The 112,186-nt window shown below is 64.1% G+C and carries 112 protein-coding genes (1 of these 112 cut by a window edge); 61 read left to right on the top strand and 51 right to left on the bottom strand.

Going from position 1 to position 112,186, the window contains the following annotated elements; genetic code table 11:
• A protein-coding gene (locus tag RTH46_RS07450; RefSeq protein ID WP_153786220.1) for a putative bifunctional diguanylate cyclase/phosphodiesterase crosses the window boundary here: on the top strand, positions 1-599 show its final stretch. It extends 1,666 nt beyond the left edge of the window; only the last 599 of its 2,265 coding nucleotides appear in the window; its start codon lies off the left edge, out of view; it ends in the stop codon at positions 597-599.
• On the opposite strand, the gene RTH46_RS07445 is transcribed toward RTH46_RS07450, so the two are convergent.
• Positions 499-1,386: an NAD(P)-dependent oxidoreductase gene (locus RTH46_RS07445; RefSeq protein ID WP_153786221.1), complete on the bottom strand. Its 888-nt coding sequence runs from the start codon at positions 1,384-1,386 to the stop codon at positions 499-501. The two genes, RTH46_RS07450 and RTH46_RS07445, sit on opposite strands and share 101 nt — an antisense overlap.
• A 202-nt stretch (positions 1,387-1,588) precedes the next feature.
• On the opposite strand from RTH46_RS07445, the gene RTH46_RS07440 reads away from it, so the two are divergent.
• Positions 1,589-3,772 (top strand): hypothetical protein, encoded by a 2,184-nt coding sequence (locus RTH46_RS07440; protein ID WP_153786222.1) that lies wholly within the window; start codon positions 1,589-1,591, stop codon positions 3,770-3,772.
• 218 nt (positions 3,773-3,990) lie between these two features.
• Here RTH46_RS07440 and RTH46_RS07435 read toward each other — a convergent pair whose 3' ends face one another.
• Positions 3,991-4,296 (bottom strand): DUF2288 domain-containing protein, encoded by a 306-nt coding sequence (locus RTH46_RS07435; RefSeq protein ID WP_153786223.1) that lies wholly within the window; start codon positions 4,294-4,296, stop codon positions 3,991-3,993.
• A gap of 360 nt (positions 4,297-4,656) precedes the next feature.
• On the opposite strand from RTH46_RS07435, the gene RTH46_RS07430 reads away from it, so the two are divergent.
• The 8 genes from RTH46_RS07430 (at position 4,657) to nhaA (ending at position 13,584) form a co-directional block, all read left to right on the top strand.
• The gene (locus tag RTH46_RS07430) at positions 4,657-5,772 is read left to right on the top strand and encodes a branched-chain amino acid ABC transporter substrate-binding protein (protein ID WP_125462913.1); all 1,116 of its coding nucleotides are present in this window, start codon (positions 4,657-4,659) and stop codon (positions 5,770-5,772) included.
• A gap of 236 nt (positions 5,773-6,008) precedes the next feature.
• Positions 6,009-6,932 (top strand): high-affinity branched-chain amino acid ABC transporter permease LivH, encoded by a 924-nt coding sequence (gene livH / locus RTH46_RS07425; protein WP_153786224.1) that lies wholly within the window; start codon positions 6,009-6,011, stop codon positions 6,930-6,932.
• Positions 6,929-8,185, top strand: a complete 1,257-nt coding sequence (locus RTH46_RS07420) for a high-affinity branched-chain amino acid ABC transporter permease LivM (RefSeq protein ID WP_153786225.1) — start codon at positions 6,929-6,931, stop codon at positions 8,183-8,185. The genes livH and RTH46_RS07420 overlap by 4 nt, the downstream gene beginning before the upstream one ends.
• On the top strand, positions 8,182-8,949 hold the full coding sequence (gene livG / locus RTH46_RS07415) for a high-affinity branched-chain amino acid ABC transporter ATP-binding protein LivG (protein ID WP_153786226.1): 768 nt from the start codon (positions 8,182-8,184) through the stop codon (positions 8,947-8,949). Before RTH46_RS07420 ends, livG begins: the two co-directional genes overlap by 4 nt.
• Positions 8,950-9,651, top strand: a complete 702-nt coding sequence (locus tag RTH46_RS07410) for an ABC transporter ATP-binding protein (protein ID WP_011532591.1) — start codon at positions 8,950-8,952, stop codon at positions 9,649-9,651.
• A gap of 131 nt (positions 9,652-9,782) precedes the next feature.
• Complete coding sequence (locus RTH46_RS07405; RefSeq protein WP_316905335.1) at positions 9,783-10,457, top strand: hypothetical protein; 675 nt, start codon at positions 9,783-9,785, stop codon at positions 10,455-10,457.
• A gap of 103 nt (positions 10,458-10,560) precedes the next feature.
• Positions 10,561-12,174 (top strand): NAD(P)/FAD-dependent oxidoreductase, encoded by a 1,614-nt coding sequence (locus RTH46_RS07400; RefSeq protein WP_153786228.1) that lies wholly within the window; start codon positions 10,561-10,563, stop codon positions 12,172-12,174.
• 234 nt (positions 12,175-12,408) lie between these two features.
• Positions 12,409-13,584, top strand: coding sequence for a Na+/H+ antiporter NhaA (nhaA, locus tag RTH46_RS07395; protein WP_153786229.1), 1,176 nt, complete (start codon positions 12,409-12,411; stop codon positions 13,582-13,584).
• 63 nt (positions 13,585-13,647) lie between these two features.
• Here the strand turns inward: nhaA and RTH46_RS07390 are convergent, their stop codons facing one another.
• Positions 13,648-14,112 (bottom strand): glycine zipper 2TM domain-containing protein, encoded by a 465-nt coding sequence (locus RTH46_RS07390; protein ID WP_110996277.1) that lies wholly within the window; start codon positions 14,110-14,112, stop codon positions 13,648-13,650.
• 149 nt (positions 14,113-14,261) lie between these two features.
• Here RTH46_RS07390 and RTH46_RS07385 point away from each other — a divergent pair, with 149 nt between their 5' ends.
• A complete protein-coding gene (locus tag RTH46_RS07385) occupies positions 14,262-14,495 on the top strand; it encodes a hypothetical protein (protein WP_316905334.1) in 234 nt (77 codons plus the stop codon).
• Here RTH46_RS07385 and pdxH read toward each other — a convergent pair.
• The 5 genes from pdxH to dinG form a co-directional block, all read right to left on the bottom strand.
• Positions 14,492-15,139 (bottom strand): pyridoxamine 5'-phosphate oxidase, encoded by a 648-nt coding sequence (gene pdxH, locus RTH46_RS07380; RefSeq protein WP_153786231.1) that lies wholly within the window; start codon positions 15,137-15,139, stop codon positions 14,492-14,494. The two genes, RTH46_RS07385 and pdxH, sit on opposite strands and share 4 nt — an antisense overlap.
• 19 nt (positions 15,140-15,158) lie before the next feature.
• Positions 15,159-16,139 carry an OmpA family protein gene (locus RTH46_RS07375; protein WP_153786232.1) on the bottom strand — a complete coding sequence of 327 codons (981 nt, stop codon included), beginning with the start codon at positions 16,137-16,139 and terminating at the stop codon, positions 15,159-15,161.
• A 99-nt stretch (positions 16,140-16,238) separates the two neighbouring features.
• Entirely contained in the window at positions 16,239-17,384 is a 1,146-nt protein-coding gene (locus tag RTH46_RS07370; RefSeq protein ID WP_316905333.1) for a serine hydrolase domain-containing protein, read from the bottom strand.
• Positions 17,385-17,508: 124 nt separating this feature from the next.
• On the bottom strand, positions 17,509-19,734 hold the full coding sequence (locus RTH46_RS07365) for a beta-agarase (RefSeq protein ID WP_316905332.1): 2,226 nt from the start codon (positions 19,732-19,734) through the stop codon (positions 17,509-17,511).
• An 80-nt stretch (positions 19,735-19,814) separates the two neighbouring features.
• Positions 19,815-21,959 carry an ATP-dependent DNA helicase DinG gene (gene dinG, locus RTH46_RS07360; protein ID WP_279847314.1) on the bottom strand — a complete coding sequence of 715 codons (2,145 nt, stop codon included), beginning with the start codon at positions 21,957-21,959 and terminating at the stop codon, positions 19,815-19,817.
• A gap of 98 nt (positions 21,960-22,057) precedes the next feature.
• Here dinG and RTH46_RS07355 point away from each other — a divergent pair, with 98 nt between their 5' ends.
• Positions 22,058-22,522 carry a CopD family protein gene (locus RTH46_RS07355; RefSeq protein WP_125462902.1) on the top strand — a complete coding sequence of 155 codons (465 nt, stop codon included), beginning with the start codon at positions 22,058-22,060 and terminating at the stop codon, positions 22,520-22,522.
• A gap of 136 nt (positions 22,523-22,658) precedes the next feature.
• On the opposite strand, the gene RTH46_RS07350 is transcribed toward RTH46_RS07355, so the two are convergent.
• Entirely contained in the window at positions 22,659-23,441 is a 783-nt protein-coding gene (locus RTH46_RS07350) for a class I SAM-dependent methyltransferase (RefSeq protein ID WP_316905331.1), read from the bottom strand.
• 95 nt (positions 23,442-23,536) lie between these two features.
• Here RTH46_RS07350 and RTH46_RS07345 point away from each other — a divergent pair, with 95 nt between their 5' ends.
• Complete coding sequence (locus tag RTH46_RS07345; RefSeq protein WP_153786237.1) at positions 23,537-24,157, top strand: energy transducer TonB; 621 nt, start codon at positions 23,537-23,539, stop codon at positions 24,155-24,157.
• 67 nt (positions 24,158-24,224) lie between these two features.
• Here RTH46_RS07345 and RTH46_RS07340 read toward each other — a convergent pair whose 3' ends face one another.
• The 6 genes from RTH46_RS07340 to ppc all read right to left on the bottom strand — a co-directional run bounded on the left by RTH46_RS07340 (position 24,225) and on the right by ppc (position 30,676).
• On the bottom strand, positions 24,225-25,055 hold the full coding sequence (locus RTH46_RS07340; RefSeq protein WP_153786238.1) for an oxaloacetate decarboxylase: 831 nt from the start codon (positions 25,053-25,055) through the stop codon (positions 24,225-24,227).
• 32 nt (positions 25,056-25,087) lie between these two features.
• The gene (locus RTH46_RS07335; RefSeq protein ID WP_316905330.1) at positions 25,088-25,957 is read right to left on the bottom strand and encodes a DUF72 domain-containing protein; all 870 of its coding nucleotides are present in this window, start codon (positions 25,955-25,957) and stop codon (positions 25,088-25,090) included.
• 3 nt (positions 25,958-25,960) lie between these two features.
• Positions 25,961-26,245 (bottom strand): hypothetical protein, encoded by a 285-nt coding sequence (locus tag RTH46_RS07330; protein ID WP_153786240.1) that lies wholly within the window; start codon positions 26,243-26,245, stop codon positions 25,961-25,963.
• Between the two features lie 129 nt (positions 26,246-26,374).
• Complete coding sequence (tsaB, locus tag RTH46_RS07325) at positions 26,375-27,049, bottom strand: tRNA (adenosine(37)-N6)-threonylcarbamoyltransferase complex dimerization subunit type 1 TsaB (RefSeq protein WP_316905329.1); 675 nt, start codon at positions 27,047-27,049, stop codon at positions 26,375-26,377.
• A 90-nt stretch (positions 27,050-27,139) separates the two neighbouring features.
• Positions 27,140-27,790, bottom strand: coding sequence for an adenylate kinase (gene adk / locus RTH46_RS07320; protein ID WP_316905328.1), 651 nt, complete (start codon positions 27,788-27,790; stop codon positions 27,140-27,142).
• A 258-nt stretch (positions 27,791-28,048) separates the two neighbouring features.
• Positions 28,049-30,676 carry a phosphoenolpyruvate carboxylase gene (ppc, locus tag RTH46_RS07315; protein ID WP_316905327.1) on the bottom strand — a complete coding sequence of 876 codons (2,628 nt, stop codon included), beginning with the start codon at positions 30,674-30,676 and terminating at the stop codon, positions 28,049-28,051.
• A 144-nt stretch (positions 30,677-30,820) separates the two neighbouring features.
• Between ppc and RTH46_RS07310 the strand changes: the two genes are divergently transcribed.
• The 5 genes from RTH46_RS07310 to RTH46_RS07290 all read left to right on the top strand — a co-directional run bounded on the left by RTH46_RS07310 (position 30,821) and on the right by RTH46_RS07290 (position 33,373).
• Positions 30,821-31,165: a pilin assembly protein gene (locus RTH46_RS07310; RefSeq protein ID WP_153786243.1), complete on the top strand. Its 345-nt coding sequence runs from the start codon at positions 30,821-30,823 to the stop codon at positions 31,163-31,165.
• Between the two features lie 262 nt (positions 31,166-31,427).
• Entirely contained in the window at positions 31,428-31,841 is a 414-nt protein-coding gene (locus tag RTH46_RS07305) for a DUF4398 domain-containing protein (RefSeq protein WP_153786244.1), read from the top strand.
• Between the two features lie 47 nt (positions 31,842-31,888).
• Positions 31,889-32,677, top strand: a complete 789-nt coding sequence (locus RTH46_RS07300; protein WP_153786245.1) for an OmpA family protein — start codon at positions 31,889-31,891, stop codon at positions 32,675-32,677.
• Positions 32,678-32,817: 140 nt separating this feature from the next.
• Positions 32,818-33,102 (top strand): type II toxin-antitoxin system Phd/YefM family antitoxin, encoded by a 285-nt coding sequence (locus tag RTH46_RS07295; RefSeq protein ID WP_153786246.1) that lies wholly within the window; start codon positions 32,818-32,820, stop codon positions 33,100-33,102.
• Positions 33,056-33,373: a type II toxin-antitoxin system RelE family toxin gene (locus RTH46_RS07290; protein WP_153786247.1), complete on the top strand. Its 318-nt coding sequence runs from the start codon at positions 33,056-33,058 to the stop codon at positions 33,371-33,373. Before RTH46_RS07295 ends, RTH46_RS07290 begins: the two co-directional genes overlap by 47 nt.
• Before the next feature lie 59 nt (positions 33,374-33,432).
• Here RTH46_RS07290 and RTH46_RS07285 read toward each other — a convergent pair whose 3' ends face one another.
• The 15 genes from RTH46_RS07285 to RTH46_RS07215 all read right to left on the bottom strand — a co-directional run bounded on the left by RTH46_RS07285 (position 33,433) and on the right by RTH46_RS07215 (position 49,669).
• Positions 33,433-33,759: a hypothetical protein gene (locus RTH46_RS07285; protein ID WP_153786248.1), complete on the bottom strand. Its 327-nt coding sequence runs from the start codon at positions 33,757-33,759 to the stop codon at positions 33,433-33,435.
• Positions 33,756-34,679, bottom strand: a complete 924-nt coding sequence (locus tag RTH46_RS07280) for an alpha/beta hydrolase (RefSeq protein ID WP_316905326.1) — start codon at positions 34,677-34,679, stop codon at positions 33,756-33,758. Before RTH46_RS07280 ends, RTH46_RS07285 begins: the two co-directional genes overlap by 4 nt.
• Positions 34,651-35,928, bottom strand: coding sequence for a flavohemoglobin expression-modulating QEGLA motif protein (locus tag RTH46_RS07275; RefSeq protein ID WP_125857653.1), 1,278 nt, complete (start codon positions 35,926-35,928; stop codon positions 34,651-34,653). Before RTH46_RS07275 ends, RTH46_RS07280 begins: the two co-directional genes overlap by 29 nt.
• Before the next feature lie 75 nt (positions 35,929-36,003).
• Positions 36,004-36,552, bottom strand: a complete 549-nt coding sequence (locus RTH46_RS07270; RefSeq protein WP_279847326.1) for a hypothetical protein — start codon at positions 36,550-36,552, stop codon at positions 36,004-36,006.
• A gap of 29 nt (positions 36,553-36,581) precedes the next feature.
• On the bottom strand, positions 36,582-37,286 hold the full coding sequence (locus tag RTH46_RS07265; RefSeq protein WP_153786251.1) for a TetR/AcrR family transcriptional regulator: 705 nt from the start codon (positions 37,284-37,286) through the stop codon (positions 36,582-36,584).
• A gap of 203 nt (positions 37,287-37,489) precedes the next feature.
• Complete coding sequence (lysS, locus tag RTH46_RS07260) at positions 37,490-38,992, bottom strand: lysine--tRNA ligase (RefSeq protein ID WP_153786252.1); 1,503 nt, start codon at positions 38,990-38,992, stop codon at positions 37,490-37,492.
• Positions 38,993-39,085: 93 nt separating this feature from the next.
• Positions 39,086-40,181 (bottom strand): peptide chain release factor 2 gene (gene prfB / locus RTH46_RS07255; protein WP_153786253.1). Its coding sequence is split into 2 segments (ribosomal slippage): positions 39,086-40,108 and positions 40,110-40,181, totalling 1,095 coding nucleotides; the frame shifts between segments, so codons are not numbered across the junction.
• A gap of 253 nt (positions 40,182-40,434) precedes the next feature.
• Entirely contained in the window at positions 40,435-41,439 is a 1,005-nt protein-coding gene (locus RTH46_RS07250) for a PleD family two-component system response regulator (RefSeq protein WP_153786254.1), read from the bottom strand.
• Positions 41,440-41,490: 51 nt separating this feature from the next.
• Positions 41,491-42,504 carry a chemotaxis response regulator protein-glutamate methylesterase gene (locus tag RTH46_RS07245; RefSeq protein ID WP_279847328.1) on the bottom strand — a complete coding sequence of 338 codons (1,014 nt, stop codon included), beginning with the start codon at positions 42,502-42,504 and terminating at the stop codon, positions 41,491-41,493.
• Positions 42,501-44,795, bottom strand: coding sequence for a hybrid sensor histidine kinase/response regulator (locus tag RTH46_RS07240; RefSeq protein WP_316905325.1), 2,295 nt, complete (start codon positions 44,793-44,795; stop codon positions 42,501-42,503). The genes RTH46_RS07245 and RTH46_RS07240 overlap by 4 nt, the downstream gene beginning before the upstream one ends.
• A complete protein-coding gene (locus RTH46_RS07235; RefSeq protein ID WP_153786256.1) occupies positions 44,792-45,460 on the bottom strand; it encodes a chemotaxis protein CheW in 669 nt (222 codons plus the stop codon). Before RTH46_RS07235 ends, RTH46_RS07240 begins: the two co-directional genes overlap by 4 nt.
• Positions 45,457-46,704: a CheR family methyltransferase gene (locus RTH46_RS07230; protein WP_153786257.1), complete on the bottom strand. Its 1,248-nt coding sequence runs from the start codon at positions 46,702-46,704 to the stop codon at positions 45,457-45,459. Before RTH46_RS07230 ends, RTH46_RS07235 begins: the two co-directional genes overlap by 4 nt.
• Positions 46,701-47,222 carry a chemotaxis protein CheW gene (locus tag RTH46_RS07225; protein WP_153786258.1) on the bottom strand — a complete coding sequence of 174 codons (522 nt, stop codon included), beginning with the start codon at positions 47,220-47,222 and terminating at the stop codon, positions 46,701-46,703. The genes RTH46_RS07230 and RTH46_RS07225 overlap by 4 nt, the downstream gene beginning before the upstream one ends.
• Before the next feature lie 5 nt (positions 47,223-47,227).
• Positions 47,228-48,850, bottom strand: a complete 1,623-nt coding sequence (locus tag RTH46_RS07220) for a methyl-accepting chemotaxis protein (RefSeq protein ID WP_316905384.1) — start codon at positions 48,848-48,850, stop codon at positions 47,228-47,230.
• A 129-nt stretch (positions 48,851-48,979) separates the two neighbouring features.
• Positions 48,980-49,669, bottom strand: coding sequence for a tellurite resistance TerB family protein (locus RTH46_RS07215; protein ID WP_153786259.1), 690 nt, complete (start codon positions 49,667-49,669; stop codon positions 48,980-48,982).
• A 214-nt stretch (positions 49,670-49,883) separates the two neighbouring features.
• On the opposite strand from RTH46_RS07215, the gene ydcS reads away from it, so the two are divergent.
• The 7 genes from ydcS (at position 49,884) to RTH46_RS07180 (ending at position 56,041) form a co-directional block, all read left to right on the top strand.
• The gene (ydcS, locus tag RTH46_RS07210; protein ID WP_110995521.1) at positions 49,884-51,023 is read left to right on the top strand and encodes a putative ABC transporter substrate-binding protein YdcS; all 1,140 of its coding nucleotides are present in this window, start codon (positions 49,884-49,886) and stop codon (positions 51,021-51,023) included.
• A gap of 89 nt (positions 51,024-51,112) precedes the next feature.
• Positions 51,113-52,138 carry an ABC transporter ATP-binding protein gene (locus tag RTH46_RS07205; protein WP_316905324.1) on the top strand — a complete coding sequence of 342 codons (1,026 nt, stop codon included), beginning with the start codon at positions 51,113-51,115 and terminating at the stop codon, positions 52,136-52,138.
• Between the two features lie 26 nt (positions 52,139-52,164).
• Positions 52,165-53,076 (top strand): ABC transporter permease, encoded by a 912-nt coding sequence (locus tag RTH46_RS07200; protein WP_153786304.1) that lies wholly within the window; start codon positions 52,165-52,167, stop codon positions 53,074-53,076.
• Positions 53,066-53,872 carry an ABC transporter permease gene (locus tag RTH46_RS07195; protein ID WP_316905323.1) on the top strand — a complete coding sequence of 269 codons (807 nt, stop codon included), beginning with the start codon at positions 53,066-53,068 and terminating at the stop codon, positions 53,870-53,872. The genes RTH46_RS07200 and RTH46_RS07195 overlap by 11 nt, the downstream gene beginning before the upstream one ends.
• Before the next feature lie 17 nt (positions 53,873-53,889).
• Complete coding sequence (locus tag RTH46_RS07190) at positions 53,890-55,314, top strand: gamma-aminobutyraldehyde dehydrogenase (RefSeq protein WP_316905322.1); 1,425 nt, start codon at positions 53,890-53,892, stop codon at positions 55,312-55,314.
• A 143-nt stretch (positions 55,315-55,457) separates the two neighbouring features.
• Entirely contained in the window at positions 55,458-55,712 is a 255-nt protein-coding gene (locus RTH46_RS07185) for a type II toxin-antitoxin system HicA family toxin (protein WP_153786264.1), read from the top strand.
• Entirely contained in the window at positions 55,709-56,041 is a 333-nt protein-coding gene (locus tag RTH46_RS07180) for a type II toxin-antitoxin system HicB family antitoxin (RefSeq protein WP_110995515.1), read from the top strand. Before RTH46_RS07185 ends, RTH46_RS07180 begins: the two co-directional genes overlap by 4 nt.
• A gap of 1 nt (position 56,042) precedes the next feature.
• Here RTH46_RS07180 and RTH46_RS07175 read toward each other — a convergent pair whose 3' ends face one another.
• The 5 genes from RTH46_RS07175 to RTH46_RS07155 all read right to left on the bottom strand — a co-directional run bounded on the left by RTH46_RS07175 (position 56,043) and on the right by RTH46_RS07155 (position 59,947).
• Positions 56,043-57,149: an NADH:flavin oxidoreductase/NADH oxidase gene (locus RTH46_RS07175; RefSeq protein WP_153786265.1), complete on the bottom strand. Its 1,107-nt coding sequence runs from the start codon at positions 57,147-57,149 to the stop codon at positions 56,043-56,045.
• A gap of 176 nt (positions 57,150-57,325) precedes the next feature.
• Complete coding sequence (locus tag RTH46_RS07170) at positions 57,326-58,084, bottom strand: collagen-like protein (protein WP_316905321.1); 759 nt, start codon at positions 58,082-58,084, stop codon at positions 57,326-57,328.
• A 4-nt stretch (positions 58,085-58,088) separates the two neighbouring features.
• Complete coding sequence (locus tag RTH46_RS07165) at positions 58,089-58,352, bottom strand: DUF1145 domain-containing protein (RefSeq protein ID WP_153786267.1); 264 nt, start codon at positions 58,350-58,352, stop codon at positions 58,089-58,091.
• Between the two features lie 96 nt (positions 58,353-58,448).
• On the bottom strand, positions 58,449-59,168 hold the full coding sequence (locus tag RTH46_RS07160; RefSeq protein ID WP_153786268.1) for an OmpA family protein: 720 nt from the start codon (positions 59,166-59,168) through the stop codon (positions 58,449-58,451).
• 89 nt (positions 59,169-59,257) lie between these two features.
• Positions 59,258-59,947: an OmpA family protein gene (locus RTH46_RS07155; protein ID WP_153786269.1), complete on the bottom strand. Its 690-nt coding sequence runs from the start codon at positions 59,945-59,947 to the stop codon at positions 59,258-59,260.
• A 160-nt stretch (positions 59,948-60,107) separates the two neighbouring features.
• Between RTH46_RS07155 and RTH46_RS07150 the strand changes: the two genes are divergently transcribed.
• The 5 genes from RTH46_RS07150 (at position 60,108) to RTH46_RS07130 (ending at position 64,397) form a co-directional block, all read left to right on the top strand.
• A complete protein-coding gene (locus RTH46_RS07150) occupies positions 60,108-60,602 on the top strand; it encodes a DUF6231 family protein (RefSeq protein WP_153786270.1) in 495 nt (164 codons plus the stop codon).
• A 4-nt stretch (positions 60,603-60,606) separates the two neighbouring features.
• The gene (locus RTH46_RS07145; protein WP_153786271.1) at positions 60,607-61,083 is read left to right on the top strand and encodes a YchJ family protein; all 477 of its coding nucleotides are present in this window, start codon (positions 60,607-60,609) and stop codon (positions 61,081-61,083) included.
• A gap of 2 nt (positions 61,084-61,085) precedes the next feature.
• On the top strand, positions 61,086-61,562 hold the full coding sequence (locus RTH46_RS07140) for an LEA type 2 family protein (RefSeq protein WP_316905320.1): 477 nt from the start codon (positions 61,086-61,088) through the stop codon (positions 61,560-61,562).
• A gap of 7 nt (positions 61,563-61,569) precedes the next feature.
• Complete coding sequence (locus RTH46_RS07135) at positions 61,570-61,773, top strand: SEC-C metal-binding domain-containing protein (RefSeq protein ID WP_012313055.1); 204 nt, start codon at positions 61,570-61,572, stop codon at positions 61,771-61,773.
• A gap of 188 nt (positions 61,774-61,961) precedes the next feature.
• Positions 61,962-64,397 (top strand): penicillin acylase family protein, encoded by a 2,436-nt coding sequence (locus tag RTH46_RS07130; RefSeq protein WP_316905319.1) that lies wholly within the window; start codon positions 61,962-61,964, stop codon positions 64,395-64,397.
• A gap of 54 nt (positions 64,398-64,451) precedes the next feature.
• On the opposite strand, the gene RTH46_RS07125 is transcribed toward RTH46_RS07130, so the two are convergent.
• Positions 64,452-64,877, bottom strand: a complete 426-nt coding sequence (locus tag RTH46_RS07125; protein WP_153786274.1) for a type II toxin-antitoxin system HicB family antitoxin — start codon at positions 64,875-64,877, stop codon at positions 64,452-64,454.
• 20 nt (positions 64,878-64,897) lie between these two features.
• Positions 64,898-65,080, bottom strand: a complete 183-nt coding sequence (locus RTH46_RS07120) for a type II toxin-antitoxin system HicA family toxin (RefSeq protein WP_125857637.1) — start codon at positions 65,078-65,080, stop codon at positions 64,898-64,900.
• Between the two features lie 232 nt (positions 65,081-65,312).
• Here RTH46_RS07120 and RTH46_RS07115 point away from each other — a divergent pair, with 232 nt between their 5' ends.
• A complete protein-coding gene (locus tag RTH46_RS07115; RefSeq protein WP_153786275.1) occupies positions 65,313-66,428 on the top strand; it encodes a succinylglutamate desuccinylase/aspartoacylase family protein in 1,116 nt (371 codons plus the stop codon).
• A gap of 31 nt (positions 66,429-66,459) precedes the next feature.
• Here the strand turns inward: RTH46_RS07115 and RTH46_RS07110 are convergent, their stop codons facing one another.
• Both RTH46_RS07110 and dcd read right to left on the bottom strand, forming a co-directional pair.
• Positions 66,460-66,690: a hypothetical protein gene (locus RTH46_RS07110; protein ID WP_110995504.1), complete on the bottom strand. Its 231-nt coding sequence runs from the start codon at positions 66,688-66,690 to the stop codon at positions 66,460-66,462.
• A gap of 98 nt (positions 66,691-66,788) precedes the next feature.
• Positions 66,789-67,355, bottom strand: a complete 567-nt coding sequence (gene dcd / locus RTH46_RS07105) for a dCTP deaminase (RefSeq protein WP_003258001.1) — start codon at positions 67,353-67,355, stop codon at positions 66,789-66,791.
• A 339-nt stretch (positions 67,356-67,694) separates the two neighbouring features.
• On the opposite strand from dcd, the gene RTH46_RS07100 reads away from it, so the two are divergent.
• A complete protein-coding gene (locus RTH46_RS07100; protein WP_016488765.1) occupies positions 67,695-67,904 on the top strand; it encodes a cold-shock protein in 210 nt (69 codons plus the stop codon).
• 208 nt (positions 67,905-68,112) lie between these two features.
• Here RTH46_RS07100 and apbC read toward each other — a convergent pair whose 3' ends face one another.
• Positions 68,113-69,207, bottom strand: a complete 1,095-nt coding sequence (gene apbC / locus RTH46_RS07095; RefSeq protein ID WP_153786276.1) for an iron-sulfur cluster carrier protein ApbC — start codon at positions 69,205-69,207, stop codon at positions 68,113-68,115.
• A 158-nt stretch (positions 69,208-69,365) separates the two neighbouring features.
• Between apbC and metG the strand changes: the two genes are divergently transcribed.
• The 7 genes from metG (at position 69,366) to RTH46_RS07060 (ending at position 75,078) form a co-directional block, all read left to right on the top strand.
• On the top strand, positions 69,366-71,405 hold the full coding sequence (gene metG / locus RTH46_RS07090) for a methionine--tRNA ligase (protein ID WP_316905318.1): 2,040 nt from the start codon (positions 69,366-69,368) through the stop codon (positions 71,403-71,405).
• An 88-nt stretch (positions 71,406-71,493) separates the two neighbouring features.
• Positions 71,494-72,042: an Rnf-Nqr domain containing protein gene (locus RTH46_RS07085; protein WP_153786278.1), complete on the top strand. Its 549-nt coding sequence runs from the start codon at positions 71,494-71,496 to the stop codon at positions 72,040-72,042.
• A gap of 12 nt (positions 72,043-72,054) precedes the next feature.
• Positions 72,055-73,026: an RnfABCDGE type electron transport complex subunit D gene (locus tag RTH46_RS07080; protein WP_316905317.1), complete on the top strand. Its 972-nt coding sequence runs from the start codon at positions 72,055-72,057 to the stop codon at positions 73,024-73,026.
• Positions 73,023-73,637: an RnfABCDGE type electron transport complex subunit G gene (locus tag RTH46_RS07075; RefSeq protein ID WP_316905316.1), complete on the top strand. Its 615-nt coding sequence runs from the start codon at positions 73,023-73,025 to the stop codon at positions 73,635-73,637. The genes RTH46_RS07080 and RTH46_RS07075 overlap by 4 nt, the downstream gene beginning before the upstream one ends.
• Positions 73,630-74,154: an Rnf-Nqr domain containing protein gene (locus RTH46_RS07070; protein ID WP_153786281.1), complete on the top strand. Its 525-nt coding sequence runs from the start codon at positions 73,630-73,632 to the stop codon at positions 74,152-74,154. Before RTH46_RS07075 ends, RTH46_RS07070 begins: the two co-directional genes overlap by 8 nt.
• Positions 74,155-74,158: 4 nt before the next feature.
• Positions 74,159-74,797, top strand: a complete 639-nt coding sequence (gene nth, locus RTH46_RS07065) for an endonuclease III (protein WP_125857630.1) — start codon at positions 74,159-74,161, stop codon at positions 74,795-74,797.
• A 104-nt stretch (positions 74,798-74,901) separates the two neighbouring features.
• Complete coding sequence (locus tag RTH46_RS07060) at positions 74,902-75,078, top strand: PA3496 family putative envelope integrity protein (RefSeq protein WP_167409855.1); 177 nt, start codon at positions 74,902-74,904, stop codon at positions 75,076-75,078.
• 41 nt (positions 75,079-75,119) lie between these two features.
• Here the strand turns inward: RTH46_RS07060 and RTH46_RS07055 are convergent, their stop codons facing one another.
• Positions 75,120-75,746, bottom strand: coding sequence for a response regulator transcription factor (locus RTH46_RS07055; RefSeq protein WP_153786282.1), 627 nt, complete (start codon positions 75,744-75,746; stop codon positions 75,120-75,122).
• Between the two features lie 375 nt (positions 75,747-76,121).
• On the opposite strand from RTH46_RS07055, the gene RTH46_RS07050 reads away from it, so the two are divergent.
• Positions 76,122-76,661, top strand: coding sequence for a hypothetical protein (locus tag RTH46_RS07050; RefSeq protein ID WP_316905315.1), 540 nt, complete (start codon positions 76,122-76,124; stop codon positions 76,659-76,661).
• Between the two features lie 47 nt (positions 76,662-76,708).
• Here the strand turns inward: RTH46_RS07050 and RTH46_RS07045 are convergent, their stop codons facing one another.
• Positions 76,709-77,926, bottom strand: coding sequence for an argininosuccinate synthase (locus RTH46_RS07045; protein WP_110995148.1), 1,218 nt, complete (start codon positions 77,924-77,926; stop codon positions 76,709-76,711).
• 128 nt (positions 77,927-78,054) lie between these two features.
• Positions 78,055-79,032, bottom strand: a complete 978-nt coding sequence (locus RTH46_RS07040) for a flagellar protein MotY (protein WP_153786284.1) — start codon at positions 79,030-79,032, stop codon at positions 78,055-78,057.
• A gap of 130 nt (positions 79,033-79,162) precedes the next feature.
• Here RTH46_RS07040 and pyrC point away from each other — a divergent pair, with 130 nt between their 5' ends.
• The gene (pyrC, locus tag RTH46_RS07035) at positions 79,163-80,209 is read left to right on the top strand and encodes a dihydroorotase (RefSeq protein ID WP_316905314.1); all 1,047 of its coding nucleotides are present in this window, start codon (positions 79,163-79,165) and stop codon (positions 80,207-80,209) included.
• A complete protein-coding gene (gene rnt / locus RTH46_RS07030) occupies positions 80,206-80,880 on the top strand; it encodes a ribonuclease T (RefSeq protein ID WP_153786286.1) in 675 nt (224 codons plus the stop codon). The genes pyrC and rnt overlap by 4 nt, the downstream gene beginning before the upstream one ends.
• A gap of 134 nt (positions 80,881-81,014) precedes the next feature.
• Here the strand turns inward: rnt and RTH46_RS07025 are convergent, their stop codons facing one another.
• Entirely contained in the window at positions 81,015-81,617 is a 603-nt protein-coding gene (locus tag RTH46_RS07025) for a peroxiredoxin (RefSeq protein ID WP_153786287.1), read from the bottom strand.
• A 214-nt stretch (positions 81,618-81,831) separates the two neighbouring features.
• Here RTH46_RS07025 and RTH46_RS07020 point away from each other — a divergent pair, with 214 nt between their 5' ends.
• Positions 81,832-82,053: a bacterioferritin-associated ferredoxin gene (locus RTH46_RS07020; protein ID WP_110995144.1), complete on the top strand. Its 222-nt coding sequence runs from the start codon at positions 81,832-81,834 to the stop codon at positions 82,051-82,053.
• A gap of 200 nt (positions 82,054-82,253) precedes the next feature.
• Positions 82,254-82,727, top strand: coding sequence for a bacterioferritin (bfr, locus tag RTH46_RS07015; RefSeq protein ID WP_110995143.1), 474 nt, complete (start codon positions 82,254-82,256; stop codon positions 82,725-82,727).
• Between the two features lie 315 nt (positions 82,728-83,042).
• Here the strand turns inward: bfr and grxD are convergent, their stop codons facing one another.
• Positions 83,043-83,378: a Grx4 family monothiol glutaredoxin gene (gene grxD, locus RTH46_RS07010; RefSeq protein ID WP_110995142.1), complete on the bottom strand. Its 336-nt coding sequence runs from the start codon at positions 83,376-83,378 to the stop codon at positions 83,043-83,045.
• Positions 83,379-83,469: 91 nt separating this feature from the next.
• Positions 83,470-85,578, bottom strand: coding sequence for a molybdopterin oxidoreductase family protein (locus RTH46_RS07005; protein ID WP_316905313.1), 2,109 nt, complete (start codon positions 85,576-85,578; stop codon positions 83,470-83,472).
• Between the two features lie 365 nt (positions 85,579-85,943).
• On the opposite strand from RTH46_RS07005, the gene argF reads away from it, so the two are divergent.
• On the top strand, positions 85,944-86,864 hold the full coding sequence (argF, locus tag RTH46_RS07000; RefSeq protein WP_153786289.1) for an ornithine carbamoyltransferase: 921 nt from the start codon (positions 85,944-85,946) through the stop codon (positions 86,862-86,864).
• On the top strand, positions 86,861-87,970 hold the full coding sequence (locus tag RTH46_RS06995) for an ABC transporter ATP-binding protein (RefSeq protein ID WP_279848212.1): 1,110 nt from the start codon (positions 86,861-86,863) through the stop codon (positions 87,968-87,970). Before argF ends, RTH46_RS06995 begins: the two co-directional genes overlap by 4 nt.
• Positions 87,971-88,039: 69 nt before the next feature.
• Here RTH46_RS06995 and RTH46_RS06990 read toward each other — a convergent pair whose 3' ends face one another.
• Both RTH46_RS06990 and ybaK read right to left on the bottom strand, forming a co-directional pair.
• Positions 88,040-88,819 (bottom strand): PhzF family phenazine biosynthesis protein, encoded by a 780-nt coding sequence (locus RTH46_RS06990; RefSeq protein WP_316905312.1) that lies wholly within the window; start codon positions 88,817-88,819, stop codon positions 88,040-88,042.
• Between the two features lie 99 nt (positions 88,820-88,918).
• Entirely contained in the window at positions 88,919-89,389 is a 471-nt protein-coding gene (gene ybaK, locus RTH46_RS06985) for a Cys-tRNA(Pro) deacylase (RefSeq protein ID WP_110995137.1), read from the bottom strand.
• Between the two features lie 305 nt (positions 89,390-89,694).
• On the opposite strand from ybaK, the gene RTH46_RS06980 reads away from it, so the two are divergent.
• The 11 genes from RTH46_RS06980 to RTH46_RS06930 all read left to right on the top strand — a co-directional run bounded on the left by RTH46_RS06980 (position 89,695) and on the right by RTH46_RS06930 (position 101,929).
• A complete protein-coding gene (locus tag RTH46_RS06980; RefSeq protein WP_125462848.1) occupies positions 89,695-90,546 on the top strand; it encodes an MIP/aquaporin family protein in 852 nt (283 codons plus the stop codon).
• Between the two features lie 66 nt (positions 90,547-90,612).
• Complete coding sequence (gene glpK, locus RTH46_RS06975) at positions 90,613-92,112, top strand: glycerol kinase GlpK (protein WP_316905311.1); 1,500 nt, start codon at positions 90,613-90,615, stop codon at positions 92,110-92,112.
• A gap of 125 nt (positions 92,113-92,237) precedes the next feature.
• Positions 92,238-92,993 (top strand): DNA-binding transcriptional repressor GlpR, encoded by a 756-nt coding sequence (gene glpR, locus RTH46_RS06970; RefSeq protein ID WP_153786293.1) that lies wholly within the window; start codon positions 92,238-92,240, stop codon positions 92,991-92,993.
• A gap of 183 nt (positions 92,994-93,176) precedes the next feature.
• Positions 93,177-94,709, top strand: coding sequence for a glycerol-3-phosphate dehydrogenase (gene glpD, locus RTH46_RS06965; RefSeq protein WP_316905310.1), 1,533 nt, complete (start codon positions 93,177-93,179; stop codon positions 94,707-94,709).
• Positions 94,710-95,046: 337 nt separating this feature from the next.
• Complete coding sequence (locus RTH46_RS06960) at positions 95,047-95,964, top strand: glutamate/aspartate ABC transporter substrate-binding protein (protein ID WP_153786295.1); 918 nt, start codon at positions 95,047-95,049, stop codon at positions 95,962-95,964.
• A 147-nt stretch (positions 95,965-96,111) separates the two neighbouring features.
• Positions 96,112-96,858, top strand: coding sequence for an amino acid ABC transporter permease (locus tag RTH46_RS06955; protein WP_153786296.1), 747 nt, complete (start codon positions 96,112-96,114; stop codon positions 96,856-96,858).
• Positions 96,859-97,530, top strand: coding sequence for an amino acid ABC transporter permease (locus RTH46_RS06950; protein ID WP_153786297.1), 672 nt, complete (start codon positions 96,859-96,861; stop codon positions 97,528-97,530).
• Positions 97,527-98,261: an amino acid ABC transporter ATP-binding protein gene (locus tag RTH46_RS06945; protein WP_153786298.1), complete on the top strand. Its 735-nt coding sequence runs from the start codon at positions 97,527-97,529 to the stop codon at positions 98,259-98,261. The genes RTH46_RS06950 and RTH46_RS06945 overlap by 4 nt, the downstream gene beginning before the upstream one ends.
• A gap of 58 nt (positions 98,262-98,319) precedes the next feature.
• Positions 98,320-100,224 carry an ATP-binding protein gene (locus RTH46_RS06940; protein ID WP_125857622.1) on the top strand — a complete coding sequence of 635 codons (1,905 nt, stop codon included), beginning with the start codon at positions 98,320-98,322 and terminating at the stop codon, positions 100,222-100,224.
• Positions 100,225-100,237: 13 nt separating this feature from the next.
• Entirely contained in the window at positions 100,238-101,566 is a 1,329-nt protein-coding gene (locus tag RTH46_RS06935) for a sigma-54-dependent transcriptional regulator (RefSeq protein ID WP_279847669.1), read from the top strand.
• A 27-nt stretch (positions 101,567-101,593) separates the two neighbouring features.
• Positions 101,594-101,929 carry a GlpM family protein gene (locus tag RTH46_RS06930; protein ID WP_110995126.1) on the top strand — a complete coding sequence of 112 codons (336 nt, stop codon included), beginning with the start codon at positions 101,594-101,596 and terminating at the stop codon, positions 101,927-101,929.
• Positions 101,930-102,004: 75 nt separating this feature from the next.
• Here the strand turns inward: RTH46_RS06930 and RTH46_RS06925 are convergent, their stop codons facing one another.
• Positions 102,005-103,000, bottom strand: coding sequence for an alpha/beta fold hydrolase (locus RTH46_RS06925; RefSeq protein ID WP_153786300.1), 996 nt, complete (start codon positions 102,998-103,000; stop codon positions 102,005-102,007).
• 197 nt (positions 103,001-103,197) lie between these two features.
• Here RTH46_RS06925 and metR point away from each other — a divergent pair, with 197 nt between their 5' ends.
• Positions 103,198-104,115: a transcriptional regulator MetR gene (metR, locus tag RTH46_RS06920; RefSeq protein WP_125462838.1), complete on the top strand. Its 918-nt coding sequence runs from the start codon at positions 103,198-103,200 to the stop codon at positions 104,113-104,115.
• Here metR and RTH46_RS06915 read toward each other — a convergent pair.
• Entirely contained in the window at positions 104,099-104,512 is a 414-nt protein-coding gene (locus tag RTH46_RS06915; RefSeq protein ID WP_316905309.1) for an NUDIX domain-containing protein, read from the bottom strand. The genes metR and RTH46_RS06915 overlap by 17 nt on opposite strands.
• A 183-nt stretch (positions 104,513-104,695) precedes the next feature.
• Here RTH46_RS06915 and RTH46_RS06910 point away from each other — a divergent pair, with 183 nt between their 5' ends.
• Complete coding sequence (locus tag RTH46_RS06910) at positions 104,696-108,976, top strand: DEAD/DEAH box helicase (protein WP_316905308.1); 4,281 nt, start codon at positions 104,696-104,698, stop codon at positions 108,974-108,976.
• A gap of 126 nt (positions 108,977-109,102) precedes the next feature.
• Here the strand turns inward: RTH46_RS06910 and RTH46_RS06905 are convergent, their stop codons facing one another.
• Entirely contained in the window at positions 109,103-109,366 is a 264-nt protein-coding gene (locus RTH46_RS06905) for a type B 50S ribosomal protein L31 (RefSeq protein WP_110995121.1), read from the bottom strand.
• A gap of 180 nt (positions 109,367-109,546) precedes the next feature.
• Here RTH46_RS06905 and RTH46_RS06900 point away from each other — a divergent pair, with 180 nt between their 5' ends.
• Together RTH46_RS06900 and RTH46_RS06895 are read left to right on the top strand one after the other, a co-directional pair.
• Positions 109,547-111,166 (top strand): FMN-binding glutamate synthase family protein, encoded by a 1,620-nt coding sequence (locus RTH46_RS06900; RefSeq protein ID WP_316905307.1) that lies wholly within the window; start codon positions 109,547-109,549, stop codon positions 111,164-111,166.
• Between the two features lie 752 nt (positions 111,167-111,918).
• Positions 111,919-112,158, top strand: coding sequence for a hypothetical protein (locus RTH46_RS06895; RefSeq protein ID WP_316905306.1), 240 nt, complete (start codon positions 111,919-111,921; stop codon positions 112,156-112,158).
• Positions 112,159-112,186 lie beyond the last annotated feature (28 nt).

Genomic DNA, 112,186 nt, shown 5'->3' with positions numbered 1-112,186 from the left:
ACTGCTCGGCACTCACCCTAGGCCGCGAAGAGCTCGCCACCGAAGTCGAAGTGGCGTTGTTCCAGGCTGGCCTGGCCGCCCGCCAACTGGAGCTGGAGGTCACCGAAAATGCCCTGATGGGCGACATCCAGCACACCGTCAACCTGCTCAAACGCATCCGCGCCCAGGGCGTGGCCCTGTCGATCGACGATTTCGGCACGGGTTATTCATCGCTGGCCTACCTCAAGCGCCTGCCGCTGGACGTGCTGAAGATCGATCGCTCGTTCGTTCAGGAGGTACCGGGCAACCAGAAAGACCGCGAAATCGTCCAGGCCATCATCATGATGGCGCATACGCTGCACCTGGAGGTGGTGACTGAGGGCGTCGAGACGCCAGAGCAGCGCGAATTCCTCGCCGCCCATGGCTGCGACTACCTGCAGGGCTACCTGCTCAGCCGCCCTGTGCCCCTGGCCGAACTGCGCCCGGTGCTCGAACGGCTCGATCGCCAGGCCCGCGTGCTCACCCCTTGCTGCGATACAGCTCTACCAGGGTCGCCGGATCTTTTTGCAGATAGCCCTGGCTACCGTGCAGGCGCATCAATTGCGCGGCGAGGCCACTGATCGGCGTCGCCGAGCCCTGCTCGCGGGAAAACCCAACGGCGGTATCAAGGTCCTTGAGCAGGGTGCGCACATGCCACTTGATCGGTTCGAAGCGACTCTCGGCCATTTGCGGTGCAAGGATCTGCAAGGGTTTCGAATCGGCGAAACCACCGGCCAGGGCTTCGGCGATCAGCCGCGCATCCACCCCTGACTGTTCAGCCAGCGCCACCACCTCGGCGATCACCAGCGCATTGCAGGCGACGATCATCTGGTTGCACGCCTTGGTCACCTGCCCTGCCCCCACCGCGCCCATGTGCGTCACCCGCTGACCGAGGGTCAGCAGTACCGGGCGAACGCGTTCCAGATCATCCACCTCGCCACCGACCATGATCGCCAGGGTGCCGGCCTCGGCGCCAGGCGTGCCGCCGGACACCGGTGCATCCAGCCAGGCCATGCCGCACAGGGCCGCCAGTTCCGCGGCCATCTCCCGCGTGGCGGTGGGTTCAAGGCTGGAGAAGTCCACCAGCAACTGACCGCTGCGCCCGCCCTTGGCGACGCCCTGCTCGCCGAACACCACCTCGCGCACCACCGCAGTGTCGGCCAGGCACAGCAGCACCACGTCGGTGTTGTTGCACAGCTCGGCAGGGCTGGCGGCCAGGCGGGCCCCCGCGGCCACCAGTTCGGCGCATTTGTCCGGGCTGCGGTTCCACACCGTCAACGGATAACCGGCCGCCAACAGGCGACGACACATCGGCAGGCCCATCAGGCCGATCCCGGCAAAACCCAGCGAAGGCAACGCACTACTCATGAGCAACTCCAGACAGAAGATTAAAGAAGCGTGACGAACGGACGATGCAGTGCAGGTGCGATTCGCAAAAAACCATGTAGGGGCTAGGGAAATCCCCTATCGCACAAGAAAAAGACGCACTGATAAAGTCGCGATATTTCTCCGTGATAGCGTTATGACATGCTTCACCGGGAAGCCCACACCCCTAGGCAAATGGCGCACTATGACCTCTACGAACACTTCTGCCAATGCGGTTTCCGAGTCGACGCTCCTTCCCGCTTCGCTGACCGCAAGCGGTGCTCGAGATCTGCCGGCGGCGCGCAGCACACCGGCGCAGCAGTACCTCTACTTCACCGAACAGGACATCCAGCGCATCCTCGACAACCTCGACGGCCTGCGCGACCTGGTGTTCCCGCGCAACCTGCACGTGGAAGACGAAGACCAACTGCGCCTGGAGCAGCAGTTCCCGTCGGTGTGCCTGATCGGCCTGGGCCGTTGCGGCTCGAACATTGCGCTGGACGTGGCGGAGCTGGTGTACAACGCCCGCACCTTCTTCCTCAATGAATTCAACAACGAGGATCGGCTCAAGGGCGAAGGCGGCTACAGCCCCGCGCGCTGGATTCGCCAGAACCTGCGCCTGGTACAGAACAAGGGCGTGAAGCCGGTATTTCTGGTCGAGCCGCTGGTGATGCTGGGCGACCTGGACAAGGACATCGCCGGGCGCATCCGCTTCTCGCGCAAGGGCGAGCGCGGCGGTTTCCTGCGCGACTACAGCAAGATGAAGATCATGGACCTGTCCGAGGTGCATGCCGGTGGCGCCGGTAACGCACCGATCCTCGGCCAGTACCTGGCCAAGATCATCCTCAACAAGGACACCCAGCGCTTCTCCAGCGCCGACTGGAAGCTGATCCACTCGTACCTGATCGACTCCTGTGGCATCAAGGCCAACCAGTCGCGCCTGTATTTCTACATCTTCAGCGCCGGCGGCGGTACCGGCTCGGGCATGGCCTCGGAGTTCGGCCTGGCCCAGCAGTACTCCTACATGAACAAGACCTTCGACACCAAGCCGGCCGAAGAGAACGACGGCAAGAGCGGGCATTCGTTCGTCTTCGAGCCGATCTTCACCAGTGGCATCTGCGTGCTGCCCAACGCCTCCGACCACCGCAGCGAAATGTCCGAGGCCCTGCACATCAACGCCGGCCGGCTGCTGTGCAAATACCTCTCGGAAGAATGGGACTTCTCGTACAACTTCGATAACGAAGACAGCAGCGAAGCCAGCGTCATGGGCCGCATCCGCCCGTGGAACGCGATGATGCTGATTTCCAACGACATCATGCGCTACGCCGAAGAAAGCGATGACGGCACGATCCAGAACATCGACGTCAACGCCATGGAGAAGCACGCCAACCAGTACATCTCCCAGCAGATCTTCAACATCCTCACCGCGCAGGCGGTGACCACCGACTACGACCAGAACTACTTCCGCCGCGCCGGCATCGACATCGGCGAAACCATCCGCCTGGATGCCAACGACCTGTTCATGAGCCTGGCCGGCCCCGTGGCCATCGCCTACGCAGAATCGGTGGTGCCGGAAATCCCCGCGCCTGGGTCGGAAAAGTTCAAGGTGTTCGAGCGCGAGCAGCCGCGCCTGGATATTGATGACCTGTTCTTCCGCTCCATCGACCTGCCGCACTTCAACAAGCAGACCCAGGCCATCGAAGGCATCAGCCTGCTGCCGATCGAGTCGAGCCGCTACCGCGCGGCGCTGGAGCAATACCAGGCCTCGGGCTATGACGCCGCGGCGCTGCACGACCTGCACTTCTTCAAGAACTGCTCGTCGGTGGTGTCGATCGTCTCGCTGCCCAAGGACTACAAGCTGTCGTACATGGACCTGAACCGGCTCAAGACCCACCTCAACAGCCTGTTCCCCAACACCACGCTCAAGCGCTACGCGCTGGTGATCGGTGCTTCGGCCAACCTGTCACTGACCACCTTGATCGCCAAGAGCCCGTGCCTGTCGGACGATTTCCTGACCCTGATCGTGGCGTTCATCAAACGGTGCTTCGCGCGCAATCCGTACCGTTTCGACGACACCATGGACAACGCCATCCTCGAGTTCATCACCAGCGAGCACTTCGACGAGGACCGCATCGACGACCTGCTCAACGAATTCGAGAACCCGGCGAAGATCCTCGACACCAACTGGTACGCGATCAAGCCGATGTACGAGAAGAAGTACCGCGAGCTGATCAACGACAAGAGCCGCTTCGTCTCGATCAACGACATCCGCCTGTCGCGCGAATGCGTGAAGAAGGCGGTGAAGTACCTGCGCGAGATCTACCGTCACCGCATCGGCAAGACCCGAGTGATCTCGTTGAACACCCATACCGGGCGCGTGGATTACTGAAAACCATCGCGGGGCAAGCCCGCTCCCACGAGGACTGCACGATCCTCGTGGGAGCGGGCTTGCCCCGCGATCATTTCGGCGGTGCATTACGCATGCCGTAAACTGTTACCGCCCCGCCGAATCATCCCGCCACTGTTACTTACTTCCACCTTACGTGAGCGTCAACGCGCACCATCGCGAGGCGTCTGTGCGATTTTGCGCACTAAAAAAGCGCGTGCTTATTCCGCTTTCTTTTCCTGAATCACGATGAACGGTGAAACGACCACTGCCCAGATCTCTGGATCGCGGGTTTGCAGGTCGAGTGCCTGCTCTGCCGAAACCGGCCCGACAGTGCCATCACTGCGCCACTTGGCGAAGATCTCGCTGCGATTCTCGGCCATTGCCTCGGCAACGACGATCAGGTCGATGCTCGGGTCGACCCAAATCAGGTCACCCTTGGCCCAAAAACGTTCCAGGGCTTTCCACTCGATGACAGCGGTCTCGCCGAGCAATTTGGCATAGAGGGTGCTTACTTGATCAGTCATGGGTTTACCTGCGCAAAAATCGGCCAAGAAAAAAGGCCGGCATTTTTGCAGAAAAACCCGGTTTCAAATACGTAATTTGGTCGATTCGGCGCGAACTTGTGGGGGCGAGTCGAGAGTGCAGGCAAAGTGATGGCGCTTTTCTGTATCTTTATGTCGATCAGGCGACACCCCAGGAAACAGACGCTTTTCGCCCGCTTTTCAAGCGCTCGGACGGCGCTCTACACTGTACCGGTACAGTTCCGGGACATGTTCCGGGGGAAGGTGGGGTTGCCGGTTAGGCGTAGCCAGCCGCAAATCCCGCCCGGTCTGTAGGCCTGGCCTCCAGGACTATAAGAATTACAACAGAATGAGTGGAGCACTATGATCAAGATTTCCAAGCTGTTCGCCGCAATGGTTCTGGCCGGGGTTGCCAGCCATTCGTTTGCCGCCGATACCATCAAGATCGGCATCGCCGGCCCGAAGACCGGTCCGGTCACCCAGTACGGCGACATGCAGTTCATCGGCGCCAAACAGGCCATCAAGGACATCAACGCCAAGGGCGGCGTCGATGGCAAGATGCTCGAAGCCAAGGAATACGACGACGCGTGCGACCCTAAACAGGCCGTTGCAGTCGCCAACAAAGTGGTCAACGACGGCGTCAAGTTCGTGATCGGCCACCTGTGCTCCAGCTCCACCCAGCCTGCGTCCGACATCTACGAAGACGAAGGCGTGATCATGATCACCCCGGCCGCCACCTCGCCGGAAATCACCGCCCGTGGCTACAAGCTGATCTTCCGCACCATCGGCCTGGACAGCGCCCAGGGCCCGGCCGCCGGCAACTACATCGCCGACCACGTCAAACCGAAAGTGGTCGCGGTACTGCACGACAAGCAGCAGTACGGTGAAGGCATCGCCACCGCGGTCAAGCAGACCCTCGAGAAGAAAGGCACCAAGGTTGCCGTCTTCGAAGGCCTGAACGCCGGTGACAAGGACTTCTCCTCGATCATCCAGAAGCTCAAGCAGAACAACGTCGACTTCGTCTACTACGGCGGCTACCACCCAGAGCTGGGCCTGATCCTGCGCCAGGCACAGGAAAAGGGCCTGAAAGCCAAGTTCATGGGCCCGGAAGGCGTGGGTAACGACTCCATCTCGCAGATCGCCCAGAACGCCTCCGAAGGCCTGCTGGTGACCCTGCCGAAGTCCTTCGACCAGGACCCGGCGAACAAGGCCATCGTCGACGCCATCAAGGCTGACGGCAAAGACCCGAGCGGTCCGTTCGTGTTCCCGGCCTACTCGGCTGTGGAGCTGATCGCCGAAGGCATCAAGGCCGCCAAGTCCGAAGACACCGACAAGGTGGCTGCAGCCATCCACGCCGGCAAGTTCAAGACCCCGACCGGCGAGCTGTCCTACGACGAGAAAGGCGACCTGAAAGACTTCAAGTTCGTGGTCTACGAATGGCACTTCGGCAAGCCGAAGACCGAAGTCTCTCCTCAGTAACTGCGTGACTAATAGCTGACCGAGAAGCCCACTGTGCGAGCAGTGGGCTTTGTTTTACGAGGTTCTATGGGCCTGATCCCCGCGATCCGGGGGCCGGTCCACCTGAAAATCTTAAAACCGTCACCCGCGGTTTCCTGGCAGTGCCCGCAAAAGATCACGTGGCGAAGACCACGAGAACATGGGCCGGGGTCATCCCCCACCAGTGAAATGCAAATCAGGTTTTTAGGAGCGCTGTAATGCCTGAGATCTACCATTTCCTACAACAACTGGTTAACGGACTGACCATCGGCAGTACCTATGCCCTGATCGCCATCGGTTACACGATGGTGTACGGCATCATCGGCATGATCAACTTCGCCCACGGCGAGGTGTACATGATCGGTTCCTACGTGGCCTTCATCGCCCTTGCCGGGCTGGCCATGATGGGTATCCATTCGCTGCCGATCCTGATGACCGTGGCCTTCGTCGCCACCATCTGCGTCACCAGTGCCTACGGCTACAGCATCGAACGGGTCGCCTACCGGCCGCTGCGCAACAGCAACCGGCTGATCCCGCTGATCTCCGCCATCGGCATGTCGATCTTCCTGCAGAACACCGTGTTGCTGTCCCAGGATTCCAAGGACAAATCCATCCCCAACCTGATCCCCGGGAGCCTTTCCTTCGGGCCGGGCGGCGCGGAAGAAGTCCTGATCAGCTACATGCAGATCCTGGTCTTCGTGGTGACATTGATCGCCATGACCTGCCTGACCCTGTTCATCTCCCGTTCCCGCCTGGGCCGCGCCTGCCGCGCCTGCGCCGAGGACATCAAGATGGCCAACCTGCTGGGTATCAACACCAACAACATCATCGCCCTGACCTTCGTCATCGGTGCCGCGCTGGCGGCGGTGGCGGCCGTGCTGCTGAGCATGCAGTACGGGGTGATCAACCCCAACGCCGGTTTCCTGGTGGGCCTGAAGGCCTTCACCGCGGCGGTACTGGGCGGCATCGGCAGCATTCCGGGCGCCATGCTCGGCGGGCTGGTGCTGGGCGTGGCCGAAGCGTTCGGCGCCGACATCTTCGGCGACCAGTACAAGGACGTGGTGGCATTCGGTCTTTTGGTTCTTGTCCTGCTGTTCCGGCCGACCGGCATCCTGGGCCGCCCGGAGGTTGAAAAAGTATGAACAGAAATCTCAAACAGGCGTTCTTCAGCGCCTTGCTGGTCTGGGCCGTGGCCTTCCCGGTGCTGGGCCTGAAACTGAGCATCGATGGCATCAGCCTGATCGTTCACAGCCAGGGCTCGTTCACCATCAGCATCATTGCCGTGTGCTCGCTGCTGATGTTCCTGCGCGTGCTGTTCGACAAGCAGTGGAGCGCGGTGATGGGCCGCCGCTCGGACCGCAAGCTGGTGCCGCCTTCGGTGAGCAACTTCCTCACCCTGCCGAAAACCCAGCGCTGGGTGATCATCGGCCTGATCGTCGCCGCCCTGATCTGGCCGTTCTTCGGCTCGCGCGGCGCGGTCGACATCGCCACCCTGATCCTGATCTACGTGTTGCTGGGCCTGGGCCTGAACATCGTGGTCGGCCTGGCGGGCCTGCTCGACCTGGGTTATGTCGGTTTCTACGCCGTCGGCGCCTACAGCTACGCGATGCTCTCGCACTACCTGGGCTGGAGCTTCTGGGTGTGCCTGCCGATCGCCGGCCTGATGGCAGCCACCTTCGGCTTCCTGCTCGGTTTCCCGGTGCTGCGCCTGCGCGGCGACTACCTGGCGATCGTTACGCTGGGCTTCGGCGAGATCATTCGCCTGTTCCTGCGTAACCTCACCGACTGGACCGGCGGCCCCAACGGCATCAGCAACATCCCCAAGCCGGAGTTCTTCGGCCTGACCTTCGAACGTAAAGCTGCCGAAGGCATGCAGACCTTCCACGAGTTCTTCGGGCTGGAATACAACTCGATCAACAAGGTCATCTTCCTCTACCTGGTCGCCCTGCTGCTGGCCCTGCTGGCGCTGTTCGTCATCAACCGCCTGCTGCGCATGCCGATCGGCCGTGCCTGGGAAGCGCTGCGTGAAGACGAGATCGCCTGCCGTGCGCTGGGCCTGAACCCCACCGTGATCAAGCTCTCGGCATTCACCCTGGGTGCCTGCTTCGCCGGTTTCGCCGGCAGCTTCTTCGCCGCCCGCCAAGGGCTGGTGACACCGGAGTCGTTCACCTTCATCGAGTCGGCGATCATCCTCGCCATCGTCGTGCTGGGTGGCATGGGTTCGCAGTTGGGCGTGATTCTCGCGGCCATCGTGATGATCCTGCTGCCGGAGATGATGCGTGAGTTCAGCGAATACCGGATGCTGATGTTCGGTGCGCTGATGGTGTTGATGATGATCTGGCGTCCGCAGGGCCTGCTGCCCATGCAACGCCCTCACCTGGAGCTGCCTCGATGAGCCGCGAAATTCTGCAAGTCAGCGGCCTGAGCATGCGCTTCGGCGGCTTGTTGGCGGTCAACGGCGTAGGCCTGACCGTCAAGGAGAAACAGGTGGTGGCATTGATCGGCCCGAACGGCGCCGGCAAGACCACCGTGTTCAACTGCCTGACCGGCTTCTACAAACCCAGCGGCGGCACCATCCTGCTCGACGGCCAGCCGATCCAGGGCCTGGCCGGCCATCAAATCGCCCGCAAGGGCGTGGTGCGGACCTTCCAGAACGTGCGCCTGTTCAAGGAAATGACCGCGCTGGAGAACCTGCTGATCGCCCAGCACCGCCACCTCAACACCAACTTCTTCGCCGGCCTGTTCAAGACCCCGAGCTTCCGCCGCAGCGAAAAAGAGGCCATGGAACGCGCGCAGTACTGGCTGGAGAAGGTCAACCTGACCGAGTTCGCCAACCGTACCGCCGGCACCCTCGCCTATGGCCAGCAACGGCGCCTGGAAATCGCCCGCTGCATGATGACCCAGCCACGGATCATCATGCTCGACGAACCGGCCGCCGGCCTGAACCCCAAGGAAACCGAAGACCTCAAGGCGCTCATCAGCTACCTGCGTGAAGCCCACAACGTGACCGTGCTGCTGATCGAGCACGACATGAAACTGGTGATGAGCATCTCCGACCACATCGTGGTCATCAACCAGGGCACGCCCCTGGCCGATGGCACGCCGGAAGAGATTCGCGGCAACCCTGATGTGATCAAGGCCTACCTGGGGGAGGCGTAAATGCTGAAGTTCGAGAACGTTTCCACCTTCTACGGCAAGATCCAGGCGCTGCACAGCGTCAACGTAGAGATCAACCAGGGCGAAATCGTCACCCTGATCGGTGCCAACGGCGCCGGCAAGTCGACCCTGCTGATGACTCTCTGCGGTTCGCCCCAGGCGAGCAGCGGCAGCATCAAGTACCTGGGTGAAGAGCTGGTCGGCCAAAGCTCCTCGCACATCATGCGCAAGAGCATCGCGGTGGTGCCGGAAGGCCGCCGCGTGTTCTCTCGCCTGACCGTCGAGGAAAACCTGGCCATGGGCGGTTTCTTCACCGACAAGGGCGACTACCAGGAGCAGCTGGACAAGGTCCTGCAGCTGTTCCCGCGCCTGAAGGAGCGCTATATCCAGCGCGGCGGCACTATGTCCGGTGGCGAACAGCAGATGCTGGCCATCGGCCGTGCACTGATGAGCAAGCCCAAGCTGTTGCTGCTCGACGAGCCTTCGCTGGGCCTGGCGCCGATCATCATCCAGCAGATCTTCGACATCATCGAACAGCTGCGCCGCGATGGCGTGACGGTGTTCCTGGTGGAGCAGAACGCCAACCAGGCGCTGAAGATCGCCGACCGAGCCTATGTGCTGGAGAACGGCAAGGTGGTGATGCAGGGTACCGGTGAAGCGCTGCTGACCGATCCGAAGGTGCGTGACGCGTACCTGGGGGGTTGAAAGATCAAAGGGCCTTCGGGCCCTTTTTTCTTGTGCCTGTGCGGGCTTGCCCCGCGATGAGGCCCTTGTGATCCCCGCCCACCCTGAGTAACGTGGCCAGCTCTTTTGCACAGTTCCCCGGAGCCCGCCCGATGCGCCTCACCCCTCCCCTGTTGCTCGCCGCCCTGCTGCCCCTGTTCGCTGGCTGCCAGGTGCTGGCCGAAAATCCGGTCGACCCGAACCTCGGCACCACGCGCATGCAGGGCGAACTCAGCGCCGGTGGCGGCCACCTGCTGTTCAAACCCTGCAACGAAGCCCGTCAGTTCATCATCAATGACGCCGGCAGCACCGCGATCCTGCAAGAAGCCGCCAACCTGGCCAAGGACTCCAAGGCCAAACTGTTCAGCGACCTGCGCGGCCGCCTGACCGGCAGCAAGCAGGCCGGCAGCGACGGCCAGATCGACGTCACCCGCCTGTACCGCCTGGAACCCACCGCCCACGGTTGCGAAGACCCCAACTTCAAGCAACTGACCCTGCGCGCCGGCGGCCACGAGCCGGACTGGGACATCAAGGCCAGCGGCAAAGGCATGGTGCTCAACCGCGTCGGCCAGGAACCGCTGCCGCTGCCGTTCCTCGAAGAAGAGCTGCCCGGCGGCGGCCTGAGCCTGTCCAGCGAAGCCAACGGCCAGCGTGTCGAGCTGTGGGTCGCGCCGCAGCGCTGCGTCGACGTTGCCACCGGCGCGATCCGCCACCTCAAGGCCGAGCTGCGCATCGACGGCCAGACCCTCAAGGGCTGCGCTTACTACGGCGGTGCCCGCGACCTCTGATCGCCGGGTGCTTTTATCCTGCCAGTCGGGGCGGCGAACAGCTTATACTTGGCGGTTTGTGTAAAGCCGCCGGCCGCCCATGGCCGGGATACTGGACCCTGCCATGCTACGAATCACCGAACTCAAGCTGCCCCTGGACCACTCCGACGACGAGCTGCGCGCAGCCATCGTCCAGCGCCTGGGCATCGCGGATGAGCAACTGCTCGGTTTCACCCTGTTCAAGCGCAGCTACGATGCGCGCAAGAAGAACAGCGAGCTGCTGTTCATCTACACCATCGACCTCGAAACCAGCAACGAAGACGAACTGCTGCGGGTGTTCGCCGACGATCCGAAAATCAGCGTCGCCCCGGACGTCAGCTACAAGTTCGTCGGCCACGCCACAGCGGCAGTGCAGGAACGCCCGGTGGTGGTCGGCTTCGGCCCGTGCGGCATCTTCGCCGGCCTGTTGCTGGCACAAATGGGCTTCAAGCCGATCGTCCTCGAGCGCGGCAAGGAAGTGCGCCAGCGCACCAAGGACACCTGGGGCCTGTGGCGCAAGAGCGTGCTCAACCCCGAGTCCAACGTGCAGTTCGGCGAAGGCGGCGCCGGGACCTTCTCCGACGGCAAGCTGTACAGCCAGATCAAGGACCCGCAGCACCATGGCCGCAAGGTGCTGGAAGAGTTCGTCAAGGCCGGTGCGCCGGAAGAAATCCTCTACATCAACAAGCCGCACATCGGCACCTTCCGCCTGACCAGCATGGTCGAGAAGATGCGCGAAGAGATCATCAGCCTGGGCGGTGAAGTGCGCTTCGAGCAGAAGGTCACCGACCTGCTGGTCGATGGCGAGCAACTGACCGGCGTGGTCCTGCAGAGCGGCGAGCAGTTGCTGTCGCGCCATGTGGTCCTGGCCCTGGGCCACAGCGCCCGTGACACGTTCCGCATGCTCCACGCCAAGGGCGTGTTCATGGAGGCCAAGCCGTTCTCGGTCGGTTTCCGCATCGAGCACCCACAGTCGCTGATCGACAAGGCGCGCCTGGGCAAGTACGCTGGCCATCCGAAGCTGGGTGCTGCTGACTACAAGCTGGTTTATCACGCCAAGAACGGCCGCTCGGTCTACAGCTTCTGCATGTGCCCGGGCGGCACCGTGGTCGCCGCCACCAGCGAACCGGGCCGTGTGGTCACCAACGGTATGAGCCAGTACTCGCGCAACGAGCGCAACGCCAACTCGGGGCTGGTCGTCGGCATCGACCCGGAGCGCGATTACCCAGGCAGCCCGCTGGCCGGCATCGAACTCCAGGAGCGCCTGGAATCCCACGCCTACGTGATGGGCGGCAGCAACTACCAGGCACCGGCGCAGTTGGTCGGAGACTTCGTGGCCGGCCGTGCGTCCACGGCGCTAGGCAGCGTCGAGCCTTCGTACAAGCCGGGCGTCACCCTCTGTGACCTGGCGGCAAGCCTGCCTGCCTTCGCCATCGAAGCCATCCGCGAGGCACTGCCGGCCTTCGACCGCCAGATCAAGGGCTACAGCCTGCATGACGCCGTGCTGACCGGGATCGAAACGCGCACCTCCTCGCCGCTGCGCATCACCCGTGACGACAGCTTCCAGAGCCTGAACCTCAAGGGCCTGTTCCCGGCGGGTGAAGGCGCGGGCTACGCTGGCGGCATCCTGTCCGCCGGTGTCGACGGCATCCGCATCGCCGAAGCCGTAGCGCGGGACATGCTGGGCCTGAGCGACTGACCGTTGGGCAGGCCTGTGTCGCCTTGGCGGCACAGGCCTGCAGTCGCTCTCGGATTTTTCCGACCCACTTCTGAGAATTACCTTCCTGCCCTTTTCCGCATTGCCGTCTAGGCTTGCCCAGTCAAACTTGCAACACCTTATAACAAAAACGAATATAGTTTTTGTTTTAAAGAATATCCCCACACGCTAGGGTGTACGCCCGTTTCAATCCAGCTATTTGGAGAGCCCTCACCCGTGCGTAGCCTCTTCGCTCGTTTCTTCCAATTGGAAGCCGCCAGCGGCCTGCTGCTGATCGCCGCCGCCGTGCTGGCCCTGATCATCAACAATTCGCCGCTTTCCTATCTGTACAACGGCCTGCTCGAAGTACCGGTCGCCGTCCAGGTCGGCGCCCTCGAGATCGCCAAGCCACTGCTGCTGTGGATCAACGATGGCCTGATGGCGCTGTTCTTCCTGCTCATCGGCCTGGAGGTCAAGCGCGAGGTGGTCGACGGCCACCTGTCCAAGCCTTCGCAGGTGATCCTGCCCGCCACTGCCGCCGTCGGCGGCATGGTGGTGCCGGCGCTGATCTATTGGTTCATCAACCGCGACAACCCGGCTGCCGTGGCCGGCTGGGCGATCCCTACCGCCACCGACATTGCCTTCGCACTGGGCGTGCTCGCATTGCTGGGCAAGCGTGTGCCGGTGTCGCTGAAGCTGTTCCTGATGACCCTGGCGATCATCGACGACCTGGGCGCGATCATCGTCATCGCCCTGTTCTATTCCGGCACCCTCTCCAGCCTGTCGCTGATGCTGGCCGGCGCCTGCCTGATCGCCTTGCTCGCCATGAACCGCCTGGGGGTGGTCAAGCTGGGCCCTTACCTGGTGATCGGCCTGATTCTCTGGGTCTGCGTGCTCAAGAGCGGTGTGCATGCCACCCTTGCCGGTGTGGCCCTGGCCCTGTGCATCCCGCTGCGTACCAAGCACGCCGAAACCTCGCCGTTGCTGAGCCTGGAACACGCGTTGCACCCCTGGGTCGCCTACGCCATCCTGCCGCTGTTCGCCTTTGCCAACGCCGGGGTTTCGCTGGCCGGTGTCACCCTGGAAAGCTTTACCCATCCGGTGCCCATGGGCATCACCCTCGGCCTGCTGGCCGGCAAGACGGTCGGGGTGTTCGGCCTGACCTGGCTTGCCGTCAAGCTGCGCCTGGCCGCGCTGCCGGCCGAAGCCAACTGGGGGCAGGTGCTCGGGGTGGCGATCCTCTGCGGCATCGGCTTCACCATGAGCCTGTTCGTCGGCTCCCTGGCCTTCGTACCGGGTAGCAGCGACTACGCGGGCATGGACCGCATGGGCATCCTCACCGGTTCCTTCTTCGCCGCCGTGGTCGGTTACCTGATCACTGCCATGGCGAGCCGCAAAACCGCTGTGCGCTGACTCCAGCAGGCAAAAAGAAACCCCGACCGGCAATGCCGTGTCGGGGTTTGTTTTGTCTGGCGATCAGTGCGTGACGCGGCTGGTGCCATCGACAGTCATGATGCGCACACGCTCGCCAACGCGGAAGATTTCGTTCTGCTGCACCTGCTGCACATAGGCGCGCATGCTGCCATCGTCTTCACGCACGGTGATCTCGACGCCCTGGGTGCGGGTCAGGCCTTCTTCGGCGGCGGAACCGGCCAGGCCACCAGCCACGGCACCGATCACAGCAGCAACGATGCTGCCACGGCCACCGCCAACCGCACTGCCGGCAACACCACCAACAATGGCGCCGGCACCACCACCGATTGGCGTCTTGGTGCCTTCGATCTTCACGGGACGCAGCGATTCGATGGTGCCCATGCGCACGGTCTGCACGCGGCGGGCCTCATCACGGGAGTAGCTGTCACCGGTCAGCGACGACTGGCAGCCGCCCAGCAACAACGCCATGGTGGTGAAGCTCGCCACCAGCAAAACGGATTTACGCATGAGGACAATCTCCAAAAGTTTCAGGTGCTCATTAGACGCCTCGCCTTGACGGGTGTCACGGCGCAAACGTTATAAATTTGTTCCCATTCAGCTCAGGTACAGCCACCATCGGCTGTGCACGGGACACTCAGGTTGGACCAAGAATAGCCATGGATTACTTCATCGTCGTGGTGACGACAGTCGCCGGCCTGTACTTCCACGGCTGGCTGTATGTGCGAATGAGGCGCTGGATGGACCGTGACCTGGCGCTCTCGCTGGCCGGGCAGGATCCGGCGAAGCAGGCATTCATGCTCCAGTTGCTGGAGCGGGCGCAGGCAGAAAAGATCAAACGCAAAACGCTGGCGGCCTGGCTGGAGCGCGAGGCCGCTGCGTTCAAGGGTTAAGGTGCCAGGCGCTCACGCTGCCACTGGCCATCCACCAGCCGATAGTTCAGGCGATCATGCAAGCGGCTGGCGCGGCCCTGCCAGAACTCGATGCGCTCTGGCAGCAAGCGATAGCCACCCCAGTGCTCGGGGCAATGGGGTTGCGTATCGGAGAAGCGCGCCTCGGTGGCCTTGACCAGCCCTTCCAGCTCCTCGCGATCAGCGATCACCCGGCTCTGCGGCGACGCCCAGGCCCCCAGGCGGCTGCCCAGCGGGCGCACCTGATAGTAATCGTCCGACTCCTTGGCCGTGACCTTTTCCACCCGCCCCTCGATCCGCACCTGACGCTCCAGCGCCGGCCAGAAGAAGGTCATGGCCGCAAATGGCCTGGCCGCGATGTGCTGGCCCTTGGCGCTTTCGTAGTTGGTGAAGAAGGTGAAACCCTGGGCATCGAGGGCCTTGAGCAACAGCACCCGGCAATGCGGGCGGCCGTCGGCATCGACAGTGGCCAGGGTCATGGCGTTGGCTTCCACCGGCAGCTGCTCGGTCTTCACCGCATCGGCGAACCATTGGTGGAACAGCGCGAACGGCTCACCCGGCGCCTGGGCTTCGGCCAGGCCATCACGGGTGTAGTCGCGGCGCATATCGGCCAGGGATTGGGTCATGGCTGCGTTTCCTTGACGATCAGTTGGTCTTCGCAGGGCTGTTGGCGGCGACTTTCTTGTCGGTGCTGGCCTTCTTCGCGGCAGGTTTGGCCGGTGCGGCTTTCTTTTTCGCAGCCGTAGTGGCCTTGGCCGGAGCCTTGGCTTTGGCGGCAGGTTTTTTCGCCGCAGGCTTGGCGGCCGGTTTGGCGGCTGCGGCCTTGGCGGCCGGGGCCTTGGTGTCCTGCACCGCAACCATCGGCGCGGCGGCCGGCGCAGGCGCGGCCTGCTGGTACTTGGCCAACAGGGCGACCATGGTGTCCTTGGGCGTCAGCAGCAATTCGACACGGCGGTTCAGGGCACGGCCCGGGGCGCTGTCGTTGGCGGCGCGCGGCATGACCGAGCCCATGCCCTTGAGCATCAGGCGATCACGTTGCAGGCCGCTGAGACGGAAAATCGCCGACACCGAAGCGGCACGCTCGAGGCTCAGCTTCTGGGTGGCGGCGGTGGCGCCACTGCTATCGCCATGGCCGAGGATGAGGATGGCGGTCTTGCTGTCGGTTTCAATGGCCTTGGCCACCTGGGTGATCGGGCTCAGGGTCACCGGCAGCAGCATGTTCGGGCGGTCCGGGTTATAGGAGCCGTCGACCGGGATGGTCACCGCCAGCACGTCTTCACGGCGCTCCAGCTCGAACTTGCTGCCCTTGATGGCTTCGCGCACCTTGGGTTCGTACTGGTCGAGCCAGGCCTGGGTGGCCTTCTGGTCGATCTTTGGCACGGCCGCCGCTTGCGAGGTTTTCTCGTCGCCACCGAATGGCCACCACCAGCGGCTGCCGCTCTCGGACTTGGCGTCGGCCTTGGCGACGTTTTCGGTCACGGCCGCTTTCACTTCCTTGTCGGCGACCTTATCCGAACCGAACGGCCACCAGCTCGAGCCGCCGTCTTTCGAACTGTCCTGGGAGTGGCTGGCGCAGCCAGTCATGGTCAGGCACAGGGCAAGTGCTAAGGTTTTATGTGAAGACATCAGTGATACACCATGAAATTGAACGAAATTCTACCCACACCTTTCAGGCGTTGGCACTGAGGATAGTCAAAGGGTCGGGGCAATACCCGCGCCACCCGATCAAAGGCAGCCGGCAAGCACACGTACCAGTTTTTGCGCGCGCGGATCCATCAGCACGTAAGGGCCCAGCGTATTGGTAACGAAGCCGAAGGCCACGTCGTGTTCGGGGTCGGCAAAGCCGACCGAGCCACCGGCCCCCGGATGCCCGAAAGCCCGGGCGCCAAGGCCGAAGGTGGCGTTGGCCACCTGGGGCTGGTCAAGCATGCAGCCCAGGCCAAAGCGGGTCTGGGTCAGCAGGGTGCGGTCCTGGCCGAGGCTGTGCTCGCGAGTCAGCTCGTCGAGCAGTTCGGATTCCAGCAGGCTGCCATCGAGCAGGCCGGCGTAGAACCCCGCCAGGCTGCGTGCGTTGCCGTGGCCATTGGCCGCCGGTTGCTGCATGCGCCGCCATTCCGGCTTGTTGGTGCTGGTGAGGATCGCCGGCGGGTTGGTAAAGGCGCGGGTCGACAGTGCTTCGGGCTCGCGCATGGTCACCTGCAGCAGGCGCTGGGCCGCCGCATCCCCTGGGTTGCCCTTGCCGCGGGCGATGTGCGCCACGCGGTGGAATTCTTCGTCCGCCAGGCCCACATGGAAATCCAGGCCCAGCGGTTTGGCGGTGCGCGCCACAATCGACTCGCCCGGCCCACGGCCATCGGCGCGGCGAATCAGCTCACCGATCAGCCAGCCATAGGTGATCGCGGCATAACCATGCTCGGTGCCTGGGGTCCACCAGGGGGCCTCGGCGGCCAGCGCGTCGACCATCGCCTGCCAGTCGTATAGCGCCTCGGCCGGCAACAGTTCACGGATGGCCGGCAGGCCGGCGCGGTGGCTGAGCAGCTGGCGCAGGGTGACCTGCTCCTTGCCGGCCTGGGCGAATTCCGGCCAGTAGCGCGCAACCGGCGCATCCAGTGCCAGCTTGCCCTCGCCCACCAGTTGCAGGGCGGTGATGGCGGTGAAGGTCTTGGTGCAGGAAAACAGGTTGGCGATGGTGTCGCTGTGCCAGGCCTCACGGCCGTCCTTGTCGGCACTGCCGGCCCACAGGTCGACCACGGTCTCGCCGCCGACCTGGATGCACAGTGCCGCACCACGCTCCTGGGGATCCTCGAACAACGCGGCGAAAGCTTCACGCACCGCCTCGAACTTCAGCTCATAGTGGCCCTGAATCTGCACCCGCCTGTTCTCCGTACGACCTTGCTGAAAAAGGCGTGCATTGTTTCAGTAGTTGGCCCTTTTGCCTACTGAATGTGGCCGGGTGGTCGTAAGGAAAAACTGTTATTCGAGGCGCGCAGGGCGGTCACTGCGCGGGTTTGTCGAGGGCCTTGCGCAACTGACCAACGGCTTGCAGGTTGCTGCGGCGCACCGCCTCGACAAAGCCCGGATAGGCCACATCGGTGATGGCCACCAGCCCCAGATGACCGTTTTCGCCATCGAGCAGACGCCCGCTGGCCGGTTGGTCGAGGTACTGGAACCAATGGGCGCCGACGATCATCGGCTGGGCCAGGGCCGCCTTGAGGAAATTGCCGTAGGCCGGGCCCCGGTCTTCCTCGCGGGCCACTTCCAGCGGGCCGGGCCAGAACGGGCCACGGTCGCGGGAGCCGAACTGGAACTCCGAGACCAGCACTGGCTTGTCCAGCTCGGCCAGCCTGGCGAAGTCATAACCGTCCTCGGGCTTGAGGGTATAGAAGTTGAAGCTGAGCACATCGCAGAACTCGGCGCAGGCCTTGACCGCTTCCGGCGTGCTCACGGCGAAGCGGCCACCCAACAGCAGGTGATTGGGGGCATGCCATTTCAGCGAATCCGAGATGGTCTTGAAGTAGGTCTGGGCGAACACCTGCTGGAAGTACTGGTAGTCACGCTCGATTTCCGGATGTGCAGGGTCAGGCAGCGGGGCCTCGAAGCCAGGGTCTTCCATCAGCTCCCAGGCCTTCAGCTCGATGCCCCAGGCTTTCGACAGCCCTTCCTGGTTGCGGTACTTGTCGCGCAGCTGCTTGAGGAACGCGCGCTTGGCCGGTACATCGGTGGTCAGGCGCAGGGTGCCGTAGGCCAACCCATAGCGGGCCCTCGGGTCGTCACCTGGTGCGGCCCAGGCCAGTTCGTTGTCGGCGAAGTAGCCGATCAGCCACGGGTCGTCGCGGTGATCACGGGCGGCGATGGCCACGGCGCGCTCGGTGGCCATGGCGAAACGCGGGTCGAACGGGTCAGGCATGCGCCCCCACCAATCCATGCCGGTGCTGATGCTGGCGTAGTCGCCGACGATCGACAGTGGCAGCGTGTACGGCATGCGTTTGGCCTGGGCAAAGCCAGGGTCGCTCCAGTTGCCCAGGGTATTGAAGCCCCAGGCTTGCAGGCGATCGAGGCTGTGCGCCTGCCAGCGCGGCACGTCCAGGGCCAGTGGCGGGCAGGCCTGTTCGGGCGACGCCGAGCAGGGCTTGCCGTAGGTGCGCTGCAGGTTGGCCGAATAGAAGTCGAACCAGCGCCCCTGCTTGAACTGGCGCCCCTGTGACGAGCTGTTGCCATCATCGTTGTTGCCTTCACCATAGAACGCCGCCAGCGCCTCGCCATCAGCCGGCAGTGCCTTGAACATGCTTTCGCGGCCGGCGACGTAAGTACGCCCGCCATCGGCGGCGACGGCATTGACGCCCAGGGAATAGAACGGGTGCCCGTCGGGCGTCACCAGGTACCAGCGCCCGTCGCGTTTTTCCGTACGGAAGAAGCCCTTGGCCTCGAAGGCTGGCCCCGCCAGCAGGCCGCCATAGGCGTCCAGGCCGAGCTTGTCGCGCTCGCCCAGCCAGCTTTTCAGCTGCGCCTGTTCGCGGCTGTCCGCAGCCTTGAGCTGGTCGTCGCTGACGATCTTTTCCGGCCAGCGCCCACGGGTGGACTGGCCATAACCGTCAATCAGCTCGCCGTAGGCGGCTTTGAACGCCTGGTCGTCGTCCTGCAGGCCGACCTTCTCGATCAACAGGCTCTGCGCGACTTTGGGGCTGGGGATGCTCAAGCTGATAGAGGTGACTTGCTTGAGGTCCACCTCCCCTGCACTGCTGCTCAGCAGCAGGCGCTGGCCTTCATGGACCCATGGCATCGGCGGGCCGGCACGCATGCCCTGGCTGAGCGGCGAGCTGGCCTTGAGGGGAATCATCACGGTCTGCGCCGGCCCTGCCGGCAAGTCGATACGGCTGGTGAGGGTGCGCCCATCGCTGCTCTGTACCGCCACGTCGACGGTCAGTGCCCAGTCCATGCCACTTTGCAGGCGCAGTGTCAGGGCCTGCCCGGCCGACCAGTCCCAGGCACCACTCGGCGGTGCCAGGCGCAAGGTCGGTTGCGCCACCGGATTGAATACCACCCGCCGCAACACCTCGCCTTCGGCGGTCTGCTCCGCGTTGTACTGCGGCATCGCAGCGTCCTGGGTGGTCACGCTGACCACTGCGGCGGGGCGCACGAAGCTGAACAGTGTCTGTTGCCCGGCCAGCAACGGCGCACTGAACAACAAGGAGAACATCACAGGCAGGGTACGGCGGATCATAGGGCGGTGGCTCTCCTTCCGAGCCCGTCATGGGCTCGCGATCGAGTATGGACAACAAGGAACGCGTCTTGCTCCGGCGGTCAACCGATCTCCCGTCGGAATGGCGGCAGCGCATTGAGAATAGCCTTGCCGTAGCGCTGGGTGACCAGGCGCCGGTCGAGCAAGGTGATGACGCCGCGGTCCTGCTCGGTACGCAGCAGCCGGCCGCAGGCCTGGATCAGCTTGAGCGAAGCGTCAGGCACGGCGATTTCCATGAACGGGTTGCCGCCGCGGGCCTCGATCCATTCGGACAATGCGGCCTCGACAGGGTCATCCGGCACCGAGAATGGGATCTTGGCGATGACAACGTGCTCGCAGTAAGCGCCCGGCAGGTCGACACCCTCGGCGAAACTGGCCAGGCCGAACAGCACACTGTGCTGGCCATCGTCGACCCGCGCCTTGTGCTTGTTCAGGGTTTCCTGCTTGGACAGATTGCCCTGGATCAGCACCAGTTTGCGCCAGTCGCGGTCCAGGCCATCGAACACGTCCTGCATCTGTTTGCGCGACGAGAACAGCACCAGCGCGCCCCGTGCACCTTCGACAATGTTCGGCAGCTCACGGATGATCGATGCGGTGTGCGCCGTGGCATCGCGCGGGTCAGCGCCCAGGTCGGGCACCCGCAACAGGCCGGCATCGCCATGCACGAACGGGCTGGGCACCACGCACTGCACCGCGTCGCGCGGCAGCCCCGAGCGCATGCGAAAGCGATCGAACTTGCCCAGCGCGGTCAAGGTCGCCGACGTCACCAGGGCGCCATGGGCGACGTTCCAGAGGCTTTTTCGCAACATCTCGGCGGCGAGAATCGGGCTGGCGTTGACCTCGATATCGAACAGCGCGCCACTTTCGGCCAGGGTCAACCAACGCGCCATGGGCGGGTTGTCTTCCGGGTCCTCGGCGGTGAACGCGGTCCACAGTTCCCAGTTACCCTGGGCACGGGTCACCAGGCTGCCGAACAGCGGGTACCATTCCTCGGCCTGGTGGCTGGCAATGCCGATATTGTTCTCGCCGTCCATGCCTTCCTTGAGCAGGTCGGCCAGGCGGGTGAACAGGTCATTCAGGCGAGCGAAGCCTTTTTTCAGCTCGATGCCGACTTCGCGGATCTGCTCGGGCACCACTCCACCTTCGAAGCGGTAGCGCGGGCGGTCGCGGCCTTCCATGTCTTCACCGGTGCGAAAGTCCGCAACCTGCTCGCACAGGGTGAACATGAACTGCTGCTGGGTGCGCACCTCGCGGGCCAGCTCGGGCACCTGCTCGATGTAGCGCCCCAGGTCGCCCGGCAGCGGGTGCTGGGCCAACAGTTTGGTGAGGTTCTTGGCCGTCTGCTCCAGCCAGTCGGCGGTGGAGCGCAGGCGCGAATAGTGGGCAAAATGGCCGATGGCCTTGTCCGGCAGGTGATGGCCTTCGTCGAACACGTACATGGTGTCGCGCGGGTCGGGCAGTACGGCGCCGCCGCCCAGCGCCAGGTCGGCGAGGACCATGTCATGGTTGGTGACGATCACATCGACCTTGCCCATGCCTTCGCGCGCCTTGTAGAACACGCACTGCTGGAAGTTCGGGCAATGGCGGCCGGTGCACTGGCTGTGGTCGGTGGTCAGGCGTGCCCAGTCCTGGTCCTCGACGGCTTCCGACCAGCTGTCGCGATCACCGTCCCAACGGTTGCCGGCGAGCTTCTCGATCATGCTGTTGAACAGCTTCTGGCTGCGCTCGTCGACTTCGATGTGGAAACCTTCCTCTTCGAACAGCTGGGCGGTGGCCGACTGGGCGTGACCCTCCTGCAGCAGGATGTCGAGCTTGGACAGGCACAGGTAGCGGCCACGGCCCTTGGCCAGGGCGAAGCTGAAGTTCAGCCCGCTGTTGCGCATCAGGTCGGGCAGGTCCTTGAGCACGATCTGTTCCTGCAGCGCCACGGTCGCGGTGGCGATCACCAGGCGCTTGCCGGCGGCCTTGGCGGCCGGGATCGCGGCAAGGGCGTAGGCGACGGTCTTGCCGGTACCGGTACCCGCCTCGACCGCCACCACGGCGGGCTCGCCGGCACGGCGCCCTTCGTCGTCGCAGGCGATGTCGCCGAGCACCTTGGCCACTTCGGCGATCATCAGGCGCTGGCCATAGCGTGGCTTGAGGCTTTTGGCTTCGAGGAAACGCGAGTAGGCGCCCTGGATGGTGGCTTTGAGTTCGTTGCTGATCATGGTCTGCAGGCGCCCGGAGGGCTGGATATATTTTCAGTGTTTCGCATGGGCCGGCTATCATACCCCGCTATTGCCCTTTGTGCCGCATGGAGATCCGGATGCTCGCCTTTGCCCTGCCCTACACCCTGCATGTCCTTGCTGCCCTGGTCTGGGTTGGCGGTATGTTCTTCGCCTGGCTGATCCTGCGCCCAGCCACGGTTGCAGCCCTGGAGGGGCCGGCGCGGCTGCGTTTGTGGGTGGAAGTTTTCCAGCGGTTCTTCAGATGGGTCTGGCTGGCGGTGGCGATCCTGGCGATCAGCGGGGTGGGCATGATTCACCTGCGCTTTGCCGGGTTCGAGACGGCACCGCGGTATGTTCAGGTGATGATTGGTGGTGGGATCGTGATGTTTGCGTTGTTCATGCGGATCCAGTCGTTGCTGCTGCCTGAATTGCGCACGGCGGTGCAGGCCGAGGATTGGGCGGCGGGGGCTGGGGTTCTGGGGCGGATTCGGCGGATGGTGGGGGTCAATCTGGCGATTGGGCTGGCGGTGGTGGCGGTGGCGAGTTCGCGGGTTTTGGTGTGATGAGGGCTGGGCCTTTGGGTTTTGCGTGAAGGCCACCAGGTGTTCGCCGATAGATCTTCTGCGCCGATGAGATCGAGCGCCGCCCGCGCGGCGCTCGATCTCATCGGCGCAGAAGATCTATCGGCGAACACTCAATTCAAGCTTTAAAAGCCTTCTTCGGGTAGATGTCGTACCGACTCGACTTCCCCTCAAGGCTATGGCTCGGCTTCGGCCCATCGATAATCGGCGCCTTGCGCGGCCGCTTGACCACCACCCGGTGCGAAGCCAGCGCCAACGCCGCCTCGAGCAACGCCGGCGCATCCAGGTCATCACCGACCAATGGCCGGAACACGCGCATTTCCTTCTTCACCAACGCGCTCTTGTCTCGATGCGGGAACATCGGATCAAGGTAGATCACCTGGGGCGCCTCCCCTTCCCACCCGCGCATGCGCTCGATGGCATTGCCAGTCAAGAGCCGCATGCGCTCGACGATCGCCCCTACCTCAAGGTCCCCCCGCGCCCGCGCCAGGCCATCTTCCAGCAACGCCGCGATCAACGGTTGACGCTCGATCAAGGTCATCTGGCACCCCAGGCTGGCCAGCACGAACGCATCCTTGCCCAACCCCGCAGTGGCATCGAGCACCTGCGGCCGCACGCCCTGGGCGATACCCACCGCCTTGGCGATCATCTGCCCGCTGCCGCCACCGAACAGCCGCCGATGCGCCGCCTGGCCCTCGACAAAATCCACCCGCACAGGGCCGGGTGCCTGTGGGCCCAGTTGCTGGATCTGCAGGCCATCGGCCCCGACCTGCACGGCAAACCCGGCCGCCTCGTCGGCCAGCGGCAAGCCCAGGCGTTCGGCCCATGCCAGCGCCTGCGCCTGGAATTCGGGGGCCAGTGCCTCGATCCTGATACCTGTGCCCAGCTCTTGCTCTACCATCGGATCCCGCACTCGAAATTAATTAATGAAACCCCGGCCTCAGCCGATACACGCAGTATCCGCTATTCTGCCAGAGCACAACGCGCGCGACTGCCATGTCAGACACTCTCCCCATCGGCTTGACCTACCTGTCGCCTGTCGGCAACTACGGTCGACAGAACTCCCAGGCACTGGGCGGCGTCAGCCACCTGTGGCAGGACTTCTTCGCCCGGGCCATGGCCGAGCAGCCGCAAGGGGAAATCGACAGCGTCAGCCAGGCGCTGGTGCAGTACGACAAAGAAAGCGGCGAACCTGTCGGCGGCGCCAGGGCCTTGGCCTTGATCGATGCTCAGCGCGCCCTGCCGGTGCATGACACCGAAATCATCCCTCCCGAGCCGCTGTTCCTGCCCAAGGCGGAGCTCGAGGCCAACCTGCTGGAACCCGCACCCGAACCCTTCAGCACCGCCGAGCTGATCACCCAGCAGCGCGACCTCGACATCAGCAACAGCTGGCTGCGCCCGGTGGTCATGAGCCAGGGCCATCCGATTGCCGAGCCAGGCCCCGCGCCATCACCTCGCCCACTGTTCCTGCCGATCGCCGAACTCGAGAAGAACCTGCTCGATCCGGCGCCAGAGCCATTCGACGAACCGACCCTGGCCAAGCAGCAAAACGACCTGGAATTCGACATCCATTGGGCCCGCCCAGTGGTGTTGAACAACGTCCGCGCGTACGCCTGAGAACGCTGGCTAGCTGGCTGACACCGGGAGTGCCGGGCTACGTTGCAATCCCCTACTGCACGGGTTTTCAGCGGCGAAACAGATCATTGAGCTGAGCAAATGGCATCGCCTGATCGCCATAGCCGAACGTGCCCTGGTCGCGGATTTCCAACGCTGCGCGCTGGAAGGCACCCAGTGCGGCGCGAGCCAGCGACGAACCGACACTGATGCGCCTCACGCCCAGGTCCTGCAACTGGTTGACGCCAAGCGGCACCCCCGGCATGCCCATCAGCACGTTTACCGGCTTGGGCGCCACGGCCTGCACCACCGCGCGAATCTCATCGACGCTGCGCAACCCAGGCGCATACAACACATCGGCACCGGCGTCGGCATAGGCCTGCAGGCGCCGAATGGTGTCGTCCAGGTCCAGCTTGCCGTGCAGCAGGTTCTCGGCACGGGCGCAAAGCGTGAACGGAAATGGCAGTTGACGAGTGGCTTCCACGGCTGCGCGCACGCGTGCCACGGACAGGTCGAAGTCGTAGATCGGCGCCTCGCTGCGGCCACTGGCATCTTCGATCGAACCGCCCACCAGGCCGGTTGCGGCAGCGCGCAGGATCGTCTGCGCACAGTCCTCGGGCAAATCGCCAAAGCCGTTTTCCAGGTCTGCCGCCACCGGCAGCGGCGTGGCATCCACGATGGCCTGGGCATTGGCCAGGGTTTCCTCGAGGCTCAGGGCGCCTTCGGCATCCGGGCGCCCCAGGCTGAACGCCAGTCCCGCACTGGTGGTGGCCAATGCCTCGAAGCCAAGGGCCGCCAGCATCCTGGCCGAGCCTGCATCCCATGGATTGGGAATGACGAATGCGCCATCGCGCTCATGCAGCGCCTTGAAGGCTTCGGCTCGCAGGGTTTGCACATCCATGGTTCAACCTCCGGCAGATGAAGAGAGTGTCGTCAGAGTAGCCCTAGCTGTTCGACCTCGGGCGCGCGTGGCAATTCCGGCAACGCGGCCAGCCCGGGCAGGCGTGCCATCAGGCGCTGGTGGAAATGCTGGGCAAGCGCTGCCGCCATGCGGTTGTCGGCGGTGTGCAGAAACACATAGGGGCTACGGCCCTCTTCGATCCACGCCGCCACTTTGTCGACCCAGGGGGTAAGGAATGTTTCGTTGGCCGCAAGCTCAGGGTGGCCGATAAAGCGCACCTGCGGATGCTGGCTGAACGCACACGGGCGCGGCGGCACCTTGGGCTTCTTGGACTGCGCATGCAGCACACCAGGCTCACGGGATGTGCAACTGAACAGAGCTCGCGGGTCCAGGCAGATGCGCTCGACACCCCGCTCATGCAACAGCCGATTGAGCAGGCGTTCTTCGTCTCCACGGGCGAAGAACGCATCGTTGCGCACCTCAACGGCAACCGGCACGCCAACTTCATCCAGAAAATAGGCCAGCTCACCCATGCGCGAGGGCCCGAACTGTGCCGGCAACTGCAGCCAGTATGGGGACACGCGCTCCCCCAACGGCGCCATCAAACGCGTGAAGTCGATCGCTGAATCAAGTTGTGCGCGCAGATCCCCGGCATGGCTGACATCGCCCGGAAACTTGGCCGTGAAGCGAAAGCCCGCCGGCATGTTCTGCGCCCAGCGCTCTACCGTCGCAGGCGCTGGCCGGGCATAGAAGGTGGTGTTGCCTTCCACGGCATTGAATACCTGGCTGTACAAACCGAGGAACTCAGCAGTGCGGGCATCGGCGGGATAGAGATACTCACGCCAGGCGTTTTCGCTCCAGGAGGGACAACCGAGAAAGTAGGGCTGGGGGGACGGAATCATCCGTCAAATGTACAGGTCCAGCCCCAGCACTTCCATATCCCAGTCGGTGAAGCCGGCGGTGGTCAGGTAGCTGGCCAGTGCCGTGGAGGTACGCCGGTCACGGGCGCGGGGGAAGATCAGGTCCTGCTGGCGGGCCGGCAGGTTGCCGCTGCGACGGCTGGCGCGGCTGGCCTGCTGCTCGGGCTCTTCGATGATCTCGGCGTCGTCGATCGCTTCGTCACGCACCGGCGCTTTGCGCGGCGGGCGCTTGATGGGGTAACTCTGCGAGGAGAAGCCGTCGATACGCATGGCGTGGCACTCAGGATCAATGATGGCAATTTAGCAGCATCAGAGATCCATCGCTAATGCCCGAACGATAACTGGACCACAGTTCGCGCAAAAGGTTTTATCGTGAACGGCGATAGCCGACGAACGACCTCAGCGTGCCTTGGGCGTAGCGACATTATCGCGCAGATATACCGGTTGCGCCTGCTCGGCGGCGACGGCTTCGCCACGGGCCCAGGCATGGGTGGCCAGGGTGAGGATATCCAGGGCATTGGGCAGTGCAGCGGCATCGCTGGCGCTGGCCTGCACCGCCAAGCGCTCGGCCAGGCTCCAGCCAGTACCGGCACCGAACCACTCGCCGGCCAGGCCTTCAGGCAAGCTCACGCGCTCGGGCGCCACCACCACTTCCTGGCCGACCAGGCGCATCTCGCCCTGCTCCGCCCGATAGCAACCCCAATACACCTCGTCCATGCGCGCATCGATGGAGGCGGCGACCTGCTGCACACCATGCTCGCGCAACGCGCCCTGGGCCAGCGCGGCCAGGTTGGAGATCGGCAACACCGGGCGCTGCAGGGCGAAGGCCAGGCCCTGGACCACACCGATGGCGATCCGCACGCCGGTAAAGGCGCCCGGGCCCCGGCCAAAGGCGATGGCATCCACGGCGCTCAGCGCCACGCCGGTATCGGCCAGCAACTGCTTGATCATCGGCAGCAGCTTCTGCGCGTGCAGGCGCGGGATCACCTCGTAATGGCTGGTCACCTTGCCGTCATGCAGCAGGGCGACGGAACAGGCTTCGGTGGCGGTATCCAGGGCCAGCAAGGTGGTCATCGAACGCGGTTTCCAAGGGACAGGGGAAAAAGAGCGGCAGTATAAACGACAACGGCCCGCAAGCGGGCCGTCGTGACGCACGGTGCTGAATCAGCTCAGGGCTGCCAGCACCTTGGCGGTGATCGACTCGACCGAGCCGACGCCTTCGATATGGCTGTACTTCGGCTTGCCGGCGTTGGCGGCCGACAACTTCTGGTAGAAGTCCACCAGCGGCTTGGTCTGGCTGTGGTAGACCGACAGGCGATTACGCACGGTTTCTTCCTTGTCGTCGTCGCGCTGGATCAGGTCTTCGCCGGTGACGTCGTCCTTGCCTTCCACTTTCGGCGGGTTGTACTGAATGTGGTAGGTGCGGCCCGAGGCCAGGTGTACGCGGCGGCCTGCCATGCGGCCGACGATCTCTTCGTCGTCCACGGCGATTTCGACCACGGCGTCGATGTCGACACCGGCGGCGACCATGGCTTCAGCTTGCGGGATGGTGCGCGGGAAACCGTCGAACAGGCAGCCGTTGGCGCAGTCCGGCTGGGCGATGCGCTCCTTGACCAGGCTGATGATCAGCTCGTCGGAGACCAGTTGGCCGGCATCCATGACTTTCTTCAGTTCCAAGCCCAGCGGGGTGCCGGCCTTGACGGCAGCACGCAGCATGTCGCCGGTGGAGATCTGGGGAATACCGAACTTCTCGGTGATGAACTTTGCCTGAGTACCTTTACCGGCCCCGGGAGCTCCCAGCAGAATTACACGCATCTTGTGCTCCTCATATTTTTCTATGCAAATCAACGGATTCGGCGCACAAGGCCAACTCCGGAAAATCGGTCGAGACCGCAAAATCGGTCCAAAGGCTGCTCAAGATACACAGCCCCCGCCCCCCCGACAAGCGTCCCAACCGGGCAGCAAAGTGTCCGTCGCAGCCCAGCAGGGCCCCGGTTGCGCCCAGCGCAACCAGCCCTCGTGCTCACGGTCGGCAGCCGCTGGCTTGCCGACCGCAGGCACGGGTTGAGCGCCTCAACCGGTATTGCGCAAACCGGCCGCGATGCCCGCCACGGTGACCAGCAGAGCCTGCTCCAACGGGCTGTCCAGAGCGGCTTCGCGGTTGCGCGAGCGGGCCAGCAGCTCGGCCTGAAGGCGATGCAAGGGGTCGAGGTAGGTGTTGCGCAGACGGATGAATTCCAGGGTTTCGGGGCTGTGCGCCAGTAGCACCGACTGCCCGGTCAGGCCCAGCACCACCTGGCACGACTGCGACAATAGGTCGCGCAGGTGCGCACCCAATGGCAGCAGCTGCGGTTGCACTAGACGTTGGTCGTAGGCCTCGGCGATCTGCGCATCGGCCTTGGCCAGCACCATTTCGAGCATGTCGATGCGGGTGCGGAAGAACGGCCATTGCTCGCGCATCTGCGCCAGCAGCTCGCCCTGGCCACGGGCCAGGGCATTGTTCAGCGCCGTTTCCCAGCCGAGCCAGGCCGGCAGCATGAGACGGGTCTGGGTCCAGCCGAAAATCCAGGGAATCGCCCGCAAGCTCTCGATACCCCCGGCACGCCGCTTGGCCGGGCGGCTGCCCAGCGGCAGGCGGCCAAGTTCCTGCTCCGGAGTGGACTGGCGGAAGTACTCGACAAAGTCGGGGTTCTCCCGCACGACGCCGCGGTAAGCCTTGACCCCGTCGGCGGCCAACTGGTCCATCAGCGCGCGCCAGGCCGGTTGCGGCGGTGGGGGCGGCAGCAGGGTCGCCTCCAGTACCGCGGCCAGGTAGAGGTTGAGGTTCTGCTCGGCGATCCCCGGCAGGCCGAACTTGAAGCGGATCATCTCGCCCTGCTCGGTGGTCCGGAAGCGCCCGCCCACCGACCCCGGCGGCTGCGACAGGATGGCAGCATGGGCCGGGCCGCCACCGCGCCCGACCGTACCGCCGCGGCCATGGAACAGCAGCAGTTCGACCTGGTGTTCGCGGCAGATGCGCACCAACTGTTCCTGGGCGCGGTACTGCGCCCAGGCCGCCGCCGTGGTGCCGGCGTCCTTGGCCGAGTCGGAGTAGCCGATCATCACTTCCTGCGGCCCATGCAAGCCGGCGCGGTAGCCCGGCAGTCCGAGCAGACGCTCCATCACCGGCCCGGCGTTGTCCAGGTCGGCGAGGGTCTCGAACAACGGCACCACACGCATCGGCCGGGTCAGCCCGGCTTCCTTGAGCAGCAGTTGCACCGCCAGCACATCGGAGGCCGCGCCGGCCATGGAGATCACATAGGAGCCCAGCGAGGCAGCAGGCGCAGCGGCGATCTCGCGGCAGGTGGCAAGCACTTCGGCGGTATCGGCCTGGGGCTTGAAGTGCCCGGGCAGCAACGGGCGGCGATTTTTCAGCTCAGCCTGGAGGAACTCGATGCGCCGCGCTTCGTCCCATTCGGCGTAGCGCCCGAGCCCCAGGTAATCGGTGATTTCGCTCAGCGCATCGCGGTGGCGGGCGGCATCCTGGCGCACGTCCAGGCGCACCAGGAACAGGCCGAACGTCACTGCCCGGCGCAGGCAGTCGAGCAACGGCCCGTCGGCAATCACGCCCATGCCGCACTCATGCAGCGACTGGAAGCACAGCTCCAGTGGCGCGATCAGGTCGCGGTTGTCGACCAGCACGGCAGCGCTGGCCGGTTGTGCAGCCGCCAAGGACGCCTGGGCCCAGGTACGGGTGGCGCGCAGGCGGTCACGCAGTTGCTTGAGCACCGCGCGGTAAGGCTCGGCGCTGTCACCGACCTGTTCGCGCAGGGCCGCGCTGGCCTGCTGCATCGACAACTCGGCGGCCAGGTTTTCGATATCGCGCAGGAACAGGTCGGCGGCCATCCAGCGTGCCAGCAGCAGCACTTCGCGGGTCACGCTGGCGGTGACATTGGGGTTGCCGTCACGGTCGCCCCCCATCCACGAGGCGAAGCGGATCGGTGCACTCTCCAGCGGCAGGCGCAGGCCGGTGGCCTGGAACAGCGCCGCATCGACCTTGCGCAGGTGGCCGGGGATGGCCTGCCACAGTGAATGCTCGATCACCGCGAAGCCCCATTTGGCTTCGTCCACCGGCGTGGGGCGGGTGCGGCGGATCTCCTCGGTGTGCCAGGCCTCGGCGATCAGCCGGCGCAGGCGCTCGCGTACCTGCCCGCGCTCGTCGGGGCTCAGGTCGCGGTGGTCCTGGGCTGCCAGTTGCGCGGCGATGGCGTCGTATTTCTGAATCAGGGTACGGCGGGCCACCTCGGTGGGGTGGGCGGTGAGCACCAGCTGGATATCGAGCTTGGCCAACTGCCGGGCCAGTGCATCGTCGCTATGCCCGGCCGACTTGAGCCGGGCCAGCAGTTCGGGCAGTACCTGCGCCTCGAAAGGCTGCGGCTGGTCGGCATCGCGACGGCGAATCAACTGGTACTGCTCGGCGATGTTGGCCAGGTTGAGGAACTGGTTGAAGGCCCGCGCCACGGGTAGCAGGTCCTCCTCGGCCAGGTCGCCCAGGGTCGAGCTGAGCTTTTCACCCTCCACGAGCCGGTCGGCCTTGGCGCTGTGGCGGATGTCCTCGATTTTCTGCAGGAACGCCTCGCCATGCTGCTGGCGGATGGTCTCGCCTAGCAGCTCCCCCAAAAGATGCACATCCTCGCGCAAACGCAGATCGATATCGCTCATCGGGTCTCTCCACTCCAGGAAACAGCAAGCCCCAAGAGTGCCGACTCCAGGCCGCGCCTGGCAAGCCGGGCGCGGGCAAAGCAACTAAAGTGAAGAGTGGTCATCCGAAGCAATGCCACTTTCGAGGCTTTGACAGAGGTCATCATGAAAATCCGCGAACTCGCCCAGCACTGGGAACAGAATGCCGCCGGACGCCTGAGCCCCACCGGGCATGTCCTGCACCTGGACATGGAAGCTGAAGCGCGCCTGGCCGCGCTGACCGAGATGTACCCCAAGCGCAGCCCTGAAGCGCTGCTTGGCGAACTGGTCGCCGCCGCGCTCGAGGAGCTCGAAGCCAGCTTCCCGTACATCAAGGGCCGGCAGGTGATCGCCACCGATGAGGAAGGGGATCCGCTGTACGAGGACATAGGCCCGACACCTCGATTCCTTGCGCTTTCGCGCCGTCATCTGGCTGCACTCGGCAGCCCGGGTAAAAACGAACGCCACTAGCCCTCCCCTACCTGCGGGCCTTGTTCCATAAGGCCCGCATACCTCTCCGGCTGCGCAAAGTTCCGCACTTTTCGCGCTGACCAATCAGTCAGAAAAAAACATCGTTAGCACAGCAATTTTTCTGAACTATCCAAAAAACGCCTCGGTCACAGCCAGTAGCCATCACGGCAAAACCCTGCAAACACGGGCGTTGCAGCGCACGCCTTGGCTGGGGAACAACGATGGACCGGTCGCGGACATCGTCGTTAACAGGAGTGACCCAATGGAGTTGACCACCATGAAGACCCGCATTGCAAAACCCTCCACCACTCACCTGCGCGGGCTGAAGCTGGCCGCACTGGCCCTGGGCGGCAGCCTGGTACTGGCCGGTTGCGCCGGCAAGCCGCCCACCGAGCAGTATGCCGTCAGCCAGTCGGCAGTGAATGCTGCGGTCAGTGCCGGCGGTACCGAGTTCGCGGCAGTGGAAATGAAAGCGGCCCAGGACAAGTTCAAGCAGGCCGAGATTGCCATGCACGACAAGCAGTACGACCAGGCCCGCATGCTCGCCGAACAGGCCGAATGGGATGCCCGTGTCGCTGAACGCAAGGCCCAGGCCGCCAAGGCCCAGAAGGCTGTGCAGGATGCCCGCCAGGGTGTCCAGGACGTACGTGAAGAAGGCCTGCGCAGCGCCGAATAGGCCTGCTGCGCCCCCGAGCCTTCGCTAACGATCAAAGGATGAACACTATGCGCAACTACGTCATGATTCCCGCCCTGCTGGCCCTGAGTGTCGGCCTTGCCGCCTGCTCCCACGACCCGAACGCCAACCTCGAATCGGCCCGCACCAACTTCTCGGTACTGCAGAGCGATCCACAGTCGAGCAAGGTGGCCGCCCTCGAAACCAAGGACGCCCAGGACTGGCTGAACAAGGCCGACAAGGCCTATATGGAGCGTGAGGACAGCAAGAAGGTCGACCAGCTCGCCTACCTCACCAACCAGCGCGTCGAAGTGGCCAAGCAGACCATCACCCTGCGCACGGCCGAGGCCGAGCTGAAGAACTCCGCCGCGCAACGCGCCCAGGCCAAGCTCGATGCCCGTGACGCGCAGATCAAGAAGCTGCAGGACAGCCTCAACGCCAAGCAGACCGACCGCGGCACGCTGGTGACCTTCGGCGACGTGCTGTTCGACTTCAACAAGGCCGAACTCAAGAGCAGCGCCTACCCCAACGTCACCAAACTGGCGCAGTTCCTCCAGGAGAACCCGGAGCGCAAGGTGATCGTCGAGGGCTATACCGACAGCGTCGGCTCGGCCAACTACAACCAGAGCCTGTCCGAGCGCCGCGCCGGTGCCGTGCGCATGGCGCTGGTACGTGCCGGGGTGGACCCAGCGCGCATCGTCGCCCAGGGCTACGGCAAGGAGTATCCGGTGGCCGATAACGGCAGCAACTCAGGCCGTGCGCAGAACCGTCGGGTTGAGGTGACCATCTCCAACGATAACCAGCCGGTAATGCCGCGTGCGGTGAGCCAAGTCCAGTGAGGACTGCTGGCTGAATGAAAAAACCCGCCTGATGGCGGGTTTTTTCATGCTTGGCCTTTGGTCAAAAGCACCTTTAAAGACACCTTCCAAAGCACTAGAATCACTCAACCATCCTTCAAGACAAATGGGTTGATACAACTATGACCTTCCACGTCCTCGCCGATCTGGCAGCATCCATCACCGACCTCAAGAAAGACCCAATGGGCACTATTCGCGAAGCGCACGGTGAAACCGTGGTGATCCTCAATCGGAACGAGCCTGCCTTCTACGCAGTACCGCCGGAGCGCTACGAGGCGATGATGGACCTGATTGATGACATGCAACTGGCAGAGCTTGTGCGCCAGCGAATGGGTGACCCCACTATCAGAGTGGACATCGATGAGCTCATCGCAGAAGTGGGAAAAGGAAAAGACCTACAAGCTTGATTTTACCGCCCGGGCATACAAGGAGCTGTTCAAGCTCCCCGAACAGTTCCAGTCTCAGTTGGTCAACAAACTCAAAGAGCGCCTGAAGAACCCCAGGGTCGAGAAGGATAAGCTCTCCGGGATGCCGGACTGCTACAAAATCAAACTGAAGTCAGCGGGTTACCGTCTCGTTTACAGAGTCATCGACGAGCAAGTGGTGGTGCTGGTTATTGCAATTGGCAAGCGGGAGCGAGGCGACATCTACAAGACCGCGCAATCGCGATTGCAGTAGTGCCTCAATAACGCGAGCATGCCCCCGCCCGATCTGACATGAATGATGGGCTCAACCACTCACTGCACTTTTTGCGGCGTTTCCTCGCCCATGCAGCGCACCGCGCGCTTGCGGTTGTCCACCAGCACACCGGTCAGGCCCTTCTGCTGGGTATCGAACAGCACCAGCACGCCATCCAGGCATTGCGCCACCTGCGGCGCCGGATCCAGCGAGACCTTGTAGTCCTCGCCTGGAATGGTCTTGAGCATGGTGAAGTCCTGCAGCAACAGGGCATCTTCAGGCTTGGCGAAATGCAGGTAGCCGTAATACCAGAGGGCCCCCACCGTCACGATGATGCTGCCGACGCCGGTCAGGATCAGCGGGATGGCGTTGCGTTCTTCACTCATTGCTTGTTCTTCTCGTCAGGGTAGTTGGGTACTTCGGCCAGGCGGCGCAGGCCGTTGAAATGCGCGGGGTCGTCCAGAAAACGCAGCATCACCTGGCGCCAGGTCGGGTCGGCGAAGGTCTGCACATGGCCGCCGCGGGTCAATTGCAGCACCCGCGGGGGCGGTGCGTGCTGGTACAGGCGAATGCCGTTGTCCAAGGGCACCAGCCTGTCATCGATGCTGTGGAAGAACAGCTTGGGCGGGCTGGCCAGCTGTTCGATGGAGCGGATCGCGCTGTCGCCGTCGGGTACCAGCCACGACAGCGGCACCTGCAGCGGCCAGGTCATCCACGAGGTACCGAGGGCATAGCGGCCCACCGCCCGGTAACTGGCCGGCACACCGTCGAACACCAGCGCCTGGAAGCGCTCGCTCTGCTGCGGGTGCGCCGCCAGGTAATGGATGGCCATGGCGCCGCCGAGGCTCTGGCCCAGCAGCACCAATGGCTTGCCCTGCACCTCGGGCGCACGCTCCAGCCAGGCCATGGCCGCCGCGATGTCTTCATAGACCCCAGGCAAGCTGGCCTTGCCCTGGGACAGGCCATAGCCCCGGTAGTCGATCATCAGCACCTGGTAGCCCCGCTCCGGTAGCCAGTAGCTGCCACCCAGGTGGCCCGCCAGGTTGCCGCCGTTGCCATGCAGGTGCAGCACCGTGCCCTTGACCTCGACACCGGCCTTGGCCGGCAGCCACCAGCCGTGCAGGCGAACGCCGTCAGCGGTGGTCAGGGTGACATCGCGGTAGTCGAGCTTGGCCCGCTCGGGGGTGAACGGCTGACCGCGCTCGGGGTAGAACAGCAGGCTGCTGCAGCCACTCAACAGCAGCAGCCCGAGGCCGAAGGCGAGGTGACGGCAGGCGTCAGAGAATGTTCGCGTAGTCGGCTTCAATGCGGTCCAGGCTCAAGTGGTTGAGGAAGTTGGAGAAGCACATCCAGGCCGACAGCGCGTTGAGGTCGCGGAACTGCTCCGGGAGGTACTTGGGTGGCTCCACCAGCCCTTCTTCGACCAGCTGGCGCAAGGTGCGCATGTCTTCCAGGGTGGTCTTGCCGCAGAACAGCAACGGGATCTGCTCCAGCTTGCCCTTCTTCACGGCCAACTGAATGTAGTTGTAAACCATGATGAAGCCCTTGAGGTAGGACAAGTCCTTGGTGAATGGCAGGCCATTGGGTACCGAGCCGCGGAACACCCGGCTGGCGTTGCTGTAGCTCTGCCCCATCTCGAAGCCCTGGCCACGGAAGAACTCGTATACCTGCATGAAGTCCGCGCCCTCCTCGACCATGTGGATGGCCCGGGTGCGGTTGGTGAGCTTGCGCAGGCGGCTGGGGTAGGAGGCGAAGGCGATCACTTCCATCAGGATGGCCAGGCCCTCCTGGGTCACCGTGGACGAGGGTGGGCCCTTGGCCAGGAAGGTGCAGATCGGCTGGTTCAGGCCATTGAGGGTGGTGCCGACATGCACCAGGCCTTCGTGGACCTCCAGGGCGCGCACGTCGCGGTTGTTGAACATGGCGTCGGCGCGCACCTTGATATAGTCGGCGCCGGCCGCCGCGTCGGCGACGATGCCGTCCGACTCGAATACGCGAATGGTTTCCTCGGCCTCGCCGAACACCTTGTTCAGGCGGCGCTGGAGGATCTCCACCGCCTCCTTCGCCGTGAGGTTCTTCGGCTCGTCCTTGAGATCGCCACGGCCGTCAATGTTGTTCAGGTAATCCGAGAGCATCAGCCCCAGGTCGGCGAGGGTCGGGTCACCGGCATGGAAAGCGTCGGAGGCCGCGCCGTACAGCTCCTGGGAAATCAGCCCGAAGTCCTCGGTGCCGCGCGCTTCGAGCATGCGCACCACCATGCGGTATTCCTTGCACATGCGTCGCATGATCTGCCCGACCGGGTTGAACTGGCCAAGCTGGCGGGTGATGTCACGCTCGATGTTCTGGAACTCGGCCTTTACCGCGCTGGAATCGAACGACAAGGGCCGGCTCTGGTAGTAGGCACGGTCCACCGCGGGTGGTTCCTTGCCCTTGGCCTTGAGGAAACCCTGGCGGATGCCGTCGTCCCATTTCACCGCATCGAGCACGCGAATGGGGGTTTGCGCGGCCACGATGCGGTCGGACAACGTACGTATGGTCTGCTGGTACTCGTCCACCTGAGGACTCCTTTGTCGAGCCTATCGCGGGGCAAGCCCGCTCCCACGGGTCCGCGACAGGCCGGTACGGTAGCTCTATTTGCCGGAGCGCTGGAAGCGCGCCACCTCGACGAACAGGTCGGAGTTGGCCGGATCGTCCAGGTACGCCAGCACACGCGCCGACGGGCTGTCGATCAACACACCCTCGCCATTCTCTTCGGGGACTTCGATGCTTCGCCCACTCAGTTCCTTCTTGTCGACGGCCTGCTGCACCTGCTCGACATCGAGGTTGTAGACCACCAGTTCCTTGCCTTCGACGATATCGAATCCGCCAATCAGGAAGTTGCCCCCCAGCCGCTTGGGCACACCGGCCGACATGTACCAGCGGTTGCCATGGCGCGACACCGTGAACACGTACTCTTCAGGGGCCTTGCCCTTGGCGGTCGCCACCGCCTTGTAGGCATCGCCGCCGCTGCGGCTGATCGTGAGTTTCAGTGGCTCACCCCAGGCGTCCTTGCTGCTCCACTTGCCGAGCAGGGCCTTGGGCGCTGCCTGATTGCTCGGCAGCGGTTCATGGAAGGCCACCAGACAACCGCCCAGCAAGAGGAATGACAAGGTCAACAACACCACACGCCAGGCTTTCATCGGGTTCTCCTTGAGAATTCGTGCGCAGCTCAAGCCGAAGCCAGCACCATCTGCAGGTATCGGACAAGGATAGCGAGCATCTGCTCATCGGCCTGCGCATTCGCGTCCTTGAGCAGGCCCTGATATTCCATCTGCTCGATTATCGCCGTCAACATCTGCGCATCCTGCTCAGGCTGGCGCGAGCCGACCACCTGGAGCATCTGCCGCGCGCCGTGCAGCAGGATCTGCTCATGGGCGCACACCAGTTCGGCCAGGCGCGGGCACAGCAGCGCTTCCTGGCGGAAGGCCTGCTCGGCCATGAGGAAGTCGCGACGGTTGTGCAGTTGGCGGGTCACGTAGTCGGCGGTCATGCGCGCCACCTCGTCGGCCAGGCGCGCCCGCGCCTGCGGGCTGCCATCGCCCTGGGCGAGCAACTGGCGCAGCACGCCTTCGGTGTTGGCCCAGAGCTTGGCCATATAGGCGGCGCTGCGCTCGACGTACTGGGCGAAGGTATCGGCCAGCAGGTCCTGGATGTCCTTGAAGTAGTAAGTGGTGGCCGACAGCGGCACGCCGGCCTCGGCGGCCACGGCACGGTGACGCACACCGCGCACACCGTCGCGCACGACGATGCGCATGGCGGCGTCGAGGATCTGCTGGCGGCGCTGCTCGCTGCCCTGGCGGGCGGTCTTGCGCCCTTGGTACTGCACGCTTTCGGCGACGGCGGTGGCGATGCCGGCGGCGCCTTGTGGGGCCATTGCGGGAGTCACTCTGGTTTACCTCATGAACAATGGGTTGCCTGTACCGGCCTCATCGCGGGGCAAGCTCGCTCCCACGTTACACCACTGGGCCTGAGGGTTGTGGTGGTGGGAGCGGGCTTGCCCCGCGAAGAGGCCGGCACTGACGACATAAAGCTTCAGGCATGAAAAAGCCGCCTCGAAAGGCGGCTTGTTCAGGACACTCAGGCCTGCGGACGCATGTGCGGGAACAGGATCACGTCGCGGATCGACGGCGAGTTGGTCAGCAGCATGACCAGGCGGTCGATACCGATGCCTTCACCAGCGGTCGGCGGCATGCCGTACTCCAGGGCGCGAACGAAGTCTGCATCGTAGTGCATGGCTTCGTCGTCACCGGCGTCTTTCTCGGCCACCTGGGCCAGGAAGCGCTCGGCCTGGTCTTCGGCGTCGTTGAGCTCGGAGTAGGCGTTGGCGATCTCGCGGCCACCGATGAACAGCTCGAAGCGGTCGGTCACGGATGGGTTGTCGTCGTTGCGACGGGCCAGTGGCGACACTTCGAACGGGTACTCGGTGATGAAGTGCGGCTGCTCCAGCTTGTGCTCCACCAGCTCTTCGAAAATCATCACCTGCAGCTTGCCCAGGCCCTCGTGGCCCAGCACCTTGGCACCGGCCTTCTTGGCGATGTCGCGGGCGCGGTCGACATCCTGCAGGTCGGCAGCGGTCAGCTCAGGGTTGTACTTGAGGATCGAGTCGAACACCGACAGGCGCACGAACGGCTCGCCGAAGTGGAACACCTTGTCGCCGTAAGGCACGTCGGTAGTGCCCAGCACCAGCTGCGCCAGCTCGCGGAACAGCTCTTCGGTGAGGTCCATGTTGTCGTTGTAGTCGGCGTAGGCCTGGTAGAACTCGAGCATGGTGAACTCGGGGTTGTGCCGGGTCGAAACGCCTTCGTTACGGAAGTTGCGGTTGATCTCGAAGACTTTCTCGAAACCACCGACCACCAGGCGCTTGAGGTACAGCTCCGGGGCAATACGCAGGAACATGGCCATGTCCAGCGCGTTGTGGTGGGTTTCGAACGGCTTGGCCGCGGCGCCGCCGGGGATGGTCTGCAGCATCGGCGTTTCGACTTCGAGGAAGTCACGCTCGATGAGGAACTTGCGGATGTGCGAGATCACCTGTGAGCGCACACGGAAGGTGTGGCGGGTTTCCTCGTTGACCATCAGGTCGACGTAGCGCTGGCGATAGCGCTGCTCGGTGTCGGTCAGGCCGTGGTGCTTGTCCGGCAGCGGGCGCAGCGACTTGGTCAGCAGGCGCACGTTGGTCATTTCGACGTACAGGTCGCCCTTGCCGGAACGGGCCAAGGTGCCTTCGGCGCTGATGATGTCGCCCAGGTCCCAGGTCTTGACCGCGGCCAGGGTGTCTTCGGACAGGGTCTTGCGGTTGACGTAGACCTGGATGCGACCGGTCATGTCCTGGATAACCATGAACGAGCCACGGTTGAGCATGATGCGGCCAGCCACCTTGACCGGGATCGCGGCTGCTTCCAGCTCTTCCTTGGTCTTGTCCGCGTACTGTTTCTGCAGGTCGTTGCAGTAGCTGTCGCGACGGAAGTCGTTGGGGAAGGCGTTGCCCTTGGCGCGCTCGGCGGCAAGCTTTTCCTTGCGCAGCGCGATCAGGGCGTTTTCTTCCTGTTGCAGGTCTTGCGATTCGGTCTTGAGGTCGCTCATGTCGTCATTCTTTCCATCAGGTATTCGTTGCCTCACGCGGGTGAGGGATCGCGGGGCAAGCCCGCTCCCACGGGTTTGCCGCCGCTTGGATGCTTACAGCCCCTGCTTGAGGCTCGCTTCCAGGTACTCGTCGAGGTCGCCGTCGAGCACCTTCTGGCAGTCGCTGCGCTCTACGCCGGTACGCAGGTCCTTGATACGCGAGTCATCGAGTACATAGGAGCGGATCTGGTGACCCCAGCCGATGTCCGACTTGCTGTCTTCCAGGGCCTGCGAGGCGGCGTTGCGTTTCTGCATTTCCAGCTCGTACAACTTGGCCCGCAGCATTTTCATGGCGGTATCCTTGTTGGCGTGCTGGGAACGTTCGTTCTGGCAGGCCACCACGGTGTTGGTCGGCACGTGGGTGATACGCACCGCCGAGTCGGTGGTGTTGACGTGCTGGCCACCGGCGCCAGAGGAGCGGTAGGTATCGATGCGCAGGTCGGACGGGTTGATCTCGATCTCGACCTTGTCGTCGATCTCGGGCGAGACGAATACCGCCGAGAACGAGGTGTGGCGACGGGCGCCGGAGTCGAACGGGCTCTTGCGCACCAGGCGGTGCACGCCGATCTCGGTGCGCAGCCAGCCGAAGGCATACTCGCCCTTGATGTGCACGGTGGCGCCCTTGATGCCGGCGACTTCACCTTCGGACAGCTCGATGATGGTGGCATCGAAACCGCGCTTGTCGGCCCAGCGCAGGTACATGCGCAGCAGGATGTTGGCCCAGTCCTGGGCCTCGGTACCGCCGGAGCCGGCCTGGATGTCCAGGTAGGCGTTGTTCGGGTCCATCTCACCGCTGAACATGCGACGGAACTCGAGCAGGGCGAGGGATTCCTCCAGCCCTTGCAGCTCGGTCACGACATCGCTGACGGCGCCTTCGTCACCTTCCTCGACGGCCATGTCGAGCAGGTCCTTGCAGTCGCCCAGGCCGTTGGACAGTTTGTCCAGGGTCTCGACGACCTGCGCCAGCATGGCGCGCTCGCGGCCCAGTGCCTGCGCGTACTCGGGCTTGTTCCAGACGGAGGCGTCTTCCAGCTCGCGGTTTACTTCGACCAGACGATCATGCTTGTGATCGTAGTCAAAGATACCCCCGAATAGACTGGGAACGCTCGGTGAGGTCCTTGATGGTGTTCAGGATCGGTTGGATTTCCATGGGCGGGCAGCTCTCGTGCGAATTCGGTGAAAAGCCCGCGAGTATAACCGAGTCCGCGCCATGACGGCAGACCCGCCGGGCAGGCGCCGCAATCGGCCATGCTGGCCCTGTAGGAGCGGCCTTGTGTCGCGAAAGGGCTGCAAAGCAGCCCCGGCGATCTCTGTGTGATCGGCAAAAATCGGGGGCCGCTACGCGGCCCATCGCGACACAAGGCCGCTCCTACAAGGGATGGCGTCAGCGTGAAGTGTCGCGTTCAGGCAATGCCCACCTGGTTACGGCCGTTGTTCTTGGCCTGGTACAGCCCCTTGTCCGCCGCCGATATCAGCTGCCGGCAATGGCTGCCAACGGCCGGCGTCTGGGTGGCCAGGCCGATGCTTACGGTCAAGTGCGAGCCGTGCTCGGGCACCGTGTGGGCAATGTTCAAGCCCATGATGGTCTGTCGCAACTTCTCGGCAATCAACCGCGCCCCGCCTGGAGAGGTATTGGGCAGCACCAGGGCGAACTCTTCGCCACCGTAACGCGCCGGCAGGTCACTGGGCCTCGAGCAGCAACCACGAATGGCTTCCGCCACCTGGCGCAAGGCCTCATCACCGGCCAGGTGGCCGAAACTGTCGTTGAACGCCTTGAAGTAGTCGACATCGATCATCAGCAGCGACAGTTGCTGCTGCTCACGAATGGCCCGGCGCCACTCCAGCTCAAGGTACTCGTCGAAGTGGCGGCGGTTGGACAGCCCGGTCAGGCCGTCGGAGTTCATCAGCCGCTGCAGCATCAGGTTGGTGTCAAGCAACTGCTGCTGGCTCACGCGCAGGGCGCGGTAGGCCTCGTCGCGCTGCAGCAACGTCAGGTACGAGCGCGAGTGGTAGCGGATACGTGCCACCAGCTCGATGGTGTCGGGCAGCTTCACCAGGTAGTCGTTGGCCCCGGCAGCGAAGGCCGCGCTCTTGACCAGCGGGTCTTCCTTGGTCGACAGGACGATGATCGGGATGTCCTGGGTGGCCGGGTTGTTGCGGTACTCGCGCACCAGGGTCAGGCCGTCGAGGCCCGGCATGATCAGGTCCTGGAGGATTACCGTGGGCTTGATCCGCATGGCCTGGGCCACCGCCTGGTGCGGGTCGGCGCAGAAATGGAAGTCGATGTTCTCTTCATGGGCCAGGCCACGGCGCACCGCTTCGCCGATCATTGCCTGATCGTCCACCAGCAGGACCATCGCCGCGCCTTCGTTGATGGTCGTGAAACCTTCGATCGGTAGATCATTCATTGCTGGTCACCCGGTCACGGCCCGCCAGGCGGCGCGCCTCAATACTTGTCGTCATTTCGAAAAGAGTTCCGTCAGTCGCCCGGCGATGCGTTCCAGCGGGCGGATTTCCACTGCGGCGTCGATGGCCGCAGCGGCCTTTGGCATGCCGTATACCGCACTGCTCTGCTGGTCTTGGGCAATGGTCAGAAAACCCTGCTGACGCATCAGCTTCAGGCCCTGGGCGCCATCGCGTCCCATGCCGGTGAGCAGCACGCCCACCGCGTCGCCCGACCAGTAGCGCGCCACGCTTTCGAAGAACACGTCGATCGAAGGCCGGTAGATTTCATTGACCGGCTCGGCAGTGTAGGCCAACTGGCCGTTGTGCAGCAGGCGGATATGGTGGTTGGTGCCGGCCAGAAGGACCTGCCCCGGCTGCGGTGGCTCGCCTTCGCGGGCCAGGCGGACCGCCTGGCCGCTCGCCGTGCTGAGCCATTCGGCCATGCCGCCGGCGAATACCTGGTCGACGTGCTGGACCAGCACGATGGCCGCCGGGAAGGCCTTCGGCAGCCCCTTGAGCAACACTTCCAGTGCCGCCGGCCCGCCAGCCGACGAGCCGATGGCCACCAGGCCACGGCGCTGGGACGCCTCCCGCAAGGGGGTACGCACCGGCTGCGGGGCGCTGGGCCGCTGCTGGCCGATCAGCCAACCGATATTGAGGATCTTGCGCAACAGCGGCGCCGCCGCCTCACGGGCATCGCCCGCGCCCAGTGCCGGCGTGTCGACCACGTCCAGGGCCCCATGGCCCATGGCTTCGAATACCCGGTGCACGTTCTGCTTGCGGTCGACCGTGACGATGACGATGGCGCACGGGGTCTCGGCCATGATCCGCCGGGTCGCCTCGACACCGTCCATCACCGGCATGATCAGGTCCATCAGGATCAGGTCCGGGAGCTGTTCGGTACAGCGTTGCACCGCCTCGGCGCCGTTGCCGGCGACCCACACCACCTCATGCGCCGGCTCGAAGGCCAGCGCCCGGCGCAGGGCCTCCACAGCCATGGGCATGTCATTGACGATGGCGATCTTCATCCCTGGGCACCTCCGATCAGCTCCTCTACGGCGTCCAGCAACGCATCGTCATGGAAGCTGGCCTTGGCCAGATAATAGTCGGCGCCGGCATCAAGTCCACGACGCCGGTCTTCTTCCCGGTCCTTGTACGACACCACCATGACCGGCAGCGATTGCAGGCGCTGGTCGCGACGCACCAGGGTGACCAGCTCGATACCGTCCATGCGCGGCATGTCGATGTCGGTGATCAACAGGTCGAAGTCATCGCTGCGCAGGGCGTTCCACCCATCCATGCCATCCACCGCCACGGCCACTTCGTAGCCACGGTTGCCGAGCAGCTTGCGTTGCAGTTCGCGCACGGTGAGCGAGTCATCGACCACCAGCACACGCCGGCGCGCAATGCCCCGGCCGTGCTGGCCGCCACGTTCGATGCGCTCCAGGCGGCCGGTGCTGAGCAGCTTGTCCACCGAGCGCAGCAGGTCCTCGACATCGATGATCAGCACCACCGAGCCATCGTCCAGCAGGGCGCCGGCCGAAATGTCCTGGACCTTGCCCAGCCGCGGATCGAGGGGCATCACTACCAGCACCCGCTCGCCGATCAGGCGCTCGACGGCCACGCCGTAAAGCTGGTCGCGCTCGCGAATCACCACCACCCGCAGATTCTGGCCCGCGTCCTGTGCCGCCGGCCGGTTGAGCAACTGGCTGGCGGCGACCAGGCCGATATGCCGATCCTCGTGCCAGAAATGCTGGCGCCCTTCGATCTGCACGATGCTTTCGGCCGGCACATCGAGGGTGCGCTCGATATGCGCCAACGGGAAGGCATAGGCCTCGCCGCCCACCTCGACCACCAGGCTGCGCACCACCGACAGGGTCAGCGGCACCTCCAGGTGGAAGCAGCACCCCTGCCCCGCCACCTGGGTCAGCTCGATCGAACCGCGCAGCTCGCGGACCATGTGCTGCACCGCATCCAGGCCAACCCCGCGCCCGGACACTTCGGTGACCGTATCGCGCAGGCTGAAGCCGGGCAGGAAGAGGAAGGTGAGCAGCTCGGCTTCGCTCATCTGCGCCACGGTTTCGGCCGGCGACAGCGCGCGCTCGACGATGCTGCGGCGCAAGCGCTCAAGGTCGATGCCGGCGCCATCATCGGTCAGTTCCAGAATCAGCAGCCCGGCCTGGTGCGAGGCGCGCAGGCGCACCGTGCCTTCGTCGGGCTTGCCGGCCAGCAGGCGCCTTTCGGGCAGCTCGATGCCATGGTCGACGGCGTTGCGCAGCAGATGGGTCAGCGGCGCTTCGAGCTTTTCCAGCACGTCGCGATCGACCTGGGTCTTCTCGCCTTCGACCAGCAGCCGCACCGGTTTACCCAAGGAGCGCCCCAGGTCGCGCACCATGCGGCTCTGACCGGTCAGCACATCGGCGAACGGGCGCATGCGGCAGGCCAGCGCGGTGTCGTACAGCAACTGGGCGCGCTGGCTGGCCTGCCAGCCGAATTCGTCGAGGTCGGCAGCCTGCTGCAGCAGGATCTGCTGGGTTTCGGCCAGCAGTTGCTGGGTCTGGGCCAGGGCGTCGAGCACTTCCGGACCCTGGCCGCTGTCTTCGAGCTGCGCCTTCAGCCCGTCCAGAGCGCGCATGCCCTGGCCGTGCATGCGCTTGAGGCGCTGCAAGGTGGCGAGATAAGGCTTAAGGCGCTGGGTTTCGACCAACGACTTGCTCGACAGGTCGAGCAAACTGTTGAGCCGATCGGCCGTGACCCGCAGCACGCGCTCGCCACCCTCGCCACCACGCTTGCCGGCCCTCGGCCGGACAACCGGCTCGGCTTCGGCCTCGACGATCGGTTCTGGCTCAGGCTCCATGGCCGGCGGCGGCGCGACCATGGCTGGCGGCGTTGCAGCCGGCAACGGCGGCGCCACCTGGGTGGCCAACGGCGGCGAATCCAGCAGCCCGGCCATCTGGGCGAGGAACACCGGCACCAGGCCTTCGCCTGCCGGGTCGCCCGGCGTGGCGATGCGCATCAGCAGGTCAGTACCTTGCAGCAGCGCGTCGATATGCTCCGGGCGCAGCAGCAGGCGGCCCTCCTGGGCGGCCACCAGGCAGTCTTCCATCACGTGGGCGACGCTGACGCCGGCATCGATGCCGACGATCCGCGCCGCGCCCTTGAGCGAGTGGGCCGCACGCATGCAGGCCTCGAGCTGGTCAGGCTGGCCGGGGTTGCGCTCCAGTGCCATCAGGCCGGCACTGAGCACCTGGGTCTGGGCTTCGGCTTCCAGGCTGAACAGCTCCAGCAAGGAAGCGTCGCGCATTTGCTCCGGGGTCATGACAGGCTCCGCTTCACGGCTTGCAGAAGGTGTTGTTCATCCAGGACCCGCACGCTGCGGCCCCGCCACTGCAGCACCGCAGCAGTGAAGTGGGCGGTATCGCTGCCCTCCTGCAGGTGCCCAGGGTCCAGCCGGTGGATGCCATCGATCTCCGCCACCGGCACCACCACCGGGCCGCCTTCGGCCGCCAGGATCAGCATGCGCGGCATGACCCGCCCACTGCGCTCGATGCTGGCCTCGCCCGGCACGTTCAGCAGGTCCGCCAGCGACAGGCACGGCACCAGCGCACCGCGCACGTTGGCCACCCCTTGCAGTACCCGCGAGCGTTGATGCGGCAACGAATGCACCGGCTGCAGCGGGGCGATTTCGGCGAGGCAGGCCGTGGCCAGCGCCAGCCATTCCTCACCCAGCCGGAACAGCAGCATGGAGCGACCGACTGCGCACTCGGCCGGCGGCAGTGTTTCGTCCTGTTCGTCGAGCACCTGCGCGTAGCGATCCAGCAAGCGCGTGGCTGCCGCCGCATGCACCTCGCAATTGCGACAGTGGATGTGCCGCTCCAGCAGCGGGCACTGCTTGTCGCCGTGCACGCCAATGCGGTTCCAGCAATCGTCGATGGCCTGACCATCGTCATGGGCGATCAGTTGCATGTCGTATCCCGCGCTCATCGTTCAGCCTCCCGGCCGGCCCGCGCCGCGCGCTCCTGCAGGCGTCGGGCGCCCGCCTCGTCACCTTGCGAGGCCAGCAGGGCAGCCAGGTGCATCAGCGCCTCCGGGTGCTGGGGCTGCAGGTACAACGCCTTGCGGTAATGGGTGATGGCCTGCGTGGCATCGCCCTCGGTATCGCTGAGCAACCCCAGCCAGTAGTAGACCTGCGCCTTGGGTTCGAACTGGCGCAGGTAGCGCTCGCAGTCGCTGCGGGCTTGTTGGCTGTCGCCGGCGTTGGCGTGCCGGGCGATGGCGGCCAGCAGTTGCGCTTCGTTTTCACGCGGCTCGGCAGCCACTGGGGGGGCCATCAACGGTCTTGCCGGGCGCTGGGGCAGCGTGACCACCTTGGGCAATGGCGGCGCCAACGGGCGCATGGCCGGCAAGGGTTTGTCCGCTGGGGCCGGCACGGGGTCTGTCTGACGCACATAGGCGAACGACTGAGGGATCCCCAGAGGCCGCATGCCCAAGCGCGCCAGCAGGCTGCCCTCGGCCGGGCCGATGAACAGCACGCCCTGGGCGTGGGTAAGCTGCTTGAGCACCTCGAACACCCGTTGCTGGGTGGGCACATCGAAATAGATCAACAGGTTGCGGCAGAACACGAAGTCGTACTGGCCGTCACGGGCCTTGAGCGCCGGATCCAGCACGTTGCCGACTTTCAGGCTGACCTGCCGGCGCACCCGCTCGTTGAGCTGGTGGGCCTCGGCGGTTTCGTCGAAATGCCGCTCGCGGAAGGCCAGTTCGCTGCCACGGAACGAGTTGCGCCCGTACAACGCCTGCTCGGCCTTGGCCACCGAATTGGGGCTGATGTCGATACCATCGACAGCGAAGGCTTGCGCCGCGACCCCGCCATCGAGCAGTGCCATGGTGATGGAATAGGGCTCTTCACCGGTCGAACACGGCAGGCTGAGGATGCGCAACGGCCGGGCACCGGCCAGTTCGGCCACGCGCTTGTGGGCCAGGTCCACCAGCGCGGTAAAGGACTCGGGGTAACGGAAGAACCAGGTTTCGGGGACGATGACCGCCTCGATCAGGGCCTGCTGCTCGGCCGTGGACTGTTGCAGGCGCAGCCAGTAATCGTCCAGGTCGGTGGCCTGCAGGGCAACGCAGCGCTGGCGCAAGGCCCGCTCGATCATCGGCGCCCCGACCGACTCCACGTCCAGGCCGATACGCTCCTGCAGGAAGCGGAAGAACCGTTGCCCGGTCATGTCGGCACCTGCCCGGCTTCGCTGGGGTACAACAACTGGCGGACCGTGGCCGGCAGCAGGTCGTCGACGCAAATACGCTGCACCAACCCTTGCGCGTCCTGGCGCACCGGCCCCAGGTAAGGGGCCTCGGCGTTGTCCAGGCCATAGGGCTGGAACTCCTCGGGCCGGCAACGCAGGGTCTCGGTGGCCTGCTCCAGGATCAGCCCCAGCTGCAGCTCGGGGCGCTGCGGGTCGCCACGGTAGTGCACCAGCACCAGGCGGGTGCTGCCGCGCGAGACGGCCGGAGCGCCGAAGCTCAAGGCAGACACATCGATCACCGGCACCAGCGCGCCACGGTGGGCGAGCACGCCGACCACCCAGGCCGGGGCCTGGGCAATGGGCTTGAGCGGGCGACGCGGCAGTACTTCGATCACTTCGCGCACGTCCAGGGCGAAGCGCTGCGCGGCGATGCGGAACTGCAGGTACAGCGCGCCCTTGGCGGTGGCCGCGCGGTCCTCACGGGGGGACAGGTCGGTCATCGGCGTCAGACTTTGAAACGCGATACACCGCCACGCAGCCCGGCGGCCACCTGGCTCAGCTCGTCGATGGCGAAGCTGGCCTGGCGCAGCGATTCCACGGTCTGGGTGCTGGCGTCGCTGAGCTGGGCCAGGGCCTGGTTGATCTGTTCGGCGCCGGTGGCCTGGGCCTGCATGCCTTCGTTGACCATCAGCACACGCGGTGCCAGGGCCTGCACCTGGTTGATGATCTGGCTGAGCTGTTCGCCCACCTGCTGCACCTCGAACATGCCGCGGCGCACCTCTTCGGAGAACTTGTCCATGCCCATTACCCCGGCCGACACCGCCGACTGGATCTCGCGCACCATCTGCTCGATGTCGTAGGTGGCCACGGCGGTCTGGTCGGCCAGGCGGCGCACTTCAGTGGCCACCACGGCGAAGCCACGGCCGTACTCGCCGGCCTTTTCCGCTTCGATGGCGGCGTTGAGCGACAGCAGGTTGGTCTGGTCGGCGACCTTGACGATGGTCACCACCATCTGGGTGATGTTGCTGGCTTTCTCGTTGAGGATCGCCAGCTTGGCGTTGACCAGATCAGCGGCGCCCATCACCTGGTGCATGGTCTCTTCCATGCGCGCCAGGCCCTGCTGGCCGGCGCCGGCCAGGCTCGAGGCCTGGTCGGCCGACGAGGTGACTTCGGTCATGGTGCGCACCAGGTCACGGGAGGTGGCGGCGATCTCGCGCGAGGTGGCGCCGATCTCGGTGGTGGTGGCGGCGGTTTCGGTGGCGGTGGCCTGCTGCTGCTTGGAGGTGGCGGCAATTTCGGTAACCGAGGTGGTCACCTGCACCGACGAGCGCTGGGCCTGCGACACCAGGCCGGCCAGCGATTCGGCCATTTCGTTGAAGCCGCCTTCGATGGCGCCGAATTCGTCCTTGCGGTCCAGGCTCAGGCGCATGCTCAGGTCACCCGAACGCAGGCGGTCGAGGGCATGCACGATGCGTTGCATGGGCGCGGTGATCGCGCGCATCAGGAGCAGGCCGCAGATACCGGCGGCGACGATCGCCAGCAGCAGCGAGACGATCATGCTGCCCTTGGCGGTGTTCACGGCGCTGACGATGTCGTTGGTGGCGGCATCGGCCGATTCACGGTTGCGCTCGATCACCCCGTTCAGGTGCTTGCGTCCATCCACCCAGGCCGGGGTGAGCACTTCGGCGATCAGGCGCTGGGCCTCGACGTAGTTCTTTTGCCGGTAGGCCTCCAGCACCTGGTCGACGATCTTCACGTAGCCCTCCTCGAGGCGGGTGAAGTCGTCGAAGGCGGCCTGGTCGGCGGGGTCGCGAATGGTGGCCTGGTAGCTGGCCATGTGCTGCTTGAGGCGGTCATCGAAGCTCTTGAACAGCTCCATGTCGGCCGAGGTGATTTCGCGGTGGTTCGACAGCCCCACCAACTGCTGGCTGTTGACGTAGCTGTCGACCCAGGCACTGCGAATCATCGAGCTGTAATAGACGCCGGGAATGCTGTCGGACCCCACCGCTTCCTCGCTGGACTCGATCGCCACCAGCCGCGAATAGGCGGCCACGATCATCAGCAGCATGATGGCGATGATCACGGCGAAACTTGCCAGGATCCGTTGGCGCAAGGTCCAGTTCTTCAACATTCAGCCCTCAGGAATTCGATACGAGCGGGAAAAATCGCCGAAGTATAGCCCAGGCGTCTTACGCATTTGCGGCTGAATGCTGCTGTATTCAGGCCTCCTTGCCTATTGATGTGGCCATTTGCCCGTTCACTGGCCAGCGGCAAGCCTGACCTGACTCTCCAACTCCTGGCGCAAGGCCGGGTCCAGGCGCAACTGACGCGCCAGTTCGTCGAGGTAGGCGCGCTCCATGAAGTTCTCCTGGTCGACCATCATCACGCTGGCCAGGTACATCTCGGCGGCCATTTCCGGGGTTTGCGCGGCGCGGGCCACCTCGGCAGGGTCCAGCGGCTTGTTCAGCTCGGCGTGCAGCCAGTGCTGCAGCTCGCGGTCGCTGTCCAGGCGGGTGAACTCGCCTTCGATCAGTGCCCGCTCGCGCTCGTCGATATGGCCGTCGGACTTGGCCGCCGCCACCAGTGCCCGCAGCACCGCCTGGCTGTGCTGCTCGGCCTGGGCCGGGGGCAGGCGGTCCAGCGTCTGTGGCGGCTGGTCGCCTGCACCCTGGCGCGCCTGCCAGTTGCCATAAGCCTTGTAGGCCAGCACCCCGAGCGCGGCCAGGCCACCGTAGGTGAGCGCCTTGCCGCCATATTTGCGGGCCTTCTTGTTACCCAGCAGCAAACCCATGGCGCCAGCCGCCAAGGCACCACCGCCGGCACCGGATAGCAGGCTGCCCAGCCCGCCGCTGCCTGCTGGCTTGTGCCCGGCGCTTTTGCCAGCCTGGTTGTTGAGCAGGTCCTGGCCGGACTTGAGCAGTTGGTCGAGCAGACCTCGGGTATTCATCTGGTGCGCCTCCACGGGTACGAAAAAGTGGCCACCAGAGTAGGACGGCGCACGGGTTTCTCCACCTGTGCAAATGCTTCCGGATGTTGCATCAGTGATCGATAAAAGCGATCTAGACTCGACTCAGTCGCTAAAAATCATAAGCAGTCAGCCATCTGACCGCCGCTTCGCTTGACGTCTGCCCCGATCACAATTGCCAACAAGAGGGAACAACATGTCAGTGCACAAGACCGTTTTGCTCGGTGCCCTGCTCGCCAGTGCCGGCGCCCAGGCCGCCGGGCTGCCCCAGAAGCTCGGTGCCGGCGAGGGACAACTGGACATCATCGCCTGGCCCGGCTACATCGAACGCGGTGAAAGCGACAAGGCCTACGACTGGGTCACCGGCTTCGAGAAAGAAACCGGCTGCAAGGTCAGCGTGAAGACCGCCGCCACCTCCGACGAGATGGTCAGCCTGATGACCAAGGGCGGCTATGACCTGGTTACCGCCTCGGGGGACGCTTCGCTGCGGCTGATCGCCGGCAAGCGGGTGCAGCCGATCAACACCGCGCTGATTCCCAACTGGAAGAACCTCGACCCGCGCCTGCACAACGGCGCCTGGTACGTGGTCAAGGACCAGGTGTACGGCACGCCCTACCAGTGGGGCCCGAACGTGCTGCTGTACAACACCAATGTGTTCAAGCAGCCCCCCACCAGCTGGAGCGTGGTGTTCGAACCGCAGAACTTGCCCGACGGCAAACCCAACAAGGGCCGCGTGCAGGCTTACGACGGGCCGATCTACATCGCCGACGCGGCGCTCTATCTCAAGTCCGCCAAGCCTGAGCTGGGCATCCAGAACCCCTACGAACTCACCGAGGCGCAGTACAAGGCGGTACTCGACCTGCTGCGCCAGCAGCAGCCGCTGATCCACCGCTACTGGCACGATGCGACCGTGCAGATGAGCGACGTGAAGAACGAGGGCGTGGCCGCCACCAGTTCGTGGGGCTACATGGTCAACGGGCTGCAGGCCGACAAGCAGCCGGTGGCCTCGGTGGTGCCGAAGGAAGGCGCCACCGGCTGGGCCGACACCACCATGCTGCACAGCGAGGCCAAGCACCCCAATTGCGCCTACAAATGGATGGACTGGTCGCTGCAGCCCAAGGTGCAGGGCGACGTGGCGGCCTGGTTCGGCTCGTTGCCGGCGGTGCCGGCGGCCTGTACCGGCAGCGAATTGCTGGGGGCCGAGGGCTGCAAGACCAATGGCTTCGACAACTTCGACAAGATCGCCTTCTGGAAAACCCCGCAGGCCGAGGGCGGCAAGTTCGTGCCCTATAGCCGCTGGACCCAGGACTACATCGCGATCATGGGCGGGCGGTAAGGGCCATCGCGGGGCAAGCCCGCTCCCACACTGATTCCCGTGGGAGCGGGCTTGCCCCGCGATCAGCATTAACCTAGTGGAGCCCCAGCATGCCCCTAGCCGTACAGTTCACCCAGGTTTCCCGCACCTTCGGCGAGGTCAAGGCCGTCGACCAGGTCAGCATCGACATCGAGGACGGCGAGTTCTTCTCCATGCTCGGCCCCTCGGGCTCGGGCAAGACCACCTGCCTGCGCCTGATCGCCGGCTTCGAGCAACCCAGCAGCGGCTCGATCCGTATCCATGGCAGCGAAGCCGCCGGGCTGCCGCCCTATCAGCGTGACGTCAACACCGTGTTCCAGGACTACGCACTGTTCCCGCACATGAACGTGCGCGACAACGTCGCTTATGGCCTTAAGGTCAAAGGCGTGGCCAAGGCCGAACGCCATGCCCGTGCCGACGAGGCGCTGGCCATGGTCGCCCTGGACGGCTACGGCACACGCAAGCCGGCGCAGTTGTCCGGCGGCCAGCGCCAGCGCGTCGCCCTGGCCCGCGCCCTGGTCAACCGGCCACGGGTGCTGCTGCTCGATGAACCGCTCGGCGCCCTCGACCTCAAGTTGCGCGAGCAGATGCAGGGCGAGCTGAAAAAGCTGCAGCGCCAGCTGGGCATCACCTTCATCTTCGTCACCCACGACCAGACCGAGGCCTTGTCGATGTCCGACCGGGTGGCCGTGTTCAACCGCGGGCGCATCGAACAGGTCGACACGCCCCGCAACCTGTACATGCAGCCGGCGACCACCTTCGTCGCCGAGTTCGTCGGCACCTCCAACGTGCTGCGCGGGGAACTGGCGCAACAGCTCAATGGCAGCGCATCGCCCTTCTCCATCCGCCCCGAGCACATCCGCCTCGACGGCCAGCCCGCCAGCGGCGACGTACAGGTCGGCGGTGTGCTGCACGATATCCAGTACCAGGGCAGCGCCACCCGTTTCGAGGTGAAGCTGGACGGCGGCCAACTGCTCGCCGTCAGCCAGGCCAACGACCGCTGGCAGGCCCAGGCGCACCAGTGGCAGGCCGGCCAGCGCGTGCAGGCCAGCTGGCCCCGTGAGGCGATGACCGCATTGCGGGAAACCCAGCCATGAGCCTGGCCGCTGAAAAAGCAGCGGGCATCACGCCGCTACGGCGCCTGAGCGACCTGCTGTACCGGCGCCCCAACCTGTACCTGCTGATGCTGCTGATCCCGCCGTTGCTGTGGTTCGGCGCGATCTACCTGGGCTCGTTGCTGAACCTGTTGTGGCAGGGTTTCTACACCTTCGACGACTTCACCATGGCGGTGACGCCGGACCTGACCCTGGCCAACTTCGCCGCGCTGTTCAACCCGGCCAACTTCGACATCATCCTGCGCACCCTGAGCATGGCCGTGGCGGTGTCGCTGGCCAGCGCCGTGCTGGCCTTCCCCATCGCTTACTACATGGCGCGCTATACCACCGGCCGCACCAAGGCGTTCTTCTATATCGCGGTGATGATGCCGATGTGGGCCAGCTACATCGTCAAGACCTACGCCTGGACCCTGCTGCTGGCCAAGGGCGGCGTGGCCCAGTGGTTCATCCAGCAACTGCACCTGCAGCCGCTGTTGCAGCTGGTACTGGATATCCCGGGCGTCGGCGGCAGCACCCTGTCGACCTCGCACCTGGGGCGCTTTCTGGTGTTCGTCTACATCTGGCTGCCCTTCATGATCCTGCCGATCCAGGCCGCACTGGAGCGCCTGCCGCCGTCCCTGCTGCAAGCCTCGGCCGACCTCGGCGCCAAACCCCGGCAGACGTTCATTCAGGTGATCCTGCCGCTGTCGGTGCCGGGCATCGCCGCCGGTTCGATCTTCACCTTCTCGCTGACCCTGGGCGACTTCATCGTGCCGCAACTGGTCGGCCCGCCCGGCTATTTCATCGGCAGCATGGTGTATGCCCAGCAAGGCGCGATCGGCAACATGCCCATGGCGGCGGCCTTTACCCTGGTGCCGATCGTGCTGATCGCGGTGTACCTGTCCATCGTCAAACGCCTGGGGGCCTTCGATGCACTCTGAACAAGCCTCGACGGGCCTGCGCCTGGCGGCCTGGGGCGGGCTGGCGTTCCTGCACTTCCCGATCCTGATCATCCTGCTCTATGCCTTCAACACCGAAGACGCGGCGTTCAGCTTCCCGCCCAAGGGCTTCACGTTGAAGTGGTTCGCCGTGGCCCTCGCCCGCCCCGACGTGCTCGAAGCGATCAAGCTGTCATTGCAGGTGGCCTGCCTGGCCACGCTGATCGCCCTGGTCCTTGGCACCCTGGCTTCGGCGGCGTTGTACCGGCGCAGTTTTTTCGGCAAGGAAAGCATTTCGCTGATGCTGATCCTGCCGATCGCCCTGCCCGGCATCATCACCGGTATCGCCCTGCTTTCGGCGTTCAAGCGCCTAGGGATAGAACCTGGGCTGTTCACCATCGTCGTCGGCCACGCCACGTTCTGCGTGGTGATCGTCTACAACAACGTCATCGCCCGCCTGCGCCGTACTTCGCAGAGCCTGATCGAAGCCTCGATGGACCTGGGCGCCGACGGCTGGCAGACCTTCCGCTACATCATCCTGCCTAACCTGGGCTCGGCGTTGCTGGCCGGCGGCATGCTGGCCTTCGCCCTGTCGTTCGACGAGATCATCGTCACCACCTTCACCGCCGGCAACGAGCGCACATTGCCGATCTGGCTGCTCAACCAGCTCAGCCGCCCGCGCGACGTGCCGGTGACCAACGTGGTCGCCATGCTGGTGATGCTGGTGACCATGCTGCCGATCCTCGGCGCCTATTACCTGACCCGTGGCGGTGAAAGCGTCGCGGGCAGCGGCAAATGACCCTGGAGGAGTCCCCGATGCAAACCCGAATGCTGATCAACGGCCAGCTCATCGCTGGCGAAGGCCCGGCCTGGACCGTGCTCGACCCGGCCAAGGGCACGGCCCTGGCACAGATCACCGAAGCCACCGAGGCCCAGGTCGACAGCGCTGTGCGCGCGGCCGACAAGGCGTTCGACGGCTGGTCGCAGACCACGCCGAAAGAGCGCTCGACCGCGCTGTTGGCCATTGCCGACGTCATCGAACAGCACGGCGAGGCACTGGCCAGGCTGGAGTCGGACAACTGCGGCAAGCCTTACGCTGCCGCGCTCAACGACGAGATCCCGGCCATCGCCGACGTGTTCCGCTACTTCGCCGGCGCGGCGCGTTGCCTGGGCGGCTCGGCGGCGGGGGAATACCTGCCCGGGCACACCTCGATGATCCGCCGTGACCCGCTGGGCGTGGTGGCGTCCATCGCGCCGTGGAACTACCCGCTGATGATGCTGGCATGGAAAATCGCCCCGGCGTTGGCCGCCGGCAACACCGTCGTGATCAAACCTTCGGAGCTGACCCCACTGACCGCCCTGCACCTGGGTGAGCTGATTCAGGGCCTGCTGCCGCCCGGCGTACTCAATATCCTGTTCGGCCGCGGCCAGACCGTCGGCAACCCGCTGGTCACTCACCCCAAGGTGCGCATGGTGTCGCTGACCGGCTCCATCCCCACCGGCGCGCACATCATCGGCGCCACCGCCGACAGCGTGAAGCGCATGCACATGGAGCTGGGCGGCAAGGCCCCGGTGATCGTGTTCGACGATGCCGACCTCGATGCCGCTATCGAAGGCATCCGCACCTTCGGCTTCTACAACGCCGGGCAGGACTGCACCGCCGCCTGCCGCCTGTACGTGCAGGACGGCATCTACGAGCGCTTCGTCGAACGCCTGGGCGAGGCGGTCGCCAGCCTCAAGCACGGCCTGCAGAACGATCCGGCCACCGAACTCGGCCCGTTGATCAGCGCCCAGCACCGCGACAAGGTCGCCGGGCTGGTACAGCGTGCGATTGCCCAGCCGCATATCCGCCTGGTTACCGGCGGCAAGGTCGTGCCCGGTGACGGGTTCTTCTTCGAACCCACCGTGCTGGCCGACACGCTGCAGGATGACGAGATCGTCCGGCATGAAGTGTTCGGGCCGGTGGTGTCGGTGACCCGCTTCAGCGACGAGGCCCAGGCGCTGGAATGGGCCAACGACTCCGAGTACGGCCTGGCATCGTCGGTATGGACCCGCGACAGCGGCCGCGCCCACCGCCTGGCTGCACGCTTGCATTACGGCTGCACCTGGGTGAACACCCACTTCATGCTGGTCAGCGAAATGCCCCATGGCGGGCAGAAGCATTCGGGGTACGGGAAGGATATGTCGATGTACGGGCTGGAGGACTACACCTGTGTGCGACATGTGATGTTCAAGCATTGATGCACGGATGACAGAAGCCGACTGGCAGTGATGTCCAGTCGGCTTTTTGCTGCCTGCCATACCGATATTTCCCGCAATCTGCCGCTGCAGCGCCCTACTGCCAGACCGTTGAGCAAATTAGACTGGTATCACAGACTGATACCATGAATAATCACCAACGTGCTTTACTCGAACTCGTTTTCAAGAAGCCTGTGCCCAAAACCCTGGACTGGATACGCCTGGAATCGCTGCTGGTATCGCTTGGCGCCAGAACGGTCGAAGGTAGGGGTTCACGCGTACGGTTCGAACTCCACGGGGCAGTGGCCACCTTCCACCGCCCTCACCCGGACCGCCACGCCAAAACCTATCAAGTGCGGGATGCCCGCCAGTTCCTGGAGCAGGCAGGAGTGACACCATGAATGTGATGAATTACCGCGGCTATGCCGCCCGCATCGAATACAGCGACGAAGACCAACTGCTGGTCGGCCACGTCGCCGGCATCCACGACGTGATCGGCTTCCATGGCGAATCGATCAGCGAACTGCGCCAGGCCTTCGAGGAGGCCGTCGACGACTACCTCGAAACCTGCCAGCGCCTGGGGCGTGAGCCGCAAAAGACCTACTCCGGCAAGCTCAGCCTGCGCCTGGAGCCCACGCTTCATGCCAGCGTGGCGGCCCAGGCGGAGCTTGCGCAGAAAAGCATCAACCAATGGGTGAGCGACATCCTCAGCAAGGCCGCCTACGGCTGAGTCAATCGCGCAGGTCCGACTCGTGGATCGGGTTGGCCCGGCTGGTCGCCCGCTGGTACTGAGCCGGCCACGTGGCCTTGTTGCCGCCCAGGTCATCGTCGGCGTGCAGTGGCCAGTACGGGTCACGCAGCAGTTCGCGGGCCAGGAAGATCACATCGGCCTGGCCGGTGCGCAGGATGTGTTCGGCCTGGGCGGGTTCGGTGATCATGCCAACGGTGCCGGTGGCGATTTCCGACTCTTTGCGCACCCGTTCGGCGAAGCGGGTCTGGTAACCCGGGCCGGTGGGGATCTCGGCGTTGACCGAGGTGCCGCCAGACGAAACGTCGATCAGGTCGACACCCAGCACGCGCAGGCGGCGCGCCAGCTCTACGGTTTCATCCGGGTTCCAGCCATCCTCCACCCAGTCGGTGGCCGAGACGCGGACGAACAGCGGCAGCTCCTGCGGCCACACCTTGCGCACTGCTTCGGTGACCTGCAGGGTCAGGCGAATGCGGTTTTCGAAGCAACTGCCATAGTCGTCGCGCCTCTGATTGCTCAGCGGCGACAGGAACTGGTGCAGCAGGTAGCCATGGGCGGCGTGGATTTCCACTACCTTGAAACCCGCCTTCAATGCGCGCTCGGTCGCCGCCACAAACGCGGTCACCACGTCCTGGATCTCGTCCTTGCTCAACTCGCGCGGCGCGGTGTGCTGCGGGTCGAAGGCGATTTTCGATGGGCCGACCGGCTGCCACCCGCCCTCCTCGAGCTTGACGCTGCCTTGCTTGCCCAACCAGGGGCGATAGGTGCTGGCCTTGCGTCCGGCGTGGGCCAGCTGGATGCCGGGCACGGCGCCCTGGGCGGTGATGAAGCGGGTGATGCGCTGCAGCGGGGCGATCTGTTCGTCGTTCCACAGACCAAGGTCTTCGGCAGTAATGCGGCCATCGGCAGTGACCGCGACGGCCTCGCTGATCACCAGGCCCGCGCCACCCACGGCACGGCTGCCCAGGTGCACCAGGTGCCAGTCGTTGGCCAGGCCGTCGACGGCGGAGTACTGGCACATGGGGGAAACGGCAATACGGTTGGGCAGGGTCAGCTGACGCAGGGTATACGGCTCAAGCAGCAGGCTCATGAGAGCACCTCCCGGGGGACTCCAATGGTTGTCCGGTCCGGGCACTTGTAGTGGGAACTTGGCCGGTACCGGTCTTTTTCAGACTAGACCATGGGTGTCGGAGGTGTCTGGCCGTTAGGTACGGAGTCGCTGACAAGCCTGCCGGATAACACCTCAAGCAGGCTCAGCCTCGGCGCTTACAAGCGCTGCAGGATCAACTCACCGGCAGCGCCGGCGGCACCTGGCTCCCCGGGTTGCCCTGGCAGGCCATTGGCACCGGCCGCCGTGCTGTACACCAGGCAGCCCTTGCTCGCGCCGCCCTTGCCAGCCTTGCCGGCTGCGCCCGGCTTGCCCGGCGCGCCGCCCTCAAGCCGAACCATGATCCGTTCCTGGGCGAAGCCGTCCGGCAGCGCCAGGCGGATCCGCCCGCCAGCGGCACCATCGTGGCCATTACCACCGTTGTCACCATTCGCCCCTCGGCTGGCCTGCCCCCAGGTGCAGCCACCCGGCTTGCCATTACCGCCGTCGAGGCCGACATAGCCTGGCGCGCCAGCGCCACCACGGGCATCGATGACCAACTGCTCGGCCTCAAGCGCCTGCAGACGCAAGTCGAGGTTGCGCCCCGGACGGGCTGCACGCTCATAAGTGCCCGGTGCACCAGGCGCACTGATTTCACTTCCTTCGCCCAGGTGGGCGCTGGCGGCGCTGATACTCAGGTCGCGTTCGGCGGGGGCAATGGCAATGCGCGCATCGCGCCCCAGCTCCAGACGGTCGATCTTCAGCTCAGTGAGGGTGGCTGGCAGCAACAGGGTCGCCGAGTCGGCCACACGCAACTGTTCAAGATGCACGCTGGCCGACTTGTTCGGCAGGCGCAGCATGGAGTGAGCGGCGACTTCAAGGCTTTCCGCCTGAGCCAGGGGCGCGGCCAAAGCGGCCAGCAACATCAATTTATGCATGGCTCTAGGCCTTACCAGGTTTGGGGATGGACATGACGTGGAAGATGCCGGTCAGCAGGATCTGCAATCGATCGAACCAACGGTGGCTGCGCCCGCGCAGGCTAGCGTTGAAAAACAACACCTCGAGCACGTGCAGTGACAGCAGGAAGATGCCGGCGGTATTGATCAGCAGATTGAGCGGCAATGGCTGCGGCATGAACAGGTTGAACAGCACCACCCACCAGAACAGCACCGTCAGGACCTTGCCCAGGCCCAGGATGAACTTCATACCCCGCCCCCACTGTTTATTGTTATGCCAGCGCGGCCCGTTCGAGCGGACCGCGCTGGCAACAGTAACCTTACTGCCGCAGGCGCGCCAGAGGGGTCAGTTCAGGTGCAGTTCCACCCGTCGGTTGCGCGCTCGGCCTTCATCGCTGTCGTTGTCGGCAACCGGATCAGCCTCGCCACGGCCCTGGCTGGTCACCTTGTTCGGCGCCAGCCCTTGGCTGATCAGGTACTCGGCGACGCTGCTGGCACGCTGCTCGGACAGGCGTTGGTTGTAGCTGTCGGAGCCTACGCTGTCGGTGAAGCCAATCACCTTGACGCGGGTCACGCCCGGCTCGTTCAGCCTGGTCAGCAGGCTTTGCAGACGCTGCCGAGCGGCCGCCGTGAGCTCGGCGGAGTCAAAGGCAAACAGCACCTGGCCCTGGTCGTCGAGGGTAATCACCTCAGAGGTAGCGGCGGGTTCGGGTTGCGCTTGCGCGGGAGGGTATTGGGGCAGCGGGCAGCCCATGTGGTTGACCTGGGTGCCGGCGGGGGTGCCTGGGCAACGGTCACGGCGGTCGAAGACACCATCGCCATCCTCATCGCCATCCTGGGCGTAGCAGATCAGGCCACCGGCGATGGCTCCCAGGGCACCGCCACCGGCCGCCCAACTGGAGCTCTCGATAGCCCCCAGGCCACCGCCGACCAGCCCACCAAGCAGGCTGCAGAGGGGCCAGGTCCTTTGATTGAGGGGCGCGCTGCCATCGCTGTGGGTCGCGCAGCCGGCCAGCAGGCTGGTGGCCAGCAACAGCGGCAGCGCCGCCTTGGACAAAACACGCATGGTGAATGCTCCTGTGTCACCGGCCGCTACCGGTCACCCAGGAGTAAAGACGCGCCCGCGCCACTTCTCAAGGCGCGGGCGCAGGGCTGTCAACGCTGGATCTTGATCTCGGTACGGCGGTTCATGGCGCGCCCGTCGGCCGTGGCGTTGTCAGCCACCGGTTGGGTCTCGCCGGCCCCCACGACCGAGACGAAGCTGCTGCGCGGTACGCCTTGCTCGACCAGATAATCGGTCACCGAATGGGCTCGGCGCTCGGAAAGCTTCTGGTTGTAGCTGTCGGAACCGACGCTGTCGGTATGGCCGGTGACGCTCAGGCGGGCGCTCGGGGCCTCCTGTTTAAGGCGCGTGGCAATGGTATTGAGGCGCTCCTTGTCGGCGGCGGTGAGGCGTGCCGAGTCGAACTCGAAGCGCACATCGCGAATGACGATGACTTCTTCCTTCTGTACCACGACCTCCTCGACCACAGGTGGTGGTGGCGGGCAGCCGTTGGCATCGACCTGGACCCCGCGCGGCGTGCCTGGGCACTTGTCGCGACTATCCGGCACACCATCGCCGTCTTCGTCGCCATCGCCGTGGGCCCAGCAGTAACCGGCCGCCAGGCCGCCACCGAGCAACGCACCCCAGCCAGCCCAGCTGGAACTCTCGATGGCGCCCAGGGCGGCGCCGCCTACACCCCCGACGGCAGCACACTTCGGCCAGTCGGTTTTTTGCAAACCTGCACAACCAGTCAACACACTGGTGAGCAGGACCAGGGGTATCGCTGTGCGTACTATGCTCATCTTGTTGCTTCTCCTAGGGGGAATCGGTGCAAAACCGATGCTCTGGAAGTAAAGACCGCTGTTTCTCGCTCTGCCAGCAATAAGCCACGACGTGGCGCCGTGCCTCTATGCCAGGCAGGCCGGGGCCGTTAGTCTTGAGCGACCTGAACGAGGAATGGCAATGACTGACGCTTTCTCCCAACGCACACCACAGCAGGCCCTGGCCGCCCTGCTCGAGCGTTTCACGCCACACAAGCTGCTGCTGGTGGGCACACGCTTCCCGGCATTGGACGCCTTCGCCGCAGAGCACCCGGACACCCATATAGAAGTCGCCTCACCCGGCCCATTGCCAGCCAGGCTGGCCGCCCAGCGCTTCGACCTGGCGTTACTGGTGGACTGCCTTGAGCACCTGCCCAAACGCAGCGGCCTGGAGCTGCTTGGTGGCATACGCAACCTCAATGCCAGCAAGGTCGCGGTGCTCGCCGACCTGGGCGCCTGCGGCTGGCACGACACCGACTTTTTCTCGCTGGCGCTGTCGGCCAGCGAGAAATTCCAGCGAGACGAACAGGTGCTCAGCCTGTTCACCTATGATCTGCATGACTACAAACAGGTACCGGACTGGCTTAATGCGAAGTTCTGGGCCAATCCACAAAATTTCGGCAAGTACTGGTGGTGACTCGATGAGTGTCTCGGTCTGCCCTTGCGGCAGCGGCAACCTGCTCGACGCCTGCTGCGGGCATTATCACGCCGGCACGCCGGCACCGGATGCGCAGACGCTGATGCGCTCGCGCTACAGCGCCTACGTGCTGGGGCTGATGGATTACCTGGTCGGCACCACGCTGCCGGCCCAACAGGCCGGCCTGGACCGCGCTGGCATGGCGGCCTGGAGCGCGCAAAGCACCTGGCTGGGGCTCGAGGTGGAAAACGCCGAAGTGCTCGGCGGGCAACCCGAACATGCCTTCGTCACCTTCACCGCACGCTGGCACGACGGGCAAGGCGATCACCAGCACCGCGAACGCTCGGCCTTCGTCCAGCACGCCGGGCGCTGGTACTTCATCGACCCGACCGTGGAGCTGAAAGTCGGGCGCAATGATCCCTGCCCCTGCGCCAGCGGGCAGAAATTCAAGAAATGCTGCGCCAGCTATTTCGGTAACTGAACATGCGCGCCCTCGCCCGCCTGATGCTGCTGGCCTTACTGCTGAGCGGGCTGGCGGGCTGCGCCAGCTGGGGCGACGACAGCTGGCGCCAGCCAGAGGTGCACCTGCTGAAGGTGGAAAAGGTCAGCATGCGCCTGCACCAGCAAGAGTTCGTGCTGCACCTGCAGGTCATCAACCCCAACGACAGCCGGCTGTTCATCCGCAACCTGCACTACGCGGTCCACCTGGGCGACATCCTGCTGGCCGAAGAGGATGTCAGCCTCTGGCGCAGCGTCGGCGCCCATGCCCGGCGCACCTTCAAGATCACCGCGCGGACCAACCTCTGGCAGCACCTCAAGCCCCTGGCGAAACTGCTCAAAAGCCATCAACCCTTGCACTACCGGCTGCAAGGCGACCTGGCCACCGGGCTGATCATCCCCCGGGACCTGCACTTGTCGCGCAGTGGTGAGATAATGCACGGCGATTTTCTACCGGAGTAATCCCGCAATGACCCAGCAACCCCATGTTCATGGCCCCGACTGCAACCACGGTCACGACCATCACCACGATCACGACCACGGCCATGTGCATGGCCCGCACTGCAACCACGGCCACCAGGAGCCGGTGCGCAATGCCCTGAAGGACGTCGGTCGCAACGACCCGTGCCCATGCGGCAGCGAGAAGAAATTCAAGAAGTGCCACGGCGCTTGAAGCAGCCCTGAGCGCCAAGCTGCAAGGCGCAAGATGAAACGGGCCGGTGCAATGCCGGCTTTTTCTTGCGGCTTGCAGCTGGCGGCAAGCCGTTCGTAAATAAAGCGCCCCCGCACCTTGCACGGCGACTGCGCGCTCACTACCTTAGCGCCTTTCCAAACCCCGCCACGCCCTGCAGGAGCCCAGTCATGGCCGCGCCCGTCCTTCCTCCCTTCCGCCCCCGCTTCGGCAGCGCCGCCGCGATGCTCGGCATGCTTGCGCTGACTGGCTGCCAGATGGGCGGCATGCAGGACAGCGTACCGCCGACCACCGGCGTCCAGCCGCTCAAGGGCCTGGCGCAGAATGTTTCGGTGCGGCGCAACGCCATGGGTGCGCCGCTGATCGAAAGCAGCAACTTCCACGATGCGCTGTTCAGCCTGGGCTATGTCCATGCCGGTGACCGCATCGAACAAATGGTCACCCTGCGCCTGCTGGCCCAAGGCCGCCTGGCCGAGCTGGCCGGCCCGGATGCGCTGGAAATCGACCGCCTGATGCGCGCCGCCAACCTCAAGCAGGGCGCCGGCCAGCTCTACGCCGACGCCTCGCCGCGGCTCAAGCGCTTCTTCGAGGTGTATGCCCGAGGGGTCAACGCCTACCTGTTCCGCTACCGCGACAAGCTGCCGGCCGAACTGGCCCGTAGCGGCTATCGCCCCGAGTACTGGAAGCCAGAGGACTCGGCGCTGATCTTCAGTCTGTATGCCTTCAGCCAGTCGGTGAACCTGCAGGAGGAGCTCTCGGCCCTGACCCTGGCGCAGAAGGTTGGCGCAGATAAACTGGCCTGGCTGCTGCCCGGCGCCCCCGACGAAGCCCTGGCCGAAAGCGAAGTCGACAAACTCAAGGGCCTGAACCTGGCCAGCCAGCTGCCGGGCCTGGCCTCGCTCGCCGCCGCCGGCCAGCAACTGGCCGATCTCGGCCTGCTCGGCAATCCAGGCTCGTCCAACCTCGCCCTTGGGCCGCAGCGCAGCCGCAGCGGCAAGAGTCTGCTGGCCAGCGACAGCCGGGCGCCCTGGGCGCTGAGCCCGGTGCAGATCCATACCGGTAAATACCAGGTCGCCGGCCTTTCACTGCCGGGCCTGCCGATCGTGCTGGCCGGCTACAACGGTAAAGTGGCGTGGAGCGCCAGCGCGGTGATGGCCGACAACCAGGACCTGTTCCTCGAACAGGTACGCCGCCAGGGCAGCCAACTGACGTACCTGGCCGACGGCAAATGGCAACAAGCCCGCGCACGCAGCGAGACCTTCTTCGTCCGTGGCCAGCGCCCGCAACGCGAAGTGCTGTATGACACCCGCCATGGCACCCTGCTGCCGGGCCACGGCAGCCTGGCCCTGGCCTTGCACCTGCCGCAGCTCAAGGATGATCGCAGCCTCGACGCGTTGTTCGACCTGACCCGCGCCAGCAACATCGAGCGGGCCTTCGACAGCACCCGTGAAATCGGCGCCGCAGCCCTCAACTTCGTATTCGCCGAACCCGAACACATCGGCTGGCAAGTCAGTGGGCGCTACCCCAACCGCCGCGACGGCCAGGGCCTACTACCCTCGCCGGGCTGGGACGGGCGCTATGACTGGGATGGCTACGCCGACGCCATGCTCCACCCTTACGACCAGGACCCGGTCGCCGGCTTCATCGGCCACGCCAACCAGCGCAGCCAGCCCAAGGGCTACGGCATGCAGCTGTCGAGCAGCTGGTACTACCCTGAACGCGCCGAGCGCCTGGCTCAGCTGGCGGGCAACGGTCGCCATGACAGCCGCAGCCTGATGGCCCTGCAGAACGACCAGGTAACGCTGCTGGCCGACAAGCTCAAGCAGATGTTCGATGCGCCCGGCATGGCCCTGCCACTCAAACAGGCCATCGACGCCTTGCCCGCCGCCCAGCGCGACAAGGCCCGTGACGCCCTGGCCCGGCTCAAGGCCTTCGATGGCCGGCTGAGCCCGGTGTCGGCCGATGCCGCGCTGTATGAGCTGTTCCTCCAGGAAGTCACCCGGCAGACCTTCCTTGACGACCTCGGCCCCGAGTCTAGCCCGGCCTGGCAAGCGTTCGTCGGCAATGCCCAGCTGTCTTATTCGGCCCAGGCCGACCACCTGCTGGGCCGCGAAGACAGCCCGTTCTGGGATGACCGTGGCACGCCGCAGAAGGAAGACAAGCCCGCCATCCTCGCCCGCAGCCTGGCGGCGGCGATCGATACCGGCACCGCCCAGCTCGGCGCCGACCGCCGTGCCTGGCAGTGGGGCAAGCTGCACCAGTATCGCTGGCCGGCGCCGAACTACCGCGGCTTGGGCGACAGCCTCAGCCGCTCGCCCATGGCTGCCGGCGGTGATTTCAGCACGCTGGCACTCACGCCCTACGCCTGGGGCAGCAACTTCGACACCCGCCTGCCGGCCTCGGCGCGGATGATCGTAGACTTCGGCCAGGCCGAACCGCTGCAACTGCTGACCAGCAGCGGCCCGTCCGGCAACCCGGCAAGCCGCCATTACAGCGACGGGCTGGATGCCTGGTTCAAGGGGCGCTTCATGAGCATGCCGTTGCAGCCGCAGAACTTCGGGCGGGCTTATGGCAGCCAACGACTGACGCTGGTGCCGGGGAAATAAGCCGACAGCAATGAAAAAGCCGCCTGAACAGGCGGCTTTTTCATCGGTGCTCGGTCAAGCAGCGACCACTGCCAACTCGATGCGCTGGCCCAACACATGCAAAGCGTGCTCTACCTGCTCGATCTTCGAGCGGTGCAACAGGTTGACCAGACGATCCACTTGCGGGCGATTGACGCCAAGTCGCCGAGCCAGTTCGGTCTTGGTCACTTTCTGCGCAATCATGGTGTTCCACAGCGCAGCCTTGGCGGCGGTCAACGCAGGCAACCTGACCACCGCCTGATCGCATGCGTGTAGCGAAGGCAGTGGAATGGCGACACGTTGATCCACGTATAACGAAAGCGCCGATTCCAAGGCATCAACAGCATCGAACAGCGCTTCATCCACTGTGTCGCCGGCACTGGCCATTTCTGGAATATCCGGACAGCTGACCCAGAAGCTACCGGCTTCACAATGCACGATCACCGGATAATCAAAATTCATGTCGTTGCCTCGTTTGAGGGTCAATCGCCTAGCCCAAGGTCTTTGAGGATCTTTTTCCTGAGCCCTTCGCCGATTTCCTTGGCGCCATGGTCGGGAAAGATCGTCTGTCGCTTGCCGAGGTAAACCTTGAAATGGCTGCCTTTGGCAGGAACGAACGTGGCGCCTTGAGCACGCAGCCACCGACGGAATTCGCTGTATTTCATGCAAGTCCCGCAAGAGCAAGTTGCTACAGAATGATCAGCTACGCAACATTTTTGATGCGCAGCCAAGGTGAACCTCAAGTAAACAGGTAATGCACCTTCACCATTTCCGAGCCTTGCGCCAGTTGCACCAGCAAGCGTTGTGTGAAACCGGGCAATGATGCACCGCGCGCCAAGTTGTGCTTCTATCCATCATTCCGGCCCCTAATCGCAGACCGCCCTCTTCAGGACCCCCATGCACCATTCGACCCACGACCTGCTGTCCCCCGCGCCCGGCATCGCCCGCCAGTTGCACAGTTTCCACTTCGGCCCGCGCGGCGGTGGCAAGGTGTATATCCAGGCCTCGCTGCATGCCGACGAACTGCCGGGCATGCTGGTGGCCTGGCACCTCAAGCAACGCCTGTTGGAGCTGGAGCAGCACGGCCGGCTACGCCGCGAGATCATCCTGGTACCGGTGGCCAACCCGGTGGGCCTCGAGCAGGTGCTGCTGGACGCCCCGTTGGGGCGCTTCGAGCTGCAGAGCGGCGAAAACTTCAACCGCAACTTCGTTGACTTGTCGGACAGCATCGGCGACCAGATCGAAGGTCATCTGAACGACGACCCAGCGCATAACCTGGCGCTGATCCGCGAGTACCTGCGTCGCGGCCTGGACGCGCACCCGGCACACACCCCATTGCAGTCCCAGCGCCTGACCCTTCAGCGCCTGGCCTGCGATGCCGACATGGTGCTCGACCTGCACTGCGACTTCGAAGCCGTCGAGCATCTGTACACCACCCCGGAAGCCTGGCCTCAGGTCGAACCGCTGGCGCGCTACCTGGGCGTGCAGGCCAGTTTGCTGGCCACCGACTCGGGCGGGCAGTCGTTCGACGAGTGCTTCAGCCTGGTGTGGTGGCAATTGCAACAGCGCTTCGGCAAGCGCTTCCCGATCCCCATGGGCAGCTTCTCGGTGACCATCGAGCTGCGCGGCCAGGCAGATGTCAGCCATGCCCTGGCAACCCAGGACTGCCAGGCGATCCTGGATTTTCTCACCCACAGTGGCGTGATCGACGGCCAGCCCGCAGCCCTGCCGGCCCTGCGCCAGCCAGCGACGCCGCTGGCAGCGGTGGAGCCCGTCACTACGCCGCTGGGCGGCCTGCTGGTATTCCACGCCAAACCTGGACAGTACCTGGAAGCGGGGCAACTCATCGCCGAGGTCATCGACCCGCTGAGCGACCGCGTCACCCCGCTGCGCAATACCCAGGCAGGGCTGCTGTATGCGCGTAGTGTGCGGCGCATGGCCACGGCCGGCATGGTCATCGCCCATGTCGCTGGCGAGCAGGTATGCCGCAGCGGCTACCTGCTGGGCAACTGATCCGTTACAACCAGGCGGCGCGGCCCGCGGGTCAGGCCACGGGGGCTGGCGGCGGTTCGTCGGGCAGGGTCGGCTCGCCCGGCTCCATCGGCGGATGCTCGCCGGGCTCCGGCGGTTGCGGGGTATCGGGGTCAGGCTGGTGCGGTACGCCACCGGCCTGCAGGTGCATTGGCGGATGCGCCAGCAGCGTCCAGGCCAGCAATCCGACCTGATTCGGCTGCAGGACCGCCAGCTTGGCGCTGATTGCGGGGTCGAGTTTCATGGAGCGGCTCCTGACGAGAGCCGGCACGCGTCGTGCGCGCCGGGACTGCTATCTCGTTGGAGTGCCGGGCGGGCAAACAATTCCCGCGCTTGGTCGCCTCAGGTACGTGGCAGGGTGACGCCGCGCTGGCCCTGGTACTTGCCGCCACGGTCCTTGTACGAGACTTCGCATTCTTCGTCGGACTGCAGGAACAGCATCTGCGCCACGCCTTCGTTGGCGTAGATCTTCGCCGGCAGCGTAGTGGTGTTGGAGAACTCCAGGGTGACATGGCCTTCCCACTCAGGCTCGAGCGGGGTGACGTTGACGATGATGCCGCAACGGGCATAGGTGCTCTTGCCCAGGCAGATGGTCAGCACGTCGCGCGGAATGCGGAAGTACTCGACCGTGCGGGCCAGGGCGAAGGAGTTCGGCGGGATGATGCAGACGTCGCTCTTGATGTCGACGAAGCTGCCGGCGTCGAAGTTCTTCGGGTCGACAGTGGCCGAGTTGATGTTGGTGAACACCTTGAATTCGTCGGCGCAGCGCACGTCGTAGCCGTAGCTGGAAACACCGAAGGAGATGACCCGGCTGTCCTGCTCGCCGCGCACCTGGCGCTCGACGAACGGTTCGATCATGCCGTGTTCCTGCGCCATGCGGCGAATCCACTTGTCCGATTTGATGCTCATGGCGGGTGTGTCCTGAGAGTGCAAGGTGAAAAAAATCGTGATGCGCATCTTACCGGTCCCGGCGCCCGCGGCAAAGTCGCATCCACAGTCTTACTGCAATGCCCGCCGGACGGGGCCTGCAGCCGCCGCCGATCCGAATTACGACAAACCTCTCACCAGTTATTGGCAGGTCAGGGAAAGTGGGTTATGGTGTCGCCACTGTGCTGCACGCGACACCGAAGATCTGTTTGATGCACGATTTACGATCGGCCCATCTCCATGACACCTTCTGCTCCTTTGCACTCAGTCTCGGTCGGGGTTTTCCTGGCCGCCATCAACTTTGTCCAAGGAGACAGAAAAATGTCCAATCGCCAATCCGGTACCGTCAAGTGGTTCAACGATGAGAAGGGCTACGGCTTCATCACCCCTCAGTCGGGCGACGACCTGTTCGTGCACTTCAAAGCCATCCAAGCTGACGGCTTCAAAACCCTGAAAGAAGGCCAGGCTGTTACTTTCGTCGCTACCCGCGGCCAGAAAGGCATGCAGGCTGAAGAAGTTCAGATCGCCTAAGTCGATCTCGCTTCCTAGCTTTCAGAAAAAACCCGCCATTGGCGGGTTTTTTTGTGCCTGCCCGAAAATCTCACGGGAAGGGCTGCTCTGTCGCTAGAAAACTCCGTGGGAGCGGGCTTGCCCCGCGATGGGAGGCACCGGCTGCGCCGGTATCGCGGGGCAAGCCCGCTCCCACGAAGTTGCTGTAGATCGCTTGGTCAGCGCTGCATCAATCCTCGCTGATGGTGATGCTCGGCATTGCCGGTGCGGCTGCTTCCTGCAATACGATCCGTGCCCCCACCTGACGCGCCAGCTCCTGATAGACCATGGCGATCTGGCTTTCCGGCTCGGCAATGGCGGTTGGCTTGCCGCTGTCGGCCTGCTCGCGAATCAGCATCGACAGCGGCAGCGAAGCCAGCAGTTCGACACCATATTGGGCCGCCAGCTTCTCACCACCGCCTTCACCGAACAGATGCTCGGCATGGCCGCAGTTGGAGCAGATGTGCACGGCCATGTTCTCCACCACGCCCAGCACCGGGATGTTGACCTTGCGGAACATCTCCACGCCCTTTTTCGCATCCAGCAGCGCCAGGTCCTGTGGCGTGGTGACGATCACCGAGCCGGCCACCGGCACTTTCTGGGCCAGGGTCAGCTGGATGTCGCCAGTGCCCGGCGGCATGTCGATCACCAGGTAGTCGAGATCATCCCAGGCGGTCTGGGTCACCAGTTGCAACAACGCACCGGAAACCATTGGCCCGCGCCATACCATCGGCGTGTTGTCGTCAGTGAGGAAAGCCATGGACATGACCTCGACGCCATGGGCCTTGATCGGCACGAACCATTTTTGATCGCGCACCTGCGGGCGAGTGCCTTCGGCGATACCGAACATCACGCCCTGGCTAGGGCCGTAGATGTCAGCGTCGAGGATGCCGACTCGCGCGCCCTCCCGCGCCAGCGCCAAGGCCAGGTTGGCTGCGGTGGTCGACTTGCCGACCCCGCCCTTGCCGGAGGCAACGGCCACGATATTCTTCACATTGGCCATGGCCGGCACCTGGGCCTGAGCCTTGTGGGTGGCGATCACACAATCGATGGTCACATTCGCCGAAGAAACGCCTTCGAGGTTCTCGATCGCGGTCTGCAGCACCTGGGCCCAACCGCCCTTGAACAGGCCGGCGGCATAACCCAGCTGCAGCTGCACGCTGACCTGCGCGCCCTGGATGTCGATGGCGCGCACGCAGCCGGCGCTGACCGGATCCTGGTTCAGGTAGGGGTCGGTGTACTGGCGAAGCACGCCTTCGACGGCGGCACGGGTAACGGCACTCATGGAGGCTCCCATTGGCAAACTGAATACGAAACAGGCGCCTATGCTAACCCGTCAATCGTCAGCAGATGCGTTCGCAAGGTGAAATATCTTCGCCAGCCCTTTATAGTGGCCGATCACCCTCATTTTTACCCCGTAGCCAGATAAGTAGCCGAGCCACCATGTCCGAGCCACGTCAGATTCTCGTCACCAGCGCCCTGCCCTATGCCAATGGTTCCATTCACCTTGGCCATATGCTCGAGTACATCCAGACAGACATGTGGGTTCGCTTCCAGAAGCTGCGCGGCAACCAGTGCATCTATGTCTGCGCCGACGACGCCCACGGCTCGGCGATCATGCTGCGTGCCGAGAAGGAAGGCATCACTCCGGAGCAACTGATCGCCAACGTCCAGGCCGAGCACAGCGGCGACTTCGCCGATTTCCTGGTCGATTTCGACAACTTCCACTCCACCCACAGCGAAGAGAACCGCGAGCTGTCGGGCATGATCTACACCCGTCTGCGTGACGCCGGCCACATCGCCACCCGTTCGGTCACCCAGTATTTCGACCCGGAAAAGGGCATGTTCCTCGCCGACCGCTTCATCAAGGGCACCTGCCCCAAGTGCGCGGCCGAGGATCAGTACGGCGACAACTGTGAAAAATGCGGCGCCACCTACGCCCCGACCGAACTGAAGAACCCCAAGTCGGCGATTTCCGGCGCCACCCCGGTGCTGCGCGACTCGCAGCACTTCTTCTTCAAGCTGCCCGATTTCCAGGCCATGCTGCAGCAGTGGACCCGCAGCGGCACGCTGCAGGATGCCGTGGCCAACAAATTGGCCGAGTGGCTGGACTCCGGGCTGCAGGAATGGGATATCTCCCGCGATGCACCGTACTTCGGTTTCGAAATTCCGGGCGAGCCTGGCAAGTACTTCTACGTCTGGCTGGATGCGCCGATCGGCTACATGGCCAGTTTCAAGAACCTGTGCGCGCGCCGCCCGGAGCTGGACTTCGACGCGTTCTGGAACGAAGGCTCCAAGGCCGAGCTGTACCACTTCATCGGCAAGGACATCGTCAACTTCCACGCCCTGTTCTGGCCAGCCATGCTCGAAGGCTCGGGCTTCCGCAAGCCGACCGCGGTCAACGTGCACGGCTACCTGACCGTCAACGGCGCCAAGATGTCCAAGTCGCGCGGCACCTTCATCAAGGCGCGCACCTACCTCGACCACCTGCAGCCGGAATACCTGCGTTACTACTATGCCGCCAAGCTGGGCCGCGGCGTCGACGACCTCGACCTCAACCTCGAGGACTTCGTGCAGAAGGTCAACTCCGACCTGGTCGGCAAGGTGGTCAACATCGCCAGCCGTTGCGCCGGCTTCATTCACAAAGGCAATGACGGTGTGATGGTTGCCGGCGATGCCGCCCCCGAGCTGACCGAGGCCTTCCTCGCCGCCGCCCCGTCGATCGCCGAAGCCTACGAAGGCCGCGATTTCGCCCGCGCCATGCGCGAAATCATGGCCCTGGCCGACCGTGCCAACGCCTGGATCGCCGACAAGGCGCCGTGGTCGCTGGCCAAGCAGGAAGGCAAGCAGGATGAAGTCCAGGCCATCTGCGCCCAGGGCATCAACCTGTTCCGTCAGCTGGTGATCTTCCTCAAGCCGGTTCTGCCGCTGCTGGCCGCCGATGCCGAGGCGTTCCTCAACGTCGCCCCGCTGACCTGGAACGACCACCTGTCGCGCCTGGAAAACCACAAGCTCAACCCGTTCAAGGCGTTGATGAGCCGTATCGAGCCGGCCAAGGTCGAAGCCATGGTCGCCGCCAGCAAGGAAGACCTGCTGGCCTCGCAAACCCAGGCCCCGGCTGGCAACGGCGAACTGACCAAAGACCCGCTGTCGGCCGAAATCGAGTTCGACACCTTCGCCGCCGTCGACCTGCGCGTGGCGCTGATCGTCAAGGCCGAGTCCGTCGAAGGTGCCGACAAGCTGCTGCGCCTGACCCTGGACATCGGTGACGAGCAGCGCAACGTGTTCTCCGGCATCAAGTCGGCCTACCCCGACCCAAGCAAGCTGGAAGGGCGTCTGACCATGATGGTGGCCAACCTCAAGCCACGGAAGATGCGTTTTGGCATCTCCGAGGGCATGGTCATGGCGGCCGGCCCTGGTGGCGAAGAGATCTACCTGCTGAGCCCGGACAGCGGCGCCAAGCCCGGCCAGCGCATCAAGTAACCCCCCCTGCCCCGGCCAACTGGCCGGGGCATTTCCATCCAGCGGCCGCTGCCGGATAATCACGGCATCCTCAGGCGGCAGGCATTTCATGAGCGACTACATCCTGGTCCTGGTCAGCGCTGCGCTGGTCAACAACCTGATGTTGCAACCCGACCCGATCGAGCGCGATCGCTTGCAAGTGCTCGGCCTATGCAGCGCGCTGTTGATCCTGATCGGACTGCCCGCCGGGCTGCTGCTCCAGCAGTACCTTCTGGCCCCACTGCAATTGCAACCCTTGCGCCTGTTCCTGCTGTTGCCGTTGTTGGCGATGCTGGCCTGGGGACTGCCGCAACTGCTGCGCCGTATGCGACCCGGCTGGCCTGTGGAGGGCCTGCAAGGGCTGCTGCTGGGCAATGTCGCGGTGCTAGGCTTGCTGTTGCAGCTCGGCAGCGATGGCAGCAGCGTTTGGCAAGCGTTGACCTGGGGCGTGGCAGGCGGGTTGGGGTTCTGGCTGGCCCTGCTACTGTTCGCCGACCTGCGCGAACGCAGCAGCCATGCGGATATTCCGGCGGCCCTGCGTGGCCTGCCCATCGAGCTGATCGGCGCCGGCGTGATGGCCATGGCGCTCTCCAGCCTTAGCGGACTATTCACACAATGAGCCTGCAAACCCATGCCACTGCCTGACCCGCGCCTGCGCAACGCCATGGGCCTGGTCCTTCTGGCCTGCGTGCCCGGGTTGCTGGTGATGTTCTGGCTGCATGGCTGGGGGGTGTTGATCAACCTGCTGCTGTGCACCGGTGCCGCGCTGGCTACAGAGGCACTGCTGCTGACCTGGCGCGGGCAAGCGATACGGCCGGCGCTGGACGATGGCAGCGCATTGGTCAGCGCGGTACTGCTGGCGGTGGCATTGCCCGGCCAGGCCCCCTGGTGGCTGCCGGTGGCCGCGGCCAGCGTTGCCATAGGCCTGGGCAAACAGGCCTTCGGTGGCGTCGGCCGCAACCTGTTCAACCCGGCGATGGTTGGCTATGCCTTCGCCCTGCTGAGTTTCCCGCTGCAGATGAATCACTGGCCCAGCCAAGCGCCTGGCCTGCTCGACAGCCTGCACCTGAGCTTTATTGCCAGCGAGCAGATCGACGCCTGGGCCAGCCCGACGGTACTGGATGCCCTGCGGCACAATCGCAGCCTGACCATCGATGAGCTGTTTGCAACGCATCCGGCCTTCGGCAAGCTGGGCGGGCGGGGCAGCGAATGGGTGAACCTGGCATTCCTGCTGGGCGGGCTGTTCCTGCTGCAGCGCAAGGTGTTCAGCTGGCACGCCCCGGCGGGCTTGCTCGGCGGGCTCCTGCTGTTCAGCCTGCTGGCCTGGAACGGGTCGGGCTCGGACTCCAATGGTTCACCTTTGCTGCACCTGTTCTCTGGCTCCACCATGCTGGCGGCATTCTTCATCTGCACCGAGCCTATCTCCGGCTGTAAACGTCCGCTGGCGCGCCTGCTGTTCGGTATCGGTGCAGGTTGGCTGATCTATCTGCTGCGCACCTGGGGAAGCGTGCCGGACGGGACAGCCTTTGCGGTCCTGCTGATGAACCTCTGCGCTCCGGCGCTGGACCGCTGGGCACAGCGACGCCAACCGGTGACCACATGAGCAGGCGCGCGCGCAGCATACTGCTGCTGACATCGGTGACTGCCTTGGCACTGGCCGGCAGCCTTGTCTGGCAACACTGGACCGCCGGCCCCATCCAGCAAGCCCAACGCCAAATGCAAGAGCGTGAGTGGCTGGCGGCGCTGCCAACAGGCAGCTACGACAACCAGCCGCTCCAGGCCCCCTTGGCGCTGGCCGACAATCAGTTGCCACACAGTCGGCTGCTGGCGGGTTATCGCGCCAGCCTGGCCAACACCCCCGTAGCCATCATGCTGCGCAGCGAGGTGCCGGGGTACGCCGGGCCGATCGAGCTGGCCATCGCGATCGACAATCATGGTCGCCTGACCGGGCTGCGTGTACTTCGCCAACAGGAAAGCCCGGGGCTGGGCGACCAACTGGTCGATCCCGCACGGCATTGGCTGGACCAGTTTATCGGCAAGGCTCATGGCGACCCGCCCGAGCAGGCCTGGGCGCTCAGGCGGGATCGGGGCTCATTCGACCAGCTGGCTGGCGCGACAGTCACCTCGCGGGCAGTTATCGACGCAGTGCAGGATGCGCTGCGCTACTACGATCAACACCGCACCGCGTTGCTCGGGGAGGACAAACATGAATAGGTACTGGTTGCTGAGCGTATGCCTGGCGCCCTTGATCGGCACAACCGGGTCGGTCATCGAGGCCTCGACGATGCTGGCCTGCATGACCGTCGTGATACTGGCGCACCAACTGCTCATGGCTGGGTTACGCAGCCATCTGCTACCTGCCATGCACCTGTGGATGTCCATGGTGCTGGCCGCTGCGCTCGCCAGTTGCCTGCAGCTGGGGCTGCAGGCCTGGGCGTTGCCGATGGCGCTTGTGCTTGGTCACTATCCCGCGCTGCTGGCTCTGCAATGCCTGGCCGTCGAGCGCCTGTTACCGCAAACAGGCCGCTGGCACTCACTGCTCACTGGCCTTGCGGGCATGGCAGCGGCGGGCCTGGTTTTGGCTATCGGCCGTCAGGCCCTGACCGATATCCCAGGGCTGCACATCACTCACCTGGCACCCGGCGCGCTGATACTGCTCGGCCTGCTCCTGGGCTTGTACAATCAGCTACGCCCCGAGCCCACCACTGCACATCGTCAAGGAACGCGTTGACCCCATGAATGCCGCTAAACGCCTGGAGATTTTTCGCAGGCTGCATGAAGACAACCCCGAGCCCAAGACCGAACTGGCCTACACCACTCCCTTCGAACTGCTGATTGCCGTGATTCTCTCGGCGCAAGCAACCGATGTCGGCGTCAACAAGGCAACTGCACGCCTGTTCCCCATCGCCAACACGCCAGAAGCCATTCACGCACTGGGGGTCGATGGGCTGAGCGAATACATCAAGACCATCGGGCTGTACAACAGCAAGGCCAAGAACGTCATCGAGACCTGCCGCCTGCTGGTCGAACAGCATGGCGGAGAGGTACCGGAAACCCGTGAGGCGCTCGAAGCCTTGCCCGGGGTTGGCCGCAAAACCGCCAACGTCGTGCTCAACACGGCATTCGGGCAACTGGCGATGGCCGTTGACACCCATATCTTCCGGGTGAGCAACCGCACCGGCATTGCACCGGGCAAAACCGTGCTGGAGGTGGAGAAGAAGCTGCTCAAGTTCGTACCCAAGGATTACCTGCTCGACGCCCATCATTGGCTGATCCTGCATGGTCGGTACGTTTGCCAGGCGCGCAAGCCTCGCTGCGGTAGCTGCCGAATCGAAGACCTGTGCGAATACAGGCATAAGACATCAGACGATTGAGGCAATTGCAAAAACACCTGCACTACGATTGAAAAAATCTTTTTTACCCGCTCGGTGAATCCCGCTATAAGGACGGCCAATGGCCCTTTGGCTTGGAGTGACGCATGAGCACCGATAAAGAAGACCTGGCTATCGACGACGAGTTTCAAAACGCAGAAGAAGACGCTGAGCCGCAGCCCGAAGTGGCCAAGACCAACCTCAGCAAGCGCCGGACCATCGACAATATGCTGGAAGAGCGGCGCCTGCAGAAGCAGCTGGCCGATTTCGATTACGACCTGTAACCCAGGCATCAAAAAGCCTCCTGATGGAGGCTTTTGATGATTCAGGCCAGACCGTGCCGCTGGGCCAGTTCGATGAGATCAACCAGTGAACGCGCATTGAGTTTGAGCAGCAGCCGGGTTTTGTAAGTACTTACGGTCTTGTTGCTAAGGAACATGCTATCGGCAATTTCCTTATTGGTCTTTCCTCGAGCAAGTTGCTGCAGCACCATCATCTCCCTGCCGGAAAGACGCTCGACCATTTCTACTTCGCTTGCGCCACCAACGCCAGTGCGCCCTTTGTGCAGTGCCTGATTGGGGAAGTAGCTGTAGCCTGACAGCACGGCCTTGATCGCACTTAGCAGCTCGGTCAGCTCCTGTTGCTTGCAGACATACCCCGCAGCCCCCGCCTGCATGCAGCGCATCGAAAAATGGCCCGGTGCCTGCGAGGTCAACACCAGCACCTTGCTTGCCGGGCTTGCCAATGTCATTCGGGCAATGACCTCGAGCCCGTCCAGTTTGGGAATTCCAATATCCAGAATGACAATGTCTGGCAGATGCTCCCGCGTTAGCTGCAAGGCATCCACCCCGTTGTCGGTTTCCGCCATCACCTCGTATCCATGCCGTTCCATCAGCATGCGTACCGCCAGGCGAATGACCGGGTGATCATCCACGATCAGCACTTTGTTCATGCGATATCCATTATTGCGTTATTTTAGTTTTGATACCCGAGCACAACCGAGCATAACGATTATTCGTGCCATGGTTTCCTTGGCAGATGCATCGAAGGAAGACGCCTACTCTTCTTAAGGAATATTCCTACGTACAATTCTTTCGCAGAACTTTATTCGTCCCAGATCGATGTAGCCGTGTACAAGTTAGCACCCTACTAATCGGGCTCCAAGCGCAGAGGCATTACACTTAACGCAGGAAATTTCCACTATTGAGACAAGACATCGGAACGCCGTTAAGTAAATGGCTAAGGATTTTCAGAAGAGGAAATACTCACACTTACTCTGTGTTAAAAATCAGGCTACTGATGAGCAAAGCATGCCTAGGCGCCCATCATGAACAATCCATCATTCAGCCCATTGACGCTTATCGCCGTCTTCGCCGGCGTCATCGAAGCCTCCGCCCTGGCTTCGCTGCCATTCCTGAACGCGGAAAGCCAGACCATCTACACCTGGTTCCTCGTAGGTTTCCCCTTCTTCCTGACGGTGTTGTTCTTCCTCACACTCAACTTCAATACCGGGTCGTTATTCGTGCCTGAGCACCATGACTCAACGCTCAACAGCCCGCCCCCCGCTCAACCACCAACAACGCCAAACCAAGCTGTCACGTCGACGGCCGAAGAGACGCAAGCGCCGCTCAACACGCCCCCGGCGCACATCAGCGAAAGCGAAGCTGCCATGATCATTGCCATCTCCGGCCCAGACAGCCGCAAGATGTTCGAGCGCCATGTATTGCGCATGATCGATCGCCCACACACCTCTACACGCCGCTGGATCCTGTACAACCTCGACACCCGGGCCTGTTTTCATCTATCGGCCGGCCCCATGCACGAGGGCACCGAACCGCCGTTCGAACAGACCGAAGCCCCTGAATGACGGCCAAAAAAAACCCGGCCTGGGCCGGGTTCTTTTTAGCAGGATGCTCAGAGCATGGAACGGCCTTTATTGGCCGCAATGCGCATGCGCAGAGCATTGAGCTTGATGAAGCCGGCCGCGTCGGCCTGGTTGTAGGCGCCGCCATCTTCTTCGAAGGTGGCAATGTTGGCGTCGAACAGCGAGTCATCCGACTTGCGACCGACAACCACGACATTGCCCTTGTACAGCTTCAGGCGAACCACACCATTCACGTTCACCTGCGAGGCGTCGATCATCTTCTGCAACATCAGACGCTCCGGGCTCCACCAGTAGCCGGTGTAGATCAGGCTCGCATACTTGGGCATCAGCTCATCTTTCAGGTGAGCGACTTCGCGGTCCAGAGTGATCGACTCGATGGCACGGTGAGCCTTGAGCATGATGGTGCCACCAGGAGTCTCGTAGCAGCCGCGGGACTTCATGCCGACGTAGCGGTTCTCGACGATGTCGAGGCGGCCGATGCCATTGGCACCGCCAATGCGGTTGAGGTCGGCCAGCACGGTGGCCGGGGACTTCTCGACGCCGTCGATGGCAACGATGTCACCGTTGCGGTAGGTCAGCTCGATGTAGGTAGCCTGGTCCGGGGCGTTCTCTGGGGAGACGCTCCATTTCCACATGTCTTCTTCGTGCTCGGTCCAGGTATCTTCCAGGACACCGCCTTCGTAGGAGATGTGCAGCAGGTTGGCGTCCATCGAGTACGGCGACTTCTTCTTGCCGTGGCGCTCGATCGGGATGCCGTGCTTCTCGGCATAGTCCATCAGCTTCTCGCGGGACAGCAGGTCCCACTCGCGCCATGGGGCGATGACCTTGACGCCCGGCTTGAGTGCGTAGGCACCCAGCTCGAAACGCACCTGGTCGTTACCCTTGCCGGTAGCACCGTGGGAAATGGCGTCGGCGCCGGTTTCGTTGGCGATTTCGATCAGGCGCTTGGCGATCAGCGGACGAGCGATGGACGTACCCAGCAGGTACTCGCCTTCGTAGACGGTGTTGGCGCGGAACATCGGGAACACGAAGTCACGCACGAATTCTTCGCGCAGGTCATCGATGTAGATTTCTTTAACGCCCATTGCCTGGGCTTTGGCGCGGGCCGGCTCGACCTCTTCGCCCTGACCCAGGTCAGCGGTGAAGGTCACCACTTCGCAGTTGTAAGTGTCCTGCAGCCACTTGAGAATCACCGAAGTATCAAGGCCGCCGGAATACGCCAGTACGACCTTTTTTACGTCCGCCATGCCATCACTCCACGGGGTTGTACGGAAAGCCTTCGATTCTAACGGCCTTGCCGCAAAAATTACAGTGGGGCGACAGCTTGTGACGACAAAGCGACAGGAACTGTCGACAGCGCGACCAGTGGTCGCACTCAGCCCTGCTTCGCGGGTGCCTGCTGGGCCGGTACGGCTGCCGGAGCGGTCGTGGCCGCTGGCGCAGGGGCAGGAGCCGCAGCGGGAACGGCCGGCGCTGCAGCCGGAACCGGCTTCTCGACCGGGGTCACCCGATCGAGCTGGATGTTGACTCGACGGTTGCGCGCGCGGTTGGCGGCGCTGTTGTTCTTGGCCAGGGGATAGCGCTCGCCGTGGAAGCGCACGGTGATCTGTTCTTCGGCGACGCCATGGGCCTTGAAGTACTCGGCCACGGCCAGGGCACGACGGCGCGATGCGTCACGGTTGGTCAGGCGGTTGCCGCTGTTGTCGGAATGGCCGTCGAGCTCGATGTGATTGACCGTCGGGTCGGCCTTCATGTAGTCCAGAATCAGGTCCAGGCGTGCACGCGCCGAGCTATCCAGCTCGAAGCCATTGCCGGGGAAGCCGACCTGGGTTTGGCGAATCTGATCGTAATTCATCGGCAGCAGCGTGCTCGCACAGCGCTGATAGTCACTATAGGCCTTGGCGAAACTGACCGGCAGCACCCGCACTTCCATGGCTCGCCCGCCTTCACCTGCATAATTGCGCACCACCGTGCTGCGCCCATCCAGCAAGCCATTGATCAAGCGGCTGGCCTGGCCTTGCGAGGACGTGAACAGCACACCGGTGCGGCCCATGCGCACAGCCCCCAGATTGATGTCGCCACGGCCTGGCTGCCACGGTGCAGCTGCCGCCAACAGTGTGGCGGACCCAGCACCGAGCACGTTGCTCGTGGAGCGCAGCTGGAAGGTCGGCAGCTCGCCGGCACGGCGCACGAACTCACCACTGCCGAAACCATCGATCGGCTGAACCAGACGGCATTCGAACTGGTCACCCTCTACTTTCCAGGCGACATTCTCCATGCGGGTCTGGAAGGTGAGTGCCCCCGCCGGCAGGCTGGCGACAAGGGTGAACAGGGCTAGGTAACGCTGGCGCACGGGCGGCTCCACAGATTCTGACGGCTTACATCAACGCTATCGGACGCTGGCTGGAAAACTTGATAGCCGTGCTCGCCCAAGGGTTTTCCGGTAGCATTGGCTTCTGAGTTCGACCCGCCTGGAATCCCCAATGTCCGATCGCCTGACCCTCCTGCGCCCCGACGACTGGCACATCCATCTGCGCGATGGTGCCGTCTTGCCACATACCGTTGGCGACGTGGCGCGCACCTTCGCCCGTGCCATCATCATGCCCAACCTCGTGCCCCCGGTGCGCAACGCCGCCGAAGCCGGCGCCTACCGTGAGCGCATCCTCGCGGCGCGTCCGGCCGGCAGCCGCTTCGAGCCGCTGATGGTGCTCTACCTCACCGACCGCACCAGCGCCGAAGATGTCCACGCGGCCAAGGCCAGCGGTATCGTGTACGCCGCCAAACTGTACCCGGCCGGCGCCACCACCAACTCCGATTCCGGCGTGACCAGCATCGACAACATCTTCCCGGCGATCGAGGCCCTGGCCGAGACCGGCCTGCCCCTGCTGGTGCATGGTGAAGTGACGCGCAGCGAGATCGACGTGTTCGACCGTGAGAAGCGTTTCATCGACGAGCACATGCGCCGCCTGGTCGAGCGTTTCCCCACGCTGAAAGTGGTCTTCGAACACATCACCACCAGTGACGCCGCGCAGTTCGTCACCGAAGCCCCGGCCAACGTCGGCGCGACCATCACCGCCCAGCACCTGCTGTACAACCGCAACCACATGCTGGTCGGCGGTATCCGCCCGCACTTCTATTGCCTGCCGATCCTCAAGCGCAACACCCACCAGGTGGCGCTGCTGGACGCGGCCACCAGTGGCAACCCGAAGTTCTTCCTCGGCACCGACTCCGCCCCTCATGCCCAGCACGCCAAGGAAGCCGCCTGTGGCTGCGCTGGCTGCTACACCGCCTACGCCGCCATCGAGATGTATGCCGAAGCGTTCGAGCAGCGTAACGCGCTGGACAAGCTCGAAGGCTTTGCCAGCAAGCACGGCCCGGACTTCTACGGCCTGGCGCGCAACACCGACACCATCACCCTGGTGCGCGACGAGTGGACGGCGCCCGCCAGTCTGCCATTCGGCGACAACACCGTGATCCCGCTGCGTGCCGGTGAAAAACTGCGCTGGCGCCTGCTGGAGGACAACGCGTGAGCGAAGACCTCTACGACGACGATCAGGACAGCCAGGGCAGCAGCGGTTCGCGCCATCCGATGGCCGAACGTTTCCGTGGTTATCTGCCGGTAGTGGTGGATGTCGAGACAGGCGGCTTCAACAGCGCCACCGACGCCCTGCTGGAAATCGCCGCAGTGACCATCGGCATGGACGAGAAGGGCTTCCTGTTCCCCGAGCACACCTACTTCTTCCGGGTCGAACCCTTTGAAGGTGCCAACATCGAGCAGGCCGCGCTGGAGTTCACCGGGATCAAGCTGGACCACCCACTGCGCATGGCCGTGAGCGAGGAAAGCGCGCTCACCGACATCTTCCGTGGCGTGCGCAAGGCACTCAAGGCCAACGGCTGCAAACGCGCGATCCTGGTCGGGCACAACAGCAGCTTCGACCTGGGCTTCCTCAATGCCGCGGTGGCGCGCAACGACCTCAAGCGCAACCCCTTCCACCCGTTCTCCAGCTTCGACACCGCAACACTTGCCGGCCTGGCGTACGGCCAGACCGTGCTGGCACGGGCCTGCCAGAGCGCCGACATCGACTTCGATGGCCGCGAGGCGCACTCGGCACGCTACGACACCGAGAAGACCGCCGAGCTGTTCTGCGGCATCGTCAACCGCTGGAAAGAAATGGGCGGCTGGCGCGATTTCAACGACTAAGCTGCAAGCTTCAAGCTTCAAGCGACAAGAAAGAGCAGCCTACATGCGCCAGGCTTTTCACTTGTGGCTTGTAGCTTGAAACTTGAGACAAAAAAACCGGCCACCAGGGCCGGTTTTTTTATGCGCTTGGCAAATTACAGCTTGCCAGCGTTCTCGCTCAGGTAAGCGGCAACGCCTTCCGGCGAAGCGTTCATGCCCTTGTCGCCTTTTTTCCAGTTGGCCGGGCAGACTTCGCCGTGCTCTTCGTGGAACTGCAGGGCGTCAACCAGGCGCAGCAGCTCGTCCATGTTGCGGCCCAGTGGCAGGTCGTTGACGATCTGCGAACGAACAACACCGTTGGTGTCGATCAGGAAGGCGCCACGGAAGGCCACGCCGCCTTCGGACTCGACGTCGTAGGCCTTGCAGATTTCGTGGGTCATGTCGGCTGCCAGGGTGTACTTGACCTGGCCGATGCCGCCGTTGTTGACCGGGGTGTTACGCCAGGCGTTGTGGGTGAAGTGCGAGTCGATCGACACGCCGATCACTTCCACGTTGCGAGCCTGGAAGTCAGGGATGCGGTTGTCCAGGGCGATCAGCTCGGACGGGCAGACGAAGGTGAAGTCCAGCGGGTAGAAGAACACCAGGCCGTACTTGCCTTTGATGGCCGAGGACAGGGTGAAGCTGTCGACGATTTCGCCATTGCCCAGTACGGCAGGGACGGTGAAGTCTGGGGCTTTTTTGCCAACGAGTACGCTCATTCGATTTCTCCTGATGAGGGGTGAAAAACCTTGCCCGGGCAGAATGAGTTCCCCCGGATCCGGCAAAGGCCGACCATCATACACGGCTTCTGATGACAGGCCGAATCTCTACCACCGGTCGCTCAAGGGCGGCCCTTTCAGGAAGTGCTTTGACAAGCATTCTCATTACCATTACTCTCCAACCCATCGAATCCAACCGTAATGGTCAGCCTTTATGTATGTGTGTCTCTGTGTCGGTGTCACCGATGGACAGATCCGCGATGCGATCTACGAAGGATGCTGCAGCTACAAGGACGTTCGAGCCGCCACCAACGTCGCCAGCCAGTGCGGTAAATGCGCCTGCCTCGCCAAGCAGGTGGTGCGTGAGACGCTGACCGAGCTGCAACTCAGCCAACAGGCTGCACTCCCCTACCCCGTTGAATTCAACGCGGCGTAAAAAAGAATTTCGAAGAACCGGGCCCAGTGCCCGGTTTTTTTATGCCTGAAATTCAATAAGTTAGCGCCCGAACGCGGTTCACAAACATTCTTATTCCGATTAATTTTCACTTATTATTCAATAACTTAGGTTTGACATAGGTAGTTGTCGGGCTCAAACTTGTTTTCATTGGCTCAACTTCTACAGGGCAGGACCCCATCATGAAAGGCGACGTAAGCGTCATCCAGCATCTCAACAAGATCCTCGGAAACGAGCTGGTCGCAATCAACCAGTACTTCCTGCACGCGCGCATGTACGAAGATTGGGGCCTGAACAAGATCGGCAAATTCGAATACAAAGAATCCATCCAGGCGATGAAGGACGCTGACAAGCTGATCAAGCGCATCCTCTTCCTCGAAGGCATCCCCAATGTCCAGGACCTGGGCAAGTTGATGATCGGCGAGCACACCAAAGAGATGCTCGAGTGCGATCTGAAGCTTGAGAAAAAGGCCCACGCCGACCTGAAAGCCGCCATCGCCCATTGTGAAACTGCAGGCGACTTCGGCTCGCGCGATGTGCTCGAAGACATCCTCGAAGACCAGGAAGAGCACATCGACTGGCTGGAAACCCAGCTGGGCCTGATCGACAAGATCACCATCGAGAACTACCTGCAGTCGCAGATGGGCGAAGAGTAATCATCGCCAGATACGCCAAAGCCCCGCCAAGTGCGGGGCTTTTTATTGGGGTGTAGGTTAATGCCAGTCAATTAGCGCTTCATTGCCACTAATGGGGCTGCCTTGCAGCCCTTCGCGGGTAAACCCGCTCCCACAGGATTGCGCAAAAATCTCAAGCTAGCGCTGGACCTGTGGGATCGGGTTTACCCGCGAAGGGCCGCAGTGCGGCCCCAATTGGCTTAACTGACTGGCATTGAGGTGTTGGAACTCTTTATCCAAGCAACAAAAAGCCCCGCATATGCGGGGCTTTTGCATTCCGGCGCGATAACGCTGGAATCAGGCCTCGGAAGCCTTGGCCTTGGCAGCCGCGTCCTTGATCAGGGCCTGCAGCTCACCCTTTTCGAACATTTCCAGCATGATGTCGCTACCGCCGACCAGCTCACCGGCCACCCACAGTTGCGGGAAGGTTGGCCAGTTGGCGTACTTGGGCAGGTTGGCGCGGATTTCCGGGTTCTGCAGGATGTCGACGTAGGCGAACTTCTCGCCGCAACCCATCACCGCTTGCGATGCCTTGGCCGAGAAGCCGCACTGCGGGGCATTCGGCGAGCCTTTCATGTAAAGCAGAATGGTGTTGTTGGCGATCTGCTCTTTGATTGTTTCGATGATATCCATGAAGCACCTCGGCTGAACTTTCCGACATGGTTGTCGGCACGGTGACGCATTGTATCGGAAACCCGAGCGGCATGCTCGGCCTTGCCGACCGTTATGCGGCCTCCACCTGCACCGGTACACCATTGAGTGCCGCATTGCCGGAAACACCATCACGCAGGCGCTCGTCGGTCAGGTCATTGGCACTCACCCCGGGTTGCGCGCTGGCCACCTGCAACTGGGCGCCCTTGCGCCCATGCCCGTAGCCATGGGGCAGGCTGACCACCCCCGGCATCATCTCCTCGCTGGCCTGGACCTGCACTTCGAGCACGCCGGTGCGTGAACGCACACGTACCGTCTGGCCGTCCTGCAGTTGGCGCTGATGCAAGTCGAGCGGGTGCATCAGCAACTGATGACGCGGCTTGCCTTTTACCAGCCGATGGAAGTTGTGCATCCATGAGTTGTTGCTGCGCACATGACGGCGGCCGATCAGCAACAACTGCCCAGGTTCCGGCGGCAATTGCCGGGCCAGCCGTTGCAGGTCTTCAAGCAGGGCCGCTGGGGCTGCTTCAACCGCGTGGCTGGAGGTACGCAAGCGATCAGCGAGGTTCGGCGTCAGCGGCCCCAGGTCGAGGCCATGGGGATGCTGGTCGAGGGTTTGCAGCGACAGCTTCCAGCTTGACGCATCACCATAAGGCCCCTTGCGCAGCGCGTAGTCGATCATCTGCGCCGGCGGCATGGTCGCCTTCAGCTCGGCCTGGGCGCGAGCCGCAAAAGCCTTGGCCAGGCCGACGAAAATCTCCCAGTCGTGCAATGCCCCCTCGGGCTTGGCCAGGATCGCCCTGTTGAAACGGCTCACGTTGCGTACCGCCAACAGATTGAAGGTTGAATCGTAGTGATCATTCTCCAGCGCCGAAGTCGAGGGCAGGATCAGGTCGGCATGGCGGGTGGTCTCGTTGATGTACAGGTCGATGCTGAGCATGAAGTCGAGCCCGTCCAACGCCTCATCCAGGCGCCGCCCGTTGGGCGTGGACAATACCGGGTTGCCTGCGACGGTCACCAGCGCCCGGATCTGCCCTTCACCCGGCTCGAGGATCTCTTCGGCCAGGGCTGACACCGGCAGTTCGCCGCCATATTCCGGCAGGCCCGAGACCCTGCTCTGCCATTGGTTGAAATGCCCGCCCGAGGTGCTGGCCACCAGGTCCACCGCCGGTTCGGTACACAAGGCACCGCCTTCGCGGTCGAGATTGCCGGTTACCAGGTTGATCAGTTGCACCAGCCAGTGGCACAGCGAACCGAAGGCCTGGGTGGAAACCCCCATCCGGCCATAGCAAACGGCGTTGCCTGCGGCCGCGAAGTCCCGGGCCAGTTGGCGGATATCCTGCGCCGGGATGCCGCAGAGCCCGCTCATCGCCTCGGCATCGAAGGGTGCAATGGCCTGGCGCACCTGATCCAGCCCGTTGACCGGCAAGTGCGATCCGCGGGCCAGGCCCTCCGCGAACAGGGTATGCAGCAGCGCAGCCAGCAGCGCCGCATCGCCACCGGGGCGGATGAACAGATGCTGATCGGCCATCGCCGCCGTCTCGCTGCGCCGCGGGTCGACCACCACCAGGCGCCCGCCCCTGGCCTTCAGCGCCTTCAGCCGCTTCTCCACATCCGGCACCGTCATGATGCTGCCGTTGGAAGCCAGCGGGTTGCCACCGAGTATCAACATGAAGCGGGTGTGATCGATGTCCGGGATCGGCAGCAGCAAGCCATGGCCGTACATCAGGTGGCTGGTCAGATGCTGAGGCAACTGGTCGACCGAGGTAGCAGAGAAGCGGTTGCGGGTCTTGAGCAAGCCGAGGAAATAGTTGCTGTGGGTCATCAGCCCATAGTTGTGCACGCTGGGGTTGCCCTGATAAACCGCGACGGCGTTGCGCCCATGGGCCTGCTGCACCGCCCATAGGCGTTCGGCGGCGAGCGTGAACGCCTCGTCCCAGCCAATCGGCTGCCACTGGTCGCCGATACGCCGATGGGGCTGGCGCAGGCGGTCGGGGTCTTCCTGGATATCCTGCAGGGCGACTGCCTTGGGGCAGATATGCCCACGGCTGAACGGGTCCTGCGGGTCGCCCTTGATCGAGCTGATCCGCGCCCGGCCGTCGGCTTCGTGGGTCACTTCGATGTTCAGGCCGCAGATGGCCTCGCACAGGTGACAGGCTCGGTGATGCAGGGTCTTGGTCATGGCCGCCTCTGCCGTGTTGTTCTGGACGTTCGACTATGCGCCGCCCCGGCAAGCCTCACTAGCGCGCTTCGCGGCGTGAATCTACCGACATCAGGCCCACGATTCGCGACAGCAGGTTTGCCAAACGCGCGCCAGGCCGTGTACAACCCCTGTAGCAAATAAAAAACAGCGCGCCTGCAGTGGGTTACGACACCCGCTGATACAGAGACAGTGTTTCCCCCTCTTGGTTTGAGGCGACATTTAATTATAGTATTGCGCCTTTCCCTATTCCGTCCGCCCCGTGCGGCTTACGCCGCAGGTCACTCCCGTTGTCAACAAAACCCATACGGTCGACCTGCACACCGTTGCAGATAAGGTAGTCAATCATGAGCGCTAGGCACTTTCTCTCCCTGCTGGATTTCACCACCGACGAATTGCTCGGTGTGATCCGCCGAGGCATCGAGCTGAAGGACCTGCGCAAGCGTGGCGTGCTGTTCGAGCCCCTGAAGAACCGCGTGCTGGGGATGATCTTCGAAAAGTCCTCGACCCGTACCCGGGTGTCGTTCGAGGCGGGCATGATCCAGCTCGGCGGCCAGGCCATCTTCCTGTCGCCGCGTGACACCCAGCTGGGCCGCGGCGAGCCGATTGCCGACAGCGCCATCGTGTTGTCGAGCATGGTCGATGCGGTGATGATCCGCACCCACGCCCACAGCACCCTCACCGAATTCGCCGCCCATTCGCGGGTGCCGCTGATCAACGGCCTGTCCGACGAGTCGCACCCCTGCCAGCTGCTGGCCGACATGCAGACCTTCCTTGAACACCGCGGCTCGATCCAGGGCAAGACCGTGGCCTGGATCGGCGATGGCTTCAACATGTGCAACTCGTACATCGAAGCCGCTCGCCAGTTCGACTTCCAGCTGCGCATCGCCTGCCCCGAGGGCTATGACCCCGATCCACGCTTCCTGCAATTGGGCGGTGACCGCGTGCAGATCGTCCGTGATCCGAAGGAAGCCGTACGCGGCGCCCACCTGGTGACCACGGATGTCTGGACTTCCATGGGCCAGGAAGAGGAAACTGCACGGCGCCTGGCGCACTTCGCGCCTTACCAGGTCACCCGCGCACTGCTCGACCTGGCGGCACCCGATGCCCTGTTCATGCACTGCCTGCCCGCCCACCGTGGCGAGGAAATCAGCCAGGACCTGCTCGACGACCCCCGTTCGGTCGCCTGGGACCAGGCTGAGAACCGCCTGCATGCGCAGAAGGCCCTTCTCGAATTCCTTGTAGAACCGGCTTACCACCACGCATGAGTCAACCCCTACTGCTCAACCTGCGCGACCTCGCCTGCGGCTACGGCGAGCAGCGCATCGTCCAGAACCTCAATCTGCACCTGAACGCAGGCGACATCGGTTGCCTGCTGGGCTCCTCCGGGTGCGGCAAGACCACCACGCTGCGCGCCATCGCCGGTTTCGAGCCGGTGCATGAAGGCGAGATCCAGCTGGCCGGCGAAGTCATCTCCCGTGCAGGTTTCACCCTGGCTCCGGAGAAACGCCGGATCGGCATGGTGTTCCAGGACTACGCGCTGTTCCCCCACCTGACCGTGGCGCAGAACATCGCCTTCGGCATCGGCAAGCACCCGCAACAGGCGGCCGTGGTCGAGGAGATGCTCGAGCTGGTCAAGCTGGGCGGCCTCGGCGGGCGCTACCCACACGAGTTGTCCGGCGGCCAGCAACAACGGGTCGCACTGGCCCGCGCATTGGCGCCGGAGCCACAACTGCTGCTGCTCGACGAGCCGTTCTCCAACCTCGACGTCGAGTTGCGCAGGCGCCTCAGCCACGAGGTGCGTGACATCCTCAAGAGCCGTGGCACCAGTGCCATCCTGGTCACCCACGACCAGGAAGAAGCCTTCGCCGTCAGTGACCACGTTGGCGTGTTCAAGGAAGGCCGCCTGGAGCAGTGGGATACCCCCTACAACCTCTACCACGAGCCGCAGACCCCCTTCGTTGCCAGCTTCATCGGCCAGGGTTACTTCATTCGCGGCCAGATGAGCAGCCACGAGGCGGTGACCACCGAGCTCGGCGAACTGCGGGGCAATCGCGCCTACACCATGGCCCCGGGCAGTTCGGTGGACGTGTTGCTGCGCCCGGATGACATCATCCATGCGCCCGACGGCAAATTGCGTGCGCAAATTGTCGGCAAGAGCTTCCTCGGCGCCTCGACCCTGTATCGCCTGCAGTTGCCCACCGGCAGCCAGCTCGAAGCGATCTTCCCCAGCCACATCGACCATCAGGTAGGCCAGGACATCGGCATCGCCGTGGCGGCCGACCACCTGGTGCTGTTCCCGGTGCCCGGCAGCGTAGCCGCGCAGTTGCCACGTCAGGAGAACGGCGTGCGCCGCGTCAGCTCGGCGCTCTGAGGCGTCCAGAACATCGCGGGGCAAGCCCGCTCCCACGACCAACGTGGGAGCGGGCTTGCCCCGCGACTATCAAAGCATCAAGGTGCCACTCGCCACCCGGCGAGCCTGCCCACCGATCTTCACCCGCTCACCTTCCAGCCTGCATGACAGCTCACCGCCCCTGGCCGAGCACTGGAAAGCACTCAACTCGGTTTTGCCAAGGCGTTCAGCCCAGTACGGGATGAGCAGGCAATGGGTGGAGCCGGTTACCGGGTCTTCGGGGATGCCGATTGCCGGGGCGAAGTAGCGCGATACGAAGTCATGCCTGGCCCCGGGCGCCGTCACAATTACGCCAAGCCCGGGCAGACGCGCCACCGCAGCCATGTCCGGCGTGCAATCACGCACCGCCTGCTCCGACGGCAACACCACGAACAGCTCCTTGCTCTGGCGCACTTCCAGTACCTCGCAGCCCAACGCCTCGGCAACCGGCAAAGGCTCGGCAACCGGCTGCGAATCGATGCGCGGGAAGTCCAGCCACAAGCGGTCCCCTTCACGGCTGACGCTCAACAGCCCTGACTGGCTCTGGAAATCCAGTCGCGCCTTCTGCTCGCCATACACCTCGAACAGCACATAGGCGCTGGCCAGGGTGGCATGGCCGCATAGCGGCACTTCGGTACTTGGGGTGAACCAGCGGATCCGATATCCGTCCCCCTCCGCCACCACGAACGCGGTCTCGGCAAGGTTGTGCTCGGCGGCGATCTGCTGCATCAGCGCCTCGTCGAGCCACTGCTCCAGGTGATAAACCATGGCGGGGTTGCCGGCGAAGGGTCGATCGCTGAACGCGTCGACCTGATGGAAGTGCAACTGCATGACACGCTCCCTCTGTCTTTTTGGAAAGGGCCCGAGCATGGCGCACGGGGCCCGGACCGAACAGTGACAGAGTCGAGAAAATTACCACCATACAGATGCTCAGCCGCGACCAATCCCGGCAAATTGCCCCTGGGTATGGGTTGCCAGCACCGCCGCTGCCAGCTCCACCTCCAGGCCACGTCGGCCAGCGCTGACGTGAATGGTTTCATGTTGTTGCGCGGACTCGTCGATGAAGGTACGCAGACGCTTCTTCTGCCCCAACGGGCTGATGCCGCCCACAAGGTAACCCGTGGCACGTTGGGCAGCCTGCGGGTCGGCCATTTCGCACTTCTTCACCCCCGCCGCATGGGCCAGCGCCTTGAGATCGAGGGTACCGACCACCGGCACCACCGCCACCAGCAACTCGCCCTTCTCGCTGCTGGCCAGCAGCGTCTTGAACACCCGCAGCGGGTCAAGGCCAAGCTTCTCGGCCGCTTCCAGGCCATAGGAAGCAGTCTTCGGGTCATGTTCGTAACTGTGCACGCGGTACTCGGCGCGCGCCTTTTTCAGCAGGTCCAGGGCGGGGGTCATCGAGGGCTCCAGTCGATCGCAGGTCGCCGGCTACTGTAGGGCAAATCCCCCAGGCCAGCCAGCACAGCCGCAGCCTAGAGCGGCGGCCAAGGGTTCGCAGGCAGGCCTCTCGGTCAGATTGTGGCCAATCGTTCACTTTCGACCTTTGACATCAGCGTTTCTTGTCTATATTTTTTCGTTTCTGAATACATGGTGCACCTATAAGGTGCACTTCCTGCACCCGCCCGGCGTCAATGGGGATCGACTCCGGGCTTTTTTGCTGTCGAGCGCACCGCGCCTCACAACAACAAGAACCGAGGTCATACATGACGACTGCTCTACGCCAACCGACGCTTTCCGCCCAATGCATGGCCGAGTTCCTCGGCACCGCGCTACTCATCTTCTTCGGCACAGGCTGTGTCGCCGCCCTCAAGGTTGCCGGCGCCAGCTTCGGCCTGTGGGAAATCAGCATCATCTGGGGGGTCGGCGTGAGCATGGCGATCTACCTCACCGCCGGCGTTTCCGGCGCGCACCTGAACCCGGCCGTGAGCATCGCCCTCACCCTGTTCGCCGGCTTCGACAAACGCAAACTGCCGTTCTACATCCTCGCCCAGGTGTGTGGCGCGTTCTGTGGCGCCGCGCTCGTTTACACGCTGTACAGCAACCTGTTCTTCGATTTCGAACAGGCCCACGCCATGTTGCGCGGCAGCCAGGCTAGCCTGGAACTGGCCTCGGTGTTCTCCACCTACCCGCACCCGGCGCTGTCCACCGGCCAGGCGTTCCTGGTCGAAGTGATCATCACCGCCATCCTGATGGCCGTGATCATGGCCCTGACCGACGACAACAACGGCCTGCCCCGTGGCGCCACCGCGCCACTGCTGATCGGCCTGCTGATCGCCGTGATCGGCAGCGCCATGGGCCCTCTGACCGGCTTTGCGATGAACCCGGCGCGGGATTTCGGGCCCAAGCTGATGACCTTCCTCGCTGGCTGGGGCGACATCGCCTTTACCGGCGGGCGTGACATTCCCTATTTCCTGGTACCGGTGTTCGCACCGATTCTCGGCGCCAGCCTTGGTGCGGCCCTTTACCGCGGGCTGATCGCCCGCAACCTGCCGACGGCAGAAGCCGAGAAGCCACAGACAGACGATAATCCTCAGGGTGATGCCCAGGTTTCCTGATGCCAGCGCCGGGCTCAAATGCTCGCCACGCCCTGAACCACTCCTAATTCCTGCAAGGCCATCGACATGACAGACACCCAGGACAAGAACTACATCATTGCCCTCGACCAGGGCACCACCAGTTCTCGGGCCATCATCTTCGACCGCGACGCCAACGTGGTCGGCACCTCGCAGCGCGAGTTCGCCCAGCACTACCCGCAGGCCGGCTGGGTCGAGCACGACCCGATGGAAATCTTCGCCACACAAAGCGCGACCATGGTCGAAGCCCTGGCCCAGGCCGGTATCAGCCACGCCCAGGTAGCCGCCATCGGCATCACCAACCAGCGTGAAACCACCGTGGTGTGGGACAAGGAAACCGGCCGCCCGGTGTACAACGCCATTGTCTGGCAGTGCCGCCGCAGCACCGAGATCTGCGCCCAGCTCAAGCGTGACGGCCACGAACAGTACATCCGCGAAACCACCGGCCTGGTCACCGACCCGTACTTCTCCGGCACCAAGCTCAAGTGGATCCTCGACAACGTCGAAGGTGTTCGCGAGCGCGCCGAGCGCGGCGAGCTGCTGTTCGGCACCATCGATACCTGGCTGATCTGGAAGTTCTCCGGCGGCAAGGTGCATGTCACCGACTACACCAACGCCTCGCGCACCTTGATGTTCAACATCCATACCCTGGCGTGGGACGAGAAGCTGCTGGATATCCTCGGCATCCCGCGGCAGATGCTGCCCGAAGTGCGCCCTTCGTCGCAGGTCTATGGCCAGACCAAGAGCGGCATCAAGATCGCCGGTATCGCCGGCGACCAGCAATCGGCGCTGTTCGGCCAGATGTGCGTGGAGCCCGGCCAGGCCAAGAACACCTACGGCACCGGCTGCTTCCTGCTGATGAACACCGGCGACAAGGCCGTCGCTTCGTCCCACGGCCTGCTCACCACCATCGCCTGCGGCCCGCGCGGCGAAGTGGCCTATGCCCTGGAAGGCGCCGTGTTCAACGGTGGCTCCACCGTGCAGTGGCTACGTGACGAACTGAAGATCATCAACGACGCCTACGACACCGAGTACTTCGCCAGCAAGGTCAAGGACAGCAACGGCGTGTACCTGGTGCCCGCCTTCACCGGCCTCGGCGCGCCGTACTGGGACCCCTATGCCCGTGGTGCGCTGTTCGGCCTGACCCGCGGCGTGAAAGTCGACCACATCATCCGTGCCGCGCTGGAGTCGATCGCCTACCAGACCCGCGACGTGCTCGACGCCATGCAGCAGGACTGCGGCCAGCGCCTGAGCGAACTGCGCGTGGATGGCGGTGCGGTGGCCAACAACTTCCTCATGCAGTTCCAGGCCGACATCCTCGGCACCTGTGTCGAGCGCCCGAAAATGCGCGAGACCACCGCCCTCGGCGCCGCCTATCTGGCCGGCCTGGCCTGCGGTTTCTGGAGCGGCCTGGACGAGCTGCGCGACAAGGCGATCATCGAGCGCGAGTTCAGCCCGCAGCTGGATGAAAACGAGAAAGAGAAGCTCTACAAAGGCTGGCGCAAGGCCGTGGATCGCACCCGCGACTGGGAAGATCACGACGCCTGACCCCCACCTTGTGAAGGAGCCAGCTTGCTGGCTCCTTCCGCTATGGAGGTCGCATCCAGACTGGTCGTCCTCCCCTTCCTACGGCATCATTGCAGAATTTTTCAGGCTGCCCCCAAGGACCGCCCATGAATCTGCCTCCACGCCAACAACAAATCCTCGAGCTGGTCCGCGAACGCGGCTACGTCAGCATCGAGGAAATGGCTCAGCTGTTCGTCGTCACCCCGCAGACCATCCGCCGCGATATCAACCAGCTCGCCGAGGCCAACCTGCTGCGTCGCTACCACGGTGGCGCCGCCTACGACTCGAGTATCGAGAACACCGCCTACGCCATGCGCGCCGACCAGATGCGCGACGAGAAGCAGCGCATTGCCGAAGCCGTGGCCCGGCAGATCCCCGACCATGCCTCGCTGTTCATCAACATCGGCACAACTACCGAATCCATCGCCCGCGCCCTGCTCAACCACAACCACCTGAAGATCATCACCAACAACCTGCACGTAGCGGCGATCCTTGGCGCCAAGGACGACTTCGAAGTGCTGGTGGCCGGCGGCACGGTGCGCCGCGACGGCGGCGTGGTAGGCCAGGCCAGCGTCGACTTCATCAGCCAGTTCAAGGTCGACTTCGCCGTGGTCGGCATCAGCGGCATCGACGAGGACGGCAGCCTGCTGGACTTCGACTATCAGGAAGTGCGCGTGTCCCAGGCGATCATCGCCAACGCCCGCCAAGTGATCCTCGCTGCGGACTCCAGCAAGTTCGGCCGTAACGCCATGGTTCGCCTGGGTTCGATCAGCCTGATCGATTGCCTGGTAACCGATCAGGCCCCTACCCCCGCCCTGAGCCAACTGCTCAACCAGTACAAGATCCGCCTGGACGTGGTCTGACGCCCCCGTTGTGCAGGAGCCGGCTCGCCGGCCCCGCACGATGTTCGTAAATGTTCATTTAATTGTCATCCGATCAGTTTTTTCTATAAAGACTCACTGGCGGCCGCCTGTTCATTGCGCTAGTATTTTCGCAAACGAACATCAATGTTCATATTCGATATGAACAGCCCAGGAGGCCTTGCCGTGTCCCAGCCCGTTTCGCCCCAACCCCTCGACTGCTACGACCTCGCCGTGATCGGTGGCGGCATCAATGGCGTGGGCATCGCGGCAGACGCCGCCGGGCGCGGCCTGAAGGTGTTCCTTTGCGAAAAGGACGATCTGGCCCGGCACACCTCCTCGGCCAGCAGCAAGCTGATCCACGGCGGCCTGCGCTATCTCGAGCACTACGAATTTCGCCTGGTGCGCGAAGCCCTCGCCGAGCGCGAAGTGCTGCTGGCCAAGGCCCCGCACATCGTCAAGCCAATGCGCTTCGTCCTGCCGCACCAGCCACACCTGCGCCCGGCCTGGATGATCCGCGCCGGCCTGTTCCTCTATGACCACCTGGGCAAGCGCAAGCGCCTGGGCGCCTCGCGCGGCCTGCGCTTCGGCCCGGGCTACCCGCTCAAGCCTGCCATCACCCGCGGCTTCGAATACGCCGACTGCGCTGTCGACGACGCACGCCTGGTGGTGGTCAACGCCATGGCCGCCCGCGAGAAAGGCGCACACATCCATACCCGCACCCGTTGCCTGCGTGCCGAGCGCGTCGAGGGCATCTGGGAAGTGCAGCTGCAACATGCCGACGGCAGCCTGAAGACCATCCGCGCCCGCGCCCTGGTCAACGCCGCCGGCCCCTGGGTGGCCAGTTTCATCAAGGACGACCTCAAGCTCGACGCGCCTTACGGCATCCGCCTGATCCAGGGCAGCCACCTGATCGTGCCGCGCCTTTACGAAGGCGAGCATGCCTACATCCTGCAGAACGAAGACCAGCGCATCGTCTTCTGCATCCCCTACCTGGACCGCTTCACCCTGATCGGCACCACCGACCGCGAATACAGCGGCGACCCGGCCAAAGTGGCGATCACCGAGCAGGAGACCGATTACCTGCTCAAAGTGGTCAACGAACACTTCAACCACCAGTTGAGCCGCGCCGATATCCTGCACACCTACTCCGGCGTGCGCCCGCTGTGCAACGACGAGTCGGACAACCCCTCGGCAGTGACCCGCGACTACACCCTGGCGCTGTCCGCCGCAGCTGGTGAAGCGCCACTGCTGTCGGTGTTCGGCGGCAAGCTCACCACCTACCGCAAACTGGCCGAATCGGCGATGGCCGAACTCAAGCCGTTCTTCACCCAGATGCGCGGCAGCTGGACCGCCGATGCGCCACTTCCCGGCGGCGAAAGCATGACCAGCGTGCAGGCACTGGTGGACGCCTTGCTGGCCACCCATGCTTGGCTGCCGCTGGATATCGCCAAGCGTTGGGCGGTGACTTACGGCAGCCGCGTCTGGCGCCTGCTCGAGGGCGTGAATGGCCCCGAGGACTTGGGCCAGGCCATCGGTGGCGGCCTGTTCACCCGCGAAGTGGACTACCTGTGCAGCCAGGAGTGGGCGGTCGACGCCGACGACATCCTCTGGCGCCGGACCAAGCTGGGGCTGTTCACCAGCGCGGCCGAGCAGCAGGCGCTGGCCGATTACCTGCAGCAGGCTGAACAGCAGCGCACGCGAGGGCGTGCGGCCTGACACTTCGACGACGCCCGGGCTTGCCCGGGCGTTCTTTTTTGAAGTTCCACATAAATTGCCAACCCCCTCGCACCGCCTCCCAGCCGCTCACAACCATTCGGATTTCCGAACGACACATAACCACTCATTCGGAAATCCGCACGAAACAATCGGCTTCAATACCGTCAAAAAAGATTAATCCCCAGTGTTTTCGCGCCGTTATGATCATTGCCAGAGCTTGGCACGACTCATGCTCTACACTTGGTAGCCGAATGCACCCGCTTCATTGCGGTATTCGTTGAACGAAAGAGTCCGCCAACGGCTCCATAAAAAAAACAAACACGTCGAGGAAAATTTGATGCGCATCGTTCGTCAATTGCTGGGCGCCGCTATCGCGGCTGCAGTCATCGCATCGCCCGTCATGGCCGAAGAGCTGACCGGCACCCTGAAGAAGATCAAGGACTCGGGCACCATCACCCTGGGCCACCGCGACTCCTCCATCCCGTTCTCCTACCTCGCCGGCAAGCCGGAACCCGTGGGCTTCTCCCACGACATCCAGATCGCTGTGGTCGACGCCCTGAAGAAGCAACTGGGCACCGACATCAAGGTCAAGTACAACCTCGTCACCTCGCAAACCCGCATCCCGCTGGTGCAGAACGGCACCGTCGACCTTGAGTGCGGCTCCACCACCAACAACGTCGAGCGCCAGCAGCAGGTTGGTTTCTCGGTGGGCATCTTCGAAGTCGGCACCCGCCTGCTGACCAAGGTCAAGGACGGTCAGCCTTCCTATAAAGACTTCGCCGACCTGGCCGGCAAGAACGTGGTGACCACCGCCGGTACCACTTCCGAGCGCATCCTCAAGGCGATGAACGCCGACAAGCAGATGAAGATGAACGTGATCTCCGCCAAGGACCACGGCGAAGCCTTCAACATGCTCGAAAGCGGCCGCGCCGTGGCCTTCATGATGGACGACGCGCTGCTGGCCGGCGAGATGGCTAAGGCCAAGAAGCCGAGCGACTGGACCATCACCGGTACCCCACAGTCGTACGAAATCTACGGCTGCATGGTGCGCAAGGACGATCCGGCCTTCAAGAAAGCGGTCGACGAAGCCATCGTCGCCTACTTCAAGTCGGGTGAAGTCAACAAGAGCTACGACAAGTGGTTCCAACAGCCGATCCCACCAAAAGGCCTGAACCTGAACTTCCCGATGAGCGACGAGCTGAAGAAGCTGATCGCCGAGCCGACCGACAAGGCGGCGGACGAGAAGAAGTCCTGATCCCAGGCAACTAGTGGCCTGGTGCGCAGCGCGCACGTTTCGATCCGACAGGCCACTCTTTAGTGTCTAACCTTTACATCCGAGGGCGTCGAACGCCCCCGGATGTATCAAGGTGCCCGTGAAACAATCGTCTGAGGGGAAATCCCGATGAATTACAACTGGGACTGGGGCGTGTTCTTCAAGTCCACCGGCGTGGGCAGCGAAACTTATCTGGACTGGTACATCACTGGCCTGGGCTGGACCATCGCCATCGCCATTTCCGCCTGGATCATCGCCTTGCTGCTGGGCTCGCTGCTCGGCGTGATGCGTACAGTGCCAAACCGCCTGGTGTCAGGGATTGCCACCGCCTACGTCGAGCTGTTCCGCAACGTGCCGCTGCTGGTGCAGCTGTTCATCTGGTACTTCCTGGTACCCGACCTGCTGCCCGAAAGCCTGCAGGAGTGGTTCAAGCAGGACCTCAACCCGACCACCTCGGCACTGATCAGCGTGGTCATCTGCCTCGGCCTGTTCACCGCCGCCCGTGTCTGCGAACAGGTGCGCACCGGTATCCAGGCACTGCCTCGCGGCCAGGAATCGGCCGGTCGGGCAATGGGCTTCAGCCTGCCGCAGATCTACATGAACGTGCTGCTGCCCCAGGCCTACCGGATCATCATTCCGCCGCTCACCTCGGAATTTCTGAACGTGTTCAAGAACTCCTCGGTAGCGTCGCTGATCGGCCTGATGGAACTGCTGGCCCAGACCAAGCAGACCGCCGAATTCTCCGCCAACCTGTTCGAGGCATTCACCCTCGCCACACTGATCTACTTCACCCTGAACATGGGCCTGATGCTGCTCATGCGCATGGTCGAGAAGAAAGTTGCGGTACCTGGCCTGATCTCCGTGGGGGGCAAGTAAATGGACATGGATTTCAGCGAAATCATCCCGGCCCTGCCCGCCCTCTGGGAAGGCATGGTCCTGACCCTGCAACTGATGGTCATGGGCGTGGTCGGCGGTATTGCCCTGGGTACCATCCTCGCCCTGATGCGCCTGTCGTCGAGCAAGCTGCTGGCCAATGTCGCCGGTGCCTACGTCAACTACTTCCGCTCCATCCCGCTGCTGCTGGTGATCACCTGGTTCTACCTGGCGGTGCCCTTCGTGCTGCGCTGGATCACCGGCGAAGACACCCCGGTGGGTGCGTTCACCTCCTGCGTCGTGGCCTTCATGATGTTCGAGGCGGCCTATTTCTGCGAAATCGTCCGCGCCGGCGTGCAGTCGATCTCCAAGGGCCAGATGGGTGCGGCACAAGCCCTGGGCATGAGCTACGGCCAATGCATGCGCCTGATCATCCTGCCCCAGGCGTTCCGCAAGATGACCCCGCTGCTGCTGCAGCAGAGCATCATCCTGTTCCAGGACACCTCGCTGGTGTACACCGTGGGCCTGATCGACTTCCTCAACTCGGCGCGCTCCAACGGCGACATCATCGGGCGCTCCCATGAGTTCCTGATCTTCGCCGGTGTCGTCTACTTCCTCATCAGCTTCTCCGCTTCCTGGCTGGTCAAGCGCCTGCAAAAAAGGATCACCGTATGATTTCCATCAAGAACGTCAACAAGTGGTACGGCGACTTCCAGGTGCTGACCGACTGCAGCACCGAGGTCAAGAAAGGTGAAGTAGTGGTGGTCTGCGGCCCGTCGGGTTCGGGCAAGTCCACCCTGATCAAGTGCGTCAACGCGCTGGAGCCGTTCCAGAAAGGCGACATCGTGGTCGACGGCACCTCCATCGCCGACCCCAAGACCAACCTGCCCAAGCTGCGTTCGCGGGTCGGCATGGTGTTCCAGCACTTCGAGCTGTTCCCGCACCTGTCGATCACCGAGAACCTGACCATCGCCCAGCGCAAGGTACTCGGTCGCAGCGAGGCGGAAGCCACCAAGAAGGGCCTGGCCCTGCTGGACCGCGTCGGCCTGGGCGCCCACGCCAAGAAACACCCCGGCCAGCTGTCCGGCGGCCAGCAGCAGCGCGTGGCGATCGCCCGCGCCCTGTCGATGGACCCGATCGTCATGCTGTTCGACGAACCGACCTCGGCGCTGGACCCGGAAATGGTCAACGAAGTGCTCGACGTGATGGTCGAACTGGCCCATGAAGGCATGACCATGATGTGCGTTACCCACGAGATGGGCTTCGCCCGCAAGGTCGCCAACCGGGTGATCTTCATGGACAAGGGCAACATCATCGAGGACTGCCAGAAGGATGACTTCTTCGGCAACCCGCAAGGCCGCCACGAGCGCACCCAGCACTTCCTCAGCAAGATCCTGCAACACTGAGTGAGCCACGTCCGCTGCCTGCCCGGCAGCGGACGCTGGTCGTGACAAGGCCACTGTGATGAAATGCGACCCTTCGCTCCTTCGCCCTGCCCAGCCTGCCGTGAAATCCCGCCTGATCCGTCAATTGCTGCTGCCGCCCCTGGTCATCCTGCTGATGGTCGGTCTGGGCATGGCTGGCTATCTGATCAGCGAGAGCAATGGCATCCGCACCCTCAGCGAAAGCGGCGAGCGCGCGCTGGAACTGCATGCGCGCACGGTCGAAAGCGAAATCAGCAAGTACACCTACCTGCCCAGCCTGCTGGAGCTTGAAGACAGCGTCTCGCGCCTGCTCACCGACCCCGAAGCCGGTGATCGCCAGGCCGTCAACGAATACCTCGAAGGCCTGAACCGGCGCAGCCGCAGCCGGGCGATCTTCGTCCTCGACACCAACGGCCGGGTGCAGGCCACCAGCAACTGGCGCGACGCCGATTCCTTCCTCGGCGAAGACCTGGCCTTCCGTGCCTACTTCCAGACCGCCGTGCGCGGCGAACCCGGGCGCTTCTACGGTATCGGCAGCACCACCGGCGAGGCCGGCTATTACCTGGCCCATGGCCTGGAAGAACACGGCAAGATCATCGGCGTGGCCGTGATCAAGGTACGCCTGGACACCCTCGAAGAGCGCTGGCAACGCGCCCGCCTCGAAGCCTTCGTCAGCGACGAGAACGGCATCATCATCCTCTCCAGCGACCCGGCCCGGCGCCTCAAGTCGGTACGCCCGCTGAACCCGCAAATCAAGGAACGCCTGGCGCGCAGCCTGCAGTACTACTGGTGGCCGCTCAACGAGCTACAACCGCTGGCCCGCGAAACCCTGGCCGATGGCGTGGAGAAACTGACCTTCCCGGCCAACAGCGAAACCGCCCACGGCAAGCCCCACGAGGTGACCTACCTGGCCCAGACCCGGCGCCTGGTCGACACCCCCTGGCACTTCACCCTGCTCACCCCGCTGCAGGACCTGCGCCGCGAATCCATGGTGCAGGGCATCCTGGTCGGCGTGGCGTTCGCCCTGCTGGCGATCCTGGCCATCGCCTGGAACGAGCGACGCAAGGTGATTGCCACCCGCCTGGCTGCTCGCGAGGCGCTGGAAGAGGCCAACAGCCACCTGGAGCGCAAGATCACCGAGCGCACCGCCGACCTGCGTGCCAGCAACGAACGCCTCAAAGGCCAGATCCGCGAACGCCGCCACGCCGAACAGACCCTGCGCCAGGCCCAGGACGAGCTGGTGCAGGCCGGCAAGCTGGCGGCCATCGGCCAGATGTCCACCAGCATCGCCCACGAACTGAACCAACCCCTGGCGGCACTACGCACGCTGTCGGGCAACACCGTGCGCTTCCTTGAACGCGGCGCGCTGGAAACCGCCAGCGCCAACCTGCGCACCATGAACGACCTGATCGACCGCATGGGCCGCATCACCGCCAGCCTGCGCTCGTTCGCCCGGCGCGGCGACGACCGCGGCCAGGCCTCGCTGGAAAAGGCCGTCGAGGCCACCCTGCAGGTGCTGGGCAACCGCATCAGTGCCTGCCACCTGCAGTTGCACCGCCAGTTCGACGATCAGCAGCTGGCCATCGACCAGACCCGCCTGGAACAGATCCTGGTCAACCTGATCGGCAATGCCCTGGACGCCATGGCCACCCAGCCGCTGCCGCAGCTGTGGCTGGAAGGTGAAGCCCAGGGCGACAAGTACCGCCTGTGGGTACGCGACAACGGCCACGGCATCGACCCGGAAGCGCGCAAGCACCTGTTCGAGCCGTTCTTCACCACCAAACCGGGCGAGCATGGCCTGGGCCTTGGCCTTACCCTGTCGGCCAGCCTGGCCACCGCCGCCAAGGGCACCCTGAGCGTCGAACACCCCGCCGGCGGCGGCACTGCGTTCGTCCTCGCCTTGCCCCTGGCCACGCCGCCCACCGAATCCGCAGAGCTCCCATGAACGAAGGGTCCCTATGAACCAAGCACCCTTGACGGTCCTGATCGTCGAAGACGATCCCCATGTGCTGCTCGGCTGCCAGCAGGCGCTGGCCCTCGAGGACATCGCCTGCGAAGGCGTCGGCAGCGCCGAACAGGCACTGGAACGCATCGGCGACGATTTCGCCGGCATCGTCGTCAGCGATATCCGCCTGCCGGGCATCGATGGCCTGGAGCTGCTCAACCGCCTCAAGGCCCGCGACCGCAGCCTGCCGGTGGTGCTGATCACCGGCCACGGCGATATCGACATGGCGGTCGGCGCCATGCGCAACGGCGCCTACGACTTCATGGAAAAACCCTTCTCGCCCGAGCGCCTGGTCGACGTGGTCCGCCGCGCGCTGGAGCAGCGCGGCCTGTCCCGGGAAGTGGTCGCCCTGCGCCGCCAACTGGTCGAGCAAAGCAGCCTGGAAGGCCGGATCATTGGCCGCTCGCCGGCCATGGAGCACCTGCGCGAACTGATCGCCAACGTTGCCGACACCTCGGCCAACGTGCTGATCGAAGGCGAAACCGGCACCGGCAAAGAGCTGGTCGCGCGCTGCCTGCACGACTTCAGCCGGCGCCAGGGCCAGCCGTTCGTGGCCCTGAACTGCGGCGGCCTGCCAGAGAACCTGTTCGAAAGCGAGATTTTCGGCCATGAGGCCAACGCCTTCACCGGCGCCGGCAAACGGCGCATCGGCAAGATCGAGCACGCCAATGGCGGCACGCTGTTCCTCGATGAAGTGGAGAGCATGCCGATCAACCTGCAGATCAAGCTGCTGCGTGTGCTGCAAGAGCGCACCCTGGAACGCCTGGGTTCGAACCAGAGCATCCCGGTGGACTGCCGGGTGATCGCCGCCACCAAGTCCGACCTCGACGCCCTCGGCCAGAGCGGCCAGTTCCGCAGCGACCTGTATTACCGCCTCAACGTGGTGACCTTGGAGCTGCCGCCCCTGCGCGAACGCCGTGAAGACATCCTGCAGCTGTTCGAGCACTTCCTGCAGCAGTCGGCGCTGCGCTTCGACCGCGAGGCGCCGGAGCTCGACAGCCAGACCCTGTCGCAGTTGATGGCCCACGACTGGCCGGGCAACGTGCGCGAACTGCGCAACGTCGCCGAACGCCATGCCTTGGGCCTGCCGGCTTTCAAGAAGGGCCCCAGCGGCGGCGCCAGCCAGGGCCTGGGGTTTTCCGAGGCGGTAGAGGCGTTCGAGCGCAACCTGCTCAGCGACGCCCTGCAGCGCACCGGCGGCAACCTCAGCCAGGCCAGCCAGGAGCTGGGCATGGCCAAGACCACGCTGTTCGACAAAGTGAAGAAATACGGCCTCGGCTGATCGGCAATCTCAACCTGGAAAGACAACGTGGACCTGGTATTCAAAGCGGCCCTGGGCGCCGGCGTGGTGGTGCTGCTGGCCATCCTGTCGAAGACCCGCAACTACTACATCGCAGGGCTCGTGCCGCTGTTTCCCACCTTTGCCCTGATCGCCCACTACATCGTTGGCAAGGGGCGCAGCATCGAGGACCTGAAGACCACCATCCTGTTTGGCATGTGGTCGATCATTCCGTACTTCGTGTACCTGGCGACCTTGTATGTGCTGGTCGACCGCATGCGCCTGGAGGCGTCGCTGGCGCTGGCCACGGTGGCCTGGCTGATGGCGGCGACGGTGCTGGTGAGCGTTTGGGTGCGGATGCACTGAAGGATCGAAATAGCATCGCGGGGCAAGCCCGCTCCCACGATATCGCGTGGGAGCGGGCTTGCCCCGCGATAGGTTCTAGAGCCCTGCGATATGCGTCACATCCTGCCGGTGCGACTGCAGGTAGGGCAGCACCGCCCCCAGCAGCGGCTGCTTGAACGGCTCCTGGAAGCGATGCGCCAACCCCGGTATCAAGCGCAACTCACTGCCCTGGATATGCGCCGCCAGGTGCACCCCATGCATCACCGGCAGCAGCGGGTCGGCGGTGCCATGCACCACCAGCGTCGGCACCCGCAGTTGATTCAACAACTCGACCCGGCTCGGCTCGGCCAGAATCGCCATGATCTGGCGCTGCACGCCCTCTGGGTTGAACGCCCGGTCATAGGCCTGCGCCGCCTGCTTGAGCAACACCGCGCGATCATCCTTCACCTGCGGGCTGCCCAAGGCCGCCAGTAGATCAGCCTGCTGCTCGATCGCCACCGCCCGGTTCGGTGCATTGCGCCGCGCCAGCAACTGCACCAGCGCCGGATTCGGCGCCGGCAACCCGGCCGCGCCCGAGCTGGACATCACCAGCGTCAGGCTGCGCACCCGCTCCGGCGCCATGGCCGCGATGTGCTGGGCAATCATCCCGCCCATGCTCACACCCAGCACATGGAACTGGCGGATCTGCAGCGCATCCATCAGATGCAGACCGTCGCCGGCCATGTCGGTCAGGCTGTAGGGCGCCGAAACCGGCAGGCCCAGCTTGTAGCGCAGCACTTCGAGGGTGAGGTTGGCCGAGCCCGGCAGTTGGTTCCAGCGCGACAGGCCGACATCGCGGTTGTCGTAACGGATCACCCGAAAGCCCTGTCGGCACAGTGCCTCGACCACGTCGTCCGGCCAGTGGATCAACTGACCGCCCAGGCCCATGACCAGCAACAACGCCGGATCCCGCGGCGCGCCGACGCTCTGGTAGACCAGGCTCAGCTCGCCCAGCTCGGCACGTTGCACCGGCACCTGTGGGTTGCAGCGGTCGTCGGCGAAGCTCGCCGAGGCGCTGATCAGCAACAAGAAGAAAAGTAAAAAAGCCCGCATGAAAAAAACACCAGAATGCAGATCCCCAGTAGAGCGCGAGTCTGATGAAATCCATTCGGGCGCGCTGCCACAAAACCGTGACAGTTTCATGAACCTTGCCGAGCGGTCATTGCCAAGCGGCGGTCGACAGGCCGGGGCAACATGAGGGAAACTCAACGCCATCCCGCTTTCCCTCAAATATTGTTCACGGAGCCTTTGTGCTGGAAATCCGTCACCTGAAGACCCTTCATGCCCTGCGCGAGGCCGACAGCCTGGTGGAAGCCGCCGAGCGCCTGCACCTGACGCAATCGGCGCTGTCGCACCAGTTCAAGGAGCTGGAGGAACGCCTGGGCCTGCCGCTGTTCGTGCGCAAGACCAAGCCGATCCGCTTCACCAGCGCCGGCCTGCGCCTGCTGCAACTGGCCGACGCCACCCTGCCGCTGCTGCGCGGCGCTGAGCGCGATATCGCCCGGCTGGCCGGCGGCACCGCCGGGCGCCTGCACATGGCCATCGAGTGCCACAGCTGCTTCCAGTGGCTGATGCCGACCATCGACCAGTTCCGCGACGCCTGGCCGGAAGTGGAGCTGGACCTGGCCTCGGGCTTCGCCTTCGCCCCCTTGCCGGCCCTGGCCCGCGGCGACCTCGACCTGGTGGTGACCTCCGACCCGCTGGACCTGGCCGGCATCACCTATGTGCCGCTGTTCACCTACGAAGCCATGCTCGCCGTCGCCAATCAGCACCCGCTGGCCAGCAAGCCCTACATCGTGCCCCAGGACCTGCTCGACCAGACCCTGATCACCTACCCGGTGGAGCGCGACCGCCTGGACATCTTCACCCGCTTCCTCGAGCCGGCCGACATGGAACCGGCGGCGGTACGCACCTCGGAGCTGACGGTGATGATGATGCAGCTGGTGGCCAGCGGCCGTGGTGTGTGCGGCATGCCGCACTGGGCGCTGCACGAATACAGCTCGCGCGGTTATGTGAAGGGCAAGCGCCTGGGCGAGAAAGGCCTGTTCGCCACGCTGTACGCGGCGGTGCGCACCGACATGCTCGATGCGCCGTACATGCGCGACTTCCTGCTGACCGCCAAGGACACCTCGTTCGCCACCCTCGACGGGGTCAGCGCGGTGCGTTGAGGCCTTCGCGCCACAGCGGCAGGATCAGATCACGGGTCAACGGCGCCAGGTTCAGGCCTGGCGTGTCGCTGGCGGCCAGCCACAGCACTTCTTCGATTTCTGCCGCCGGGGTTACGGCCTCGGCGCTGTCGACACGGAACAGCTCGGCCTTGACCACGAAGCCTGGCTCATTGGCGGCCGGGGCGCTGAAACTGCCCAGGTGCGTGGCCTGGGCCGGGTCGATGCGCAGCCCCAGTTCTTCGTGCAGTTCACGCGCCAGCGCCTGGGCCGCCGACTCCCCCGCATCGATCTTGCCACCCGGCTGCATGAAGGCCAGGGTGCCGCGCTTGCGCACCAGCAGGGTACGGCCTTGCGGGTCGAGCAACAGGGCGGCGGCGATGTGGATGGTGTTGGGCATGGGGCAGCTCACGGAGGGTCGGGAGGCGCAGGATACCTGTTCCGGCCCTATCGCGGGGCAAGCCCGCTCCCACAGGGACCGCGCCATCCTCAACTGTGGGAGCGGGCTTGCCCCGCGATGAGGCCGGCACAGACAGACGAACGGCCCCTTGCCTATCCGCCTGCAACCCTCCATAACCAATCCATGAACCTCCCCGCTCACCAGCACCCGGTGCTCGGCCTGTTCCACCCCGCCGTGGCCACCTGGTTCCGCCAACGCTTCGCCACGGTCACCGAGGCCCAGGCCGGCGCCTGGCCGCTGATCCATGCAGGCCAGTCGATGCTGCTGGCCGCGCCGACCGGCTCGGGCAAGACCCTGAGCGCCTTCCTCGCCGTGCTCGACGAGCTGTTCTGCCAGGGGCTTGCCCACGACGGCGAACTACCGGCGCAAACCCAGGTTGTCTACGTCTCACCGCTCAAGGCGCTGTCCAACGATATTCGCCTCAACCTCGAGGCCCCGCTCGAAGGCATCAGCGCACAGCTCGAGCAGCTCGGCCTGAAGGCGCCGCGCATCACCACGGCAGTACGCACCGGCGACACCCCGCAGAAGGAGCGCGCGGCCATGCGCAAGCTGGCCCCGCATATCCTGGTGACCACGCCGGAATCGCTGTACGTGCTGATGGGGTCAGCCTCGGGCCGCGAAGGCCTGGCCGGCGTACACACGGTGATCGTCGACGAGATCCACGCCCTGGCCGGCAACAAGCGCGGCAGCCACTTGGCCTTGACTCTGGAACGCCTGGAAGCCCTGGCAGGCCGGCCGTTGCGGCGCATCGGCCTGTCGGCGACCCAGCGCCCGGTGGAGCGGGTCGCGCAGTTCCTGGTCGGCCACCAGCGCCCCTGCGCCATCGTCGACATCGGCCATGTGCGCCAACGTGACCTGGCCCTCGAAGTGCCGCCGGTACCGTTGGGCGCGGTCATGGCCACCGATGTCTGGGCGCTGGTCTACGAGCGCCTGGCCGCGCTGGCCCGCCAGCACCGCACCACGCTGATCTTCGTCAACACCCGGCGCCTGGCCGAACGGCTCACCCGGCACCTGGGCGAGCGCCTGGGCAACGACGCCGTGGCCGCGCACCACGGCAGCCTGGCCAAGGAGCATCGCCTCAAAGCTGAGCAGCAACTCAAGGCCGGCGAGTTGCAAGTGCTGGTCACCACCGCCTCGCTGGAGCTGGGGATCGATATCGGCGATGTCGACCTGGTCTGCCAGATCGCCTCGCCCGGCTCGATCGCCGCCTTCTTGCAGCGGGTCGGGCGCTCCGGGCATCAGGTCGATGGCGTGCCCAAGGGCCGGCTGTTCCCCACCTCGCGGGACGAGCTGATCGAGTGCGTCGCCTTGCTCGACTGCGTGCGCCGGGGCGAACTCGATGAGCTGCATATTCCGGCGGCGCCGCTGGACGTGCTGGCCCAGCAGATCGTCGCCGAAGTGAGCAACCAGCCCTGGGATGAGCGCGCGCTGTTCAACCTGCTGCGCCAGGCCACCCCCTACGCCGGCCTCGACCAAGGCCACTACCAGGCCCTGTTGCGCATGCTCGCCGACGGGTTCAATGGCCGCCAGGGCGTGCGCAGCGCTTACCTGCACCGTGATGCGGTCAGCGCCAGCCTGCGCGGGCGACGCGGCAGCCAGCTGACCGCATTGACCAGCGGCGGCACCATCCCCGAAACCGCCGATTACGCCGTTCTGCTCGAACCCCAGGCGCTGAACATCGGCAGCGTCAATGAAGACTTCGCGATAGAGAGCATCGCCGGCGATATCTTCCAGCTAGGCAACGCCTCCTACCGCATCCTGCGGGTAGAACCTGGGCGGGTACGGGTCGAGGATGCCCGTGGCCAGCCACCGACCATTCCGTTCTGGATCGGCGAGGCGCCCGGGCGCAGCGATGAGCTGTCTGGCGCAGTGGCCCGGTTGCAGGCGCGCCTGGATGAACAACTGCAGGCCAGCGATTTCGACCAGGCGCTGGGCTGGCTGCGCACCACCTACCAACTGGATGAAGGCTGCGCCCAGCAGTTGCTCGACTACCTCGGTCGCACCTGGCAGGTGCTCGGCGCCCTGCCCTCGCAGCAGACCCTGGTGATGGAACGCTTTTTCGACGAGTCCGGCGGCACCCAGCTCATCATTCACTCGCCCTACGGCAGCCGCATCAACCGCGCCTGGGGCCTGGCCCTGCGCAAGCGCTTCTGCCGCACGTTCAATTTCGAGCTGCAGGCGGCGGCCAGTGAAGATGCCATCGTGCTGTCGCTGTCCAGCAGCCACAGTTTCGAACTGGACGAGGTCTGGCGTTACCTGAACAGCCGCACCGCCGAGCCGATCCTTGTCCAGGCACTGCTCGACGCGCCGCTGTTCGGCGTGCGCTGGCGCTGGTGCGCGGCGGTGGCCATGGCCTTGCCGCGATATGTGGGTGGGCGCAAGGTTCCGCCGCAGATCCAGCGCATGAAGAGCGAAGACCTGATAGCCGCCGTATTCCCCGACCAGATCGCCTGCCTGGAGAACCTGGTCGGCGAGCGGCAGATTCCTGACCACCCGCTGGTCGAACAGACCCTTGACGACTGTCTGCACACCGCCATGGACAGCGAAGGCTGGCTGGCGCTGCTGCGGCGCATGGAGGCCGGTGACATCCGCCTGCTCAGCCGCGACCTGCCGGCGCCTTCACCACTGGCCTCGGCAATCCTCAACGCCCGCCCCTACACCTTCCTCGACGATGCCCCGCTGGAAGAGCGGCGTACCCAGGCCGTGCTCAACCGCCGCTGGAACGAGGTACACAGCAGCGACGACCTCGGTGCGCTGGACATCGACGCCATCCGCGCCGTGCAGGCCGAGGCCTGGCCGCACGCGGCCACCACCGATGAACTGCACGAAGCCCTGATGAGCCTGGGCGTGATCACCCAGGCCGAAGCAGAGGCGAACCCTGGGTGGATCGCCCTGCTTGAACAACTGGCGCAGTCCGGCAGAGCCTGCCGGCTCCAGGCAGGCGGGCCGCCCATGTGGCTGGCCCGTGAGCGCCTTGGCCAGATCAGCGCAGTATTCCCCGGCGCCCACCTGCAGCCAGCGTTGCCAGTGCTCCCGGGCTTCGACCAGCCTTATGCGCAGGACACCGCGCTGAGCGAACTGCTGCGGGCCCGGTTGAGCGGCTTCGGCCCCTTGACCCTCGCCCAGATCGGCACGCCGCTGGGTTGCGCCCTGGGCGACTGCGAGCAGGCCCTTGCCCGGCTGGAAGGCGAAGGTTACGTGCTGCGCGGCCAATTCAGCCCGGGTGAGCGCGCAGAGCAGTGGTGCGAACGCCACCTGCTGGCGCGCATCCACCGCTATACGGTCAAGCGCCTGCGCCGCGAGATCGAACCGGTCAGCCTGCAGGACTTCATGCGTTTTCTGTTCGACTGGCAGCACCTGGCCGGCGAAGAGCGCCTGCGTGGTCCGCAGGCCGTGGGCGAGGTGCTCGGCCAGCTTCAAGGCTTCCCGGCCGCTGCCGGCGCCTGGGAGGCGGAACTGCTGCCGGCACGGATCAAGGACTACAGCCCGCACTGGCTGGACGACGCCTGCCGCAGCGGCCAGTGGGCCTGGAGCCGGCTGGCGGCCACGGCCTCGGCCAGCACCTTGACCAGCACACCTTTGGTGCTGCTGCCACGCGAGCAGCTTGGGCTGTGGCGCAGCCTTGCGCCAACGCCGGATCCCGAACAGCTATCGCCGCGGGGCCAGCGCGTGCTGCACAGCTTGCAGGCCCACGGCGCACTGTTCTTCGACGAACTGACCCACGAGGCTCACCTGCTGCCCAGCGAGCTGGAAGCCGCACTGCAGGAACTGGTCGGCTTTGGCCTGGCCAGCGCCGACGGTTTCAGTGGCCTGCGCAGCCTGATCACTCCGGCGGCCAAACGCGCTTCGCGCAGCAGCCGACGCGGGCATCCGCCGCTGTCGAGTTCCATGGCCCATGCAGGGCGCTGGGCGCTGCTGCGCCGCGCGGGCAGCGAAGTGGACATCGATCAGCGCCTGGAACATATCGCCCGCAGCCTGCTGCGTCGCTACGGCGTGGTGTGCTGGCGCCTGCTGGAGCGCGAAAGCGATGTGCTGCCGTCGTGGCGTGAGTTGCTGCATTGCTATCACCGCCTCGAAGCGCGCGGTGAGATCCGCGGCGGGCGCTTTATCGCCGGGCTGGCCGGCGAGCAGTTCGCCTTGCCCGAAGCCATCGGGGTATTGCGCCAGGTGCGCAGGCGTGAGGCGGACGGGGTGCTGGTGGTGGTGAGTGGCTGCGATCCGTTGAACCTGGTGGGCACGTTGTTGCCGGGGGCCAAGGTGCCGGCGGTGAACGGCAATCGGCTGCTGTATCGGGATGGGGTGGCGGTGGCGTGCCGGGTGGCGGGGAAGTATCAGTATCTGGTTGATGTGCCGTTGGCTGAACAAACGCTGTGGCACCAGCGCTTGTTGCGCTCTGGCTACTGACGCCATCGCGGGGCAAGTCGCATCGGCGCACCGCCGCTCCCACGCCGTTCGCTGTAGAACTGGGGGGCAATCCACAGCGTGGGAGCGGCGGTGCGCAGATGCGACTTGCCCCGCGATGGTAGTCGGCTACTGCCCGGTCTTCCCGGAAAACCCGGCAAAGCGCTTGTTGAACCCAGCCACCCGCCCTTCCACCGTGGTCTTGCGCTGCTGCCCGGTGTACACCGGGTGCGAAGCGCTGGACACATCCAGCGCCACGTAGGGGTAGGTCTGGCCATCGCTGTGCTGCTGGGTGCGATCGGTATCGACGGTCGACCCGATCAAAAAATACACATCGGCAGCGGTGTCATGGAACAGCACGGTGCGGTACGCGGGGTGGATGCCTGCCTTCATGGTGGTTACTCCTCGGATTTGAATTGATACTTTATAACATAATCTATCGCGAATGATTTTCGATACCCTTATTTTCATTTTTCCTGCGCCGCACCAGGCTGGCCATGGGCCGGCCAGCGGGCTATGGTCGGGGTTCGCCCCAGGCCCTGAGCCTGACCGAGCCATTCGCAAGGACCCCGTATGAGCCTGTCACTTCTCAGTCGCTACGCCTTCTTCGCCGCCTGCGTGCTGTTCACCCTCGCCAGCCTGCCGCTGCTCCACCATGAGTGGTTGTGGCCGTTCACCCTGGCCACCGGGTTGCTCAGCCTGATCGGCGTGTTCGACCTGCTGCAGCAGCGCCACGCGGTACGCCGCAACTACCCGATCCTCGGCAACATCCGCTACCTCGTCGAAGCCATCCGCCCGGAAATCCGCCAATACCTGCTGGAGTCCGACAGCGATGCCCTGCCGTTCTCCCGTGCCCAGCGCTCGCTGGTGTATGCCCGGGCCAAGAACGAGGCCTCGGACAAACCCTTCGGCACACTGATCGATGTGTACGAATCCGGTTTCGAATTCATCGGTCACTCGATGCGCCCGGCGCCCTTGGCCGACCCGGCCAGTTTCCGCATCACCGTGGGCGGCCCGCAGTGCACCCAGCCGTACTCGGCGTCGATCTTCAACATTTCGGCCATGAGCTTCGGTTCGCTCAGCGCCAACGCCATCCGCGCCCTGAACAAAGGCGCCAAGCTCGGCAACTTCGCCCACGACACTGGCGAAGGCAGCATCAGCCCCTATCACCGCGAACACGGTGGCGACCTGACCTGGGAACTGGGCAGCGGCTATTTCGGTTGCCGCACCCCCGACGGGCGCTTCGACCCCGAGCGCTTCGCAGCCCAGGCGCGGAACCCGCAGGTACGGATGATCGAGATCAAGATGAGCCAGGGCGCCAAACCTGGCCACGGCGGCATCCTGCCCAAGCACAAGGTCACCCAGGAAATCGCCGAGACCCGCGGCATCCTGATGGGCGAGGACTGCATCTCGCCGTCGCGCCACAGCGCGTTTTCCACCCCCATCGAGATGATGCAGTTCATCGCCCAGCTGCGTGAGCTATCCGGCGGCAAGCCAGTGGGCTTCAAGTTCTGCCTGGGCCACCCGTGGGAGTTCATGGGCATCGCCAAGGCCATGCTGGAAACCGGCATCCTCCCCGACTTCATCGTGGTCGATGGCAAGGAAGGCGGTACCGGCGCAGCGCCGGTGGAGTTCACCGACCATATCGGCGTGCCGCTGCGCGAGGGCCTGCTGTTCGTGCACAACACCCTGGTGGGCTTGAACCTGCGCGACAAGATCAAGCTCGGTGCCAGCGGCAAGATCGTCAGCGCTTTCGACATCGCCAGCGTGCTGGCCATTGGCGCCGACTGGGCCAACTCGGCGCGTGGTTTCATGTTCGCCATTGGCTGCATTCAGTCGCAGAGCTGCCACACCAACAAGTGCCCAACTGGGGTCGCGACTCAGGACGCTCTGCGTCAGCGGGCGCTGGTGGTGCCGGACAAGGCCCAGCGGGTGCTCAATTTCCACCACAACACCTTGCGCGCGCTGGCCGAAATGCTGGCGGCAGCGGGGTTGGAACACCCGGCGCAGCTGGAGGCCAAGCATCTGGTGCGGCGTATTTCGGCGACCGAGATCAAGCTGTTCTCGCAGATGCATGTGTTCCTCAAGCCGGGGGAGTTGCTGACTGGGGAGGTGAATGGGCAGTTTTATTCGCGGATGTGGCAGTTGGCTCGGGCGGATAGTTTTGAGCCGCAGAGTGAGGTGGCGGCTTGAGGGCGCAGGCGCAGGCTGGATCTTTCAAGATGATTGGGTGAAGGCGACCAGGTGTTCGCCGGGATGCTGGGTGAGGGCCACCAGGTGTTCGCCGAAAGAGTTGCAGCGCCTACAAGATCGAGCGCCGCCCGCGCGGCGCTTCGCGGGTAAACCCGCTCCCACAGTTTATTTCGGGCCAGTCTCTCCTGTGCCATTACCTGGTCCCCCTTGTTGGCTCGACACAATTTCAGCGTGGGCGTTGCCGCCGCCCCACATGACTCAAGGCAAGCACCAAGGCAGGCGCCGGTACTTTCACAGGAGTAATTGGCCCGAAACAAACTGTGGGAGCGGGTTTACCCGCGAAGCGCCGCGCGGGCGGCGCTCGATCTCATAGGCGCTGCAAGGCTTTCGCCTGGCACCTGGCCGCCCTGACGCGGTGGCCAGCCAGGACCTCTCAACCCGTAAGACATTTCCGAACCTGCAACCAAATGCTTCAGCCCAGAAGGCTTGGGAACTATCCTACGCGCCTGCCGGAAGTTGCTGCGTTGTCGGGGAAATCCCTCAGGGCTAACTTCACCCGGTCGCCAAATTTGGTGACCGGGTGTGAGAACCCGACCTGCACTGCCAAGGCTTCAGGTTTATGGCAGCCATGCGCGGGCAGACTTCGGTCTGGCCGGCTTCAGTGCACCGGTTTCTCACCCCGCGTACGGCTGCCACCTTCATCCGTGAGAAAGATCGAGATGGCGGCTCCCAGAACGCACTGAGGTTTCGCCATGAAGAAGATCGTCCCCGACCCACCCCGTTTCTTCCCTTACCTGACCATCTCCCCCGACCTCACCCCCGAAGCCGCCCGCACCGAAGCCACCTCCTTGATGGGCTGCCTGCGCGAAGTGCTCGACATGTACTTCGACACCGACAGCGAAGAGCAGCGCCAGACCCTGCTGAACACCTGCGTCTACTTGAACCAGCTGCTCTACCCTCTGATCCGCCGCGAAACGGGAGCGCTGCCATGACCACCCCGACCAACCATGGCAGCACCTC

Origin of the sequence: Pseudomonas sp. zfem004 (genome assembly GCF_032621715.1) — a bacterium.
GTDB lineage: Bacteria > Pseudomonadota > Gammaproteobacteria > Pseudomonadales > Pseudomonadaceae > Aquipseudomonas > Aquipseudomonas sichuanensis.
The sequence above is the reverse complement of the archived record's forward strand: the minus strand, read 5'-3'. Positions and strand labels throughout refer to the sequence as shown.

Coding starts and splice junctions, on each gene's coding strand:
- RTH46_RS07375 (WP_153786232.1), bottom strand. CDS start 16,139: ATGTCTTCACATAAAACCTTAGCACTTGCCCTGTGCCTGACCATGACT.
- RTH46_RS07225 (WP_153786258.1), bottom strand. CDS start 47,222: ATGACCGACCTGTCCCCCCGTGAGGACCGCGCGGCCACCGCCAAGGGC.
- RTH46_RS07355 (WP_125462902.1), top strand. CDS start 22,058: ATGCTCGCCTTTGCCCTGCCCTACACCCTGCATGTCCTTGCTGCCCTG.
- RTH46_RS07025 (WP_153786287.1), bottom strand. CDS start 81,617: ATGAGCGTACTCGTTGGCAAAAAAGCCCCAGACTTCACCGTCCCTGCC.
- RTH46_RS07145 (WP_153786271.1), top strand. CDS start 60,607: ATGAGTGTCTCGGTCTGCCCTTGCGGCAGCGGCAACCTGCTCGACGCC.
- RTH46_RS07160 (WP_153786268.1), bottom strand. CDS start 59,168: ATGCGTGTTTTGTCCAAGGCGGCGCTGCCGCTGTTGCTGGCCACCAGC.
- dcd (WP_003258001.1), bottom strand. CDS start 67,355: ATGAGCATCAAATCGGACAAGTGGATTCGCCGCATGGCGCAGGAACAC.
- RTH46_RS07080 (WP_316905317.1), top strand. CDS start 72,055: ATGCCACTGCCTGACCCGCGCCTGCGCAACGCCATGGGCCTGGTCCTT.
- RTH46_RS07070 (WP_153786281.1), top strand. CDS start 73,630: ATGAATAGGTACTGGTTGCTGAGCGTATGCCTGGCGCCCTTGATCGGC.
- pdxH (WP_153786231.1), bottom strand. CDS start 15,139: ATGACCCAATCCCTGGCCGATATGCGCCGCGACTACACCCGTGATGGC.
- RTH46_RS07055 (WP_153786282.1), bottom strand. CDS start 75,746: ATGAACAAAGTGCTGATCGTGGATGATCACCCGGTCATTCGCCTGGCG.
- metG (WP_316905318.1), top strand. CDS start 69,366: ATGTCCGAGCCACGTCAGATTCTCGTCACCAGCGCCCTGCCCTATGCC.
- RTH46_RS07155 (WP_153786269.1), bottom strand. CDS start 59,947: ATGAGCATAGTACGCACAGCGATACCCCTGGTCCTGCTCACCAGTGTG.
- RTH46_RS07440 (WP_153786222.1), top strand. CDS start 1,589: ATGACCTCTACGAACACTTCTGCCAATGCGGTTTCCGAGTCGACGCTC.
- RTH46_RS06980 (WP_125462848.1), top strand. CDS start 89,695: ATGACGACTGCTCTACGCCAACCGACGCTTTCCGCCCAATGCATGGCC.
- RTH46_RS07005 (WP_316905313.1), bottom strand. CDS start 85,578: ATGACCAAGACCCTGCATCACCGAGCCTGTCACCTGTGCGAGGCCATC.
- RTH46_RS07130 (WP_316905319.1), top strand. CDS start 61,962: ATGGCCGCGCCCGTCCTTCCTCCCTTCCGCCCCCGCTTCGGCAGCGCC.
- nth (WP_125857630.1), top strand. CDS start 74,159: ATGAATGCCGCTAAACGCCTGGAGATTTTTCGCAGGCTGCATGAAGAC.
- RTH46_RS07190 (WP_316905322.1), top strand. CDS start 53,890: ATGCAAACCCGAATGCTGATCAACGGCCAGCTCATCGCTGGCGAAGGC.
- RTH46_RS07135 (WP_012313055.1), top strand. CDS start 61,570: ATGACCCAGCAACCCCATGTTCATGGCCCCGACTGCAACCACGGTCAC.
- RTH46_RS07045 (WP_110995148.1), bottom strand. CDS start 77,926: ATGGCGGACGTAAAAAAGGTCGTACTGGCGTATTCCGGCGGCCTTGAT.
- RTH46_RS07285 (WP_153786248.1), bottom strand. CDS start 33,759: ATGAGTGAAGAACGCAACGCCATCCCGCTGATCCTGACCGGCGTCGGC.
- RTH46_RS06910 (WP_316905308.1), top strand. CDS start 104,696: ATGAACCTCCCCGCTCACCAGCACCCGGTGCTCGGCCTGTTCCACCCC.
- RTH46_RS07165 (WP_153786267.1), bottom strand. CDS start 58,352: ATGAAGTTCATCCTGGGCCTGGGCAAGGTCCTGACGGTGCTGTTCTGG.
- ybaK (WP_110995137.1), bottom strand. CDS start 89,389: ATGACCCCCGCCCTGGACCTGCTGAAAAAGGCGCGCGCCGAGTACCGC.
- RTH46_RS07215 (WP_153786259.1), bottom strand. CDS start 49,669: ATGAATACCCGAGGTCTGCTCGACCAACTGCTCAAGTCCGGCCAGGAC.
- RTH46_RS07405 (WP_316905335.1), top strand. CDS start 9,783: ATGCGCCTCACCCCTCCCCTGTTGCTCGCCGCCCTGCTGCCCCTGTTC.
- bfr (WP_110995143.1), top strand. CDS start 82,254: ATGAAAGGCGACGTAAGCGTCATCCAGCATCTCAACAAGATCCTCGGA.
- RTH46_RS06905 (WP_110995121.1), bottom strand. CDS start 109,366: ATGAAGGCAGGCATCCACCCCGCGTACCGCACCGTGCTGTTCCATGAC.
- grxD (WP_110995142.1), bottom strand. CDS start 83,378: ATGGATATCATCGAAACAATCAAAGAGCAGATCGCCAACAACACCATT.
- RTH46_RS07205 (WP_316905324.1), top strand. CDS start 51,113: ATGCCCCTAGCCGTACAGTTCACCCAGGTTTCCCGCACCTTCGGCGAG.
- RTH46_RS07175 (WP_153786265.1), bottom strand. CDS start 57,149: ATGAGCCTGCTGCTTGAGCCGTATACCCTGCGTCAGCTGACCCTGCCC.
- argF (WP_153786289.1), top strand. CDS start 85,944: ATGAGCGCTAGGCACTTTCTCTCCCTGCTGGATTTCACCACCGACGAA.
- RTH46_RS07195 (WP_316905323.1), top strand. CDS start 53,066: ATGCACTCTGAACAAGCCTCGACGGGCCTGCGCCTGGCGGCCTGGGGC.
- RTH46_RS06935 (WP_279847669.1), top strand. CDS start 100,238: ATGAACCAAGCACCCTTGACGGTCCTGATCGTCGAAGACGATCCCCAT.
- RTH46_RS07445 (WP_153786221.1), bottom strand. CDS start 1,386: ATGAGTAGTGCGTTGCCTTCGCTGGGTTTTGCCGGGATCGGCCTGATG.
- livG (WP_153786226.1), top strand. CDS start 8,182: ATGAGCCGCGAAATTCTGCAAGTCAGCGGCCTGAGCATGCGCTTCGGC.
- RTH46_RS07115 (WP_153786275.1), top strand. CDS start 65,313: ATGCACCATTCGACCCACGACCTGCTGTCCCCCGCGCCCGGCATCGCC.
- RTH46_RS07340 (WP_153786238.1), bottom strand. CDS start 25,055: ATGGATGTGCAAACCCTGCGAGCCGAAGCCTTCAAGGCGCTGCATGAG.
- pyrC (WP_316905314.1), top strand. CDS start 79,163: ATGTCCGATCGCCTGACCCTCCTGCGCCCCGACGACTGGCACATCCAT.
- livH (WP_153786224.1), top strand. CDS start 6,009: ATGCCTGAGATCTACCATTTCCTACAACAACTGGTTAACGGACTGACC.
- tsaB (WP_316905329.1), bottom strand. CDS start 27,049: ATGACCACCTTGCTGGCCCTGGATACCGCCACCGAAGCCTGTTCCGTC.
- RTH46_RS07290 (WP_153786247.1), top strand. CDS start 33,056: ATGAGCTCATCGCAGAAGTGGGAAAAGGAAAAGACCTACAAGCTTGAT.
- RTH46_RS07140 (WP_316905320.1), top strand. CDS start 61,086: ATGCGCGCCCTCGCCCGCCTGATGCTGCTGGCCTTACTGCTGAGCGGG.
- RTH46_RS07330 (WP_153786240.1), bottom strand. CDS start 26,245: ATGCGTATCGACGGCTTCTCCTCGCAGAGTTACCCCATCAAGCGCCCG.
- RTH46_RS07235 (WP_153786256.1), bottom strand. CDS start 45,460: ATGAGCGCGGGATACGACATGCAACTGATCGCCCATGACGATGGTCAG.
- RTH46_RS06925 (WP_153786300.1), bottom strand. CDS start 103,000: ATGCGGGCTTTTTTACTTTTCTTCTTGTTGCTGATCAGCGCCTCGGCG.
- RTH46_RS07345 (WP_153786237.1), top strand. CDS start 23,537: ATGTCAGACACTCTCCCCATCGGCTTGACCTACCTGTCGCCTGTCGGC.
- RTH46_RS07075 (WP_316905316.1), top strand. CDS start 73,023: ATGAGCAGGCGCGCGCGCAGCATACTGCTGCTGACATCGGTGACTGCC.
- ydcS (WP_110995521.1), top strand. CDS start 49,884: ATGTCAGTGCACAAGACCGTTTTGCTCGGTGCCCTGCTCGCCAGTGCC.
- RTH46_RS07100 (WP_016488765.1), top strand. CDS start 67,695: ATGTCCAATCGCCAATCCGGTACCGTCAAGTGGTTCAACGATGAGAAG.
- RTH46_RS06895 (WP_316905306.1), top strand. CDS start 111,919: ATGAAGAAGATCGTCCCCGACCCACCCCGTTTCTTCCCTTACCTGACC.
- apbC (WP_153786276.1), bottom strand. CDS start 69,207: ATGAGTGCCGTTACCCGTGCCGCCGTCGAAGGCGTGCTTCGCCAGTAC.
- RTH46_RS07365 (WP_316905332.1), bottom strand. CDS start 19,734: ATGATCCGCCGTACCCTGCCTGTGATGTTCTCCTTGTTGTTCAGTGCG.
- RTH46_RS06950 (WP_153786297.1), top strand. CDS start 96,859: ATGGACATGGATTTCAGCGAAATCATCCCGGCCCTGCCCGCCCTCTGG.
- RTH46_RS07265 (WP_153786251.1), bottom strand. CDS start 37,286: ATGGCCCCACAAGGCGCCGCCGGCATCGCCACCGCCGTCGCCGAAAGC.
- RTH46_RS07245 (WP_279847328.1), bottom strand. CDS start 42,504: ATGAAGATCGCCATCGTCAATGACATGCCCATGGCTGTGGAGGCCCTG.
- RTH46_RS07110 (WP_110995504.1), bottom strand. CDS start 66,690: ATGAAACTCGACCCCGCAATCAGCGCCAAGCTGGCGGTCCTGCAGCCG.
- glpK (WP_316905311.1), top strand. CDS start 90,613: ATGACAGACACCCAGGACAAGAACTACATCATTGCCCTCGACCAGGGC.
- RTH46_RS07150 (WP_153786270.1), top strand. CDS start 60,108: ATGACTGACGCTTTCTCCCAACGCACACCACAGCAGGCCCTGGCCGCC.
- RTH46_RS07400 (WP_153786228.1), top strand. CDS start 10,561: ATGCTACGAATCACCGAACTCAAGCTGCCCCTGGACCACTCCGACGAC.
- RTH46_RS07295 (WP_153786246.1), top strand. CDS start 32,818: ATGACCTTCCACGTCCTCGCCGATCTGGCAGCATCCATCACCGACCTC.
- RTH46_RS07310 (WP_153786243.1), top strand. CDS start 30,821: ATGAAAATCCGCGAACTCGCCCAGCACTGGGAACAGAATGCCGCCGGA.
- ppc (WP_316905327.1), bottom strand. CDS start 30,676: ATGAGCGATATCGATCTGCGTTTGCGCGAGGATGTGCATCTTTTGGGG.
- dinG (WP_279847314.1), bottom strand. CDS start 21,959: ATGATCAGCAACGAACTCAAAGCCACCATCCAGGGCGCCTACTCGCGT.
- lysS (WP_153786252.1), bottom strand. CDS start 38,992: ATGAGCGACCTCAAGACCGAATCGCAAGACCTGCAACAGGAAGAAAAC.
- RTH46_RS06915 (WP_316905309.1), bottom strand. CDS start 104,512: ATGCCCAACACCATCCACATCGCCGCCGCCCTGTTGCTCGACCCGCAA.
- RTH46_RS07335 (WP_316905330.1), bottom strand. CDS start 25,957: ATGATTCCGTCCCCCCAGCCCTACTTTCTCGGTTGTCCCTCCTGGAGC.
- RTH46_RS07185 (WP_153786264.1), top strand. CDS start 55,458: ATGAATAATCACCAACGTGCTTTACTCGAACTCGTTTTCAAGAAGCCT.
- RTH46_RS07435 (WP_153786223.1), bottom strand. CDS start 4,296: ATGACTGATCAAGTAAGCACCCTCTATGCCAAATTGCTCGGCGAGACC.
- RTH46_RS06955 (WP_153786296.1), top strand. CDS start 96,112: ATGAATTACAACTGGGACTGGGGCGTGTTCTTCAAGTCCACCGGCGTG.
- RTH46_RS07120 (WP_125857637.1), bottom strand. CDS start 65,080: ATGAAATACAGCGAATTCCGTCGGTGGCTGCGTGCTCAAGGCGCCACG.
- RTH46_RS07180 (WP_110995515.1), top strand. CDS start 55,709: ATGAATGTGATGAATTACCGCGGCTATGCCGCCCGCATCGAATACAGC.
- RTH46_RS06990 (WP_316905312.1), bottom strand. CDS start 88,819: ATGCAGTTGCACTTCCATCAGGTCGACGCGTTCAGCGATCGACCCTTC.
- RTH46_RS07420 (WP_153786225.1), top strand. CDS start 6,929: ATGAACAGAAATCTCAAACAGGCGTTCTTCAGCGCCTTGCTGGTCTGG.
- adk (WP_316905328.1), bottom strand. CDS start 27,790: ATGCGTGTAATTCTGCTGGGAGCTCCCGGGGCCGGTAAAGGTACTCAG.
- RTH46_RS07270 (WP_279847326.1), bottom strand. CDS start 36,552: ATGAAAGCCTGGCGTGTGGTGTTGTTGACCTTGTCATTCCTCTTGCTG.
- RTH46_RS07305 (WP_153786244.1), top strand. CDS start 31,428: ATGGAGTTGACCACCATGAAGACCCGCATTGCAAAACCCTCCACCACT.
- RTH46_RS07020 (WP_110995144.1), top strand. CDS start 81,832: ATGTATGTGTGTCTCTGTGTCGGTGTCACCGATGGACAGATCCGCGAT.
- RTH46_RS07050 (WP_316905315.1), top strand. CDS start 76,122: ATGAACAATCCATCATTCAGCCCATTGACGCTTATCGCCGTCTTCGCC.
- RTH46_RS07385 (WP_316905334.1), top strand. CDS start 14,262: ATGGATTACTTCATCGTCGTGGTGACGACAGTCGCCGGCCTGTACTTC.
- glpR (WP_153786293.1), top strand. CDS start 92,238: ATGAATCTGCCTCCACGCCAACAACAAATCCTCGAGCTGGTCCGCGAA.
- RTH46_RS07125 (WP_153786274.1), bottom strand. CDS start 64,877: ATGAATTTTGATTATCCGGTGATCGTGCATTGTGAAGCCGGTAGCTTC.
- RTH46_RS07390 (WP_110996277.1), bottom strand. CDS start 14,112: ATGCGTAAATCCGTTTTGCTGGTGGCGAGCTTCACCACCATGGCGTTG.
- RTH46_RS07300 (WP_153786245.1), top strand. CDS start 31,889: ATGCGCAACTACGTCATGATTCCCGCCCTGCTGGCCCTGAGTGTCGGC.
- RTH46_RS07350 (WP_316905331.1), bottom strand. CDS start 23,441: ATGGTAGAGCAAGAGCTGGGCACAGGTATCAGGATCGAGGCACTGGCC.
- RTH46_RS07060 (WP_167409855.1), top strand. CDS start 74,902: ATGAGCACCGATAAAGAAGACCTGGCTATCGACGACGAGTTTCAAAAC.
- RTH46_RS07250 (WP_153786254.1), bottom strand. CDS start 41,439: ATGAATGATCTACCGATCGAAGGTTTCACGACCATCAACGAAGGCGCG.
- RTH46_RS07085 (WP_153786278.1), top strand. CDS start 71,494: ATGAGCGACTACATCCTGGTCCTGGTCAGCGCTGCGCTGGTCAACAAC.
- RTH46_RS07410 (WP_011532591.1), top strand. CDS start 8,950: ATGCTGAAGTTCGAGAACGTTTCCACCTTCTACGGCAAGATCCAGGCG.
- RTH46_RS06900 (WP_316905307.1), top strand. CDS start 109,547: ATGAGCCTGTCACTTCTCAGTCGCTACGCCTTCTTCGCCGCCTGCGTG.
- RTH46_RS06940 (WP_125857622.1), top strand. CDS start 98,320: ATGAAATGCGACCCTTCGCTCCTTCGCCCTGCCCAGCCTGCCGTGAAA.
- RTH46_RS07230 (WP_153786257.1), bottom strand. CDS start 46,704: ATGACCGGGCAACGGTTCTTCCGCTTCCTGCAGGAGCGTATCGGCCTG.
- RTH46_RS06995 (WP_279848212.1), top strand. CDS start 86,861: ATGAGTCAACCCCTACTGCTCAACCTGCGCGACCTCGCCTGCGGCTAC.
- RTH46_RS07430 (WP_125462913.1), top strand. CDS start 4,657: ATGATCAAGATTTCCAAGCTGTTCGCCGCAATGGTTCTGGCCGGGGTT.
- RTH46_RS06960 (WP_153786295.1), top strand. CDS start 95,047: ATGCGCATCGTTCGTCAATTGCTGGGCGCCGCTATCGCGGCTGCAGTC.
- RTH46_RS07240 (WP_316905325.1), bottom strand. CDS start 44,795: ATGACCCCGGAGCAAATGCGCGACGCTTCCTTGCTGGAGCTGTTCAGC.
- RTH46_RS06945 (WP_153786298.1), top strand. CDS start 97,527: ATGATTTCCATCAAGAACGTCAACAAGTGGTACGGCGACTTCCAGGTG.
- RTH46_RS07170 (WP_316905321.1), bottom strand. CDS start 58,084: ATGCATAAATTGATGTTGCTGGCCGCTTTGGCCGCGCCCCTGGCTCAG.